This window comes from Pyrinomonas methylaliphatogenes, assembly GCF_000820845.2.
Lineage (GTDB): Bacteria > Acidobacteriota > Blastocatellia > Pyrinomonadales > Pyrinomonadaceae > Pyrinomonas > Pyrinomonas methylaliphatogenes.
Genome location: NZ_CBXV010000003.1, coordinates 57,672 through 173,014, shown reverse-complemented (window position 1 = coordinate 173,014; position 115,343 = coordinate 57,672). Strand labels below are relative to the sequence as shown.

At 61.1% G+C, this 115,343-nt stretch carries 89 protein-coding genes (2 of these 89 cut by a window edge); 58 read left to right on the top strand and 31 right to left on the bottom strand.

Annotation, left to right across the window (positions count from 1 at the left end; genetic code table 11):
• On the top strand, window positions 1–14 hold the 3' end of the coding sequence (locus PYK22_RS04195; RefSeq protein ID WP_211197609.1) for an ABC transporter ATP-binding protein. Its footprint begins 1,324 nt before the window's first position; 14 of the gene's 1,338 nt are visible here — the last part of the coding sequence; its start codon lies off the left edge, out of view; the stop codon is at window positions 12–14.
• Window positions 15–54: 40 nt separating this feature from the next.
• Window positions 55–1,767, top strand: coding sequence for an ABC transporter permease (locus PYK22_RS04190; protein WP_041974750.1), 1,713 nt, complete (start codon window positions 55–57; stop codon window positions 1,765–1,767).
• Window positions 1,768–2,080: 313 nt separating this feature from the next.
• Here the strand turns inward: PYK22_RS04190 and PYK22_RS18135 are convergent, their stop codons facing one another.
• The 3 genes from PYK22_RS18135 to PYK22_RS04175 all read right to left on the bottom strand — a co-directional run bounded on the left by PYK22_RS18135 (window position 2,081) and on the right by PYK22_RS04175 (window position 9,248).
• Window positions 2,081–2,608 carry a CPBP family glutamic-type intramembrane protease gene (locus PYK22_RS18135; RefSeq protein WP_041974748.1) on the bottom strand — a complete coding sequence of 176 codons (528 nt, stop codon included), beginning with the start codon at window positions 2,606–2,608 and terminating at the stop codon, window positions 2,081–2,083.
• Window positions 2,609–3,071: 463 nt separating this feature from the next.
• Window positions 3,072–5,942, bottom strand: coding sequence for a TonB-dependent receptor (locus PYK22_RS04180; protein WP_162199788.1), 2,871 nt, complete (start codon window positions 5,940–5,942; stop codon window positions 3,072–3,074).
• A gap of 150 nt (window positions 5,943–6,092) precedes the next feature.
• Window positions 6,093–9,248, bottom strand: a complete 3,156-nt coding sequence (locus tag PYK22_RS04175) for a TonB-dependent receptor (protein ID WP_041974744.1) — start codon at window positions 9,246–9,248, stop codon at window positions 6,093–6,095.
• 484 nt (window positions 9,249–9,732) lie between these two features.
• Here PYK22_RS04175 and PYK22_RS04170 point away from each other — a divergent pair, with 484 nt between their 5' ends.
• The 27 genes from PYK22_RS04170 (at window position 9,733) to PYK22_RS04040 (ending at window position 46,984) form a co-directional block, all read left to right on the top strand.
• Complete coding sequence (locus tag PYK22_RS04170; RefSeq protein WP_162199787.1) at window positions 9,733–12,495, top strand: alpha-amylase family protein; 2,763 nt, start codon at window positions 9,733–9,735, stop codon at window positions 12,493–12,495.
• A 48-nt stretch (window positions 12,496–12,543) separates the two neighbouring features.
• Window positions 12,544–13,638 (top strand): glycoside hydrolase family 172 protein, encoded by a 1,095-nt coding sequence (locus tag PYK22_RS04165; protein WP_211197608.1) that lies wholly within the window; start codon window positions 12,544–12,546, stop codon window positions 13,636–13,638.
• Between the two features lie 291 nt (window positions 13,639–13,929).
• Entirely contained in the window at window positions 13,930–15,024 is a 1,095-nt protein-coding gene (locus tag PYK22_RS04160) for a LacI family DNA-binding transcriptional regulator (protein ID WP_041974738.1), read from the top strand.
• 381 nt (window positions 15,025–15,405) lie between these two features.
• Window positions 15,406–19,161: a carboxypeptidase-like regulatory domain-containing protein gene (locus PYK22_RS04155; RefSeq protein WP_041974736.1), complete on the top strand. Its 3,756-nt coding sequence runs from the start codon at window positions 15,406–15,408 to the stop codon at window positions 19,159–19,161.
• A gap of 3 nt (window positions 19,162–19,164) precedes the next feature.
• A complete protein-coding gene (locus PYK22_RS04150) occupies window positions 19,165–20,814 on the top strand; it encodes a tetratricopeptide repeat protein (protein WP_041974733.1) in 1,650 nt (549 codons plus the stop codon).
• Window positions 20,815–20,829: 15 nt separating this feature from the next.
• Window positions 20,830–22,179 carry a hypothetical protein gene (locus PYK22_RS04145; RefSeq protein WP_041974732.1) on the top strand — a complete coding sequence of 450 codons (1,350 nt, stop codon included), beginning with the start codon at window positions 20,830–20,832 and terminating at the stop codon, window positions 22,177–22,179.
• Window positions 22,180–22,230: 51 nt separating this feature from the next.
• Window positions 22,231–23,910 carry an alpha-N-arabinofuranosidase gene (locus tag PYK22_RS04140; protein ID WP_041974731.1) on the top strand — a complete coding sequence of 560 codons (1,680 nt, stop codon included), beginning with the start codon at window positions 22,231–22,233 and terminating at the stop codon, window positions 23,908–23,910.
• Between the two features lie 100 nt (window positions 23,911–24,010).
• A complete protein-coding gene (locus PYK22_RS04135) occupies window positions 24,011–25,090 on the top strand; it encodes a glycoside hydrolase family 43 protein (RefSeq protein WP_211197607.1) in 1,080 nt (359 codons plus the stop codon).
• A 109-nt stretch (window positions 25,091–25,199) separates the two neighbouring features.
• Window positions 25,200–26,231, top strand: a complete 1,032-nt coding sequence (gene galT / locus PYK22_RS04130) for a galactose-1-phosphate uridylyltransferase (RefSeq protein ID WP_041974729.1) — start codon at window positions 25,200–25,202, stop codon at window positions 26,229–26,231.
• Between the two features lie 71 nt (window positions 26,232–26,302).
• Window positions 26,303–27,337 carry an inositol monophosphatase gene (locus PYK22_RS04125; protein ID WP_041974727.1) on the top strand — a complete coding sequence of 345 codons (1,035 nt, stop codon included), beginning with the start codon at window positions 26,303–26,305 and terminating at the stop codon, window positions 27,335–27,337.
• A 32-nt stretch (window positions 27,338–27,369) separates the two neighbouring features.
• The gene (locus PYK22_RS04120; RefSeq protein WP_060635327.1) at window positions 27,370–28,836 is read left to right on the top strand and encodes a galactokinase; all 1,467 of its coding nucleotides are present in this window, start codon (window positions 27,370–27,372) and stop codon (window positions 28,834–28,836) included.
• A gap of 39 nt (window positions 28,837–28,875) precedes the next feature.
• Window positions 28,876–29,859 (top strand): UDP-glucose 4-epimerase GalE, encoded by a 984-nt coding sequence (gene galE, locus PYK22_RS04115; RefSeq protein WP_041974726.1) that lies wholly within the window; start codon window positions 28,876–28,878, stop codon window positions 29,857–29,859.
• Between the two features lie 49 nt (window positions 29,860–29,908).
• Window positions 29,909–30,769 (top strand): sugar-binding protein, encoded by an 861-nt coding sequence (locus tag PYK22_RS04110; RefSeq protein WP_157770659.1) that lies wholly within the window; start codon window positions 29,909–29,911, stop codon window positions 30,767–30,769.
• 218 nt (window positions 30,770–30,987) lie between these two features.
• Entirely contained in the window at window positions 30,988–31,917 is a 930-nt protein-coding gene (locus tag PYK22_RS04105) for a sugar-binding protein (RefSeq protein WP_041974724.1), read from the top strand.
• Between the two features lie 80 nt (window positions 31,918–31,997).
• Window positions 31,998–33,482: a sugar ABC transporter ATP-binding protein gene (locus PYK22_RS04100; protein ID WP_041974918.1), complete on the top strand. Its 1,485-nt coding sequence runs from the start codon at window positions 31,998–32,000 to the stop codon at window positions 33,480–33,482.
• Window positions 33,483–33,505: 23 nt separating this feature from the next.
• On the top strand, window positions 33,506–34,621 hold the full coding sequence (locus tag PYK22_RS04095; RefSeq protein WP_060635325.1) for an aldose epimerase family protein: 1,116 nt from the start codon (window positions 33,506–33,508) through the stop codon (window positions 34,619–34,621).
• Between the two features lie 21 nt (window positions 34,622–34,642).
• Window positions 34,643–35,581, top strand: coding sequence for an ABC transporter permease (locus tag PYK22_RS04090; RefSeq protein ID WP_041974721.1), 939 nt, complete (start codon window positions 34,643–34,645; stop codon window positions 35,579–35,581).
• Between the two features lie 107 nt (window positions 35,582–35,688).
• Window positions 35,689–36,678: a galactose-1-phosphate uridylyltransferase gene (gene galT / locus PYK22_RS04085; protein WP_041974719.1), complete on the top strand. Its 990-nt coding sequence runs from the start codon at window positions 35,689–35,691 to the stop codon at window positions 36,676–36,678.
• Window positions 36,679–36,682: 4 nt separating this feature from the next.
• A complete protein-coding gene (gene galK / locus PYK22_RS04080; protein WP_041974717.1) occupies window positions 36,683–37,846 on the top strand; it encodes a galactokinase in 1,164 nt (387 codons plus the stop codon).
• A 2-nt stretch (window positions 37,847–37,848) separates the two neighbouring features.
• Entirely contained in the window at window positions 37,849–38,547 is a 699-nt protein-coding gene (tsaB, locus tag PYK22_RS16355) for a tRNA (adenosine(37)-N6)-threonylcarbamoyltransferase complex dimerization subunit type 1 TsaB (RefSeq protein ID WP_060635324.1), read from the top strand.
• Entirely contained in the window at window positions 38,547–38,987 is a 441-nt protein-coding gene (gene rimI / locus PYK22_RS04070; protein ID WP_041974912.1) for a ribosomal protein S18-alanine N-acetyltransferase, read from the top strand. The genes tsaB and rimI overlap by 1 nt, the downstream gene beginning before the upstream one ends.
• Before the next feature lie 168 nt (window positions 38,988–39,155).
• Window positions 39,156–39,392 (top strand): YdcH family protein, encoded by a 237-nt coding sequence (locus PYK22_RS04065; protein ID WP_041974715.1) that lies wholly within the window; start codon window positions 39,156–39,158, stop codon window positions 39,390–39,392.
• Window positions 39,393–39,450: 58 nt separating this feature from the next.
• Entirely contained in the window at window positions 39,451–40,053 is a 603-nt protein-coding gene (locus PYK22_RS04060; protein ID WP_041974713.1) for a phosphatidylserine decarboxylase family protein, read from the top strand.
• Window positions 40,053–40,913 carry a CDP-alcohol phosphatidyltransferase family protein gene (locus tag PYK22_RS04055; protein WP_041974712.1) on the top strand — a complete coding sequence of 287 codons (861 nt, stop codon included), beginning with the start codon at window positions 40,053–40,055 and terminating at the stop codon, window positions 40,911–40,913. Before PYK22_RS04060 ends, PYK22_RS04055 begins: the two co-directional genes overlap by 1 nt.
• A gap of 90 nt (window positions 40,914–41,003) precedes the next feature.
• Entirely contained in the window at window positions 41,004–42,548 is a 1,545-nt protein-coding gene (gene guaA / locus PYK22_RS04050) for a glutamine-hydrolyzing GMP synthase (RefSeq protein ID WP_041974711.1), read from the top strand.
• Between the two features lie 159 nt (window positions 42,549–42,707).
• Window positions 42,708–46,163: a DNA polymerase III subunit alpha gene (dnaE, locus tag PYK22_RS04045; RefSeq protein WP_157770658.1), complete on the top strand. Its 3,456-nt coding sequence runs from the start codon at window positions 42,708–42,710 to the stop codon at window positions 46,161–46,163.
• A complete protein-coding gene (locus PYK22_RS04040) occupies window positions 46,160–46,984 on the top strand; it encodes an acetyl-CoA carboxylase carboxyltransferase subunit alpha (protein WP_060635321.1) in 825 nt (274 codons plus the stop codon). The genes dnaE and PYK22_RS04040 overlap by 4 nt, the downstream gene beginning before the upstream one ends.
• Here PYK22_RS04040 and PYK22_RS04035 read toward each other — a convergent pair.
• Window positions 46,981–47,397 carry a single-stranded DNA-binding protein gene (locus PYK22_RS04035; protein ID WP_060635320.1) on the bottom strand — a complete coding sequence of 139 codons (417 nt, stop codon included), beginning with the start codon at window positions 47,395–47,397 and terminating at the stop codon, window positions 46,981–46,983. The genes PYK22_RS04040 and PYK22_RS04035 overlap by 4 nt on opposite strands.
• Before the next feature lie 202 nt (window positions 47,398–47,599).
• Here PYK22_RS04035 and recN point away from each other — a divergent pair, with 202 nt between their 5' ends.
• The 5 genes from recN to PYK22_RS04010 all read left to right on the top strand — a co-directional run bounded on the left by recN (window position 47,600) and on the right by PYK22_RS04010 (window position 52,811).
• A complete protein-coding gene (recN, locus tag PYK22_RS04030) occupies window positions 47,600–49,276 on the top strand; it encodes a DNA repair protein RecN (protein ID WP_041974708.1) in 1,677 nt (558 codons plus the stop codon).
• A 90-nt stretch (window positions 49,277–49,366) separates the two neighbouring features.
• Window positions 49,367–50,695: a tRNA (N6-isopentenyl adenosine(37)-C2)-methylthiotransferase MiaB gene (gene miaB, locus PYK22_RS04025; protein ID WP_041974706.1), complete on the top strand. Its 1,329-nt coding sequence runs from the start codon at window positions 49,367–49,369 to the stop codon at window positions 50,693–50,695.
• A 15-nt stretch (window positions 50,696–50,710) separates the two neighbouring features.
• On the top strand, window positions 50,711–51,196 hold the full coding sequence (locus PYK22_RS04020; protein WP_041974704.1) for a bifunctional nuclease family protein: 486 nt from the start codon (window positions 50,711–50,713) through the stop codon (window positions 51,194–51,196).
• Window positions 51,197–51,202: 6 nt separating this feature from the next.
• The gene (locus tag PYK22_RS04015) at window positions 51,203–51,988 is read left to right on the top strand and encodes a ParA family protein (protein WP_041974702.1); all 786 of its coding nucleotides are present in this window, start codon (window positions 51,203–51,205) and stop codon (window positions 51,986–51,988) included.
• Complete coding sequence (locus PYK22_RS04010; RefSeq protein ID WP_083437589.1) at window positions 51,981–52,811, top strand: ParB/RepB/Spo0J family partition protein; 831 nt, start codon at window positions 51,981–51,983, stop codon at window positions 52,809–52,811. Before PYK22_RS04015 ends, PYK22_RS04010 begins: the two co-directional genes overlap by 8 nt.
• Here PYK22_RS04010 and PYK22_RS04005 read toward each other — a convergent pair.
• The gene (locus tag PYK22_RS04005) at window positions 52,808–53,332 is read right to left on the bottom strand and encodes a hypothetical protein (protein ID WP_041974700.1); all 525 of its coding nucleotides are present in this window, start codon (window positions 53,330–53,332) and stop codon (window positions 52,808–52,810) included. The genes PYK22_RS04010 and PYK22_RS04005 overlap by 4 nt on opposite strands.
• 335 nt (window positions 53,333–53,667) lie before the next feature.
• On the opposite strand from PYK22_RS04005, the gene metK reads away from it, so the two are divergent.
• Together metK and ahcY are read left to right on the top strand one after the other, a co-directional pair.
• On the top strand, window positions 53,668–54,807 hold the full coding sequence (metK, locus tag PYK22_RS04000) for a methionine adenosyltransferase (protein WP_041974698.1): 1,140 nt from the start codon (window positions 53,668–53,670) through the stop codon (window positions 54,805–54,807).
• 37 nt (window positions 54,808–54,844) lie between these two features.
• A complete protein-coding gene (ahcY, locus tag PYK22_RS03995; RefSeq protein ID WP_041974696.1) occupies window positions 54,845–56,113 on the top strand; it encodes an adenosylhomocysteinase in 1,269 nt (422 codons plus the stop codon).
• Here the strand turns inward: ahcY and PYK22_RS03990 are convergent.
• The 6 genes from PYK22_RS03990 to PYK22_RS03965 all read right to left on the bottom strand — a co-directional run bounded on the left by PYK22_RS03990 (window position 56,110) and on the right by PYK22_RS03965 (window position 62,508).
• On the bottom strand, window positions 56,110–58,299 hold the full coding sequence (locus PYK22_RS03990; protein WP_041974694.1) for an LptF/LptG family permease: 2,190 nt from the start codon (window positions 58,297–58,299) through the stop codon (window positions 56,110–56,112). The two genes, ahcY and PYK22_RS03990, sit on opposite strands and share 4 nt — an antisense overlap.
• A 1-nt stretch (window position 58,300) precedes the next feature.
• Window positions 58,301–58,990, bottom strand: coding sequence for a DNA repair protein RecO (gene recO, locus PYK22_RS16350; RefSeq protein WP_060635318.1), 690 nt, complete (start codon window positions 58,988–58,990; stop codon window positions 58,301–58,303).
• 210 nt (window positions 58,991–59,200) lie between these two features.
• Window positions 59,201–59,578 (bottom strand): DUF6677 family protein, encoded by a 378-nt coding sequence (locus PYK22_RS03980; RefSeq protein ID WP_157770656.1) that lies wholly within the window; start codon window positions 59,576–59,578, stop codon window positions 59,201–59,203.
• 19 nt (window positions 59,579–59,597) lie between these two features.
• Window positions 59,598–60,443, bottom strand: a complete 846-nt coding sequence (locus PYK22_RS03975; RefSeq protein WP_162199786.1) for a VWA domain-containing protein — start codon at window positions 60,441–60,443, stop codon at window positions 59,598–59,600.
• A gap of 178 nt (window positions 60,444–60,621) precedes the next feature.
• On the bottom strand, window positions 60,622–61,788 hold the full coding sequence (locus tag PYK22_RS03970) for an exo-beta-N-acetylmuramidase NamZ family protein (protein WP_041974688.1): 1,167 nt from the start codon (window positions 61,786–61,788) through the stop codon (window positions 60,622–60,624).
• 3 nt (window positions 61,789–61,791) lie between these two features.
• Window positions 61,792–62,508, bottom strand: coding sequence for a gamma-glutamyl-gamma-aminobutyrate hydrolase family protein (locus PYK22_RS03965; RefSeq protein WP_041974686.1), 717 nt, complete (start codon window positions 62,506–62,508; stop codon window positions 61,792–61,794).
• A 99-nt stretch (window positions 62,509–62,607) separates the two neighbouring features.
• Here PYK22_RS03965 and hslV point away from each other — a divergent pair, with 99 nt between their 5' ends.
• The 10 genes from hslV (at window position 62,608) to PYK22_RS03910 (ending at window position 71,898) form a co-directional block, all read left to right on the top strand.
• On the top strand, window positions 62,608–63,153 hold the full coding sequence (gene hslV / locus PYK22_RS03960; protein ID WP_041974684.1) for an ATP-dependent protease subunit HslV: 546 nt from the start codon (window positions 62,608–62,610) through the stop codon (window positions 63,151–63,153).
• A 12-nt stretch (window positions 63,154–63,165) separates the two neighbouring features.
• Window positions 63,166–64,533 carry an ATP-dependent protease ATPase subunit HslU gene (hslU, locus tag PYK22_RS03955; RefSeq protein WP_041974682.1) on the top strand — a complete coding sequence of 456 codons (1,368 nt, stop codon included), beginning with the start codon at window positions 63,166–63,168 and terminating at the stop codon, window positions 64,531–64,533.
• Complete coding sequence (locus PYK22_RS03945) at window positions 64,530–65,588, top strand: fibronectin type III domain-containing protein (RefSeq protein WP_157770654.1); 1,059 nt, start codon at window positions 64,530–64,532, stop codon at window positions 65,586–65,588. The genes hslU and PYK22_RS03945 overlap by 4 nt, the downstream gene beginning before the upstream one ends.
• Window positions 65,589–65,785: 197 nt before the next feature.
• Window positions 65,786–66,556 carry a fumarylacetoacetate hydrolase family protein gene (locus PYK22_RS03940; protein ID WP_041974676.1) on the top strand — a complete coding sequence of 257 codons (771 nt, stop codon included), beginning with the start codon at window positions 65,786–65,788 and terminating at the stop codon, window positions 66,554–66,556.
• Between the two features lie 115 nt (window positions 66,557–66,671).
• Window positions 66,672–67,319: a fructose-6-phosphate aldolase gene (gene fsa / locus PYK22_RS03935; protein WP_041974675.1), complete on the top strand. Its 648-nt coding sequence runs from the start codon at window positions 66,672–66,674 to the stop codon at window positions 67,317–67,319.
• Window positions 67,320–68,228 (top strand): ABC transporter ATP-binding protein, encoded by a 909-nt coding sequence (locus PYK22_RS17150; protein WP_083437588.1) that lies wholly within the window; start codon window positions 67,320–67,322, stop codon window positions 68,226–68,228.
• Entirely contained in the window at window positions 68,225–68,749 is a 525-nt protein-coding gene (locus PYK22_RS03925) for a DUF402 domain-containing protein (protein WP_041974673.1), read from the top strand. Before PYK22_RS17150 ends, PYK22_RS03925 begins: the two co-directional genes overlap by 4 nt.
• A gap of 205 nt (window positions 68,750–68,954) precedes the next feature.
• Window positions 68,955–70,118 (top strand): Re/Si-specific NAD(P)(+) transhydrogenase subunit alpha, encoded by a 1,164-nt coding sequence (locus PYK22_RS03920; protein ID WP_083437587.1) that lies wholly within the window; start codon window positions 68,955–68,957, stop codon window positions 70,116–70,118.
• Window positions 70,119–70,213: 95 nt separating this feature from the next.
• Entirely contained in the window at window positions 70,214–70,492 is a 279-nt protein-coding gene (locus PYK22_RS03915; RefSeq protein WP_211197605.1) for an NAD(P) transhydrogenase subunit alpha, read from the top strand.
• A gap of 8 nt (window positions 70,493–70,500) precedes the next feature.
• A complete protein-coding gene (locus PYK22_RS03910; RefSeq protein WP_041974669.1) occupies window positions 70,501–71,898 on the top strand; it encodes an NAD(P)(+) transhydrogenase (Re/Si-specific) subunit beta in 1,398 nt (465 codons plus the stop codon).
• A 141-nt stretch (window positions 71,899–72,039) separates the two neighbouring features.
• Here PYK22_RS03910 and PYK22_RS03905 read toward each other — a convergent pair whose 3' ends face one another.
• Entirely contained in the window at window positions 72,040–72,414 is a 375-nt protein-coding gene (locus PYK22_RS03905; RefSeq protein WP_041974668.1) for a hypothetical protein, read from the bottom strand.
• A 565-nt stretch (window positions 72,415–72,979) separates the two neighbouring features.
• Here PYK22_RS03905 and PYK22_RS03900 point away from each other — a divergent pair.
• Window positions 72,980–73,771 (top strand): ABC transporter permease, encoded by a 792-nt coding sequence (locus PYK22_RS03900; protein ID WP_041974666.1) that lies wholly within the window; start codon window positions 72,980–72,982, stop codon window positions 73,769–73,771.
• A gap of 72 nt (window positions 73,772–73,843) precedes the next feature.
• Window positions 73,844–75,436 (top strand): acyl-CoA carboxylase subunit beta, encoded by a 1,593-nt coding sequence (locus PYK22_RS03895; RefSeq protein ID WP_041974664.1) that lies wholly within the window; start codon window positions 73,844–73,846, stop codon window positions 75,434–75,436.
• Between the two features lie 146 nt (window positions 75,437–75,582).
• On the opposite strand, the gene PYK22_RS03890 is transcribed toward PYK22_RS03895, so the two are convergent.
• Window positions 75,583–76,083, bottom strand: coding sequence for an AP2 domain-containing protein (locus PYK22_RS03890; protein WP_157770653.1), 501 nt, complete (start codon window positions 76,081–76,083; stop codon window positions 75,583–75,585).
• Between the two features lie 213 nt (window positions 76,084–76,296).
• On the opposite strand from PYK22_RS03890, the gene PYK22_RS03885 reads away from it, so the two are divergent.
• The 7 genes from PYK22_RS03885 to PYK22_RS03855 all read left to right on the top strand — a co-directional run bounded on the left by PYK22_RS03885 (window position 76,297) and on the right by PYK22_RS03855 (window position 83,515).
• Window positions 76,297–76,740: an archease gene (locus PYK22_RS03885; protein ID WP_157770652.1), complete on the top strand. Its 444-nt coding sequence runs from the start codon at window positions 76,297–76,299 to the stop codon at window positions 76,738–76,740.
• Window positions 76,741–76,897: 157 nt separating this feature from the next.
• Window positions 76,898–78,364, top strand: a complete 1,467-nt coding sequence (locus PYK22_RS03880) for an RtcB family protein (RefSeq protein WP_041974660.1) — start codon at window positions 76,898–76,900, stop codon at window positions 78,362–78,364.
• Between the two features lie 239 nt (window positions 78,365–78,603).
• Entirely contained in the window at window positions 78,604–79,263 is a 660-nt protein-coding gene (locus tag PYK22_RS03875) for a (2Fe-2S)-binding protein (protein WP_041974658.1), read from the top strand.
• 30 nt (window positions 79,264–79,293) lie between these two features.
• The gene (locus tag PYK22_RS03870; RefSeq protein WP_083437584.1) at window positions 79,294–81,543 is read left to right on the top strand and encodes a xanthine dehydrogenase family protein molybdopterin-binding subunit; all 2,250 of its coding nucleotides are present in this window, start codon (window positions 79,294–79,296) and stop codon (window positions 81,541–81,543) included.
• Window positions 81,540–82,553 (top strand): FAD binding domain-containing protein, encoded by a 1,014-nt coding sequence (locus PYK22_RS03865; RefSeq protein ID WP_060635314.1) that lies wholly within the window; start codon window positions 81,540–81,542, stop codon window positions 82,551–82,553. Before PYK22_RS03870 ends, PYK22_RS03865 begins: the two co-directional genes overlap by 4 nt.
• Window positions 82,554–82,588: 35 nt before the next feature.
• Window positions 82,589–82,834 (top strand): hypothetical protein, encoded by a 246-nt coding sequence (locus tag PYK22_RS03860; protein ID WP_157770651.1) that lies wholly within the window; start codon window positions 82,589–82,591, stop codon window positions 82,832–82,834.
• 27 nt (window positions 82,835–82,861) lie between these two features.
• A complete protein-coding gene (locus PYK22_RS03855; RefSeq protein ID WP_041974652.1) occupies window positions 82,862–83,515 on the top strand; it encodes a DUF1326 domain-containing protein in 654 nt (217 codons plus the stop codon).
• Window positions 83,516–83,738: 223 nt separating this feature from the next.
• On the opposite strand, the gene PYK22_RS03850 is transcribed toward PYK22_RS03855, so the two are convergent.
• Complete coding sequence (locus tag PYK22_RS03850; protein WP_083437583.1) at window positions 83,739–84,980, bottom strand: S41 family peptidase; 1,242 nt, start codon at window positions 84,978–84,980, stop codon at window positions 83,739–83,741.
• Between the two features lie 120 nt (window positions 84,981–85,100).
• Here PYK22_RS03850 and ruvX point away from each other — a divergent pair, with 120 nt between their 5' ends.
• Both ruvX and mltG read left to right on the top strand, forming a co-directional pair.
• A complete protein-coding gene (gene ruvX / locus PYK22_RS03845; protein ID WP_041974890.1) occupies window positions 85,101–85,541 on the top strand; it encodes a Holliday junction resolvase RuvX in 441 nt (146 codons plus the stop codon).
• A gap of 23 nt (window positions 85,542–85,564) precedes the next feature.
• Entirely contained in the window at window positions 85,565–86,611 is a 1,047-nt protein-coding gene (mltG, locus tag PYK22_RS03840) for an endolytic transglycosylase MltG (protein WP_060635312.1), read from the top strand.
• Window positions 86,612–86,676: 65 nt separating this feature from the next.
• On the opposite strand, the gene PYK22_RS03835 is transcribed toward mltG, so the two are convergent.
• On the bottom strand, window positions 86,677–89,040 hold the full coding sequence (locus PYK22_RS03835; RefSeq protein ID WP_041974888.1) for a glycoside hydrolase family 3 C-terminal domain-containing protein: 2,364 nt from the start codon (window positions 89,038–89,040) through the stop codon (window positions 86,677–86,679).
• Between the two features lie 27 nt (window positions 89,041–89,067).
• The gene (locus PYK22_RS03830; RefSeq protein WP_060635311.1) at window positions 89,068–90,633 is read right to left on the bottom strand and encodes a carboxylesterase/lipase family protein; all 1,566 of its coding nucleotides are present in this window, start codon (window positions 90,631–90,633) and stop codon (window positions 89,068–89,070) included.
• 171 nt (window positions 90,634–90,804) lie between these two features.
• Between PYK22_RS03830 and PYK22_RS03825 the strand changes: the two genes are divergently transcribed.
• The gene (locus PYK22_RS03825; RefSeq protein ID WP_041974650.1) at window positions 90,805–91,218 is read left to right on the top strand and encodes a MaoC family dehydratase; all 414 of its coding nucleotides are present in this window, start codon (window positions 90,805–90,807) and stop codon (window positions 91,216–91,218) included.
• 30 nt (window positions 91,219–91,248) lie between these two features.
• On the opposite strand, the gene PYK22_RS03820 is transcribed toward PYK22_RS03825, so the two are convergent.
• From PYK22_RS03820 to PYK22_RS03750, 15 genes are all read right to left on the bottom strand, one after another.
• The gene (locus PYK22_RS03820) at window positions 91,249–93,051 is read right to left on the bottom strand and encodes an AMP-dependent synthetase/ligase (protein ID WP_041974648.1); all 1,803 of its coding nucleotides are present in this window, start codon (window positions 93,049–93,051) and stop codon (window positions 91,249–91,251) included.
• Between the two features lie 265 nt (window positions 93,052–93,316).
• Entirely contained in the window at window positions 93,317–94,303 is a 987-nt protein-coding gene (locus tag PYK22_RS03815; protein ID WP_041974885.1) for a 3-oxoacyl-ACP synthase III family protein, read from the bottom strand.
• A complete protein-coding gene (locus PYK22_RS03810; RefSeq protein ID WP_041974646.1) occupies window positions 94,303–95,148 on the bottom strand; it encodes an alpha/beta fold hydrolase in 846 nt (281 codons plus the stop codon). Before PYK22_RS03810 ends, PYK22_RS03815 begins: the two co-directional genes overlap by 1 nt.
• Window positions 95,149–95,313: 165 nt before the next feature.
• A complete protein-coding gene (locus tag PYK22_RS03805; protein WP_041974644.1) occupies window positions 95,314–98,610 on the bottom strand; it encodes a TonB-dependent receptor in 3,297 nt (1,098 codons plus the stop codon).
• A 125-nt stretch (window positions 98,611–98,735) separates the two neighbouring features.
• Window positions 98,736–99,416, bottom strand: a complete 681-nt coding sequence (locus tag PYK22_RS16340; RefSeq protein WP_211197604.1) for a TetR/AcrR family transcriptional regulator — start codon at window positions 99,414–99,416, stop codon at window positions 98,736–98,738.
• 184 nt (window positions 99,417–99,600) lie between these two features.
• On the bottom strand, window positions 99,601–101,208 hold the full coding sequence (locus tag PYK22_RS03795; protein ID WP_041974642.1) for a tetratricopeptide repeat protein: 1,608 nt from the start codon (window positions 101,206–101,208) through the stop codon (window positions 99,601–99,603).
• A gap of 2 nt (window positions 101,209–101,210) precedes the next feature.
• Window positions 101,211–102,002, bottom strand: a complete 792-nt coding sequence (locus tag PYK22_RS03790; RefSeq protein ID WP_041974881.1) for a DeoR/GlpR family DNA-binding transcription regulator — start codon at window positions 102,000–102,002, stop codon at window positions 101,211–101,213.
• A gap of 246 nt (window positions 102,003–102,248) precedes the next feature.
• Window positions 102,249–104,459, bottom strand: a complete 2,211-nt coding sequence (locus tag PYK22_RS03785; RefSeq protein WP_060635309.1) for a glucosidase family protein — start codon at window positions 104,457–104,459, stop codon at window positions 102,249–102,251.
• Between the two features lie 54 nt (window positions 104,460–104,513).
• Window positions 104,514–107,327: a glycoside hydrolase family 38 N-terminal domain-containing protein gene (locus tag PYK22_RS03780; RefSeq protein WP_162199785.1), complete on the bottom strand. Its 2,814-nt coding sequence runs from the start codon at window positions 107,325–107,327 to the stop codon at window positions 104,514–104,516.
• Window positions 107,328–107,412: 85 nt separating this feature from the next.
• Window positions 107,413–110,448, bottom strand: coding sequence for a TonB-dependent receptor (locus PYK22_RS03775; protein WP_162199784.1), 3,036 nt, complete (start codon window positions 110,446–110,448; stop codon window positions 107,413–107,415).
• A gap of 53 nt (window positions 110,449–110,501) precedes the next feature.
• Entirely contained in the window at window positions 110,502–111,548 is a 1,047-nt protein-coding gene (locus PYK22_RS03770) for a sugar ABC transporter substrate-binding protein (protein WP_083437581.1), read from the bottom strand.
• Window positions 111,549–111,562: 14 nt separating this feature from the next.
• On the bottom strand, window positions 111,563–112,354 hold the full coding sequence (locus PYK22_RS03765; protein ID WP_041974636.1) for an SDR family NAD(P)-dependent oxidoreductase: 792 nt from the start codon (window positions 112,352–112,354) through the stop codon (window positions 111,563–111,565).
• Between the two features lie 36 nt (window positions 112,355–112,390).
• The gene (locus tag PYK22_RS03760) at window positions 112,391–114,304 is read right to left on the bottom strand and encodes a sodium:solute symporter family transporter (RefSeq protein ID WP_041974633.1); all 1,914 of its coding nucleotides are present in this window, start codon (window positions 114,302–114,304) and stop codon (window positions 112,391–112,393) included.
• A gap of 71 nt (window positions 114,305–114,375) precedes the next feature.
• On the bottom strand, window positions 114,376–115,257 hold the full coding sequence (locus PYK22_RS03755; protein ID WP_060635308.1) for an alpha/beta hydrolase: 882 nt from the start codon (window positions 115,255–115,257) through the stop codon (window positions 114,376–114,378).
• Window positions 115,258–115,341: 84 nt separating this feature from the next.
• Window positions 115,342–115,343, bottom strand: a 2-nt sliver of a protein-coding gene (locus tag PYK22_RS03750; RefSeq protein WP_083437580.1) for an ROK family transcriptional regulator. Its footprint extends 1,246 nt past the window's final position; a 2-nt sliver of its 1,248-nt coding sequence is all that appears in the window; its start codon lies beyond the right edge, outside the window; its stop codon straddles the right edge of the window (only 2 of its three bases are visible, at window positions 115,342–115,343).

Genomic DNA, 115,343 nt, shown 5'->3' with positions numbered 1-115,343 from the left:
TGACCGAATCTTGAGCGACTAGCCGACTCTCCCATGCTTCACGGCGCAATTAGAATGCTTGTTCCGGAAAAGCGCGGTTCGCGCCTGATCGATTTAGCGATCTTCGGCGCTGTGGTCGCGCTCATCTACGGCGTGACGGCGGCGGCGCTTTCATGGTTGAAGCCAGTCGGCGAGCATGTTGAGATCTCGCTCGCGCCGCGCGCCCTGCCTGCGTATGCCGGATATTCGCTGTTGCGACTAGCCGTAGCTTATCTTCTGAGCCTTCTTTTCGCTCTCGTCTATGGTTACGTTGCGGCTTATCACGCTCGCGCCGAGCGCATCATGATCCCGCTGCTCGACGTATTGCAATCGATTCCGGTCCTCAGCTTCCTGCCCGGCGTGATGCTCGCGATGGTCGCGCTCTTCCCGACTCGCCAGCTCGGCGTCGAACTCGGCTCGATCATCCTGATCTTCACCGGGCAAGTGTGGAATCTCGCCTTTAGTTTCTACGCCTCGCTCAAGAGCATCCCGCGCGAACTGCGCGAAGCGGCGACCGTGTATCGCTTCAACCGCTGGCAACGTTTGGTGGAACTCGAACTGCCGTATGCCGCCATCGGTCTCATCTGGAATTCGATGATGTCGGTCGCTGGCGGCTGGTTCTTCCTGATGGCGTGCGAGATGTTTGTGCTTGGCGGACGCGACTTTCGCTTGCCGGGACTGGGCGCGTATTTGCAGACGGCGGCTGACGCTGGCGATACGCGCGCGATTCTCTGGGGACTGGCGACCATGATCGGCACGATCGTGCTGCTCGATCAGTTGCTATGGCGTCCGCTCATCGCCTGGGCCGATAAATTCAAGTTCGAGCAGGTCGAAAGCGCGACGGCGCCGCGCTCGGCGGTGCTCGATCTACTGCGCAGCTCGCGCGCGCTGGCCCAGTTGAACCGAAATGTTCTCCGCCCTGTCGGCGAGCGCGTAGATCTATTCTTCGCGCGGAGGGCGAAGGCGCGTGCGGCATCTTCGAAGGCGGAACGAAGCGCGGTTGCGCGGCGCGTTGAAGATCTATTCTTGGCGCTCATCATCGCGCTGATCTTGTACGGCGTGTGGCGCGCCGCCCTGACTCTCTCTACGCTGACAGCAGTTGAAGCGAAGTTACTTGTGCGAAGCGCCGCCGCGACTCTTTCGCGCGTCGCAGCGGCGCTTGCGATCGGCGTCTTGTGGACTGTGCCAGTCGGCGTTTGGATCGGGTTGCGCCCGCGAGTGGCGCGCTTCGCGCAGCCGCTTGCGCAGATCGCCGCCTCGATCCCGGCGACAGCTCTTTTCCCCGTCGTCTTGTTGGCGTTGATTCGTTGGGGTGGCGGGATCAATATCGGGGCCGTCGCCCTGATGCTTCTCGGCACGCAGTGGTACATCCTCTTCAACGTCATCGCCGGCGCTGTGGCCATTCCCAATGATCTTCTAGAAGTAGCGACGCTCTTCGGCTTCGGCAGAGTTGAGCGGTGGCGATTGCTGATCTTGCCGGCGATCTTTCCTTACCTGGTTACAGGGTTGGTGACGGCGGCCGGTGGGGCATGGAACGCGAGCATCGTCGCCGAGTATTTCCGCTTCAAAGGCGAGACGCTCATGACCACGGGGTTGGGCGCGACCATCAGTCGGGCGACCGACGAAGGGAACTTCGATCTTCTGTTGGTCTCAACGCTGACGATGATTCTGATGGTGGTGTTGATCAACCGATTGGTCTGGCGCCGGCTCTACAAGCTCGCAGCAACTAAGTTCAAATTAGAAGGTTAATCTACCGGACTTCCGGTAGCGTAAGGCGGGCCTCAAGGACTTGGGAAGGGCGCAGCGCTACTCCTTTCCAAAAGCGGTGGCAAATGGACCTGCGGAACGGTCGGCTTCGCTAAACCCGAATCATAAGGGAATTGCAGCGCTCCCGGAGGCGTTAGTATTTGATGGCGTGGGCAAAGGTAAGGAACGGCGTTCGCAGCTGAAATTATAAAGCAAACAGTAAAAGATTGTTGCGGCTGCGACCATCGCCGTCAGCGGTGTAGAATGAAGTTTACGAACCTGCTTGGCGAGCACCCAAGCGATAACTTCAGCGATGTCAGCGGCGTAGACTGAGATTTACGAATCCTAGCAAGAGCCAAGGTTCAATAAGCAGGTTAATGAGCGCATGGCTAAGGACTGGCCCAGTCAAGCTGCGGTCGCCGTCTAAGTAGATCCAGCCTAGGGCCAGTCCTAGCAGAGTTGTTAAGATGATGCCCGGTAGCAGAAACCACTTGCCCATTAGTAATCCCAGACCGCCGTGGATTAGGCCGAAAAGCACCGCTGCGCCCGCCACCTGCCCAAAGGGGCCGAGGCCGACTTCCCGAAGCTGTTCAGTGACAAAGCCGCGAAAGACAATCTCTTCCACCGCACCTCCTATCACCCCTACTAGGGCACCCCAAACCTTAAAGAGGCTCAGCTCCAGAGCGGAAGATCCAAAGGCGGGAGAAGCTAAGGTGAATCCCGAGTAAACCAGAGCTATCACCAATCCAACAACCAACGCTCGTGGACGGGTCGGCTTGCCCCAGCCCAAACTTCCAAGCCCTTCGCCTCGAGCCCGCAGCCAAGCCAAGACGCCACCGAGCATCCCGAGTTCTACCGCTAGAACACATCCCAGCAGAACGGACGTCAGAGTGCGGGGATCGGTCCCGGCAATCGAGGTCCGTGCCAATAACGCCGTAATTAAGGTGAGCCCGAAGTTATATGCTAAAGTCGGGCTCAAGGCCAGCGCCCAAGATCGAAGTCGCCTCACTTTCATCGTCATCCAGCTGCTGCCTCATCGAGGCTGATCCCTAGCGTTAGGTCGAAATAATAGTTCGGTGTCTAGGATACCGCAAAAGAGCGGAGCGCATACGCTCGAGGAGGGCCAACCTTGTAGTTGATTGCAGGTCGCAAGAGAATTGAGCTTGTATTGCAGATGAGGGCGACCGTGCTGGAGGCGGCTTTACTTGCTTGTTCTGATACGGTTTTCAGAACCGCCAAGCTAACAGGCTAAAACGAAAAATCGATTGGGCAACTGCAGATCCTTACATTTGTCATCCGCTATCAGCTTAGAATTCCAAATCGAGAGATAATCTGATTTGGCGTGAGGTTGAGAATAGAACTGGTGAAGCGAAGCTCGGCAATGGACTTTTGCTTGAGCCGTAAAAGGGATTGACCGTGAGCGCGTTCGGATGGTTGAAGAGGTTGAAGAACTCGGCCACGAGATCGAAGCGGCGCGTCGGGCCGAAAGGGAAGTAACGGATAACCCGCAGATCGACGTTGAAATTCGCGGGCGCGCGCAGCGAGTTGCGCCGCGCCCCCAGCGGGCGCGAACTAGGCGGGAAGGCGAGGCTTCGCTCTTCGTCGCTTCCTGTGAGCGGATTGGCGCGTCGCCCGCTGCTGAACGTCGCGATGGGGGCGACTTCGACGTGTTTGAAAATCTTCATCGGCCAACCGCTTTCCTTCTCTTCGGCAAACGGCAGATCGAAGAGCGCGCTCACGGCGAGGCGGTGGCGCAGATCTTCACGTGAACTGGACCAGTCGCTCCGCAAATCGAAAGGATTGGGCGGTTGCTCATCGAAATCCGAAGCGTCGTCGGTGGCGCGCGCCAGAGTGTAGGAGACGAGACACGCGAATTCGTCGCTGAACCTGCGATTGAGCGCGAGCGTCAATCCATGATAACGGGAACTGGCGCTGTCTTCCAGTTGATAGATGGCATCATAGCGCGGATCAAGGCGCGCTCGACTGAAGACCGGGCGCCCCGCCTGCTGCGGAGTGGGTTCGAACACTCCGAGCGGCGCGGTCAAGTCCGCGGTAAAGATCACGGGTGGCAAAAGGTTGACGTTGCGCGTCCGCGGCAGGTGAAGTCCGCGGACGAACAGGTAATCGGCGCGCAACGTGGTATCCGCAGCGACCATGCGCTCGATGCCGAAACCGGTTTGCAGGCTATACGGCATGACAAATCGCGGATCGGGGCGGTAGATGGACGGTCTGATTTCGGCGAAGGGAGCGGAAGCCGCCGATAAACCTATCGCGCCGTAGATGCGCGCGGCGTCGGAATCTTCCGCGATCTGCACGAAAGCGTGTCGGCCATCGAGTTGCCGCGCGCGGTTGACGAAAGCGAGCGGCAGCCGGTCGCGAAAGATCCCGAAGCTGGTCCTTACGAGCGTGCGGTCCGAAATGTTCCAGACCAGACCGAGGCGCGGACTGATGCCACCGCGTGTGGTGCGAAATGGAGTCGGCAGGCGTTCCATATCGTAGCGCGCGCCCAGATTCAGAGTGAGATGGGAAGATGGGCGCCACTGGTCCAGCGCGAAAGCGCCGAAGCTTAACACAGCCAGTTCGGTATGCGGGTCGCCAAACGCCTGGCGCCACACGGCGGGGCGTCCGGCCAATAGATCGTCCAACGTGCGGAAGATGAAGTATCCGCCGAAGCCATCATCCAGCGCGCTTCGCAAAGAGACGTGATTGATGCTTGCTCCTGCCTTCCATTCATGGCGCGAGCGCCCTAGGGTGACGGTCTCGATCATTTGTTGCCGGTCTTCACGTCGGCTGCCAAGCGTCCCAAGGGGGCGTCCCGCGCGCGCTATCCCGACGATTTCGAAACCTGCCTCGCGCGCGTCTTCGGCGATTGACGCGCGCCGCCGACTCCACTGCAAGCGCAGTTCGTTGACCAGCGACGCTGAAAGAGTCGAGATCAAGTTGGCCGTCGCTTGATGGTCCAGCGTCGAACGATCGCCGCGCGCCGTCCGGTCAGTGGGTAGATCCGCGTTGAATGTGGCGGCGCGCGACCGGTCCAGAGTGTAAGCATAACGGAGATGAAGCGTGTGCATGGGGGTGATGAGCCACGTCAGCTTGCCTGCGGCTTCTGTCTCGCGCCGCCCTGTCGGGAAGCGTTCGCTGAATGGAAGTATCTTCGCTAAACGTCTATCGTCGGCCAGTATAGCATTGAACCTGGCTTGCACCGTTTGAGCGACATCCGATACATCTTCGCCCGCGAGGCGTTCTTGCTCCGCGGCCATGTAGAAGAAGAGGCGATCGCGCCTGAGCGGACCGCCCAAGGAGAATCCGGGTTGGAAGCGACGAAAGCGCGGACGCGCCCCGTTTTCCGCAAATGGTTCGCGCGCATTCAAACGTTCGTGTTGGAGGAAGGTGAACAGATCTCCGTGGAATTGATTCGTCCCCGTCTTCGTCACAACGTTGATGCTTCCTCCGGCGAAGCCGCCGAATTCAGCCGACACGCCGTTGTTGACTACTTGGAACTCGCGCACGATCTCCGGCGATAGCGCCACGCGCGCTTCGCCGGTCGTCTCATCCGTGTTATCTAGTCCGTCGATCGAGATGGCGTTGCTATGAGGTCTCAAGCCGCCGAAACTGAAGCCGTCATAGGGCAGCGCGCTTCCCGCTGGATTGGCTGCGACGACTCCGGGGGCGAGGAGGACGAATTGCAAGTAGTTGCGATCGTTAATTGGGAGTTCTTCAATCTGTTCGGGTTCGATCGTGGTCGTCGTCGCTGTTTGTGTCGGGTCGAGCGGTGAGGCTCGTTCCGTGACGGTGACCTCGGCGCTGATCGCGAGAGGTTGCAGAACTATGTCTAGGCGCGTCGCGCTGCCGACGTGCAGAGTGATCGAACGATTGATATATGTGGCGAAGCCTTTGGCTTCGGCGCGAACTTCGTATTCGCCGACGGGTAGCGAAGAGAATCTGTAGTTCCCCTCGGCGTCGCTCGACACGCTCCGTTCCTGCCCGGCCGAAAGGTGACGCGCGATGATGCGCGCGTCAGCGACGGGCGCGCCGGTCGGCTCGCGAACGCTGCCGATGAGCGAAGCTTGCGTTGCCGAGATCTGTCGTATCGTTAAGGGCGCAGGCCAGATGACCATGAGCGCGAGCAGCTTCAAGGTGATCGCGCTCGTCCGGCGCGCCTGCGCCTTGTTTCTCATCGGCGAAGCCTGTTGCGTGCCCATCACGCTCGTGCCCGGAAAGCTAGCAGGCAAATGGTTTGTAGTTGATCTCGCTCAGACTGTCAATCGCTTGCCACCCTGCAGCTAGCTTCAGGGCTACTTGAGAGAGTCGCCTCTGTTTACAGCGGTTCAGAATGAGACCTTCACTCCGACTTCACCGGAGAAGCTGTGTGGGATGATCACTCCGGTTGGAGTGATGAACCCAACTGGTTTCATGAAGGTGCTCAGATTGCGTATGTCTCCCCCATAGTTGTTGCCGAAATTTGCCCGATTGGTCAGGTCAAAAGCCTGAAAGATCAAGGTTAGAGTGGACCTTTCCTTGAATTTGAAGTTCTTAGCTACGCGCAGGTCGAGTTGGAAGAAGGGTTGCCCGCGCAGATTGTCGAACGGCAAGATCGAGCACTGTCCGGCTCGCAGACAATCGCGATAGCTTTTAGTTGCTGTGCCGAAAGCGTTGAAAGTTGCGAACAGATCGGTCGGGCGATCGTTGAAGACGATGACGTGCGACGTGCCTCGCCCGCTGCCGACACCGAGCACATCGAGCGCGCCGTATCCCGCTGTGTAGGGGCGTGCCGATTCGAGTTGTATGATCGGGGCCAGTTGGAAACCGGCTGGCAGATTGATGACTCCGCTTGCAGCGAAGCGATGGCGCGAATCGTTCGGCGTCGGGCCGTATTCATAAGGGGCGAAGTAGTTGAAGGGATTAAAGGGGCGATTGCGAAACGCCGCCGCGTTGCCGTTATATGCGGTCGCTTTGGAGAGCGTGTAGCTGGCGTTCAAAGTGAAGTTCCGGTGAAGGCGACGTCGGTAGGCGACGTTCAATCCGTCGTAGCGGGAGCGTCCGACAGAAGCTTCTAGATCGATGCGACCCAATAGAGGCAATCCGGCTGCGGTGAAAGCGGCATCGAGCGGTCGCGCCGCCGATTCATTGATGAAGCGTAGTTGCGGGTTGATGTTGAGCGTCTTCGACTCATGCAAGCCGAGCACATGCGTGTAATCGACTTCGATCACTGAGTAGGAGTTGGGTTGCCAAGCGTAACCTATGTTCCACTGCTGCGTGTATGGGTTGCGATAATCCGGGTCCATGATGCGCCCGGTGCTGCCAGGCGTAAGGTTGGTTGGCGGCGGTGGAATGATGGGGAGCGGATCGATGCCGAAACGCCAAGCCGAAAGCCTGATCCCAGTTCCGGGAACGATGTCGGCGGTCGGGTCACCTGGGCCCGCGCTGCTGATAGCGAAAACGGTAGCGAAGATAGTCGGGTTCGATTGTTGGATCATGAAGAGCGGGATGTTAAGGAAGGTTTGGCCGAAGTAGATACCGTAACCGCCGCGGACGATGTGTCGTCCGGTCCCGAAAAGATCCCAAGCGAAGCCAACGCGCGGGCTAAAACCGTGATTGTCATCGTGCGGCAGAGCTCTAGCGGCCGGGTGGTTGATCGCTTTAAGGAAGAGGTACGTGCGGCTTTTCGCTTGCGCTTTCGTTCCGATCAGATTGAAATCTTTGTCCCAGCGAAGGCCGAGGTTGAGCGTCAACCGGCGCGTCACACGCCAGTCATCTTGGAAATAGACGCCGAACATCTTCGCCCCGCCTGGCAAGTCGAAATACGGGTTGCCGGCCGTGGCGGACATGCCGATGACGGCGCCGGGCGTCGCAAAGCCTTGTGGATATTTCGTCTTGTTGGAGAGGATCACGCTCGGTAGGTCGAGAAAATCCAGCTCGAGCGTCGGATTGAACTCAAAAAATCCTCCTAATTTCGGTTCCCACACGTAGTCGAATCCAACGCGGAAGGTGTGGTTGCCGTGGACGATTGAAAGATCGTCTTTGAACTGATACTTCGCTTGATAAGACTGCTGCGGAACGTTGGTGTTCGTGCCGAAAGATATGCCGGTGGGGAAGACGAAAGTGGGTACCTTCTGTTCCGAGTCGATCAGGTTATTCCAGTATTGATAGCCGATCGTCAGAGCATTGACTACCTGACTGGTGAAGGTCGAGTTGAGCGTAAAGCTGCCGAGCAACAGCTTGTTCTTCGTAAAGTTGCCTTGAGTGAGATCGTTCCTCTGTCCCGACTGATCGTTCAGCCCGAGGTTGGATTGTTCGCTGAAGCTGACGAACATGCTGTGCTTGGCGTTGAACGTGTGATCGATGCGCGCGTTGACGCGCCAGTCGTGATAGGGAGTCGGGATGACGGGGGCCGGTTTGGCGCCGAGGGATGTGACCAGATTCAGCTCGGCTAAAGCGTCGCTGGCGACAGGGATTGAGGTTTCCTCGGACTGTCTTTCGATGGCGAAGAAGAAGAAGGTCTTGCGTCCGAGCGTCCAGTGTGTCGGGCCACCTTCACCGAAACGCGGCAGATAAAGCGGTCCACCGATGGATCCGCCCCACTGCTTGCGGTTGAACGGCGGTTTCTGCTTGGTGCTAACTGCCGGAGGGGTCACTTCAGCCGCGTTCAACTTGCGGTCGCGCACGAAAAAGAAGGCTGAGCCGTGATACTCTTTCCCTCCCGATTTCGTCACGACATTAACCGCGGCGCCTTCGCTCCGCCCATTAGCCGCAGAAAAACGCTGCGTGCTGATGACGAACTCCTGAATGGCTTCCAGAGGGAATTGCATGACCGGTCCACCGACGGTGTTGTCTTTGTTATCGATCCCGTTGACGGTGACGTTGACGTTGCGTCCCGAAGAACCGTTGATGCCGAAGACGGCGATGCGCCTTTTGGTCGGGTCATAAGCGTCAACGGGTTTGGCTCCGGGGGCGAGATAGGCGAGATTGCCAAGATCGCGGCCGTTGAGCGGAAGATCTTGTACGTCATTAGGCGTGATATTGAGACTGACGTCAGTCTTTTGCTGATCCAACAGCGGGACATCGCTCGTGACGGTGACCGTCTCTGAGCGGGCGCTGGGCGATAAGGTCCAATCAAGGGTGTTAGTCTTGCCGACGAGCAATTCGACCCTTTCCGCTACCGCTTCCGCGAAGCCTGGGGCCGTCACTTTGACCGTGTAGATTCCTGCGGGCAGAAGTTCGATCCGATATGCTCCCTCTTCGTTCGTCGTGGTGGTACGGGTCAGTCCGGTCGCGACGTTGGTAGCGGTGACGGTTGCTCCCGGGATGACGGCCTCTTTGATATCTTTGACGGTTCCGGCGAGCGAGCTGCTTGCTGTCGCCTGCGCCATCGCCGGTGTGCTCGATGCCTGAACTATGAAAGCGATCGCGGTGAGCAACAAAACGCCGAGCAGATAGCGATGCTCTGCTAGTTGAAATTTAAGCGTGCCCGAAAGGTTCATCATGGTGTGGCCTCCTCTTCCGAAGGGCGGTTTAGTGGATCGTCTCTTAAGTCAAGAGGTTAAGCGTGCTGAAAAGAAGATCGATGTCCCTTGTTGTCGTAACCGACAAAGCGCTTCGCGGGAGATCTCATGCGCCGTGAACTAGCCTGGATTTAGAATCCAGACTGAGAACATTTCGCCTGCCATTCGGCAGGACGAGCATGTCGATCCAAAATGTTTCGAGGCCAGCTCCTCAATCGGAGGCGCAAGATATCACAGTGCTATTGTCGCGTCAATAACTTCGCCTTATTGTACAACTTTGGCTCTTCAGCCAAACTGCGGATCACTGCTTTTCCGCAATTGGCTTGGTAACGGGGAGGATATCATGCTCGTTAGATTTTTATTGGTCATCCTGGTTTTTCATTTAAGCCACGCTATCGCCTTTGCCGTGGAGAGGCGAGTTGCGATCTCCAACGGCTTGATCGGTGTGGGACTTAATGAGCGCGGCATGAGCGCCATTACGGATCTAAAGTCAGGCGTTACGTTGCGCTTGCTCGAAGATGGGAGTTTGATCTCCGTCAACGGTGAAATTTTCCGCAGCACGGAACTCGAGCTGCGAAGGATCGAAGCTACTTCCAATAGGGCCGTTTACCACTACGCCGGTTCCGCGTTCGGTCTCGATGTCATCTATGAGGTGGAGCCTGGCTGGCATTTCGTCAGCAAAAGGATCGTTCTCAAGAGAGTCCCTTCAAACCGATTTCATGTGAGCCGCATTGAACTCTTTCGGCTTGCTTTCCAAGATGAGATTTCGGAGTTGCTCGTTCCCGGGACCTACACGCCGCATTTGGGCGGAACTCCCCGTTTGCCGACGCGCGAGTACGGCGCGTTCCTTCGCTTCCCTGGGGGGCGCGGAGCTCTCTTGGTCGTGCAGAACCCGTATCTGACGGTCCATCGCCAAGGACGCACAGTTAACCTTTCTTACGAACCTGAGATGGATTGGCAGAGAAGTTACGGGGAATTCGTCTCCGATCGCGGCTGTTTCGGCATTTACTCGCTGAGCGGTCGGCATCTGCCGAGAGCGATGGTACCAGAGTGGAGACTTCCTCCGCCGGGGTCTGGCGTTGACGGGTACGATGTAGCTGAGGTCGAAGCGTTCACAGCATGCGTCCGCGCTTTTTTGATCGATCCACCGAAGCGTCCATCACGGGTGTTGGTCGGCTGGACGCTCAACGATTACCAGATCGACATCGCCACGCCGCAAGGTAGAGAGGAGTACAAGCGCGTGATCGACACAGCGGCTGATCTCGGCATCACTCACCTACTGTTTGCGCCATCTGATTCAAACCTTGCGAGGCGCGAGGATAGCGTAGACGATTGGAAGTGGGAATACGTGCTCTGGCTCGGTCTCGGGCAGAAGATACGGCGCGGCGAGTGGGATGTGCGCTCTGGTCCGATCCCGCCCGAAGTGCAGGAGATGATCGCTTACGCGCGTTCGAAAGGGATCCGGTTGCTCGCTTACGTCTATCCGTCGTTGCCGTTTGTCGGTAATCCCGAATGGATCGTCCCCGCCGGCGGGCGGAATGCGGAAGCGAAGGCGGCCACCCTCGCTTCGCGCGAGTTTCAAGATCACCTGGTCGATATGCTGGTGACGTTTGCTAAACGCACTGGCATCGGCGGTTATTCTTTCGACTACACCTTCATGACCTATCCGGGCAGCAGTTCCTATGCGCAGTGGTGGGGTTGGCGGCGCGTGATGGAGCGTTTGCGGCGGGCGCTGCCCGGGATCGTCATCGATGGTCGGCAGTCCTACCATCTCTACGGTCCGTGGTCTTGGTTGGCGGGGACATATCCGCACCCGACCGGCAATGATGAGCAACCGGAAAGTTTCACGCCTTTCCCCGATCTACATTTCGATCGCGTTTCGGCCAATCGGCAGCGGTACGTCGCCTACTGGTACCGGAACTTCATGTTCGCTCCGACGGAGGTGTTGCCCGGTTACATCACGCACCAGACGGAGCGCAGTCGTAACGTGAAGCGCACGCTTGCGGATGGACGAACGATCGAGGTCGCAGAGTTCGTCCCCGACGCATATAGGCGGCGCGATTGGGACTACCTCGGGTGGAAGTATTCACTGCTCTCCTCGATCGGGACGGCTGGCTGGAATAACGTCGTCAACATGATTCCGGGGCGCGACGCGGAGGAGTATGAGCATTTTTCCGAAGAAGATAAGAGATGGTTCCGCCGGTGGTTGGATTGGACGGAAGAAAATAAGGAAACGTTGCGCCATACGCGAAGCATCACAGGCCCACCGATGATCGGTCGAGTGGATGGGACGGCGGCCATCGACAAAGATCACGGCTTCATCTTCCTTTTCAATCCCAACTACAAACGGACGTCCATCACTCTTCGGCTCGATGAGTCGCTAGGCTTGAGCGAGCGCGGACGGTACTTGCTCCGCGAACTCGAACCGCTTGCGGGCATGTTGGTGGGTAAGCCGGGAAGTGGCGTGTGGGACTATGGCGACGCGGTCGAACTGGAGCTAGCCGGAACAAGCGCGCGCGTCCTTGAGATCGCGCCGGCGGATGAGCGAAGCCGAGAAACTTTGCTTTTCGGTGCGCCGGGCGAAGCGCGCTTCTCCCAAGGGAGGCTCGTGATCACGGGCGTTCGCGGCGAGGTGGGGAGTTCCGTCGAGCTTCTGGTACGCTTGCCGGAAGAGGGCTCGCCAGTTCGCGAAGTCATGGTCAACGGCGAGAAGATGAGATTCGCTCAACGAGGGCGTTTCGTCGCCGTTCCGGTGCGCTTTCGCGGCGCAGCGTTTTCGCGGCAGATCGAGTTAAAAGAGGTCGGCATGGATGCTTGTGGCGCGCACATGGTCGGATCCTTTACGATCCCCGGTCGCGTCTTCGAGCAGTTGGCGCGGCGCCGGGCGAGGTGGCCGATTCGGTGGACGAGAGAGGATCTTGAGACGACATGGCTCGTGCCCGAACGCTTGCTCCTGTTCGTGCAGATGGCCGAGCCGAAAGACGAGATGGTGGTGAGTCTGAAGCTCGACGGAAGACCGCTTGAGTTGAAGAGGGCCTACAGTTCGGTACGGGTTCATGGGCCTTCATTTGTTGGTTGGTACGTCGACCTATCGCAGATCGCGCCGGACCGGGAACATAGTGTGGAACTGTGGTTACCGCTCACGCTCCGTCCCGGACAGTTTCAAGGTCTTTTCTTCGACAACGTGGAGGCGGAGTATACGGACTCGGTAGAAACGATAGGCGATTAGTGCGAGCATTGGCCCATAGTTTGTCGTCGCCGTTAAAGGAGGCTGAAGATGAGGATTGGGGCTGTTTGGTTGATGGTTCTATTGGGTGCGGTCGTACCCGTTCGCGGGCAGGTTGGCCTTCTGCGCAACCTCGCTAATTTACGCGAAGGGGTCAAGAGGTTGCGCGTTTCGAGTTATGATCGAACTGGCGGCAATCACGATTTTTTAGAGAACATCGGGCCGGGCCAGCGCGTCGTTCTCGCTGATATCCGAGGATCGGGAACGATCACGCATATCTGGATGACGATTGCCTCGGATGAGAGGTACTATTTGCGCCGCATCGTATTGCGCGCTTATTGGGATGACGAAACCGACCCGAGCATCGAGGCTCCGATCGGGGATTTCTTCGGCCTCGGTTTTGGCGAGCCATATTACTGGGCCAGCGTGCCGCTCGCGGTCGCCGACCGCGCGCTCAACTGCTTCTTCCCGATGCCGTTCTCACGGCGCGCGCGCATCGAGATCGAAAATCAAGGGGCGCAACCGGTCAAGGCTTTCTACTACCAGATAGATTACGAATCATACGCGCCGGGATCGGCTGAGGCGTTGGCGACCGAGCGGCAAGGCCGTTTTCATGCGTGGTGGAATCGTCAGATCACGAAGGCGACCGATGGCCGGCCCAATCTTGATGGAGCGCAGAACTATTTGATCTTGGACGCTGCGGGGCGGGGGCAGTATGTCGGCGTCGTGTTACATATTCAAGGGTTAGCGACCGACTGGTGGGGCGAAGGCGATGACATGATCTTCATCGACGGCGACGCGAAACCGACGTTGAACGGCACCGGGCTTGAAGATTATTTTTGCGGTGCCTGGAACTTCAATCTGCTCAATCGCGAGTATAACTTCCCGTATTTTGGCTACTCGCGCAAGGGGAATGCCGATTATACGGGACGCCACTCGATGTACCGCTTTCACATAGAGGATCCGATCACTTTCGATAGATCGTTGCGCGTAACTATCGAACACGGACATGCCAACGATCGCAGTGACGATTATTCATCGGTCGCGTATTGGTATCAGACCGAGCCGCACAAACGTTTTCCGCCGCTTCCGCCAGTCGCCGAACGATTGCCAATCGATCGCTGGAACGTCGTCCCGATCAGATGATTAATCCAACGCAAGTGACGTTGGTCATCACGCTGAATGCGGCATATGAATGGCTTAGAGGGCGCCTCGTCCCACTGGCCGCAGGCGCGCGATCTTCTTCTCACCGTTCGAGATCTGGTCGGACCTTGTTCGATAGCGCGCTATCGTCGAATTCGTTATCATTTTATTAAGCTATGTCGTTTCATCGACTCGGGGGCTCTTTAGAGATCGCTTCTAGATGGAACCGTGTCATCGCAGAAGAGAGTTCATCTGTCATTGTCACGTCACTACAGTTAGTCGGGCGAGGGAGCTATGTCATCGCAGAAGAGAGTTCATCCCGACGGCGATCGCCTTGAGCATCGTAGACAAAGATCGGTTGGTGTCAAAGATATCGCTGAGGCTTCGGGCGTTTCGATTGCGACTGTGGACCGGGCGTTACACAACCGGGGGCGCATCAGTCAAGCCACGAGAGAACGCATCTTGCGCATCGCTGAGGCGCTCGGTTACCAGCCGAACTTGGCGGCCAGATACCTCAAGAAGCCCAAAGCGCTTCGCATCTCGATCCACTTGCCCGCAGAGATAGCGCTCTTCTGGGATAAGATCCGCAGCGGGATCGAGGAGGCCGCAAAGCCTTTCGACATGGCCGTTTCATTAAGTTTCAAGTCGCATCCGAAACTGGGTGAAGGGGAAACGGTCGTGCTCGAGCAAGCTTTAACGGAGGGAGTGAGAGGCATCATCATGGCGCCCGGCCATCCGGCGGAGTTGCGAGAGATGCTTCGACGGGCCAGCGAATTGAAGATACCGGTTGTATATGTCTCGACCGACGCTCCAGGAACAGAGCGGTTGACGACCGTTTCGGTCGATCATTTCACGAGCGGCGCGATCGCGGGCGAGCTATTTCATAAGGTGGTCTCTCAGGAAGGATCTGCTGCCGTTATCACCGGTGATCTACTGACGGTCGATCATGCGGACAAGTTGCGGGGCTTCAAATATGGCTTAAAGCTATCGGGCGATCGTTTGCGACTGACTGAAGTAATAGAAGCGCGGGATGACGAGGAGCTAGCCTATCAAGCGACCGTGAGTTTGGTGCGCCAAGATCCGAAACTCAAAGCGATCTACGTAAGCACGGCCAACTCGTTGGGGGTGATTCGGGCACTGGAAGATGTCGATCAGGAGGACCGCGTAGCGCTCATCACTACAGACCTATTTCCGGAGATGGTGCCGCTTATCCAATCGGGTAAGATCGTGGCGACGATTCACCAGCGACCCAAAACGCAGGGCAAGATCGCCTTCGAAGCGCTGTATAGATATTTGACCGAAGGCGTGCATCCCCCGCCGCGCATCAGGTTGACCCCGCACATCATCTTTCGCAGCAACTTGAGCCTTTTCGCCGAGGATCTGAACTGATTCGGTTATTGAGAGAACAAAAAGTCGTTGACAGGGGCGAGTCTTTGCGGTAACCTTTACGCAAACTTCCAGCCCGGAGCGTATTAAGGCGTTTGGATCGTTGCGGTAACGAATCTCAAAGCGCGATCCTTTGAGATCCGCCGCTTGGCGGAAAGAGGCCGAAAGCGAGGTCTCTTTGAAGGCCTCTGTGGGGTGAAAGCGGTCGAGGCTTTCGATGAAAAAATGCTTGACAGCTGTTCGTTTTTGGCTAAAATGAGCACGCTTATTGATCGTTTGCGCCGTTAAAAGGCTTGCAGGCTTTGAGGCGGGCGATTGCGCGCCAACGAGGCGAAGGTCCGAGGTCTCCAGTGTAGTTTCGACCCAAATTCTTTGGAGGGGAAGATGAGAACCCGCACTCTTTTAGGGCTCGCGTCGGTTCTCGCCGCCGTTCTAAGCTGTTTTTCGCTTGCGTCGGCGCAAAGCGACCGCGGGGCGATCACCGGCACGGTGACCGATCCGCAAGGTGCGGTCGTCGCCAACGCCAAAGTGACGGTGACCAATTTGGAGACGGGCGAGACGCGCGAGACGAGAACCACGGCAGAAGGGAGCTACATTTTGTCGGAATTACGCGCTGGACCATATCGCTTGTCGGTCGAAGCGCCGGGGTTCAAGACGGCGACGATCGATCGGATACAAGTCGCCGTGCAGGTGACGCGGCGTGCCGATGTCAAGTTAGAGGTGGGCCAGCTTGGCGAAACCGTCTCCGTATCGGCGGAGGCATCGTTATTGCAGACGGACAGTCCCGCGCAGCAGCTCAACGTGACGGAGCGGCAGGTGCGGGAGTTACCGTTGCTCGTGGCGGCGGAATCAGGCGGGCGGACGCCGCTCGCGTTCATCTTTCTCGATAGCAGCGTGACGCCGGGCGAGGATGCGGCGGGCAGCACGGGGACGAACGCGACGCGCTTTCGGGTCGGCGGCGGACAGGCGCTCGGAACGGACATCTTGATCGACGGGGCGGGCACGCGGCGAGCGGAGAACGGCACATATTTTTCCGAAGTCGCGCCCGGCCCGAACGCCTTTCAGGAGTTCACGATCACGACGAACAACTATTCGGCGGAGTACGGCAAATCTTCGGGCGGGATCGTGAACTTCACGATCAAGACCGGGAGCAACGATTTCCACGGCGAGGCTTATCTCTTTCATCGGAACGAAGCGCTCAACGCGAACATCGATCTGAACCGTTTGCAGGGGCTTCCCAAGCCGCGCGATCGGCAGTTCGATTACGGGTTCAGCATCGGTGGACCGGTCTACCTGCCGCGTTTCGGTGAGGGCGGAAAGGCGTACTGGAGCGGCAAGAACCGCACCTTCTTCTTCTTCAACTACGGCGGGTATCGCACCTCACAGAGCGAGAACGTCTTTGTGAGCGTCCCGACGGCGAAGATGCGGCGGGGCGATTTTTCGGAGCTTCTGACCGATCCTTACGTTCTACAGTTCTTCGGCGGGCCGGTCCAGATTTACGATCCGCGCCGTCCGCCGGGGCAGCGCGTGCCCATTCCGGGCAACCGGCTCGATCTTTACGATGGCGGCGCTTTGATCAGCCGCATCGGGCAGAACTTCGTTAATCTCTTCCCGTTGCCGAACACGACTGGGCCGCTGGGCTCGACCGTTTATCACAACTACTTGGCGAGCAGCACGGCCGAAGCTATCACTAACTACTACGTGACCAAGATCACGCACACTTTGACCGACCGGCAACAGCTCAACTTCAGCTATATCTTCCGTAAGTTGCCGAGCATCAAAGGGGGCTTCCCGCGTTTTCCGCCACCGTTCGTCGCGCAAGGCGTGTGGCAGCAGCAGTTCCGTTCCTACTACGCGCGGTTGCAGCACGATTGGACGTTAACGCCGACGTTGCTCAACCATTTCAATCTGGCGTTCAACCGGACGGACGTAGAGAACCGCAACTATTCGAGTCTGCGGAATCACCTGCAGATCGGTCCGAGTTTCCAGCGCGGGATAACGGCTGAGAGTTTGGGGATGCCGCCGGGAACGACGCAGAATCTGGGGTTGCCGCTCATCGGTTTCCCGCTTTACGGCGATCCTGTAACCAGTCCCGATCCGCGCGCTTATCAGCCCGGCGGTTCGACATACTTTGACAATCGCACGGCCGATAACACAACGGAGATCAGCGATGCCGTCAGTTACGTGCGGGGCCGTCATACGTTGAAATTCGGGGCGGACGTGCGCATCCAACAGCTCAACGTCTCGCAGAAGTTCGACATCGGAGGGAATTTGAATTTCCGGAGCAATCAGACGGCCAATACGAACGATTTCAATCAGGGATGGCCGATTGCGAGTCTGATTGTCGGCGCCCCCGAATTCTCTTTCAACAGCTTGCAGACGGTCGATCCGGGATGGCGTTTCTTCATGCCATCGGTCTTCTTCCAGGACGACATCAAGGTGACGCCGAAACTGACGCTCAACATCGGCATCCGCTACGATCTGGATTATCCGCGCACGGAGGCGCATGACCGGTATCGCGGCTTCGATCCGGACAAGCGCAATCCGGCGGCGGGCGGGCGTCTTGGTGCGATCGCCGGTGCGGCAGGTCAAGGCGGGGTTCAGTCCGACTATCGCGGATTGATCAAACCTGACCACTCAGAGATCGGGCCGCGCTTCGGCTTCGCCTACGCGATCGACAGCAAGACGGTGATTCGCGGCGGCTATGGGCTCTACTACGCGCCGATCCTCTACAACGATTTCGGCAACACGGGGCTGCTCGGTTACAACCCCGGACAGGTGAACATCAACTTCGGCCTCGATTCATGGGTGCGGGGTGATGGGACGCCCGGGATCAGGCTCGAGACGTATCCGAAGCTTCCGATCGCCGATCCGGGAGATCAGGCGGTTGGGCAACTGGACCGGAACGACATAGACTACTTCACCAAGAATTACCGGGCCGGGCGCACGGCGCAGTACAGCTTGGACCTGCAACGGCAACTGCCTTTCAAGCTGGTCCTTTCGGTCAGTTACAACGGCCATCACGGGACGCGGTTGCGGTCGGCCTTTGCGCCGGTCAATGTCATTCCGCTCAACGCATTGAAGTTAGGCTATCCGATCTTGACCAAGAGATTGACCGATTTGACGCCGCTCGAGCGGGCTTACGCGCAGAGCCTCGGTTTCAATCTGCCGACCGATCCTAACGCCGTTTATCCGGGATTTGCTAACCAATCGGGCACATTGGCTGGGACGGTCGCACAGGCGCTGCGTCCTTTCCCGCAGTACCGGGTGATCAACAACCGTATGGAGAGCGAGGGGCAGAGCTGGTACAACGCTGGGAAGGTAGATCTACAGCGACGTTTCGCGCAAGGCTTCCTCTTCGGTATCTCCTACACCTATTCGAAGTTGATTACGGATGCGGCGGAGAACCTCTTCGGCGAAACGCCGTTGAGCGGCGTCGTGCAGAACCCTTACGATCGGCGATCTCTGCGGGCGGTTTCGCCAAACAGCTTCCCGCATTCGCTCGTCTTCAACTACATCATCGAACTTCCCTTCGGGCGAGGGAAGCGGTTCTTGAACCGCGGCGGGTGGATTGATCGTCTGGTCGGCGGGTTCCAGATCGCGGGCGTGCATCGTTACCGAAGCGGTCCGGCGCTCACGCCGTTCATTGCCGGCGGGCAGCGCGATTTCCTCGACATCTTGGGCGTCGGCGGCAACTTGCGCCCGAATTTAACGGGGCAGCCGTTTTACACGAACACGCCGGCGGGGGGCATCAACTATCGTTACTTGAACCCGGCGGCCTTCTCGCGCCCGCCCGACTATCGCGCGGCGCCGCCGTTCACGCTCGACGGCGTGACGGTCAATCCGGCCTATGCGGCCTATTATGCGAATCCGCTGCGGTTCTTCGGGACTGCTGCGCCGACTTACAACAACTTGCGCGGTCAGCCTTTCTTCACCGAAGACTTCAGCATCATGAAGAAGACGCGCGTGACGGAGAAGACCTATTTCGAGATCCGCGCGGAATTCTTCAATCTCTTCAACCGCGGGCGATTCGCCTTGCCGAACATGAACCTTGACGATGTAAACTTCGGCATCTCGGGTCGCAACGGCGACATCTTCCAGCCGCGTCGCATACAGGTCGGCGCGCGGCTCGTCTTTTGACGGATGGCGAAGCGGGGGACGAGCGCGATGGTTGGACCAGCACGAGCGTTCGGTTCATTTCGCTTGAGGGGCGCGCTCATCTCCTGCATCGCCCTTTTCCTCTTCCTGCCTGATCTCAGCGCGCATCTGCAGACGGGCAACGTTGATCAGACTTCGCGGTTGATAGCGGAAGGACGAGCTGCTTTAGAGCGCGGGGAGTTCGGCGTTGCCCGTTCTTTTTTTATGAAGGTTTTGGAGGCGCGCCCGGATGACGTTACGGCGCACACTTATCTTGGCGTAATCGCCGATCGGTTAGGGGATTTGGCGGAGGCCGAGCGCCATTTTGCGCGCGCGGCGCAGCTTGCGCCGACTTCGGCGGCGGCGCGGACCAATTACGGCGTAGTTCTTTACAAGCGCGGGCGTTCACAAGAGGCGGCAGTTGAGTTCGAAGCGGCGTTGAAATTGGATGCCGAGCGTGTTGCCGCGCTCATCAATTTGGCACAGATACGTTTTACAGAAGGGACGCGAGCGAGTTTAGAGCAGGCGCGCGGGCTGTTCGAGCGCGCGTATAGACTGGCACCAGATGGGGCGATAGGGCGGGCGCTTGTCATCATCGGGTTGCGGTTAGGCGAGCGCGAGCGGGCGGCGGCGGCGTATCAGGAGTACGCGGCCCGCTTTGCGTCTGATAACGCTGAGGAGTCGGCATCGCTCGGCAAGGCTCTGCTCGAAGCGGAGCTGTTCGCCGAGGCGGCGAACGAGTTGGAGCGCGCCGTGCGTCTTGAGCCGAAGAACGTCGAAGCCATCTTGTGGCTAGCGCAAGCCTATCTCGGGCTCAACGACGTGCAGAAAGCTGGGCGCACTTTGGAAACAGCGGTTGCGCGCGGGTTCGATCAAGCGCCGATCTACGCCCTGTTGGCCGAAGTGTACGAGCGAAGCGGTCATCCGGAGAACGCGATACCGGCGATGCGGCTGGCGATCGCGCGCGCGCCGCAGGTAGAAGCCTACTGGTTCCGCTACGCGATGTTGCTGACGGACACGCAGGCTCCGGGCGCGGCATTGATTCGATTGAACGAGGCTTTGCAGAGATTCCCGCGGTCGGCGCGTCTGTGGTTCGCGTTTGGGATGGCCAACTTCAAGTTGAACAAGAACGCGGAAGCGGCGCAGGCTTTCGAGCGCGCGCTCGAGTGCGAGCCGGGTTTCGTTCCGGCGCTCGCTTATCTGGCGTTGACGCGCGTCGAGGTGGGCCAGTATGCCGAAGCGGTCAAACTCTTCGAAAAGACCTTGGCTTTGAACGATCATTTGGCGATCGTCCACTACTTGCTTGCCGATACGCTGCTCAAGCAGAACGCCGAGCCGCGGCGCGTCGAGGAGCATCTAAAGCGCGCGATCGAACTGGACCGGTCTTTTGCGCCGGCGAGATTGGCTTTAGGGAAGCTCTACATGCGCGAGGAGCGTTGGGCGGAAGCGGCAGAGGCGTTGGAGCGCGCGGTGGAGATCGAGCCAGATCGCGCCGAAGCCTATTATCAGTTGGGGCGCGCCTATGCGCGTTTGAAGAGGACCGAGGAGGCGCGAGCGGTCCTGCAGAAGTTCAAGCTCTTGAGCGAGCGGCAGAAGGAGCAGGAGCAGCGCGAGCGGCGCGAAATCGTGCAGCGTTTGGCGAACGTGCGTTTCTGAAGGGGTGAGAGTCGGATGTCATCTCCGCGTGTAAAGTCAAAGAAGCTTTTCTTCCCTTTGCTTTCAGGTTGCGCTGATCGCCAGTTGAGTTCGATCTTCGCTTTGCTTTTCTCGCTTGTCCTCGCCTTCGCTTCTATCGCGAGGGCGCAGCAGGCGGGCAACGCTCCGGGGCCAGCTTTAGCGGAGTGGCGCGATGATTTCAGCGGGGCGGCGCTCGACGCGAAGAAGTGGGAGCCGTTCGTCATCGAGGGGCGCGGCGAAGGTCGCTCGGAGTTGAGGGACGGCATCTTGCGTCAGCGTTATGCGGAAGGCGCTCGCGCCGGGGTGCGCAGCGTGCCCGTTTTTTCGGGCAGCAGGTTCATCGTCGAGGCGAAGGTTGCCGGCGTTGGCGCGAGCGCGCCGCAATCTTGGGCCAACGCCATTCTCGCGTTGCTCTTCGATGGGGCGGGGCGCGAGCGGATCGAATGGATCGTGCGCAGCGATGGGGCGCTCGAAGCTTGGGAAGCGAAAGGAGGAAAACTCGAACGGATCGACGATGGCCAGTTGAAAGTGAGCGATCCGCATCCGAAGCTGAGCATCGGGCGGCGTGGCGATGATCTCTTCTTTCTGGTGAACGATCAAGTCAAACTGCAGCGGAGCATCAAGGGGCTGCCCAACGAATTCCGCGTGATGCTTTATGGTTTTGGCGCATCGGAGAACGATTGGGATGAGGTGCGCGTGATCACGCAGGGGTCATCCGCCCAAGCGGTTGCGCCGGTCCAATCGGGCGCGGCTAGCGCGGCGGAGGTTGAGGTATGGACCGATGAATTCGCCGGCGATCATCTCGATGAGGCGAAGTGGGAGGTCTATACGTTCGAGGGCGCAAGTGGCGGGAAGGTTGAGATCAAGAACGGCCAGTTGCGCATGCGCGGGGCGGGCGGGTCGCGCTCGGGCGTGCGGAGTCGGATGATGTGGAGCGCCGACAGTTTCTTGGTCGAAGCGACGCTTGCGCGCGTTGGTCCTCGGATGCCCAATCCGGGCGAAGACAGTTTCCCTGTGGGGTACGCCATCTTGGCGGTTCTTTTCGACGGGCGCGCGGATAATCGCATCGAGTGGATTCTGCGCAGCGATGGCATCTTCGAGGCTTGGGATATCACGAACGGGAAGTTCGAGCGGCTCGATAACAACAACCTTGCGACGCGCGTAAAGAATCCGCGTTTGGGGATCATGCGCGTGGGGGATGAGATCAGTTTCTTGCTCAACGGGCAAGTCGGTTTGAAGCGACCCATTCGTTCACTGCCGCGAAATTTTCGCGTGATGCTATATGGCTTTGGCTCTTCGGAGAACGATTGGGAGGCGATCAGCGTGCGGGTGCCGAAGCGTTGAAAGCTTTGAGAGCTTTACGAAATATTTTTCGGAGGTCTGCGGAGCCATCCTATGGAACATGTGACGAGACGATCCTTTCTAAAGGGCGTTGGAGCATGCGGTGCGATCTACTTAGTTGATCCGATGCGCGTGCTGGCCCAATCGACACGCGCCACAGATGCGCGCATCGAGGTGCTCATCGATGAAGCGATCGCGACGATCAACCCGGACATCTACGGCCATTTCACGGAGCATCTAGGCGGCGTCATCTATGGCGGCATTTGGGTTGGGGAGCGATCCAGCGTGCCGAACATCGATGGGATTCGCGCGGCGCTCGTCGAAGCGCTAAAGCGCATCAAACCACCGGTCATCCGTTACCCTGGCGGTTGTTTCGCCGATAGCTACGATTGGCGCGATGGCGTGGGAGCGCGCGAACGGCGCCCGCGCCGGACCAACTTTTGGGTGGATGATCCGGACATGCGCGCGCCCGCCGATGCGCCGCAACGATTCGAGCCGAACCAGTTCGGCACGAACGAATTCATGCGCTTCTGCCGGTTGGTTGGCGCCGAGCCTTATTTGGCGGTCAACGTGCGCGGGCTCGGGGCGCAGGCCTTTTACGAGTGGGTCGAATATTGCAACGCGCCCGCCGGGACGACGACTTTGGCCGAGCTTCGCGCGAGCGGCCCCGTGCCCAGTCGCGAGCCGTTCCGCGTGCGCTTCTGGGGGATCGGGAACGAGTCGTGGGGATGCGGCGGGAACCTGACGCCCGAGGAGTATGCGATGGAGTTTCGCCGTTTCACCGCCGCCGTGCCGAGCTACGGCGTCGATCTCAAATTCATCGCTTCAGGGGCGAACAGCGACGATCTCAACTGGACGCGCGGTTTCTTCGCGCGGACGCGCGAGAAGGGCGAATGGATGTTCGACCGCATCTACGGTTGGGGGTTGCACCATTACTCGTGGAACGTTTCGGGCGGGCGGACCACGGATTGGCGCGCGGGCAAAGGCGATGCCATCAAATTCGACGAAGAGCAGTACTATGAGCTGTTGCGCGAAGCCGATCGGATCGAATCGCTCATCGATCGTCACTGGGCGGTGATGGGCGAATATGATCGCCGGCATCGCGTCAAATTGGTGGTCGATGAATGGGGGACGTGGTATCGCAGCGGGACGGAGATAGATCCGACTCACTTGCTGGGCCAGCAATCGACGATGCGCGACGCGCTCGTCGCGGCGCTGACGCTCGACACCTTCAATCGCCACGCGGACAAGGTGGTGATGGCCAACATCGCGCAACTCGTCAACTGTCTCCAGTCGCTCTTTCTCACGCGCGAGGATCGTTTCCTGTTGACGCCGACCTATCACGTTTTCGAGATGTTCATGCCGCACATGGGGGCGCAAGCGGTGCGGACCGTTTTCGCCGCGCCATCGCTCACTTACAGGCGCAACGGGCAGCCGGCCCGCTTCTGGGGGTTATCGGGTTCGGCTTCGCTTCGCGATAAACTCCTGACGTTGACGGTCGTCAATCCGCATCTCGCTGAATCGCGCGCGACCGAGATCGCCGTGCGCGGGGCGCGCATCGCGCGAGCGCAAGCGCGCGTGCTTGTCGCAGACGATGTGCACGCGCACAACACGTTCGAGAATCCGCGCGCGGTTGAGCCGCGCGATGAGGCGGTGGAGGTCGGCGCGAACGGGGTCTTGGTCTACGATTTTCGTCCGGCTTCGGTGACGCGGTTGCAGTTGTCTTTAACTTAAACGGGGCGCAGCGCCGCGAGTGTGAGTGAGGCTGTGTGGCGAGGGGGCGAGTCGCGCGGGCGCATCCTCAGCCGTATGTGCGGGATCGAAAGTTTCTTGCATGCTTACGAGGCGAAGGTTTTCCGGGTTATTGGCGCAAGGTTTGGCGGGGGTCGCTTTGTCGCAAGCGGACATGCGGCTTGCGTCGCCACGCCGGACTTTTCAGAACCCTCTTCTCCCTTCCGGTCCGGACCCATGGATCACGTACCATGAGGGCTTCTACTACTACACGCACACGCTCGGCGACCGGATAGACCTGTGGAAGACGCGCAATCCTGTGGATCTCGCACATGCCGAGCGGCGGACGATCTGGCGACCGCCCGCGACCGGACCATATTCGAAGCAGATCTGGGCGCCGGAGATCCACCGTTTGTGCGGCAAGTGGTACGTCTATTTCGCGGCTGACGATGGACGGAACGAGAACCATCGCCTGTGGGTTCTGGAAAGCGGCGCCTCAGATCCGCTCGATGGGACGTGGGAGCTGAAGGGCAAAGTCGCCGATCCGGATGATCGTTGGGCGATAGATGGGACGGTCTTCGAGCATCGCGGGCAGCTTTATCTCGTCTGGTCCGGTTGGGAAGGCGCGGTGAACGGGCAGCAGAATCTTTACATCGCGCGTTTGAAGGATCCGTGGACGGTCGATGGGCGGCGCGTGAAGATCTCGGAGCCGATCTATGATTGGGAGCGAGTGGGCGAAGTCGAAAATTGGCGCGAACGCGGCGAACCGCCGCGCATCTTCGTCAACGAGGGGCCGGAAGCGTTACGGCGCGGCGAAAGGATTTTCATCATCTATTCGGCGAGCGCTTGCTGGACCGATCAGTACTGTTTGGGGATGCTCATGACCTCGACGGAGGCGAACTTGCTCGATCCGCGTTCATGGAAGAAGCACCCGGCGCCGGTCTTTCGCCAGTCGCCGAAAAACGGCGTCTACGCGCCGGGCCACAACTCCTTCTTCAAATCGCCCGACGGACGCGAGGATTGGATCTTGTATCATGCGAACTCGGCGCCGAGGCAAGGTTGCAGCAACAGGCGTGCGCCGCGCGCGCAGCCTTTCGGTTGGAGCCGCGAAGGGTTACCGGAGTTCGGCGAGCCGTTGCCGACGCAGGTCCGATTGCCCGTGCCTTCCGGCGTCGAGGGGTGACGAGTTTGGCGCCTTTGAAATTATGGGATCGCGCTCGTTGGAGATGATCGCTTTCGCGTCGAGGGATGACGAGCTTGGTCCCGTTGAAAGCTGAGATCAGGTAGAGAGTATGGTTTGGGAGGAGCGTTGGCATCCGTTACGCGAGGAGTGGGTGATCGTCGCCGCGCACCGCCAGAGCCGTCCGTGGCAAGGCGAGACGGTAGCCGAGCAAGCGGTTGAATTGCCCGCGTACGTTGCGGATTGTTATCTTTGTCCGGGCAACGTGCGCGCCAGCGGCGTGCGCAACCCGCACTACGTCGACACCTTTGTGTTTGAGAACGACTTTCCGTGCGTCGCTGTGGACGCTCCCGCAGTGGAGCCTCCGCCGGTCGGTTTCTATCGGAATCGGGCGGCGCGCGGCATTGCGCGGGTGGTCTGCTACAGTCCGAAGCACAACGTTGGGCTGGCCGAGCTTGATCAGCGTGCGGTGGAGCGTTTGCTTGTCGTCTGGCAGGAGCAGTATCGCGAGCTTGGCGCGCTCGCTGGCGTTGAGCATGTGTTGATCTTCGAGAACAAGGGCGAGGTGGTGGGCGTGTCGAATCCGCATCCGCACGGGCAGATCTATGCGACCAACTTTGTCTTCAAGACGATCGAGCAGGAGGTGCGGGCGAGCGAGCGGTACTGGCGCGAGCGTGGGCGTGGGCTGTTCGAGGAGGTGATTCGCGCCGAGCAGGAGGATGGGCGGCGCATCATCTACGAGAACGAGGGGGCGATCGTCTTCATCCCCTACTTTGCGCGCTATGCCTATGAGACCTATGTTGCGCCGAAGCGGCGGTGCGCGTCCGTCAGCGATTTGCGCGATGGCGAGGTGGGGGATTTCGCCGCCGCGCTGCGCGAGATCCTAGTGCGGTACGATAATCTGTGGCGGATGCCCTTTCCGTACGTTTTGGTGTTGCATCAGGCGCCGACCGACGGGGGCGACTATCGCGCTTTTCACTTTCACATCGAGATCCATCCGCCGCTCCGACAACCGCACTTGCTCAAGTACTTGGCCGGGCCGGAGATCGGCGGAGGCAATTTTTTGAGCGACACGGCGCCGGAGGAGAAGGCGGCGGAGCTGCGCGCACTATCGAACGTCCATTACAAGAGGGCGAGGTCGTGAAAGGTTCGAGCGCTGGGACTCTGATCGATGGCGCCGAGATAGATCGAGAGGGAGAATGACGAACCCGTAGCATGATTGACGAAGCGAAGAAGCTGCTTGAACCGATCAGAAGATTGCACGAGCGCGTGCGCGATCAGACGCTCGCTGCGTGTGAGCGGGCTGCTGTGGAGGATTTGTCGCAGGTTGAAACGGACGAGATGGCGGGCGACACGATCTACGCGATCGACCGCGTCAGCGAAGCGGAGCTCATCGCGGGTTTTGCGGAGATCGCGCGGGCTGCGCCGCTGATTTTGATCGCCGAGGGGATCGAAGGCGGAAGGGTCGTGTTGCCGCGCGGGGCGACCGAGGCGGAGGCGAAGTGGCGCGTCATCGTCGATCCCGTTGATGGGACGCGCTCTTTGATGTATCAGAAGCGGAGCGCGTGGGTGCTCACGGGCGTTGCGCCGAATCTGGGAGATGAGACCTGCTTACGCGACATCGTGCTCGCCGTGCAGACGGAGATCCCGACGCTCAAGCAGCATCTATGCGATGTGTTATGGGCTGTGCGCGGCGAGGGGATGCGCGCCGAGCGTTTGAACCGTCTGACGGGAGAGCGCGTGCCTTTGCGCCTTGGTCCGTCGCGGGCGACGACGATTCGGCACGGTTACGCCTACATCGCGCGCTTCTTTCCGGGCGCGCGCGACGAGCTGGCGGCGATCGATGAAGAGGTCGTGCAAGGGGCGCTCGGGCCGGTCCAGTGGGGCAAGGCGCACTGTTTTGAGGATCAATATCCTTCGACCGGCGGGCAGCTTTACGAGTTGATCGCAGGACACGATCGTTTCATCGCGGACTTGCGCCCGTTGATGGAGCGCGAGCTCAGCCGGCGCGGTCTCGCCTTAGGGATCTGTTGCCATCCGTATGATCTGTGCACGGAGTTGATCGCGCGCGAGGCGGGCGTGATCGTCGTTGGACCTGATGGTCGTTCGCTCGATGCGCCGCTCGCGGTCGAAGCGGATGTCGCTTGGGTCGGATATGCGAATGCGGGGATCAGGGCTGAGATCGAGCCATTGCTTCAACGGGCGCTTGTGCGGCGCGGGTTGTTGGATGGGGCGACTGCAAACGCCTGAGTTGGATCGTGGCGATTGGGGTTCGGGCATCTATGGGGGGATCGGGAGAGTCACGTTACGCGATAGTCGGGGGTGAGGCGCGGGCCGATGCGTTGGAATTCATCGCGGCGCTCGACGCGTTCGAGCGTTCCAGCGCCCGCTTCTTCAGGGCGGGCGAAGATGTTTTCGTCGCGCGCGCGCCGGGGCGGCTCGATGTGATGGGCGGGATTGCCGATTATTCGGGCTCGCTCGTGCTGGAGTTGCCGCTTGCGGAAGCGACCTTCGTCGCGGTGCAGCGCGATCGTGAGCGCGCGTTGCGCATCGTGAGCGCGCGTTCGGCGGGGGCATGGTCGGAGGCGACGGTCCATTTGGACGAGATTGTGCGCGATGGCGAACCTGTCGATTATGCGACGGCGCGCGCCTACTTCGCGCGTTCGCCTGAGGATCACTGGGCGGCCTATGTCGCCGGCGTACCGCTCGCGTTGATGCGCGAGCGCGGCGCGGCGATAGATCACGGGGCGCGTCTGTTCATCTGGTCGCGTGTGCCTGAGGGAAAGGGCGTCAGTTCTTCGGCGGCGTTGGAAGTGGCGGCGATGATGGCCTTCGCCGCGGCTTTCGATCTTGACCTCGATGCGCTCGAACTCGCCCTTTTGTGCCAGCTGGTGGAGAACGTCATCGTCGGCGCGCCATGCGGGGCGATGGATCAGGTGACGGTCGCCTGTGGCGAAGCGTGGAAGCTGCTTGCGCTCCTTTGTCAACCGGCGAAGATCGAAGGCGCGTTGCCCATACCGGAGGAGCTTGGTTTTTGGGGAATAGATTCGGGCGAGCGCCATTCGGTCGGCGGGAGCGATTACACGAGCGTGCGCGTCGGAACATTCATGGGCTACCGGATCATCGCCGAGTTGGCCGGGTTGCGGGTCGAGCGGACGGAACGGCCGGGACTGGTCCGGATAGAGGATCGCCGTTGGCGGGGGTATTTAGCGAATCTCGCGCCATCGGAGTTCGAGCAGCATTTCTCGAAGCATCTTCCGGAGCGAATCGTTGGGGCGGAGTTTCTTGAGCGTTATTGGGGGACGAGCGATCCGGTGACGCGCGTCGAGCCGGAGCGGGAGTATGCGGTGCGCGCGCCTGCGGCGCATGCCGTCTATGAACATTTCCGGGTGCGCGCTTTTGCGGAGCTGCTCGGCGGAGCGTCGAGCGAGCGGAAGTTAGGGTTACTCGGCGAGTTGATGTATCAGTCGCACGCGAGCTATGGGGCGTGCGGGTTAGGGTCGGCGGGGACGGATCTGTTGGTTGAGTTGGTGCGGGAGGCTGGACCAGTCGCTGGCCTGTATGGCGCGAAGATCACGGGCGGAGGTTCAGGCGGGACGGTTGCGGTGCTCGGTCGGCGCGAGGCGGAGCGAGCGATTCAGGCGATCGCCGAACGGTTCGCCGCGCGGACGGGGCATGCGCCGCAGGTCTTCGCCGGTTCATCGCCGGGGGCGGCGGCGTTTGGCGTGCTGCGTTTGCGTGCGAGCTGAGGGTTCTACTCGAAGATGCGGAAAGGGAGTGGTGAAGGGATGTCGATACTCGTGACGGGCGGAGCTGGATATATCGGCAGCGCGACGGTGGAGTTGCTGTGCGAGCGCGGCGAGCGCGTCATCGTGCTCGACGATCTGGCGCGGGGGCATCGCGGGGCGGTGCCTGCGGAGGTGCCTTTCTATCATGGCGAGATAGGCGATGAGGATCTCGTCCGGCGCATCGTGCGTGAGCACGGGGTCGAGTCGTGCATACATTTCGCGGCGCTCGCTTATGTCGGCGAATCGGTCGAGGATCCGGCGCGCTATTTTCGCAACAACGTCGCGCAAGGGCTCCGGCTGCTCGATGCGCTGCTGGCCGAGGGCGTCAAGCGGATGGTCTTCTCTTCGACCTGTGCGACGTATGGCGAACCCGTGCAGGTGCCGATCCCGGAAGACCATCCGCAGCAGCCGACCAATCCTTACGGCTGGTCCAAGCTGATGATGGAGCAGATCATGCGCGCCTATGATCGGGCGTATGGTTTTCGGTTCGTCGCGCTCCGTTATTTCAACGCGGCGGGCGCGACCCGTCGCTGCGGTGAGGTGCACGAGCCGGAGACTCATCTGATTCCGAACGTGCTCGCCGCCGCCGAAGGCCAGCTCCCTTACGTCGCCGTCTATGGCAACGACTATCCGACGCCCGACGGCACATGCATCCGCGATTACATTCACGTTGCTGATTTAGGCGAGGCGCATATCCTCGCGCTCGACTATTTGCGGCGGGGCGGCGCGAGCGATGCTTTCAATCTCGGCAACGGGCAAGGCTATTCGGTGCTCGAGGTGATCGAGACGGCGCGGCGCGTGACGGGCAAGCGGATCGAGGTGAGGTTCGAGGGACGGCGTCCGGGCGATCCGTCGCGTTTGGTGGCCGATGCGACGCGGGCGCGGACGGTTCTCGGTTGGCGCCCGCGTTATGGGGATCTGGAGACGATCATTCGCACGGCATACGAGTGGAAGCTTGCGCATCCGCGCGGTTATGATTCATGATTTAGCGCATCGGGGCGGGGTAAGCTCTACAAACGGATCCTTCTCTGGCATGCGCATCGCGAAACGGGCCATCCGGCGAACGATTCTACTGGCGATCCTTCTATCGCTCGGCGGTTGTGTGGTTGGTCGGAGGGTCAAGCATTTAGCCTTTGTGACGAACAATGCGTCTGATTTTTGGACGATCGCGCGGCGCGGGTGTGAGCGAGCCGATGAGGAGTTTGACGATGTGACGGTGGAGTTTCGGATTCCGTCGGACGGGACGGCGGCGGAGCAGAAGCGGATAGTGGACGATCTATTGGCGAAGGGTGTGGATGGGATAGCGATCAGTCCTGTGGATCCGGAGAACCAGACGCAGATGATCAACGAGGTGGCGCGGCAGGTTTTGGTCTTCACGCAGGATTCGGATGCGCCGCGGAGCGATCGGGCCTGTTATGTGGGGACGGACAATGTGGCGGCTGGGCGGCAGGCTGGAGAGTTGATCAAGGAGGCGTTGCCAAATGGCGGTCGCATCATGATCTTCGTCGGTCGATTGGAGACACGCAACGCGCGCGAGAGATTGCGCGGGATCGAGGAGAGTTTGAGCGGTTCTCGGGTTGAGATCGTCGATGTTCGCACCGATGATCGAGACCGCGTACGAGCGAAGTCGAACGTTGCGGACACGTTGGTGAGGTATCCTGACGTGAAGGGGTTAGTGGGGTTATGGAGCTACAATGGGCCGGCGATATTGAATGCGGTGCGTGAGGCTGGGAAGGTTGGGCAGGTGAAGATCGTCTGTTTCGATGAGGAGGACGAGACGTTGGCTGGGGTACGTGACGGGGCGATCTATGCGACGGTGGTGCAGCAGCCATATGAGTTTGGGTATCAGGCGATCCGGTTGATGCGCGAGGTATTGATGGGAATCGTGGGGTGATACCGGCGAGCAAGCAGGTCTTCATTCCGACGTTGGTGGTCAAGCGGGAGAACGTTGAGGAGTTCATCAAAAGAATCAATCAACTGCGCGGACGGAATTAGATTATAATGCGCGGACCCTGCGGTGCAGAGGGGGGCGTTCAAGCGGGGTGAAATTCGAGATTGAGAGGTGAAGGACGGATGAGGAGCAAGATTCTTTGGATGGCGATTTGTTTGTGTATGGCGCTAACATTCTTCGCGTGCGCGCGGAGGCGATCGAACGTCAAGCATTTAGCCTTTGTGACGAACAATGCGTCTGATTTTTGGACGATCGCGCGGCGCGGGTGTGAGCGAGCCGATGAGGAGTTTGACGATGTGACGGTGGAGTTTCGGATTCCGTCGGACGGGACGGCGGCGGAGCAGAAGCGGATAGTGGACGATCTATTGGCGAAGGGTGTGGATGGGATAGCGATCAGTCCTGTGGATCCGGAGAACCAGACGCAGATGATCAACGAGGTGGCGCGGCAGGTTTTGGTCTTCACGCAGGATTCGGATGCGCCGCGGAGCGATCGGGCCTGTTATGTGGGGACGGACAATGTGGCGGCTGGGCGGCAGGCTGGAGAGTTGATCAAGGAGGCGTTGCCAAATGGCGGTCGCATCATGATCTTCGTGGGGAAGCTCGATGCGCGCAATGCGCAGGAGCGTTTGCAGGGCATTAAGGAGGTATTGCGTGGATCGAACATCGAGATCATAGACGTGCGGACGGACGATACAGACCGCGTACGAGCGAAGTCGAACGTTGCGGACACGTTGGTGAGGTATCCTGACGTGAAGGGGTTAGTGGGGTTATGGAGCTACAATGGGCCGGCGATATTGAATGCGGTGCGTGAGGCTGGGAAGGTTGGGCAGGTGAAGATCGTCTGTTTCGATGAGGAGGACGAGACGTTGGCTGGGGTACGTGACGGGGCGATCTATGCGACGGTGGTGCAGCAGCCATATGAGTTTGGGTATCAGGCGATCCGGTTGATGCGCGAGGTATTGAATGGGAATCGTGGGGTGATACCGGCGAGCAAGCAGGTCTTCATTCCGACGTTGGTGGTCAAGCGGGAGAACGTTGAGGAGTTCATCAAAAGAATCAATCAACTGCGCGGACGGAGCGAGCAACGATGAGCGTTTCGGTGCGGAGGGTTGAGGCGCAACGAGCGGCGCGGGAAGTGGATGTAAGGCCCGAGGCGGTGCCGGTGTTGCAGATGCGCGGGATAGAGAAGCGTTTCGGCGGGGTGCATGCGCTCAAGGGTGTTGATTTGACGCTCCAAGCGGGGCAGGTGATCGCGCTGATTGGCGAGAACGGGGCGGGCAAATCGACATTGATGAAGATCTTGGGCGGCATCCTCGCGCCGGATGCGGGCGAGATTCTGATCGACGGCAAAGCGGTTGTGATGCGTTCGGCTTCGGACGCGATTCGGTATGGGATCAGCTTCATCCATCAAGAGTTGAACGTGCTCGACAATTTAGATGTAGCGGGCAACGTCTTTCTAGGGCGCGAACCGGTGCGCGGCGGTTTCTTGCGTCTGCTCGATCGCAAGCGCATGCAGGAGGAGACGGAGGAGCATCTGCGCCGTTTAGGGGTGGGGATTAGGAGCACGACGCCGCTCAGCGAGTTGACGATTGCGCAGCGGCAGATGGTGGAGATCGCCAAGGCGCTATCGCTCAAGGCGCGCATCTTGATCATGGACGAGCCGACCTCGAGCTTGACGTTGCAGGAGACGGAGCGGCTGCTCGAGGTGGTTCTGGAGTTGCGCCGGCAGGGGGTGGCGATCATCTACATTTCGCATCGTTTGAATGAAGTTGAGCGGATCGCGGACCGGGTCATCGTTTTACGCGACGGCGAACGGGTTGGGGTTTTAGAGCGGGATGAGATCACGCACGAGCGCATGGTGCGGATGATGGTTGGGCGCGAGCTGGAGAACTACTATCAGCATCCGAGGGTCAAGATCGAGCCGGGGTATTTCGTCGTGAAGGATCTGCGCACGGCGCGTTATCCGCGCGAGCGGGTTTCGTTTGAGATCGGCAAGGGGGAGATCCTCGGTCTTGCCGGGTTAGTGGGAGCTGGGCGGACCGATGTGGCGGAGGCGATCTTCGGCATCGGCGCCGCACAGGATGGCGTGCGTGTGCGGCTTGCGGGCGAGGAGATCGCGATCCGTTCGCCGCGGGATGCCATACGGCACGGGATCTATTTGGTGCCCGAAGATAGGCGGCGGACGGGGTTGATTCTCGAAGCGACGATTCGCGAGAACGTGACCTTGCCGGCGGTAGAGCGTTATGCGCGAGCCGGGTTGATCGCGTTGGCGCGCGAGCGGCATTCAGCGACGGAGATCTGTCGCCGGTTGAACGTCAAAGCGCCATCCGTAGAGACGTGGGTGAGCGCTTTGAGCGGCGGGAACCAGCAGAAGGTCGTGTTGGCGAAGTGGCTGGCGCTGGAGCCGCGCGTGCTGATCTTTGACGAGCCGACGCGGGGGATTGATGTTGGGGCGAAGGCGGAGATTTACGAGTTGATGCGGCAGTTGGCCGAATCGGGCGTCGCGATTCTGATGATCTCTTCGGAGATGGAGGAGATCCTGAACGTCAGCGACCGCGTCGCGGTGATGCACGAGGGGCGGTTGATGGGAGTTTTGGGACGCGACGAGTGTTGCGAGGAAGCGATCATGAGGTTAGCTGTCGGGCAAGCGAACTAGGAGTGAATAGGGGGCGATGACGGATGAGGAGGCTTGTAACGATCCTTTTAGCGATGCTGATTGGCGGAGGGAGCGTGGCGGCGCAAGAGTTGACGAAGAGGTCGTTCGGGCGGACGGCTGATGGGAGTGAGGTCGATCTTTACACGCTCAAGAACGGGCGCGTGGAGGTCGAGATCACAAATTACGGTGGGCGCATCGTCGCGGTGCGGGTCCCCGATAGGAGCGGGCGCGTGGAGGATATCGTCTTAGGTTACGACAGTTTGGCCGAGTATTTGAGCGATCGGGCGTATTTCGGGGGGATCATCGGGCGCTATGCCAATCGGATCGCCCGCGGGCGATTCACTTTGGATGGGGTTGAGTACAAGTTGGCGCAGAACGACGGTGAGAACCATTTACACGGTGGGATTGAAGGATTCGACAAGAAGGTCTGGCGGGCCGAAGAGATCAAGGGGAAGGGGGAGGTCGGGCTGCGGCTGAGCTATGTGAGTCGGGATGGCGAAGAAGGGTATCCGGGGAATTTGACGGTCAACGTGACTTATAGGTTGAGGGCCGATGGCGGATTGGTGATCGACTACGAAGCGACGACCGACAAAGCGACGGTCATCAACCTGACGAACCACGCTTATTTCAATCTCGCCGGGGCGGGGCATGGCGACGTTCTCGGCCATGAGGTGATGATTGCGGCGGACCGTTTCACGCCGGTCGATCGCGGGCTGATACCGACTGGGGAGTTGCGGAGCGTCGAGGGGACGCCGTTCGATTTTCGGCGCCCGATGAGGATCGGGGCGCGGATCGAGGCGCGGGATGAGCAGTTGGAGTTCGGGCGCGGCTACGACCACAATTTCGTGCTAAACGGAAGGAGCGGCACGCTTCGCTTGGCGGCGCGGGTCGTCGAGCCGAGGAGCGGGCGCGTTTTAGAGGTCTATACGACTGAGCCGGGGATACAGTTTTACACGGGCAATTTTCTTGACGGCGTGCGCGGCAAGGGCGGCCAGGCGTATCAGCGGCGCGGCGCTTTCTGTTTGGAGGCGCAGCATTTCCCCGATTCTCCGAACAAGCCGAACTTCCCTTCGACGGTGCTTCGTCCGGGCCAGCGGTACAGGCAGACGACCGTTTACAAGTTCTCTGTGCGAAAGTAAGAATTCAGGCGAGAGTGAGAGATGAAGAAGGAGCTGGGAACATTCGTTCTTTTAGTGGTGTTGTGTGCGATCGTGGCGGCGATCAATCCGCGCTTTTTGACGCCGACCAATTTACAGAACATGAGTCGGCTGATTGGGGCGTTCGGGATACTCAGTTTGGGGCTTGGCGTGGTGATCATCACGGGCGGGATAGATCTATCGGTCGGCTCGATATTAGCGTTATTAGGCGTGTTGTTATCGATCATGCTGGTGGAATGGAGGTGGCCGCCGGCCTTTGTGGTGGTGGTCGCTTTAGCGATTGGGGCGGGGCTGGGGGCGATCCACGGCTTTTTGATCGCGTATTGGCGGATACAGGCTTTCATCGTGACGCTTTGCGGGTTGCTGTTCTATCGCGGGCTAGCGCGTTTTATCGCGCAGGACGAGACGAAGGGGTTTGGGAGCGCGAAAGGTTTCGAGTGGCTACACGAGTTGGCGACGGGGGAGGTATGGGGCGTTCCGACGCCGTTTGTGCTTCTGATTGCGCTGAGCGCGGTGATGTGGGTTGTGCTACACCGGTCGGTCTACGGGCGGTATCTGTTTGCGGTAGGGCGGAACGAGGAGGCGGCGCGGTACTCGGGGATCGACACGCGTCTGATAATCGCAAGCGCCTATGTGATCTCCGGCTTTCTGGCCGGGTTGGCGGGGATCATCTTCGCCTTCTACACGAACTCGATCTCGCCCTCGTCGCACGGAAATTTTTTTGAGCTATATGCGATTGCGGCAGCGGTGCTGGGCGGGTGTAGCTTGCGCGGGGGCGAAGGGTCTGTGGTTGGGATACTGGTGGGGACGGCGTTATTGCAGGTGCTGCAGAATCTGGTGAATCTGCTGGGCATTCCGAGCTCGCTCAACTTCGCGGTGATGGGGGCGGTGATTTTGATCGGGGTGGTGGCGGACCAGCTTTTGCGCGGGCGCAAGGGTTAGGAGGTTCCCATGAGGAAGGAGAGGGTGCGACTAGAGGACGGGCGCTACTTGATCTTCTACAGTTTCGCGGACGAAGAGGAGAAGAGGGGAGGCGAAGAGGAGAGGGCGTGTCAGAGCTGAGGTGGAACCCGCTTCTTGGCGAGTGGGTGGCGACGGCGACGCACAGGCAGGAGCGAACGTTCTTACCGCCGCCGGATTTTTGTCCGCTCTGTCCGACGCGTGAGGGCGGTTTTAGGACGGAGGTGCCGGCGCCGGATTACGAGATCGTCGTCTTCGAGAACAAGTTTCCGAGTTTGCGGCGCGAGCCGCCAGCGCCGGCGGTCGAGGGGTCGGAGCTTTATCGTGTGCGTCCGGCGCAAGGCGTTTGCGAGGTCGTGTTGTACACGCCGCGGCACACGACGACGCTGGCCGAGGGATCGATCGTCCAGATCGAGCGACTGATTCGGGTTTGGGCGGATCGGTTTGCGGAGTTGGATGGGCTCGACTACGTGCGCTACGTTTACATCTTCGAGAACAAAGGCGAGGAGATCGGGGTTACGCTCCATCATCCGCACGGGCAGATCTACGGTTATCCGTTCATTCCGCCGATCATCGCGCGGGAGCTCGAACGAGCGCGAGCGCATCGCGAGCGGACCGGGCGGAATCTGATCGCCGACATCGTCGCCGAGGAGTTGCGTGACGGGCGACGGGTAGTTTTGGAGGGGGAGCGTTTCGTTGCATGCATCCCATTTTTTGCGCGTTGGCCATACGAGACGCACATCTACGCGAAGCGTCATGTTGAGGCGTTGACGGATTTGAGCGCGGAGGAGCGATGCGAGTTGGCGCGGGTATTGAAGCGGTTGTTGGTCGGATTTGACCGACTATTTGCGCGCTCTTTCCCGTACGTGATGGCGCTTCATGGGCGTCCGAGCGATGGGGGCGACTACAGCTACTACGATTTTCACATAGAGTTCTATCCGCCGATGCGTGCGGCGGACAAGTTGAAGTATCTGGCGGGGAGCGAGATCGGGGCGGGCATGTTCATCAACGACACGTTAGCGGAGGAGAAGGCGGCTGAGTTACGCGCGCGGATCGAAGCGTTCGATGGGTCGGAGTGAGCCGATGTCGCATGACGGACGGTCAGTGATCGCGAAGTTTAGGGCTCTTTATGGTGAAGAGCCCTTATTATTTAGCGCGCCGGGGCGCGTTAATCTGATCGGCGAGCATACGGACTACAATGAAGGGTTCGTGTTGCCGATGGCGATCGAGCGGCGAACGTGGATTGGGGGGCGCGCGCGGCCCGATAGGCGCATACGCGTTCACTCGCTGGATTTCGCCGAGGAGGGGGAGCTCGATCTAAACGAGCGAGGGCGGGCGCGGCGCGGTGGATGGTCCGATTATATCGAGGGGATGGCGCGCGCATTGGACGAGCGATGTGGAGGGTTGCAAGGGGCGGATCTTGTGATCGGGTCGGAAATTCCGATCGGGGCGGGGCTCTCTTCGTCGGCGGCATTAGAGGTAGGGGTTGGCTTCGCCTTAGCCCAGTTGAACGATCATGAGATCGGGAAAGAGGAGCTCGCGCGCATTGGGCAATGGGTCGAACACGAGTACGTGGGGAACCTGTGCGGGATAATGGACCAGTTGACGGTCGCTTTGGGGCGGGCCGGGCATGCGATGTTGATCGACTGCCGATCTTTGGAGGTGAGATACATCCCTTTTCGGATCGAGCGGGCGGCGGTGGTAATCTGCGACACGGGCGTAAAGCACGAGCTTGCCGGGACCGAGTACAACTTACGGCGCGCGGAATGCGAGCGCGGCGTCGAGCTGCTGAGGCGACATTTGCCCGGGGTACATGCGCTGCGCGATGTCGGGATGGATGAGTTCAGGAGATACGAGGCGCGTCTGCCGGAGCCCATCAGGCGGCGATGTCGTCACGTGGTGGCGGAGAACGCGCGGACGTTGGCGGCGGCGGCGGCGCTCGAGCGTGGGGAGGTCGAGGCGTTCGGCCACTTGATGAACCTTTCGCACGACTCTTTGCGCGATGATTACGAGGTAAGCTGCGAGGAGTTGGATTTGATGGTGGAGATCGCGCGCGCGCACGATGGCGTATGGGGCGCCCGCATGACGGGCGGAGGGTTCGGCGGAAGCACGGTGGTTCTCGTGCGCGGGGATGCGGTCGCGGATTTCAGCGCTTACGTCCGCGCCGAGTATGAGCGACGGACTGGGCGCGCTGCGCGCGTTTATCTTGTGGAAGCGAGCGATGGAGTACGACGAGAGGCGCTTTAACGATGAGCTTGATTTTGGCGATCGAGACTGCGACGCGGCGCGGAAGCGTCGCTTTGGTCAGAGATGAGGATGTCTGTGCGCGCAAAGTGTTGGGCGAGCGCGAGGCTTCGGCGACGTTACTTGTAGCGATCGATGAAGTATTGCGCGCGGGCCGAATCGATCTAAGTGGAGTGGACCTTTTCGCGGCGGCGATCGGTCCAGGGAGTTTTACGGGGTTACGGGCGGGGTTGGCGACGGTGCGGGCGTTGGCGCGCGCCTCTGGGCGTCCGGCGGTCGGTGTGCCGACGTTATGGGCGGTGGCGTATGCGGAGGGTGGACCAGGCGATCATGTTTGCGTCGTGCTGCCGGCGGGGCGTCGTGAACTCTTCTGTCAGCTATTGAGGGTCGGCCGGGAGGCTGTAGAGGAGATGGGCGATCCGGTCTATTTGACGCCGTCGGCGTTGCTCGAGCGCGAGAGTTGGCCCGAAGGGTTAGTGTGGGCCGGCGAGGGGGCGCGCGCGTTGAGACAGGAATTGGCGCAGGCGGCCGCTGAGCGCGGGTTGAGGTGGCGCGAGGGGAGGAGAGGGGAGACGGGAGCGTGGACATTGGCCGAGGGCGTGCCGGAGCTAGCATCTGCCGTCGCGCGTTTAGCGCGGGTGGGGGTGGCGCTACGCCCTCTTTACGTGCGGCCAGCCGATGCGGAGTTGAAGTGGGGACGTTGATGTTGATCGATGCGGTGCGGGAAGGGGATTGGGAGGCGATTGGGCAGATAGAGCGCGAAGCCGGGGTAAGTCGCTGGGGGGAGCGCGCGCTGAGGCAGGAGGCGAGCCGGTCTGGGGTGGTCTTCCTGGTCGCGCGTGAGGGAGGGGAGGTTTGTGGGTTCATCGTCGGGCGCGTTGTGGCCGATGAAGTCGAAGTGTTGAACTTCGCCGTTGGGGGGCGGTGGCGTCAGCGCGGCGTGGGGCATGCGTTGTTTAGCGCGCTGCTGGGGCGGGCCGCCGAGCGCGGAGCGCGTCGGGTGGTTTTGGAGGTGAGGGCTTCGAACACGGCGGCGCGGCGGCTGTATGAGCGGTTCGGGCTCAAGGTGGTTGGGCGACGGCGCGATTATTACAGCGGGCCGGTCGAGGATGCGCTGCTGATGTGCGGAAACATAATCCCTTGAGGGCGAACATTCTGATGGGTTGGTGGAGACGAAAGGGCCTCGATTTTTCGCAGAAACATTTCGTTATCGGAGGGCCATCCGTGCGGAGAGGGGAGGGGCTTGATTAGATTGCGCGCTTTGGGCTACCATCGCCGCAGAGGGTCAATCAAACAGACGAGGAGGCTGCTGATGGACAAGACGGAACGTCTGCGGGAGGAGTTGATGCGGATCGATCCGGAGTTTCGCGAGTTAGCGCGCGAGCACAGGCGCTATGAGGAGCGTTTGAGCGAGCTGGCGGCCTTGCCGTTCCCGAGCGACGAGGAGCAGCTTGAGGAGATCACGTTGAAGAAGAAGAAGCTAGCGATCAAGGATCAGATGCACGCGATCATCTTGCGCTATCAGAAGGCGCAGGAGCGTGCGCACTGAAGAGCGCAAAACAGGGAGGTGGAGAAGGACGGGGGCGCAAACGGGCCCCCGTTTCGGTATGATAGCGAGAGAGGGAGTTCCTTTTGTCATCGCGCCATTAATGGCGGGGGCGGCACTGATCTGGTTGGGGATGGGATTGGCGGGCGGGGTCTGTCTCGTGTTGAGCGGGGCGATGGCCTTTTTCTTCCGCGATCCGGAGCGCCATCCGCCGCGCGAGGCTGGGGTGATCGTCGCTCCGGCGGACGGGAAGGTGGTGAAGGTCGAGCGGGGGGCGGATGGGACGGTGGTGAGCATCTTCCTTTCGCTCTTCGATGTGCACATCAATCGCGCGCCGATCGCCGGGGTGGTGACGGATGTCAGCTACAGGCCGGGGCGATTTATGATCGCGACGCGCGACGAGGCGAGCGAGGCGAACGAGCAGAACAGGCTGACGATCGAAGGCGAGGGGGTGCGCGTTGTTTGCAAGCAGATCGCCGGGGTGGTGGCGCGGCGGATCGTCTGTTGGAAGCGGGCTGGCGATCGAGTCGAGCGGGGCGAGCGGATCGGGTTGATCCGTTTCGGGTCGCGCACGGAGCTTGTTCTTCCAGCGGCGGTCGAAATTGAGATCAGCGTCGGCGCGCGCGTGCGCGGCGGGGAGACGGTCATCGGGAGGTTGAAGTGATGAGCGAGGAGCGGCGCGGGCTGCGCAAGGGGTTATATTTGATCCCTTCGATATTTACGGCGGCGAACATATGGTTGGGGTATTTCGCCGTTATCAACTCTTTGCGCGGCTTTCGGGCGATCGGCGAGGGGGGAGAGGAGTTACGACGGGCGGTCGAGCAGTTCGACAATGCGGCGCGGGCGATAGGGTGGGCCGTCTTATTTGACGCTTTGGATGGGCGGATCGCGCGCATGACGCGGACGACGACGCAGATTGGGATTCAGCTCGATTCGATGGCTGACGTGTTGACTTTCGGGATCGCGCCAGCGGTCTTAGCCTACACCTGGGGGTATGGGGCGGCCTTCGCCGAGGGGAGCGACGGGTACAAATGGGGGTGGTTCTTCTCTTTCATCTATTTGGTCTGTGGGGCTTTTCGTTTGGCGCGATTCAACGTACAGGCGATGCGTGCGGGCGAGGGGCGGCCTGACCGGCGCAGCTTTGTCGGGCTCCCGATCCCGGCGGCAGCCGGGGTGATCGCTGCGTTGGTCCATTTCACGCCGAGCCCTTTTGTCGTGTACGAGCCTGAGAGTGCGCGGACTCTTGGATGGTTGTTGATGGGGCTATTGGCGGCGTTGGCGGGGCTGATGGTGAGCACGATACGCTATCCGAGTTTCAAGGGGGCGGGCGTGAGGCGTCTGAGCGCGCGCGTGTTGATCTTGACGCTGGCGGCGGCGAGCGCTTTGATCTGGTTCTATTCGCGCTACATTTTGCTGGGGGCGGCATTAGGGTATGCGCTGTGGGGGGTAAGCGCGCGTTTGGCGAGCGGTTTACGGCGGCGCGTGGGAGGGGAGCGGGTTGCGGCGCGCGGCGAATCAGACTGAGGCGGGGCCGTTGATTAGCGTCCGATAATAGAAGGGAACAGAAAGGAAGGGGACAAATAGCGAAGGGAGATCGGTTTCAAGCAAGAGAAGATGGTGCGACATGACACGGTGATCATATTGGATTTTGGGTCGCAGTACACGCAGTTGATCGCGCGGCGCGTGCGCGAATTGGGCGTGTACTGCGAGATATTGCCGTACAGCGCGAAGATAGAGGAGATCGCCGCGCGCGCGCCGAAGGGGCTGATCTTTTCGGGCGGCCCGGCTTCGGTCTATCGCGCGGAATCACCGCGCCCGCCCAAAGGGTGGCAAGAGTTGAGGGTCCCTGTGCTCGGGATATGTTATGGGCTGCAGGTGATGGTCGAGGAGTTAGGCGGGGAGGTTGAGGCGGCGCCGGCGCGCGAGTACGGGCGGGCGCGATTGCGGGTCGTAGCGGATGACAGCCCTTTATTTAAGGGGCTTCCGCGGGAGTTCGACGTTTGGATGAGCCATGGGGACAGGGTGCGGCGCGTGCCGCCTGGGGGGCGGGTGACGGCGACGACGGATGAAGCGCTTAATGCGATCGAGGATTTAAGCAATTGCTTATTCGGCGTCCAGTTCCATCCCGAGGTGGCGCACACGGCGCACGGGCGCGATCTGCTGCGCAACTTCGTCATCGACATCTGTCAAGCGCGCGCCGATTGGTCGCCGGCGGCAGTGATCGGCGCGCAGGTGGAGCGGATCAGGGAGGCGGTAGGCGAGCGCGGGCGGGCGATCTGCGCTCTTTCTGGCGGGGTCGATTCGGCCGTTGCGGCCGCGCTCGTCCATCAAGCGATAGGTGAGCGGCAGACCTGTATCTTCGTCGATACTGGGCTTTTACGCGATGGGGAGCGGGAGCGGGTCGAGGATTGGTTCAAGAATCGCTTAAGGTTAAATCTGCGAACGGTGGCCGCTGGCGATAGATTTCTGGAGAGACTGCAAGGGGTTATAGATCCGGAGTTAAAGCGCCGTCTGATCGGCCACCTATTTATCGAGATCTTCGAGGAGGAGGCGCGGCGGATCGGCGGGGCGGAGTTTCTGGTCCAGGGGACGCTCTATCCGGACGTGATCGAATCGGTTTCGGTGCGCGGCCCGTCGGCGGTGATCAAGACGCACCATAACGTTGGCGGTCTGCCGGAGCGTTTGAACTTGCGTTTGCTCGAACCCTTAAGGGAACTCTTTAAAGATGAGGTGCGGGCCGTCGGGCGGGAGCTTGGTCTGCCGGAGGAGCTTTTAGGGCGGCACCCTTTTCCCGGACCTGGGCTAGCTGTGCGGATCATCGGCGAGGTGACGGAGGAGCGCGTGCGGATTCTGCGCGCGGCCGATCGCATTCTCGAGGAGGAGATTCGCCGCGCCGGGCTATACGACGAGTTATGGCAGGCGTTCGCCGTCCTGCTGCCCGTTTCGACCGTGGGGGTTATGGGCGATGAGAGGACTTATGAGCGCGTGTTGGCCGTGCGCGCGGTGACGAGCGTCGACGGGATGACGGCCGATTGGGCGCGATTGCCGCACGAGGTTCTCGCGGAGATCAGCCGGCGCTTGGTGGCCGAGGTGCGAGGGATCAATCGCGTCGTTTACGACATAAGCTCGAAGCCGCCGAGCACGATCGAGTGGGAATAGTGTCATGTGAAAACCTTCAAGCTTATTCTCCGATCCTTCGGCCAAATTCAAGTCGTCCGCGCTTTTGGGGGGGACCGAGAGGCGCTCCCACTAGATCTTGAGTCGCGCTCTTCGCGCGCCTCGTGATATAGTGTGGCGCTCTTTCGGAGGCATCCCAAGATGCGCGATTTCGTCCACCTGCATCTGCACACCGATTATAGTCTGCTGGACGCGGCCAATCAGATCAAACCGCTCGCCCGGCGCATCGCCGAACTGGGGATGCGGGCTTGCGCCATCACGGACCACGGCAACCTGTTCGGCGCGATCTCCTTCTACCACACGATGCGCGAGCACGGCATCAAGCCGATCATAGGCTGCGAGGTCTACTATACGCGCGGCGACCGCCGCGCGCCGCAGCCGGGCGAGAAGCTCCATCACATGGTCCTTTTGGCGAAGGACTTGGAGGGGTATCACAACCTCGTGCGGTTGGTTTCGCGCGCGTACACGGAAGGGTTTTATCGCAAGCCGCGAATCGATCGCGAGTTGCTCGCCCGCTATAGCGGCGGGTTGATCGGCCTCTCGGCCTGTCTATCGGGGGTCGTCCCCGCGCTGTTGCTGCAAGACAAGGAAGAGGAGGCGCGTCTGGCGGCGCACGAGTTCGAAGAGATACTGGGGCGCGGCAACTTCTACTTGGAGGTTCAAGAGCACGAGATGGAGTTGCAGCGCGAGGCGAACCGTCGGATCGTCGAGCTGGCGCGGCGGACGCGCCTGCCGCTTGTGGCGACCAATGACGCGCACTATCTGCGCCCGGAGGACGCGCGGGCGCACGACATACTGCTTTGCATAGGGTCGGGGAAGACCGTCAACGACCCGCACCGCTTGCGCTACGGAGCGCAGGACTTTTACGTCCGCAGCCCTGAAGAGATGTGGGCCATCTGGGGCGGGGAGCTGCCCGAGGCGCTGGAGAACAGCCTGCGCATCGCCGAGCGGTGTGAGCTTGAGCTGCCGCAGGGGATAAACCACGTTCCCCTCTATCCCGTGCCGGATGGGCGGAGCGTCGAGGAGTATTTCGAGGAGGTCGTGCGGGACGGTTATGAGCGTCGCCGCCGGACGGTGTGGGAGCCGCTGATTGCGCGCGGCGAGTTGCGGCACACGCTGGCCGAGTATCAGGAGCGCCTATCGCGCGAAGTGGCGATCATCCGGCAGATGGGGTTTGCCAGCTATTTTCTCATCGTCTGGGATTTCGTGCGCTACGCGCGAGAGAACGCCATCCCAGTGGGGCCGGGGCGCGGGTCGGCAGCTGGATCTTTGGTCGCCTATTGTCTGGAGATCACGGATGTCGATCCGCTGCAGTACGATCTGCTCTTCGAGCGTTTTTTGAACCCGGAACGGGTCACGATGCCCGACATAGACATAGACTTTTGCGTGCGCGGGCGCGAGCGCGTCATCGAGCACGTGGCACAAGTCTACGGGCACGATTCGGTCTGCCAGATCATAACCTTCGGGACGCTCGCCTCGCGCGCCGTCGTCAAGGATGTCGGGCGCGCTTTGGAGATGCCCTATGCGGAGGTCGAACGGATCGCCAAGATGATCCCGCCGCCGGTGCGCGGGCGCAACGTTTCGATCGCGCAGGCGCTCGAGCAGGTGCCGGAACTGCGCGAGGCGGTCGAAAGCGATGCGCGCGTGCGCGAGCTGATCGATCTGGCGCAGCGGCTCGAGGGCTGCGCGCGCCATTCATCGGTTCACGCGGCTGGAGTGGTGATCGCGCCGCGCCCGCTGGAGGAGCTTGTGCCGGTGGCGGTCAGCCCGCGCGGGGAGCGGACGACGCAGTATGCGATGGCGGATCTGGAGCGGACCGGGATCTTGAAGATGGACTTTCTGGCGCTGACGACGCTGACGATTATAAGCGATTGCATAAAGAGTATAAAGCAATCGCTTAATATCGAGATCGACTGGAGTCGCATCCCGACGGACGATCCCGCCACGATGCGGCTGTTTGCCGAAGGGCGGACCGAGGCCATCTTCCAGTTCGAATCGCCCGGCATGCAGGAGATCTGCCGCCGCCTTAAGCCGAAGAACCTGGAGGATCTGGCTGCGCTCAACGCCCTTTATCGCCCGGGGCCGCTCGACGGCGGCATGGTCGAGGATTTCATCGCGCGCCACCACGGCGAACGGGCCGTGCGCTACATCGTTCCGCAGATGAAGGGGATTTTGGCGAACACTTACGGCATCATCGTCTATCAGGAGCAGATCATGCAGCTTGCGCAGCAGCTGGCCGGTTACAGCTTGGGCGAGGCCGATCTGATGAGGCGCGCCATGGGGAAGAAGAAGCGCGAAGAGATGGCGCGCCATCGCGAGAAGTTCGTGCGCGGCTGCATCGCGCGCGGCATTCCCGAGGCCAAAGCGGAGCAGATCTTCCAGCTCATGGCCCAATTCGCCGATTATGGCTTCAATCGCAGCCACTCGGTCGCCTATGCCTATCTGGCGTTTCAAACGGCCTATCTGAAGGCGCACTATCCGGAGCATTTCTACGCGGCGGTCCTCTCGAACGAGGCTGAAGACACGGCCAAGGTCCTCAAATATGCGAAGGAGTTGCGCGAGCAAGGGATCAGGCTCTTGCCGCCGGACGTTAACGAAAGCGGGGCCGGCTTTACGCCTCTGCGCGACCGGGCTATACGCTACGGTCTGGCGGCGATCAAAGGGCTCGGGCAGGCGAGCGTCGAGGCGATCATCGAGGCGCGCGCGCGTGGTCCCTTCCGTTCGCTCTTCGATTTCGCCTCGCGGGTGCGTTCGCTCAATCGACGGACGCTCGAGAGTTTGATCGGCGCGGGCGCGCTCGACTGTTTGGCCCCTTCGGGCTCGGCCCATGAGCGGCGCGCGCGCTTGATGGCGACGATCGAGCGCGCGTTGGCCGTTGCGGCGCGCGCGCAGCGGGCCTCGGAGACGGGGCAGAGCGGTCTGTTCGGCGAGGCGGAGCACGAGGAGGAGCTATTGCCGGCAGAAGCGTGGTCGCCCGCGCAGTTGCTCGCGGCGGAGAAGGAGGCGCTCGGTTTCTACGTGACGGGCCATCCGTTGGATGGATACGATCCGTCATCGCTCGGCTGCGTCAGCATCGCCGAGGCGGCGACGCGCGAGGGGGTGGCTAGCATCTGTGGGATCATCACTGAACTGCAGGTGCGCACGACGAAGCGCGGCGAGCGCTTTGCGCTTTTTCGGTTGGAGGATCAGTCGGGGCGTTTGCGTTGCGTGTTGTGGCCTGAGTGGTACGCGCGCTTTCGGGCGCTTTTGGCGAACGATGTGGCGGTTCTGGCGCGCGGGCGCCTCGAGACGGGGGAGGAGAGCGGAGCGACGCTCATCGTCGACGAGCTGGAGAGGTTGGATGAGGCGCCGAAGCGTTTGGCGCGCGCGCTCATCTGCCGTCTGCCGGATTTGCCGCCGGGGGGCTGGCTCGAAGAGCTGCTGCGCGTGTTACATGGACATAAGGGCGAGTGCGAGGTATTAATAGAGATGGAGGTCGATGGTCGCGCGCGCGTTCTGGCGCGCACGCCCGTGCGCGTGCGCGGGGGAGTGGAGTTGGAGCGCGAGCTGGAGCGTTTGGGCTGCCGTTTAGAATGGCGTGCGGCCAATGGGAGATGATGGAGACGAGTGCGTTTACGCGTGTGCAGTTGGCGCGCCATCCGGAGCGACCCCAAGCGTGCGACCTGATCGCGCGCATGTTTGAGGGGTTTACGGAGCTGCATGGCGATCGGCGATTTGCCGATGATCCAGCGCTCCTGTGCGGGCCGGCCCTTTTCCGCGGAAGACCCGTCATGGTCATCGCCCAACAGAAGGGGCGCGACACGGATGAGCGACGGCGGCGAAATTTCGGGATGAGCAAGCCCGAGGGGTACCGGAAGGCTTTGCGCGCGATGAGGCTCGCGGAGAAGTTCGGGCGTCCCGTCGTCTCGTTGATCGACACGCCGGGGGCGTACCCGGGGGTGGATGCGGAGGAGCGCGGGCAGGCCGAGGCGATCGCCGTCAATCTGCGCGAGATGGCCCGTCTGCGCGTCCCCTTAGTCGTCGCGGTGATCGGCGAAGGCGGATCGGGCGGGGCTTTGGGGATAGGCGTGGGCGATTATGTGCTCATGTTGGAGAACGCCATCTATTCGGTGATCTCGCCCGAGGGGTGTGCGGCGATCCTTTGGAAGGACGCCGCGGAGGCGCCGCGTGCGGCCGAGGCGTTGCGGCTGACGGCGCAGGATCTGTTAAGCTTCCGGATAATCGATCGCATCGTCGCGGAGCCCGCCGGAGGGGCGCACCGTTCGGCCGACGAAACGGCCCATCTGTTGGCCGAGGCGCTCGAAGAGGCGCTCGAAGAGCAGGCGCGGCTCGACGCGGCGACGCGCGTGGCGCGTCGTTACGAGCGGTTGCGGGCGCTCGGGGTATGGCTCGATGTCGGCGCGCCGACATCGAGCTAGAAGGGGATATCTTCGTCCGCGATCGCTTCGCCTTCTTCGCCCTCGGCGGCGTCTTCCGCCGCGCGGGGGAAGGGCTCCTCCTCGGGGCGGCTGCCGATAAACTGCAGGTCTGTGGCTTGGACCTCGAGCGTGTAACGGGCGCGCCCCTCGCGGTCGGTCCACTCTTCGACCCGCAGGCGGCCTTCGACGTAGACAGGGCGCCCCTTGGTCAGATATTTGGCTGCCGTTTCGGCCTGCCGACCCCAGAGGGTGACGCGAAACCATGTGGTGATATCCTGAGGGTCGCCAGCCGGGTTGCGCCGCCGCTCGTTGGTCGCGACCGTAAAATTACAGACGGGCGTCCCCTGCGGCGTGTAGCGCAACTCGGGGTCGCGCCCCAAATTGCCGACGATGATGATCTTATTGAAGGACATAGAACGCTCCCCTTTCAAAGTCGATGCGGGATAGTAACCGGGCTTATGGCGCGCGGTCAAGTGGGCTCCATAGAAGGCCCCTTCTTCGTTTATAATTTACGGCTCGAGACCTAATAATCGCCGTGAAGGATCGACTCGGGGAGTCGCAAAGGGATCTTGAAGTAAGGGTTTAAATGTAAATTCTCAATTAACGGAACCTTTCATGTTAAAGTCCCTTCACATCGCCGACTTCGCGATCATCCGCGACCTCGAGCTCAAGCTCGGCGACGGACTCAATCTCCTGACGGGTGAGACGGGCGCTGGAAAATCGATCATCGTCGATGCGCTCGGCTTACTGCTCGGCGGGCGGGCCGAAACGGGCGTCGTGCGCGCCGGAGCCCGGCTGGCGGTCGTCGAAGGGGTTTTCGCCGTAAGCGAATCTGAGGCGATCGCTCGCGCGCTCGCCGAGGAGCAGATCGAATGGGATGATGAATTACTCATCAGACGCGAGATCCAGGCAGGCGGTCGCAGTCGGGTCTTGATCAATGGGCAGAGCGCTTCGCTGGCGCTCGTTCGTCGTCTGCAACCGCTGCTCGCCGAGATCTATGGGCAGGGCGAGCAGCAGACCTTACAATCGCTGCGCACGCATACGGAGCTATTGGACGCCTTTGCCGACAGCGATGATCTACGTCGCGCGATCGCCTCTTTATATACGCGACGGCGCGAGATCCGACAGGCTTTGGATGATCTGGAGCGGGATCGGCGGGAGCGTGAACGCGAGCGGGAGTTCATAGAGTTCCAACTGGCCGAGATAGAGCGGGTCGCGCCGCGCGCTGGCGAGGAGCGGGAACTTGAAGCGGAGCGCGCTCTGCTTGTCGCCGCCGAGGAACTACAAACGCTCGGGGCGGAGACCTATCTTGAGCTTTACGAGGGGGATCGCAGCGCGTTGGCGCTGCTTGGGGCGGCGCGGCGGCGGCTGGAGCGCGTGCGCCACTTGGACGCGCGTTTGGCCGCCGTTTTAGGTGACCTGGAGCAGGCATCGGCTCTGATCGCGGAGGCTGCCGAGACGATTCGCGACAGATTGGCGGCGCTCGATTTCTCGCCGGAACGTTTGGCGGCGCTCGAGGAGCGCTTGGCATCGCTCGAGCGGTTGAAGCGACGTCACGGGGTGTCGCTCGACGAGCTCGCAGAGGTTGCCGCGCAGCTTCGACAAAGGCGCGCATCGCTCATCGAAACGGACCGAAGGCGAGAAGATCTACAGCGCGAGTTGGAGGCGGTAGAGGCGCGTTATGCTGAGGCCGCTGCGCAGTTGAGCGCGACGCGGCGCGGCGCGGCGCCGCGCTTAGCCCAGCGCGTCGCCCGCGAACTCGGCGCGCTGGCGATGGAGCACGCGCGGTTTCAAGTCGAGCTGCGAACGGCCGAGCCTGGGGCAGAGGGGTATTATTCGGCGTTCGGAGCGGATCGCGCGGAATTCCTGCTCGCCGCCAATCCGGGCGAGCCGGCGCGCGCGCTGGGGGAGGTCGCTTCCGGCGGCGAGCTCTCGCGTCTGATGCTGGCTTTGTTGACCGTATGTTGCGCTGCGGGTTCTGGAACGCTCGTCTTCGATGAGATCGACGCGGGGATTGGCGGGCGGGTCGCCGAAGCGGTGGGCCAGCGTCTGCGCGAGCTGGCGACTCGGCAGCAGATTCTGTGCGTGACGCATCAGGCGGCGATCGCGCGTTTTGCCGATCACCATTTCGTCGTCGCCAAGCGCGTGCGTGGTGGAAGGACCGAGGTCGCCGTGCGCAGATTGGGTTGGGAGGAGCGCATCGGGGAGCTTGCGCGTTTGATCGGGGCGGAGGATATCGCGGAAGCTCACGCGACGGCGCGTTGGATGCTGGAAGAAGCGCGCAGACGTTGACGCTTTCTGCTATACTTTAGGGCGATGAGGCGAGTCTACTCTACCCTTTCCCGCTAGGCAGCGGAGGGCGGAGAAGGATATTTTAGGGCGATGAAGCGAGTCTACATCGAAACGTTTGGTTGTCAGATGAATGTGGCCGATACGGAGCGCGCCGCGACGCGGTTGCGGGCTGCCGGCTATGAGCTGACGGACAGGGAAGAGGAGGCCGACGTGGTGCTCTTCAACACCTGTTCGGTGCGCGAGAAGGCTGCGCAGAAGGTCTTTACGCGCATCGGCGAGGTACGGCGCGCGCGGCGGCGCCCGCTGATCGGCGTCATGGGGTGTGTGGCGCAGTTAGAGGGCGAGGCGCTCTTTGAAGAAGGGGTGCGATTAGTCGTCGGCACACGCGCGACCGATCGGCTGCCAGCGCTTCTCGAGCGCATACGGGGCGGCGAGCGGCGGGCGATAGATCTCGGCGAGCGGCGCGAGGGGGAGGTTTGGGATGTCTCGCCAGCCGAGCGCCATTCGCCGTATGTCGCGTTTGTGCCGATCATCGAAGGCTGTAACAAGTTCTGCTCTTACTGTATCGTGCCCTTCTCGCGCGGGCGCGAGAAGAGCCGTCCGGCGCGCGAGATCCTCGCCGAGGTCGAGCAATTGCGCGCGCTTGGCTATCAAGAGGTGCATCTACTTGGGCAGAACGTCAACAGCTATCGCCCGCGCACCGAGAGCGAGCGTGCCGGGTTGGAGGCTTTCCCGGGAGCGACGCCTTTTGCGCGCCTGTTGCGTGCGGTGGCGGCCACGGGGATGGAGCGGATCAAGTTTACGACCTCGTTTCCGCGCGATTTCCATCCGGATATCGTCGCGGCGATCGACGAGCACGAGAACCTCTGCGACTGGGTGCATCTGCCCGTACAATCCGGGAACGATCGCGTGTTGCGGATGATGCGGCGCGGATACACGCGGGCCGATTACATGGCGCGGGTCGAGGCGATCAAACGCGCGCGGCGGCGCATCGCTTTGACGAGCGACATCATCGTCGGTTTTCCCGGCGAGACGCGCGAGGAGTTCGAGGATACGGTGAGTTTGGTGCGCGAGTGCGAGTTCGATGGGCTCTACATCTTCAAATATTCTGTGCGCCCGGGGACGCGCGCGGCGGCTTTAGCCGATGATGTTTCGCCCGAGGAGAAGCGCGAGCGCTTCTTGCGTTTGGAGGAGGTGCAGCGGGAGATCCAGCGGCGCATATATCGCGGGTACATCGGGCGCGAACTTAAGGTATTGGTTGAAGGTCGAAGCGCTAAATCTTTGGTAGATTTGACTGGTCATTCGACCTGCAACAAGGTCGTCAATTTCGCCGGCGGGCCCGAGCTGATCGGCCGTGTGGTTCGGGTGCGCATCACCGAGGCGAAGGAGCACAGTCTAAGGGGCGAATTAGTCGCATGATGAGGTGAGGGCGTTATGGAGATAGAGGTGAAGATCCGCGGGTTGATGATGGATCCGAACAGCGGCACGCCGATCATCATCCTCAAGGACGTGCACAGCGACACGATGTTGCCGATCTGGGTGGGGGCGTGTGAGGCGAACGCGATCGCGTTGGAGATCGAGAAGGTGGCTCCGCCGCGCCCGATGACGCACGATCTATTACGCAATTTGATCCTCGAGTTTGGGGCGCGGGTCGAGCGCGTCGTGGTGACGGAGTTGCGGGATAACACCTTCTTTGCCGTCATCGAGATGCGCACGCGCGAAGGGGAGCTGTTGATGTTAGACGCGCGCCCGAGCGACGCGATCGCTTTAGCGCTGCGGGCCGATTGTCCGATCTTCGTTGACGAAGAGGTGATCAAGCAGTCGCGCGGTGCGGTCGAGGAGCGTCCGGCGGGCGAAGAGAGCGCGGAGGATGAGGAATGGCCGGACGTGATCGGTGAGACGGGCGATCTTCCGATGTAAGGGGCGATGCAGAGCGGGGAGCAGAGAAGAGCGCGGGCGGTGATCGCCATCGCCAACCAGAAGGGCGGGGTTGGGAAGACGACGACGGCGATCAACTTGGCGGCGGCGTTAGCGCGGCGCGGGTTTCGCACTTTGCTGTTCGATATGGATCCGCAGGCGAACAGCTCACTATCGTTTCTCGATCCACGCGAGTTGGGGCCATCGGCCTATGAGCTTCTGATGGACGGACAGGCTGACTACTCCCCATACATTTACCGGACGCCGGTCGACGGTTTGGAGATGGTCCCGGCGCGGATCAACCTGGCGAAGTTGGAGGCGAAGTTGGTTGGCGATTTCGATGCGCCCTTTCGGTTGAAGGACCGCTTGGAGGGGGTGCGGGCGAGCTATGATTTCATTCTGATCGACACGCCGCCGACGCTGGGTTTGATTACGGTCAACGCGCTGGTGGCGGCGACGCACGTTCTAATTCCGATTCAGTCATCCTATTTTGCGCTTGAGGGGACGGATGATCTGCTGGAGACGATCGAGAAGGTCAAGGCGCGCCCGAACCCGAACCTGCGGCTTTTGGGCGTGCTCGTGACGCTGCATGATCGGCGGACGACGCTTGCGCGCGATGTATACGAGCAGATCAAGCGCGTCTTTGGGGACAAGGTCTTCGAGACGGTGATCACCAAGAGCGTGCGGTTGGAGGAGTCGCCGGCCTATAAGGAATCGATCTTCACGTTTGCGCCGCAGTCATCTGGCGCGAGCGAGTACGCGAAACTGTGTGACGAGGTGATCGAGCGTGTCTAGGAGAGGATTGCCTGCCGGGGTGGGGTTGCGTCGCGATGCGCACTATGTCGAGGAGCTAGCCGGGCGCGGTCCGGTGCCCGTGGGGCGGCTGATTGCGGTTGATCGTCTCTACCCGAATCCCGACCAACCGCGCGTCGAGATCGGCGATTTGACGGAGCTGATCGCCTCTGTACGGGAGAAGGGGATATTAGAGCCGCTGTTGGTGCGGCCATCGAACGAACGGCCCGGCTACTGGATGATCATCGCGGGGGAGCGGCGGTGGCGCGCGGCGCGGGAGGCGGGATTGCGCGAGGTTCCGTGTATCGAGCTTGAGGTCGACGACCGTGCGGTGGCGGAGATCGCGCTCATCGAGAATCTACAGCGGAAGGATTTGACGCCGTGGGAGGAGGCGGATGGTCTTCTCGCCTTGAGCGAGCGGTTCGGGTATACCCACGAAGAGATTGCGCGCAAGGTGGGGAAGAGCCGGAGCACGGTGACCGAGGCGCTCTCGATCGCGACGTTGCCGCCGGAGATTCGGGAGCGATGTCGGCGCGCCGACATCACTTCGAAATCGCTCCTGTTGCAGATCGTGCGGCAGCCGGACGAGGAAGCGATGCGGCGCATGGTCGACGAGATCATACGCCGGGGGATGACGCGTGACGAGGCGCGCGCGGCGCGGCGGGCGAGCGGTGCGGCGAGCAAGCGCGCCGCACCCTATACTTTCCGGCATCAGGCGGCCGATGGCGAGTATCGCGTCGAGGTCAGATTTCGCCGGGCACAGGTTGAGCCGAGCGAGGTGCGGCGTGCGCTCGAAGCGGCTCTGGCCGCGCTCGATGGTCGTTAGGAGGCGGCGCGCCGTTCGGTCTGTTTGGCGCGGCGAGCGAGCGCCCGCGCCCATCTTTCGAGCACCGGTTGCAAAGGTTTGAAGAGCCGGGCGCGCAAGCGATGCTCGCGCTCATGCAGCGCGCGCAGATGCTCTTCCGTATAGCGGCGGATGGCCGGTTCGAGCTGATGGCGTTTGACCGAGTGGCGCAGCGTCAGATAGTAGTGTTGCCCGATGAGCGAAATGACAGTGGCCGCGAGATTGTTCTTGAAGGCGAGACGGGGAAGGATCCTCTTCCAGAAGGGTTGATCACGCGGCAGGAGTTGATCGATGGCGATCTCAAGCCAAGCCGGCTGTGCGCCTTGGCGCGGATGGTACAAACCAGGCAGCTTGCTCCAGCGCGGGTCGGCGATGCGGTCGACCAAACGTATACGCTCGATGCCGCGCAGATGTTCCCGTGGCATGTGGCGTAAGATCGTCTCGATGCGCTCTACGGTCGAGCGTGGGAGTTTCGCGCGAGCGAGGTTTTCGATCTTAACCATAGCGCCGAAAGCTTAGGCGAGCCCCGCGCTTGACGTCAAGCGCGGGGGCAAAGGAGAAGACTCTCTTGTGTTCGGATTCCAGGTCTACAAGGTCAGATCGCTGGTCATTAAGGTTCTGCGAGACGGAGATGGATTGCGTCTGATAATAGATCTTATGTGCCCGTCAGCATAGATCTTATGTGCCCGTCAGCATAGATCTTATGTGCCCGTCAGCCCGGCGAATCGCGAATCTAGACTACGGGCAATCTAGACTACGGGCCTTGACATCATCGCACCCACCTGCTAGAGTACGCAACTCTTTCAAAATCAAATAAGTTAAGGAGAGACTCCGAGGTTTGAGAGCACGCCGACTATTCACCTCCGAATCGGTTACCGAAGGTCACCCAGACAAGATCGCCGATCAGATCTCCGATGCTGTGCTGGATGCCGTACTAAGCGAAGACCCGGAAGGACGCGTCGCTTGCGAGACACTCGTCACGACCGGTTTGGTCGTCATCGCCGGCGAGATCACAACCCAAGCGCGCATAGATTTCGCACGGATCGCGCGGGAGACTATCCGCGAAATAGGATACACGCGAGCCAAATACGGATTCGACTGCGACACATGCAGTGTAATCACGACGATCGACCGTCAGTCACCCGACATCGCCATGGGGGTCGATACCGGCGGCGCGGGCGACCAAGGGCTCATGTTCGGTTTCGCCTGCGACGAAACCCCAGAATTGATGCCCCTCCCGATTCAGCTCGCGCACAAGCTGGCAGCACGACTCGCCGAAGCTCGCAAAACCGGGGAACTTGCCTTTCTCCGCCCGGACGGAAAATCACAGGTAACGGTCGAGTACAGAGATGGTCGCCCCCACCGCATCGAGACGGTCGTCATTTCGACCCAGCACGACCCGCAAATCCCTCAAGAACAACTGCGCGCCGAGATCATCGAAAAGGTTATACGCCGAACGGTTCCGCCAGAGCTTCTCGACCGAGAAACGAAATACTACGTAAACCCCACTGGACGATTCGTCATCGGGGGGCCGCAAGGCGATGCGGGGCTAACCGGTCGCAAAATCATCGTCGACACCTATGGTGGGTACGCCCCGCACGGCGGGGGGGCCTTCTCCGGCAAGGATCCGACGAAGGTCGATCGCTCGGCAGCATATATGGCCAGATATATCGCTAAGAACATCGTAGCTGCGGGGCTAGCCAGCCGCTGCCTAATACAACTCGCCTATGCCATAGGAGTCGCCGACCCCGTTTCCGTACTGGTCGACACGCAAGGGACAGGGCTCATTTCAGACGAGAGGCTCTCAGAGATAGTGCGCGAACACTTCCGCTTGACGCCGCGCGAGATCATCGAAGAACTGGATCTGCGCAGGCCAATATACCGCCGCACGGCTAGCTACGGCCATTTCGGGCGCAACGAATTCAGCTGGGAGCGAACCGATCGCGCCACGGCGCTGAGATCCGCAGCTGGCATATAATTGAAATTCCCTGATTTTTCTCAACGAAAGGAGGTTTATGAAGGGATACGAGGTTAAAGATCTCAGCTTAGCACCCCATGGACGCCAGCGAATAGATTGGGCCGACAGAGAGATGCCCGTCCTGCGCCTCGTGCGCGAAAGGTTCGCGGACGAAAAACCGCTTGCCGGACTGCGCATCGCCGCCTGCGCGCACGTCACGACCGAGACGGCCAATCTCGTCAGGACGCTGCAGGCGGGCGGAGCAGAAACGGTCCTGATCGCTTCGAATCCTCTCTCGACCCAAGACGACGTCGCAGCCGCTCTGGTTGCGGAGTGGGGAGTAAGCGTTTATGCGATCAAGGGAGAGTCGACCGAAACCTATCGTAACCATGTCCACATAGCCCTCGACCACAGGCCGCAGATCATCATCGACGACGGATCGGACGTCGTCGCTACGCTCGTCAAGGAGCGCCGCGCGCAGATCGGAGAGGTGATCGGAACGACCGAGGAGACAACGACCGGGATCATAAGACTGAAAGCGATGGAGAGGACCGGCGTGCTGACCTTCCCCGCCATCGCCGTCAACAACGCACAGACCAAACACCTCTTCGATAACCGATACGGCACGGGCCAATCGACGCTCGATGGGATCATCCGTGCAACAAATATTTTACTCGCCGGTCGGACGGTGGTCATCGCCGGTTACGGATGGTGTGGCAAGGGCGTGGCCATGCGAGCGCGGGGAATGGGGGCCAACGTCATCATCACAGAGGTCAACCCGATCAAAGCGGTAGAGGCCGTGATGGATGGCTTTCGCGTGATGCCGATGATCGAGGCGGCCTCTTGCGGCGACGTGTTTATCACGGTCACAGGCAACCGTCACGTAATAGATCGCGAACATTTCGCCCGAATGAAGGATGGCGCGGTCGTCTGCAATAGCGGACACTTCGATGTGGAGATAAACCTCCGCGCCTTGCGCGAATTGGCCGAATCCGATCCGATCACGGTGCGCCCGTTCGTTGAAGAATACAGACTACGGGCGAACGGGCGGCGAATCATCGTCCTCGGCGAGGGGAGACTCATCAACCTGGCCGCCGCCGAGGGGCATCCGGCAAGCGTAATGGATATGAGCTTCGCAAACCAAGCGCTCGCCGTCGAATATCTAGTCAAACACAAAGGGGAGCTCTCCCCAGGGGTTCACACGCTGCCCGCAGAGGTCGATACTGAGATCGCCAGCCTCAAACTGCGCTCGCTGGGGATAGAGATCGATCGCTTGACGCCGGAGCAGATCGAATACCTGTCAAGCTGGGAAGCTGGCACCGCCTAGGTCCTTGCCCGCGCGAGCATATACAAGCCAGCGGCAGTGAAGAGGGCTGTGGGGGCCCAACCGGCCACCGCGGGCGGGAGCAACTGCTGCTCACCCAGCAGTTGAAAGAGGCTCGTCACCGCCCAGAAGCAGAGGCCTATCAAGATGGCGCCGGCAAGTGGGATCAGCGCGCTGCGCCGCCCAAAGGCGAGCGCAAGCGGGATGGCGACGAGACACATCACAAGGGGGGCTACGGGCGCGGCGCGCTTGCTTTGGCGGGCGACGAGGAGCGGGGCGAGCGGCGGACGGTCGCCCCGCCGCTCGAGGACGCGGATCGCTTCGCTTAACTCCCTGCTGCTTAATAAAGCAGGCTTATTAAGCACTTGTTTAAAGACGTCCGCCTCCTCCCCCCGAAACGCCGCCTGCTCCGCCACTCTGACCTGCTCATCGCGCAACAGCCGTGCCCTGTCGACCACCCACCTCCCCCCACCCTCATAGCGCGCCCAATCGCCGCTCAGAACCGCATCCAAATGGACTCCCTCATCATCGAAGAAGTAGATCTCCGGCGCAGCGAGTCTCCCGTCGCGATATTCGTCGTAAGAATAGATCCGCCTCGTATCGAAGGAGGCAAGCCAAGCCCGCCCCGTCGGTTGCGCCGCGCGCGCCACACCCCGAAGCTGCGCTCGGAGCATGTCCTGTCGCCGATTCAAGCGCGGCAAAGGCCCTTCCTGCGCCAACCATAAGAAGAGCCCGATAAGCCCCGCAAAGCAGAGCCCCGGAGCCATTAAGCGATACGTGCTCTGACCGGTTGCCCACCAAGCTACGGTCTCGTTGCGCCGGGCCATTAGCCCATAAGTGACGATGGCGGCGACGAGGACCGCCAGCGGCGCCAGAACGTAAGCCGAGAAAGGCCACAGAAAGAGCAGGTATTCCCAAAGTATTCGCCTTCTCCCCTCATCCGTGGCAAAGCGCCACATCTCGAAAAGCGTGAAGATCAGGAAAAAGCCGGTTAGACCGAGCGCCGAACCGACAAAACCTGTCGCCAGCGAGCGTAAGATCACGCGGTCGAGCAACCCGAAGCTCAAGGAGCGCGTGGATGCGCTGCCCCTCCGAGGATATACCCACCGCCCAGAAGGCCACGGCACGTTCCACAATCTACCCCTCCCAAGAAGCAGCAGGCTGCAAATAACAGCAACCCCGGTTGCTAACCACCCTCCCACCGCCGGAGGGAGTTGTCCGCTCCGTCCCAGCTGCTCTCCGATCAGCGTCAGAAGATAGTAGAAGAGCATCGCCACGAGCGCGAGGAAGATGCCAACCCCGCGCCCGCCGCGCCGCACGCGCAGCCCTACGGCTCCTCCAAAAATAGCGCAAACCAGCGGCGCTATCCCCAAAGCCAATCGCTTATGAAAGATCGTCGCGGCTTCGCCCCTGCTTGCCAAGCGCAGCTCGCCAAGAGACATCTCCTCATATGAGATCCTCTCCTCACCGAGCGCGCGCATCAATGCCGCCCGTCCTGTGTCTAGCTTAACCCGCAACTGTGCCGAACGCTCTACTGTATACGGTCCCTTCCCGTCTCCCCAATCGCGCGGCAGCGTCGTAACCACCGCATCGCTTAAAACCAGCTCGGCATCGTCTCCCGAAAGATCCACCCGCCCGGCCCGCGCCGTGATGAGCCGTATCGTGCCATCCCTCTCCTGCGAGCGGATGAAGATCCTGCCCCATTGCCCCGCCCGACCGTCACGAACATATAACACTTTGCCGGGAAGCTCCGCATTAAAGGAACGCGGCTCCGCTGGTGAATTGACCCTCTCCAGTGCAACAGCGGCGAGCGTCTCGTGAAGCCGCCTTACTGCGCTCGGCGCGGCTTCCAGATTGAGCCACAACGTGAAAAGGCTTATCGTCCCTCCCCAAAGCACAGCCGGAGCGATGATCCGCCACGTGCTCACCCCAGCGGCGCGGAGCGCGGTGATCTCACTGTCGCAGCTCATCTTCGCATATCCGGTAAGCGTCCCTACTAGCGCCCCCGTCGGCAAGGCAAAGACCAAAATGCTCGGCAGAACTTCGACAAGCACCCTCATACCGATCGTTCCGCCAGCATCTGCTAGCCGACCTATCTGCTGCCCGAGCAACGCTCCGGTCAATAGTAAAGCTCCCAACGCCGTATATGGCGCTAGGTTCGCCAACACGTAGCGTTCCAAGAGTCGCATCTTATCTATTTTCGAGGTAGTCTGTTATCAGACTCTCAGTCAGCCGCCCCACCCCCACGGGAACCTCGCACTCCGCAAATTCCAATGGCCCCAACACTAAGGCCGCCCCAACCGCCCGCCGCACAGTCGGCTGAACCCTCATCCCCGTGCCGCACCTTAAACAAACCAACTCCCCTTTATCCCAAACCGTATCCTCACTCATCCCCCACTCCCTGCCACATCGCACGCAACGCGCCATCCCAGGCCATAAACCGCTCAACCGTAATAGCCAGATCTCAAAATACCGCCTGACCCTCTCCCACCGCCCCGGAACTTCGCTGAGCGCATCCAAACAGGACCGCAACAAACGAAAAACACGTTCATCGGGATGGTTCGCCGGAATCAACTCGCCTACAAGCAGGCTCATATACATGGCCGCTTCCCACGCCGCCCTGTGCCTCGCTAAATCGAAATAAGACCTTATCACCTCCGCCCGCTTGACCGAAACTAACTCCTGCCCCTCCTTCTCAAAATAAGCGAAATCCACCACCACCGGCGGTTCTAGCCCAGCCCCAAAACGACTCCGCAACCGCCGCGCGCCACGGGCTACGCCGCGTACCACCCCGGCGCGGCGCGTCAGCGCCACGACGATCTTGTCCGCCTCCGCCAGCTTGTATGTCCGCAATATGATCGCTTCGGTTTCGACCAGCATTTACTAGGGCCCTAAATGTTATCGGACTCGATCGGAGCTAAACCTACGGCGGTAACCAATACAGTAACCAGGCTAAAGCCAACCCAACCCCCATAAACTCCACAAAAACCCGTACCCCATAACGCACGCGCTCGCCCCGCGTCCCGTAACTCACCGCCCCAAAAACGACCCCAATGAACGCCGCCAAGAGCGCCATCACCAAAAAATGCCTCACCTCTTCCTCCCCACACCAATATCGAAGGCATCCAACATCACCAGATAGTTCAAAAGCCCAGCAACCATCAAAAAAACGTTCCCATACTCATATGTCAATAGCTCAGCCCGATCCGTAAACCCAACCCCCGTCGCCCAACAGATCACGTATAGACCGCCCACCCCAAAATCGAAAAGCCCATAAACCTGCTCCAAACCGTTCCCTCCGCTCAAAGGATCGAAAAACCTCCCGCCAAACGCCCATAAGCCGATCAAACACATCCCCCAAATGACCGCCCCGAACATTAGCCCGCGCCACGGGCGCCCCTGCCAAAAATGGCCTCCCCCAGGCACCAACCACGCTAACGCCCCGCTCACCCACGCATCTACCTTCACTTCTCTCGCCTCCATTAATCTATTTCGCTTCATAACCGTTCCGCGTCAAAACCCTATACCCCCCAGGCGCAACAAGCACCTTCACCTGCCGCCACTCGCCAGCACGCGCCGCCGGATGCGGACGATACGTGATGATGTACTGCGTCCGCAGCTCCTCCGCTATCGCCTCATACGCTGGCTCCAAATCCTCATCCCGCACCGGATAGATCACGCGCCCACCCGTCCCCGCCGCTAGTTGCTCCAAAAAGGCCTCCGCTCCGCTAACTACCTGCTCGCCCGCCCCCGTTAGACGATACTCGCGCCGTAAACGCTCCGTCAAACTGACGACATAGACGGTCGCCTCGACCCGCCTGAGCGCCGTCAAAGCCTCCTCCGGCCCCGCGCGCCGCTCCTCAGCCGTATCTATCCCGTCCGTCAGAAGGATCACTATCCGCCGCCCCTCAACGCGCGGCAGAACGTCAACCGCCGCTCTGTATAGCCCGTCGTAAAAGGTCGTCCGCTCCCCAGGCCTGTACCGCCAAGCGATCGCCCGCTCAACCGCCTCCCGATCGCTCGTCCAATCCTGTAAAACCTCCACCCGATCGGCAAACTGCATCACCGCCACCCTGTCCTCAGGCCGTAACCCTTGGACAAACCGGCGCGCCGCCGCCCGTATGAAGCGCATCTGACTGAAAACGCTCCCCGAGGCATCCAACAGCAATACTATGTTCGCCGGCACGCGCCGCCGATTGAAGCTTGTGATCTGCTGCCGTACCCCGTTGTCGTAAATGAAGAAATTGTCCGCCTCTAACCCCCCTACCGGACGGCCCGCCTCATCCAATACCGAAACCGGAAGCAGCACCTCCTCCGTTCGGACCCGGATCACTTCCTCCTCATCTCCAGAGGTCGGCCGCCGCCCGCTCTGCCCCACACAGAGCCCCCACAACAACATGACCGCTGCCCAAAGACACAAGAACCGCCCCAATCTCATCGCTCCCCTCGGCAAAGCAAAAACAAGTGTTTCAGAGCGCAAAAGATACCGAACAGCCGACTCATCGCTCCCCTCAGTAAAGCAAAAACCTCTCGCGCCGCAAGCAGAACGCCGCCCGCTCCGCCTCCCACCCGCGCGCTAACTCTTCGATGCTCGCCCCGCGCTCTAAAGCTTCCCGCAACCTCGTCGTCCCCGCGATCACATCGAAGGGATTGCGCTCGTATTCGTATTCGTACGGCGGCTCGCGCCACCGAAAAGAGTCACCATATAGCGCGCGCGCTTCCCGAATGATCGCCAACCCAACCTCGACCGGCCTGAACCCCCCCCGCTCCGTCACGTGTATCTGCACTCCGCCGCATACGCGCCCCGCATGCTTCTGAAACGTCGGCTTGAAATAGCACGCGCGAAACCTCACCCCGCTGAACCCATACGCCGTAAGCCGCCGCGCATACTCCGCCGCCTCGATATAAGGCGCCCCCACTAGCTCGAATGGACGGGTCGTCCCCCGCCCCTCGGACATCTGCGTCCCCTCCAAATGAACCGTCCCCGGAAAGACGGTCGCCGTCTCCAACGTCGGCATGTTCGGCGATGGCATCACCCAGGGCACGTCCGTCTCGTCAAACCATAACTCCCGCCCCCACCCGCGCATCGCCACCACCTCCAGATCACACCCGATCTCCTCGTTGAACATCAACGCCAACTCGCCAATCGTCATCCCGTGCCGCGTCGGAAGCGGATACTGGCCCACAAAAGATTCCTGCCCGCGCTCGAGAACATTGCCCTCAACCGCCACCCCGCCTATCGGATTGGGCCGATCGCAAACGATCACGCGCTTCCCATAGCGCGCCGCCGCCCGCAGCGCGTTCATCATCGTGTAGATGAATGTGTAGATCCGACAACCGACATCCTGCAGATCCACAACCAATACGTCTACCTCGCGCAACATCTCCTCGGTCGGTTCCCGCGTCTCGCTGTAAAGCGAATAGACCGGAACCCCGGTCTCCCGATCCACCCCGTGAGGCGTCTCGTCCATGTTGTCCTGCTCCGTCCCGCGTATCCCATGCTGCGGCCCAAAAAGAGCCGTCAAACGCCACCCACGTCCCTCCTTGAACAGATCCGCCGCGTGGCGCAACTCGTGGTCAACCGACGCTTGGTTGCAAATCAACCCGACCCGCGCCCCACGCAACAGCGCAGCACGCTCCGTAAGCAACCGCTCGAGACCTAAAACCACCCTCCTCATGCCTCACCTCGCGCGACACTCCTGCACAAAACGCCTAAATAGCGCCCGCGAAAACTCATCCTCAGCCCACCTGACCTCCGGATGCCATTGCACCCCGACCGCAAACCAATCCTCATCCTCCGCCTCGATCGCCTCGATGATCCCGTCCTCGGCCCACGCCGTCGCCCGCAACCCCTCCCCTACCACCTCCACCGCCTGATGATGATGGCTGTTCACCCACAACCGCCTCGCCCCAGCTAAAAGCGCAACCCGACTCCCCTCCAATAGATCCACCCAGTGCGTGCGCTCCCCGCGCGGCGCGCGCTGCCTGTGCGCGATCGCCGTCCCATACTCCGCCGCGATGTCCTGAATTAACGTCCCTCCGCGAAAGACGTTCCAAGCCTGCATCCCATAACAGATCGCCAGAAGCGGCAAACGCCTCCGTTCCGCCGCCGCAATCACAAGCCGCTCCACCCGGTCGCGAACCTCATGCACCTCCCCAAGCTCCGGATGCGGCTCCCGCCCGTATAAACGTGGATCGACGTCCGACGCGCTGCCAGGAAGCAATAGCCCAGCTACGCGCTCGACCACCGCCTCAACATACTCCTCCTCCGGCAATAGCGCTAAATGCACCGGCGCCCCGCCCGCCGCCTCCAGCGCCGCCGCATACTCGCTCGATAAATACCCGCTCCCGTCCCGCGGATCGTACCGTAACGTCAACCCAATTAAAGGTCGCTTCATCGCTTCAGCGCCCCCTATTCTCCATCCTCAACCGCCTTCGCGCAAGTCAGCCGCTTGACTTGCACCCTGCACGCTCTCTATAGTGATTCCTTTCCGAAGATGAGAACCCATAGTACTACTGTGCTCCTCGTCCGCCGCGCAGGCCGCATCGTCATGGCCGCCGATGGCCAAGTCACCATGGGCGATACCGTCATGAAGAGCCGCGCCCGTAAGGTCCGCCGCCTCTACAACGATCGTATCCTGGCCGGCTTCGCCGGCTCCTCCGCCGATGCCTTCGCCCTTCTCACTCGCTTCGAAGCTAAACTCGAACAGTTCCACGGCAACCTCGAACGCGCCGCCATCGAACTCGCGAAAGAGTGGCGCACTGATCGCGCCCTGCGCCACCTCGAAGCCCTCCTGCTCGTCGCCGATGAACGCCACTCCTTCATCCTCTCCGGAACAGGTGACCTGATCGCCCCGGATGAGACCGATGGCGCTCTTGCCATCGGCTCCGGTGGCCCCTATGCCCTGGCCGCCGCCCGCGCCCTGCTCGCCCACACAGACCTCGACGCGCGCCGCATCGCCGAAGAGGCCTTGCGCATCGCCAGCGAAATCTGCATCTACTCGAACCAAAATATCGTCCTCGAAGAGCTCCAAACTGCTTAGAAGAAGCGAACTATGGTCATCTACCTGTCAGGTGAAACCGAAGAAGAAGCGCGGCTCGATGAGATGACCCCGCGCCAAATCGTCGCCGAACTCGACCGTCATGTCGTCGGTCAAACGGCCGCCAAACGCGCCGTCGCCATCGCCTTGCGCAACCGCATCCGCCGCCAAAAACTGCCGCCCGATCTGGCCGCCGATGTCATGCCCAAAAATATCATCATGATCGGTTCAACCGGCGTCGGCAAAACCGAAATCGCGCGCCGCCTCGCGCGATTGTCGAACTCGCCCTTCCTCAAAGTCGAAGCCTCCAAATTCACCGAAGTCGGTTACGTCGGTCGCGACGTCGAAAGCATGATCCGCGATCTCACAGAGATCGCCGTCGAAATGGTCCGCGCCGAACGCGCCGCCGAAGTCGCCGACCGCGCCCGCCAAAACGCCGAAGAACGCATCCTCGACCTGCTCCTCCCACAGTCGAAATCCGCCCTCGAAGACGACGAAAACTTCAGCCGCACCCGCGAAAAACTCCGCGAACAGCTCCGCGCCGGACGCCTGAACGCCCGCCTCGTCGAACTCGACGTCCAAGATAAGTTCTTCCCCATGATCGAAGTCGCCGGCCCACAAGGCATCGAAGAGATGGGCATCAACATGAAGGATCTGCTCGGCAACCTCTTCCAAGGCCGTACCAAACGGCGCAAAATGCGCGTCGATGAGGCCCTCGAATACCTCATCCAAGAGGAAGAAGAGCGCCTCATCGATATGGACTCGGTCGCCCGCGCCGCCCTCGAACGCGTCGAAACCTCAGGCATCATCTTCCTCGATGAGATCGATAAGATCGCCGGACGCGAGTCCGGTCACGGCCCCGATGTCTCGCGCGAAGGCGTCCAGCGCGATCTGCTCCCTATCATCGAAGGCACGACCGTCAATACGCGCTACGGCATGGTCCGCACCGATCACATCCTCTTCATCGCCGCCGGCGCCTTCCACGTCTCTAAACCGTCCGATCTCATCCCGGAACTCCAAGGCCGCTTCCCTATCCGCGTCGAACTCGATGCCCTCACCGTGGAGGACTTCAAACGCATCCTCACCGAACCGAAAAACTCGCTCGTCAAACAGTACAAAGCCCTGCTCGAAACCGAAGGCATCACCATCGAATTTACCGATGACGCCATCCAAACCATCGCCGAATACGCCGACCGCGTCAACCGCCAAACCGAAAACATCGGCGCCCGCCGCCTCCACACCATCATGGAAAAGGTCCTCGATGAGATCAGCTTCAATGCCCCAGACGTCGAACCGAAACACCAAGTGATCGATGCCGCCTACGTCCACCGCGCGCTGGCCGATATCGTCAAAGACCAAGACCTCAGCCGCTACATACTGTGAAGTCGTGCGCCCTTAAAATCCTCCTCTGCCTCCTCTTGGTCGGCCCCCTCGCCGCCTGCGGTAAACGCCGCCCACCGCTCCCCCCAACCGGACGCGCCCAACAGCCTACAGACCTCCTCACGGGCTTCCAACGCGGCTCGCAAATCATCCTCAACTGGCCCGCCCCGCCAAACCGCTCGCGCCTCCAACGCATAGATGTCTACCGCCTCGTCGAACCCCTCTCCGCCCCCCTCCCGCTCACCGAAGAGGAGTTCGCCGCCCGCGCCTCGATCGTCGGCTACCTGACCGCCGACCAAATCGCCCGCGCCGACCAAAACTTAACCTATACCGATACGCTGCGATTCTCCGTCCCGGTCCGCTTGCGCTACGCTGTCCGCTACGTCAATCGCGCCGGCCAGCCCGGCCCCTTCTCCAATATCCTCCTGCTCGAACCTGTCACGCGCGCCCCGCTCCCGCCTACCATCACCCAACTCACCGAAAGCGAACAGGCTATAACCGTCACCTGGATCGCCCCCACCGCCAATGTCGATGGCTCCGCTCCCGCCAACCTCATCGGCTATAACCTCTACCGCTCAACGAACGATGAGTCGCCCCCACAGCGGCTTAACTCCACCCCTATCACAACTACACAGTTCGCCGATCGCAACTTCCGCTTCGGCCAAACCTATACTTACATCGTCCGCGCCGTCGCCACAGATAGCGCGGGAGCCCAAGTCGAAAGCTCCGACTCCAATCCCGCCCGCGTCACCCCGCGCGATGTCTACCCACCCTCAGCCCCTACGGCCGTCACCATCGCCGCTTCTCCCGGCACCATCTCCCTCTTCTTCCCCACAAACCCAGAACCTGATGTCGTCGGCTACCATATCTATCGCACCACAAACCCCGCTCAGCCCAAGAACCAATGGCAACGCTTGACCCGTACGCCGCAACCCCAAACCACCTTCCAAGATAAAGAGGTCCGGCCCGGCACGCGCTACTACTACTACGTCACCGCCGTCGACGCCGCCGGAAACGAAAGCCAACCGTCAGAGATCGTCTCCGAAATCGCCCCGTAAATTAACCCCTTGTTGACGATCGCGACAAGCGATTGAACAAATGCTGACAAGGGCGACCTGGCGTAAATTAATCCCTTGTTGACGATCGCGCTCCAAAACCTTAACCTTTCCCGAAGGCCCAGAAAACCCGCAACTGGTTGATAGACCGGAGGTCCAAATATGAAAACGCAACTAGTTGATAGACCGGAGGTCCAAATATGAAAATCTGTCGCTTCGTCACCCCCGAAAACCCGTCGCCGCAATGGGCGATCATCCGCGGCGATGAACTCCTCCCCATCGACGATCCGTTCCATATCGCCATCACGCCACCCGCCCGCTCCATCCCTTTATCGGATGCACAGCTCGTCGCCCCCGCCCAGCCCTCCAAAATCGTCTGCGTCGGACGCAATTACCGCGATCACGCCGCCGAACTCGGTAACCCCATGCCCCCAGAACCGCTCCTCTTCCTCAAACCCCCATCCGCTATCATCGGTCCAGATCAGGAGATCCAGCTCCCCGCAGAATCCGATCGCGTCGAGTACGAAGGCGAGATCGCTGTCGTTATCGGACGCAAGGCGCGCCGCCTCGCCTCTAACCCACTCGATTACGTCCTCGGCTACACCTGCTTGAACGACGTCACCGCCCGCGACCTCCAACGCCGCGACGCGCAGTGGACCCGCGCCAAATCGTTCGATACCTTCTGCCCCATCGGCCCCGTCATCGAAACGGACCTCGATCCCTCCACGCTGATCGTCGAAACCCGCTTGAACGGTCAACTGCGCCAACGCGGAGCCGCCGCCGAGATGGCCTTCCCCATCCCCTTCCTCATCCGCTACATCTCCCATATCATGACGCTCGAGCCCGGCGACGTCATCGCCACTGGCACGCCCGCCGGCGTCGGCCCGCTCGCTCCAGGTGACGCGGTCGAAATCTCTATCCCAGGCATCGGAACGCTCCGCAACACGGTCCGCCCGCAATCCCCTCCCTAACTGCATCCCTATTGAGCGAGCTCTTGGCCGAGGAACATGAAGCGCAACTGCTACCTTGACCGCGTCCAGAACGGCCTCTAGAATTCCTGTGTTAAAACCGCCTGGAGGAACGACCATGAAATTCTTTCTCGATACGGCTAACCTCGAAGAGATACGACGCGCCACCAGCTACGGACTCGTCGATGGCGTCACCACCAACCCTTCGCTCATCGCGAAAGAGAACGCGCGCGATTTCCGCGCTCATATCGCCGCTATCTGCGAACTCGTCCCCGGCCCGATCAGCGTCGAGGTCACTAGTCTCGATGTGGAAGGCATGCTGCGCGAAGGGCGCGATTACGCCCGTATCGCCCCAAACGTCGTCATCAAGTGCCCGCTGACGCGCGATGGACTGCAAGCGACGCGCCGCTTGACCGATGAAGGCATCCGCGTCAACGTCACCCTCTGCTTCTCCCCAGCGCAAGCCATCCTCGCCGCTAAAGCCGGCGCCGCTTTCATCAGCCCCTTCATCGGACGCCTGGATGACGTCGCCCATAACGGTATGCAACTCATCGCCGAAATCGTCCAAATCTACCGCCACTACCAGTGGAAAACCGAAGTCCTCGCCGCCAGCATACGCCACCCCATGCATGTCGTCGAAGCCGCACGCCTGGGCGCTGATATCGCTACTATGCCCTTCAAAGTCTTCGATCAACTCTTCAATCACCCGCTCACCGACCGCGGCCTCGAACTCTTCCTCGCCGACTGGCGTAAACTCAATCAGTAGATGTCCCCCATCGTCTGCGCCCGTCACCTGACGAAAGATTACGGCCCGCGCCGCGCCGTCAAACAGATCAGCTTCACCGTCGCGCGCGGCGCCCGCTTCGGCTTGCTCGGCCCAAACGGCGCCGGCAAGTCCACCACCCTGCGTATGATCGCCTGCCGCATCCCCCCAACCTCAGGCGAACTTTCCGTCAACGGCCTCGATGCGCGCCGCGACGCGAAACGGATCCGCGCCCAACTCGGCTTCGTCCCCCAAGAGAATAACCTCGACCCGGATCTCTCCGTCATCCAAAATCTCCTCGCCTACGCCCGTTACTTCCACCTGCACCCCCACACCGCCCGCGAACGCGCCGCCAAACTCCTACACTTCCTCGCCCTCGAAGATTACCGCAATGCCCGCGTCGAAACCCTCTCCGGCGGCCTCAAACGCCGCCTCGTCATCGCCCGCGCCCTCATCAACCGCCCACACCTGCTCATCCTCGATGAACCGACCGCCGGACTCGACCCGCATGTCCGCCAACAGATCTGGAATATGCTCGACCGCCTCTGCCGCCTCGAACAGCTCACCCTCCTCATCTCCACACACTACATGGACGAGGCCGAACGCCTCTGCGACCAACTCCTCATCATGGACCAAGGCCGCATCGTCGCCTCCGGTAACCCGCGCCAACTCGTCGCTCAACGCTTCCCGCCCTACGCCCTCGAAGTCCGCCACGCCGACGCCATCCCCTCCCCAAACGCGCGCGTCATCCGCCGCGCCGACACCCACATCTACTTCGCCTCCACCCCAGAAGAACTCGCCCCCATCATCCGCTCCTATCCGCCCCACTACACGCTCCTCCGCCCCGCAAACCTCGAAGACCTCTTCCTCGAACTGATCGGTCCCCACTTCGACGAGGAGTGTGCGCCATGAACCACCCAGTCCGCGTCCAAGCCCTCAAATACGGTGGTCACCCCTATCGCCACTGGTCCGCTTCCCTGCGCCAAAAGGTCGGCCCCCTCATCATCCTCGAGGCCGCCTTCGAACAGACCGTCTCCCATAAATTCCTCGGAACTATCCCCCAAGGGACCCTCAGCACCGAATACTACTGGACCGATCGCTGGTTCTCTATCTTCCGCCTCGCCCGACAACACGACCGCCAACTCATCTGCTTCTACTGTAACGTCAACACCCCGGCGGAGTTCGATGGCTCGACGCTACGCTTCGTCGACCTCGACGTCGACCTCCTCGTCATGCCCGATCTCTCCTGCCACGTCCTCGACGCCGATGAACTCGAATCCAACGCCCAGCGCTATAACTACCCACCAGACCTCGTCCGCTCCGCCCACCAAGCCCTCGCCGAACTCCACCATCTCGCTCGCACGCGCCAGTTCCCCTTCAATGAGATCGAGATGAACCCCAAACCAAGTCACGCAGACGATCTTGACCGATGATCGCCATGGATCGATACCTGCAACTCTAAGCCGAAGAAGGCGGCTGACAACTCAACAGCCCTGTAGCGCCTCCAAGGCGCCGAGATGGAACCCGAACCTCGCCCCGCCGCCCCCAGTTGACAAACCGCCCCCGACTCCGTTCAATAGATGGCTCAAAAATCTTCGGCTGACTGGTCCAGTCGCCATCATAAAGGAAACCGAAAGTATGCCCATCACCATCGGCGTCGTCAAAGAGACATTCCCCGAAGAACGTCGCGTCGCCCTGACCCCTAACGCGGTCACTCAACTGAAAAAAGCCGCGCTCGAACCTTTGATCGAAAACGGCGCCGGCGCTGCCGCCGGTTTCCCAGACGCTGCTTACGCTGAAGCCGGGGCCACACTGCTCCCAGCGCGCGAAGAGATCTTCCGCCGCGCCGATATCATCGTCCAAGTGCGCGCGCTCGGCGCTAACCCCGATCGCTGGTCCAGCGATCTCGCCCTCATGCGCGAGGGACAAACGCTCATCGCGCTCGTCGAACCGCTCGCCGCCCCCGACCCGGTGCGCGCCGCCGCTGAACGCGGCCTCACCACCTTCGCCCTCGAACTCATCCCCCGTATCACGCGCGCCCAAACCATGGATGTCCTCTCCTCGCAAGCTAACCTCGCCGGCTATAAGGCCGTCATCATCGCCGCTCAATTGCTCCCCAAAATCTTCCCCATGATGATGACCGCCGCCGGAACCATCACCCCCGCCCGCCTCTTCGTCATCGGCGCCGGTGTCGCCGGCCTGCAAGCTATCGCCACCGCCCGCCGCCTCGGCGCCGTCGTCAGCGCCTACGATGTCCGCCCAGCCGTGCGCGAACAGATCGAAAGCCTCGGCGCGCGCTTCGTCGAACTGCCCCTCGAAGCGCGCGATGCCCAAGACGCCAGCGGTTACGCCCGCGCTATGGATGAAGAATTTTATCGCCGACAGGCAGAACTGCTCGGCGATGTCATCGCCGAACAGGATGTCGTCATCTCCACCGCCGCCGTCCCGGGCCAGCGCGCCCCGCTCCTCATCACGCGCCCCATGGTCGAACGTATGGCCCCCGGATCCGTCATCGTCGATCTGGCCGCTGAACGCGGCGGCAACTGCGAACTGACTCGCCCCGGTGAAATCATCCAACACCGCGGCGTCTATATCAGCGGCCCCCTCAACCTGCCCGCTACGCTCCCCTTCCACGCCAGCCAACTCTTCGCTCGTAACGTCGCCGCCTTCATCCTCAACTTGATCCGTAACGGCCAGATCGATCCGACCGCCGACGATCAGATCGTCGCCGAAACCTTGGTCACTTACGCCGGACAAGTGGTCCATCAGCGCGTGCGCCAAAAACTCGGCCTCGCCGCTTGAACGCCCATGCCCGGGTATGACAAAAAATCTGCGAAAGGATCTCAGGTGAAACCGATAAAATCTCTCAAAAGGAGTCGCAAATAATGGACTGGCTGATGAGTAACCTCTACGTCTTCGTGCTCGCTACCTTCCTCGGCTTTGAAGTCATCCGGCGCGTCTCGCCGCTGCTCCATACGCCGCTCATGTCCCTGACTAACGCCATCTCGGCCATCAGCTTGGTCGGCTCGCTCGTCATCCTCGGCGAACAACGAAGCGCCCTCTCGACCGCCCTCGGCGCCATCGCCGTCACCGCCTCGACCATCAACGTGGTGAGCGGCTTTCTCATCACCGATCGCATGCTCAAGATGTTCAAAAAACGTAACCCCAAGGAGTAGCCGATCCGATGACAGAACTGCCCATCTTCACGCAACTGAGTTACCTCGCCGCCGCCGCCCTCTTCGTCCTCTCGCTCAAATGGCTGAGCGCGCCGACCACCGCCCGGCGCGGCGTCGCCGCCGGCGAGATCGGGATGGCCCTTGCCATCGCCGGCACGCTTCTGCTCCCAGACATCGTCAGCTACCGCTGGATCATCGTCACGTTGCTCGTCGGCACGGCCATCGGCATCCCGCTCGCTTACCTCATGCCGATGACCCACGTCCCCCAACGCACCGCCCTCTCGCACTCCTTCGGCGGTCTCGCCGTCGGACTGGTCGGCACCGCTAAATACTACCTCTGGGCCGCCGCAGACCCAGCCCGCTTGACCCATTTCACCATCGGTGTCATCTGCTTCGAAGTGCTGCTCGGCTTCCTCACCTTCACCGGCAGCCTCATGGCCTTCGGCAAACTCCAAGAACTGCTCCCAACGCGCCCCATCGTCTACCGCGGCCAGAACGTCGTCAACCTCTCGCTCTTCGCCCTTGCCCTCATCATCGCCGTCTATCTCACCATCTACCCGCTCACCTCTTCGCTCTTCCCCGCCCTCATCGCGCTCGCCCTCGCCTTCGGTGTCCTGCTCATCCTCCCGATCGGCGGCGCCGATATGCCGACCGTCATCGCCCTCCTCAACTCCTACGCCGGCCTTTCCGCCTCCGCCATGGGCTTCGTCCTCGAAAACAAACTCCTCATCATCGCCGGTGCCCTCGATGGCTCCTCAGGCTTCATCCTCTCCATCATCATGTGCCGCGCCATGAACCGCAGCTTCACCAACGTCCTCTTCGGCGCCTTCGGCCAAGCGGCCGCAACGCAAACCGGCAGCGAAGAACGCCCCATCCGTAGCGCCTCGCCCGAAGAGGCCGCCGACATACTCCTTTCCGCCGCGCGCGTCGCCATCATCCCCGGCTACGGCATGGCCGTCGCCCAGGCCCAACACAAAGTGCGCGAACTCTTCGATCAGCTCACCCGCCGCGGCGTCGAGGTCAAATTCGGCATCCACCCGGTCGCCGGTCGCATGCCCGGCCACATGAACGTCCTGCTCGCCGAAGCCGATATCCCCTACGATCGCTTGCTCGAAATGGAAGAGATCAACGCCGAACTCTCACACACGGATGTCGCGCTCATCATCGGCGCCAACGACGTCGTCAATCCCGCAGCCAAAAACGATCACGCGAGCCCCATCTACGGCATGCCCATCATCGAGGCCGACAAAGCCCGCACCGTCATGGTCATCAAACGAAGCATGAACCCAGGCTTCGCCGGCATCGAAAACCCGCTCTACTACATGGATAAAACCCTTATGCTCTTCGGCGACGCCAAATCCTTCATCGGCGAGATCGTCAAAGCCATCGCCGCCCAAAAATCTTAAGAAGATCGGCACCGCAATGAATCCCTCACCTCACCGCCAGCGTCAGATGGGAGTAATGAACTCCTCACCTCATCGTCAGCCCAGAACGGCCTGAACCGTTCCGACTGATCTGAGCTCTGTAACGAATTCCTCACCTCATCGTCAGCCCCCTCCCCAGAGAAGAATCTCCACCGTGTAAGCCTCCCTCTCTGTCGAACTCGAACCGATGCGCGCCGCTATCACGGGAAGAATCTCCACCGTGTAAGCCTCCCTCCCCGGTCCAAGCCACGCCGCCAGATGACCACGCGCCAAACGGCTGGCGCCTTTCAACTCCTCGTCGGCACGTTCTGCTGCCTTGCGCCAAACGCCCGTCTTGCGCGCCGCTCTCGCCCAATGCCTCGCCTCAGCGGAGCTCAACCTTGAACGCGACCGCGCCATCACACACTCGCCCTGCGCGCGCGCACAACGACCCAAACAGAAACCGCCGACGATGAGTCCAAGCGCCCATGCTATGGCCCGCTTCCAACGCTTTGACAACGCGCACGCGTTCCGTCTCCGTCCGATTAAACTCATTCTCCTCTCCTCAATCTGTTCGCGAAGATGTTCTCAGAAAGCCCAAACGCCTGGTAACCGCTGCGGAATGCGCGAAAGATGATGCGGAGCTAAACAGAATCCTGAATAACCAAACCGCACATTGTGCCGCTCCCGCATCCGCGATCAGTTCTTCGATCCAGAAGCCTTCAACCAAACCGTACCTTGTGCCGCTCCCCCGACGCCAAGAACGGAAACTATGCCGGCCCCGCCTCAGTCGATCGCGAGCGCATCAGAGTACGCCCGACAGCCACAAGATCAAAAATGGTGATCACCTGTCAATAGGCTGTATTTCTCGAGACGGCGCGCGCAGATATGCGCTGGCCAGCGCATCGCAAAGCGCACCTCAAGTAAGCTGTAACGCCCCTTTATCGCAAATCGTCACATGCCGTTTCCACCGAAGACCGCAGCGCACCTCAATAAGCTGTAACGCTCCTTTATCGAGCCTCCCAAAGCGCCGGCCTCTTTCCCGCAACCTTCTTCAAGTTCACCCCATGCTAGAATCGCCATGATGAGAGCACCGCAACTCGCCCTGCGCCGCGTCGATCTCCGCGACGCCGCGGCCGTCTGGCTGCGCCACGCCGAAGTCTACCTGCGCCTCTGGAAGACCGAGCTGGCCGCGCCGCTCATCGAACCCATCATCATGGTCTTCGCTTTCGGCTGGGGACTGGGCGCGCTCGTCGCCGCGCGCGTCGCCGGCCTCCCCTACCTATCTTTCGTCGGCGCCGGCGTGCTCGCCTTCGCCGTCATCTCGCGCGCCGTCTTCGAGACCACCTACGGCTCCTACTTCCGCATGGTCTATCAATCGACCTTCGACGCCATCCTCGCTACCCCCGTCGAAGTCGAATCGCTCGCCTTCGCCGAAATCGCCTGGGCCACAACCAAAGCCGCCATCGACTCGCTCATCATCCTCGCCGTGCTCGCCATCTTCGGAGCGGCTACCTCGCCCCTCGCCCTCTTCGCCCCGCTTCCGCTTCTTGCCGGCAGTTGGATCATGGCCGCCCTCTCGCTCGTCGTCACCGCTCACACGCGCGATATAGATTCCTACAACCTCTACCTCGCCATATACTTTTCGGCCCTGCTCTGCTGCGGCATCTGGTACCCAGTCGAAGTCATGCCCGCTCCTTTGCGCGCTCTGGCGTGGGCCATCCCCATCACGAGCGCCGTCGATCTGGCGCGCGCTCTTTCGGTCGGACGCTTCGACCTCCTGCGCCACACGCTCGCCCTCGGCTACCTCGCCGCCGCCGCCATCTTCTCGACCGAGTGGGCGCTCAATGCCATGCGCCGCCGCTTGGCCGTTTGACTCAACGCCCCGCTTCGTGCGATTAATCTTTCGCCCGTGCGCTAAATCCAACGCCGATCGCGAGGAGATAGCATGTCGACGCCAACGACCAAAGAGGACCTCGCTGCTTCAAGCGACCAACGCCTCAACAAACTCGATGAACTGCGCGAACGCGCGCGCCGCGCCGAACAAGGCGGTGGACCGGAACGCATCGCCCGCCAACACCAGGCCGGGAAGTGGACCGCCCGCGAACGCATCAATTTCCTTCTGGATGAAGGCACCTTCGAAGAGTTCGACAAGCTGGTCGTCCACCGCTCGCGCGACTTCGGACTCGATCAGCAACTCTACCCGGGCGACGGCGTCGTCACCGGCCACGGCCTGATCGATGGCCGCCGCGTCTTCGTCTTCGCCCAAGACTTCACCGTCTTCGGCGGTTCGCTCTCGGAAACCCACGCCGAAAAGATCTGCAAGATCATGGATCTGGCGATGAAGGTCGGCGCCCCCATCATCGGCTTGAACGATTCGGGCGGCGCGCGCATTCAAGAAGGCGTCTGGAGCTTGGCCGGTTACGCCGATATCTTCCTCCGCAACACGCTCGCCTCGGGCGTCGTCCCGCAGATCAGCGTCATCATGGGCCCGTGCGCCGGCGGCGCCGTCTACAGCCCCGCCATCACCGACTTCAACATCATGGTCCGCCATACCTCCTACATGTTCATCACTGGACCAGATGTCATCCGCGCCGTCACGCACGAAGAGGTCACCAAAGAGGAACTGGGCGGCGCCGACGCGCATAATCGCATCTCGGGCGTGGCCCATTTCGCCGCCGACTCGGATGAACACGCGCTTCAACTCGTGCGCGAACTGCTCTCCTTCATCCCCTCGAACAACATGGAAGATCCGCCGCGCACCGCCTGCCACGACCCCGCAGACCGCTGCGAAGAACGCTTGAACACGATCGTCCCCGAAGCCTCCAATCAACCTTACGACATGCGCGACATCATCCACGCGGTCGTCGATGACGGCTACTTCTTCGAAATCCAAGAACAGTTCGCCCCCAACATCGTCATCGGCTTTGCCCGCCTCGATGGGCGCGCCGTCGGCATCGTCGCCAATCAACCGGCCTATCTCGCCGGCGTGCTCGATATCGACGCCTCGGTCAAAGCCGCGCGCTTCGTCCGCTTCTGCGACTGCTTCAACATCCCGCTCGTCACCTTCGAAGACGTGCCCGGATTCTTGCCCGGCGTCCGCCAAGAACACGGCGGCATCATCCGCCACGGCGCCAAACTCCTTTACGCCTTCGCTGAAGCCACCGTCCCCAAACTCACCGTCATCACGCGCAAAGCCTACGGCGGCGCCTACTGCGTCATGGGATCGAAACACATCCGCACCGACGTCAACTTCGCCTGGCCCACCGCCGAGATCGCCGTCATGGGCGCCGAAGGCGCCGTCGACCTGCTCTACCGGCGCGAGATCGCCGAAGCCGAAAACAAAGAGGAAGTCCGCCGCGCGCGCATACGCGAGTTCGAAGCGAAGTTCGCTAACCCCTACCGCGCCGCCGAACGCGGCTTCATCGACGAGATCATCGAGCCGGCCCAAACGCGCCCCAAACTGATCCGCGCCCTCGCCATGCTCGAAAACAAACGCGACTCAAATCCGCCCAAGAAACATGGCAACATCCCCCTCTAACAGAAAAGGGCCGTATCGCCACCGCTCGTCCTCTAACAGAAAAGGGCGGTATCATCACCGCCCTTCGAACATCGCAGAGGAGTTTCATGGTTCGCCGCTGCCGATCCCCCCTCGAAATCCTGAAAAGGGAGCCTCTAGCCCCTCCCTCAAGCCGCACACAGCTTCGCTAAAACGTCAGCCCATTTCCCCACCACCGGCTTGCCGTAAAGCTCCTGCTCCTTCTGCCGCCGGATCGCACACGCGCGCCTGAACGCTTCACGCTCCCCATACTTCTTGATCGAGACGGAAGTGCGCCCACGCCGCTCGCGCCCGGCGTTCCACGTCACCTCATAGACCTCGTTCAAATAGACCTTCCCATTCTTCCCGCGATACTTCTTCACCGTCCGCCTGACGCCTACCACCCCGCTCTTGTTGCGCGGATTCGTGCCGACTACAACTAAATCCGTCAACGGACGCCCCAATTCCTCCATCATCCGATTGCGATACTCGATCGCCTTCTGTAGCGCCGCCTCTTTCCCACCATACTTCTGATCCGAAACGAATTTGGCGCGCTTCTGCTTCCTAAACTGCACACGCACATACCAACCATGCATGCGCTTCTGCTCACAATCGATCCGACTGATGCCTTTATGAGTGCTCTGTGACATACACCTTCCACTCCTGAAAGATCTCATCCGCCCGATCTTCGCCCCAGAGAACAGAACATCTGTCCTCACCCAGCGATGCGGCGAAGCTCGGTCTCGCTGAATATTACGAGCCCACCCCGGCAAAATCAATCCCGCATCACCCCCTATCTCATTTGCTTCGCCATGCCCGTCCGTCCTATCATTCCCATGACGCTCTTCAGCGCTCTAAAGGCCATGAAACGCGGCTTCATCGCTAAACCGCATACCGCCGATTGCTTGCTCGAACTGTATGGTGAAACCCCGGAAGAGATCTTCGATCAAAGCGCCCGCGCCCTCCTCCATGAGATGACCGGACGCTCCCCCGAACAAGTCGCCGCCGGAAAGACGATCTCTTACGATACGATCACCTTGCACGCCCCGTCGCTTCCCTGGCTGCTCGTCGATTGGTTGAATGAACTCATCTACCGTTACGACGTCCGCCACTCCTATACGGTCGAAACGCGCATAAACCGCCTCGAATGCTCCCCAGCAAACCAGTTCACCCTCCACGCCGAAATCGGCACCGTCCCCGTCGCCGATGATCTCGCCCAAATCCAATTCAAAGCCGCAACCTATCATGACCTGCGCTTCGAACGAACGCCCGATGGCTGGATCGCTCAAGTCGTCCTCGACGTCTAGCTCAAATCGCGCGCAAAGAACGCGACCCCACCGCTAGTTCTCATCGCGGATCGCGCCCCCAAGATCCCCGAAATGATCGCCGTCCGTTGAACCGAGACGCCGCACTTGAGTTAAACTATCCCTTTCGCAGAAAACCAGAGTCAAGGAGTGGGTGAAGATGGCTGAATTCCGCGTGCCGACGAAAAGGGACCTCCGCCGCATCGGCGACTTCTGCTACGAAGTTCCCGCTAGTTTCTGGGATCGCATGCGCGTCCCGGCGCGTCTTTACGCCTCGGAAACGATCCTCGACCAGATCCTTCAAGACAAATCGCTCGCTCAGTTGGTCAATATGGCGACGCTCCCCGGCGTCCTGCTTCACTCCATCGCCATGCCCGATGTCCACCAAGGCTACGGCTTCCCCGTCGGCGGCGTGCTCGCCGCTGACACAGAAGAAGGCATCGTCTCGCCGGGCGGCGTCGGCTACGACATCAACTGCGGCGTCCGCCTGCTCCTTTCCGACATGCAGCGACAAGACTTCGATAAACGCGCGACCGTTCAACTGGTCGAACGGTTGATGCGAACCATTCCCGTCGGCACGGGCGAAGGCAGCCCCATCAAGATCACCAAGCGCGAACTGGACCAGGTGGCGCGCGAAGGCGCGCACTGGGCCGTGCGCCAAGGCTATGGCGAGCCGTCCGACATCGAGCACATCGAGGATCGCGGACGCATGGACGAGGCCGACCCTGATTGCGTCAGCGATCGCGCCAAAGAACGCGGCTACGTCCAGCTCGGCAGCATCGGCTCGGGCAATCACTTCCTCGAAGTGCAGTACGTCGATCGCCTCTTCGATCAACAAGCGGCGCAAAGTTTCGGCCTCGCCGAAAACCAGATCGTCATCCTGATCCACACGGGCTCGCGCGGCTACGGCCACCAGATCTGCACCGACTACGTGCGCATCGCGCTCGAGTCGGCGGCGCGATACGGGATCTCGCTCGTCGATCCGGAACTCGCCTGCGTCCCCTTCAGCAGCCCCGAAGGGCAACGCTATTATCGCGCCATGCGCTGCGCGATGAACTTCGCCTGGGCCAATCGTCAAATCATCACTCACTTCGTGCGCCAAGTGTGGAAAGACCTGTACGGAACGGAACGCCGCTTGCGCATCCTCTACGATGTGGTCCATAACACGGCCAAAGTCGAGTCGTTTGAGATCGAAGGCCGAAGAGTGAAAGCCGTGGTCCATCGCAAAGGCGCAACGCGCGCCCTCGGCCCCAATCACGCGCTCACGCCAACTCCCTACAAACATATCGGACAGCCGGTCATCATCCCGGGCAGCATGGGAACGGCTTCCTACGTCCTCGTCGGCCAATCGTTCGACGATACGAACTTCTTCAACTCGACCTGTCACGGCGCAGGCCGTCGCATGTCGCGCCACCAGGCGAAGAAGAAGATCTTCGGCGAGAAGATCGATCTGCGCGATGCCCTCGAACAAGAAGGCATCATCGCCCGCTCGCAAAGCAAAGCCGGATTGGCCGAAGAGGCCCCCTTCGCCTATAAGGACGTCGATGAAGTGGTCGAAGTCGTCGAATACGCCGGCATGGCGCGCCGCGTCGCTCGCTTGCGCCCCATCGGCGTTATCAAAGGATAGAAGTTCTGGTATGAACTTGAAGGGAGAAGAAGTCGATCTGGTTCTGGCATGAGCTGGATTCTTCTCCCCCAGCGCAATGCGTTATCATCTGGCCGTGCAGATCGGCACGCGCTATCTCAAAGAAGGTGGGCGGCGGTAATGAGGGGCGAAGCGACGGCCCCTCTCATTTTTTCTCTTTTCGAACAAAGTCGTTCGTGCTATCCTTACCATCTTCCCAAATCCATTCGCGAGAAAGCACTATGACGAAGAAACGCGACGGTCAAACGGAAAGACCCGAATCCGCGACCGACCCGAGCCGCCGACGCTTTCTCAAAGGCATGGGCCTGGCCGGAGCCGGTGCGGCCATCATTGATCTGCTCGATCCGGAACTCGCGCCAGCGCGAGAAGGCTCAAGCGAGGCTGACCGCCAGCTCATCAGCGACACGGTCGAAGTCTCTCTTTTCGTCAACGGACAAAGGCGCACCGCGCGCGTCGAGCCACGCACCACGCTGCTTACGGCGCTGCGCGAATACCTCGACCCGCCCATCACCGGCCCCAAACTCGTCTGCGACATGGGCGCCTGCGGTGCCTGCACCGTCCTGCTCGACGACAAGCCCGTCTACGCCTGCCTGGTCCTGGCCGTAGATGCCGTCGGTAAAAGGATCACCACCGTCGAAGGCTTGGGGACGCCCGAAAAGATGAACGCCGTCCAACAGGCCTTCGTCGAGAAGGACGCGCTCATGTGCGGTTTCTGTACCCCGGGTTTCGTTACCGCGATCTCCGCGCTCCTGAGGAGGAATCCGCATCCGACGCTTGATGAAGTGCGCGAAGCTTGCCAAGGTAACTTTTGCCGTTGCGGAACATACCCGCGCGTCTTCGAGGCCGCCTTGGCCGCCGCGCAGATGAAGGATCGCGAGTGAAAAGCGTAAATTCCACTCGAGGGAGAAGCGATGACTCAGCAGATGCCACAGCAACAGACGCCACCGACCAAAAGGAAGAAGCGGATCCGAGTGCCGCGCGTCGAAAATGGCATCGAGACGATGGTCGAAATCGAAGTCGATGACGAAGGCGGTCCATCCTGGGGCCCCAACGGAGCCCATAAACTGCTCAACCATCGCCTGACGCGCGTCGATGGCCCGGCCAAAGTCACCGGCGCCGCCCTTTACACCTACGACCGCCGCGCGCCTGGGATGCTCTACGGACGTATCCTGCGCTCGCCTTACGCGCACGCGCGCGTCGTCCGCATAGACACGAGCGAAGCGCAACGCATCCCGGGCGTCCGCGCCATCGTCAGCTTGACCGATCCGGAAGTGTCCGGCTCAACACGGGAACGCATCGTGCGCTTCGTCGGCGATCCGATCGCTGCCGTCGCCGCCATCACTCCCGAAATCGCCGAGGATGCCATCCGCGCCATCAAGGTCGAATACGACGTCCTGCCCCATGTCGTGCGCGCTGAAGACGCGCTCGCCGAGGATGCGCCCAAGATCTTCCCGGAAGGGAATTTCGCCGAGAAAGAGCGCCGCGGCGACCCAAACGCTGTCGAGGCCGAACTGGCTAAATGCGATGTCGTCATCGAGGCCGAATACCGCACCCCTATCCACCATCACGCCTGCCTTGAAACCCATGGCCACATGGTCGATTACCGCGGCGGCGAAAGCGCCATCATCTACGCCTCGACCCAAGGCACCTTCACCATCCCAGATGATGCGGCCAAAGAGCTCGGTCTGCCATCGAGCGCCGTCACCGCGATCGTCGAACATATGGGCGGCGGATTTGGGTCCAAATTCGGCATCGGCATCGAAGGGAAGCTCGCTTGCCAACTGGCTAAACGGGCCAAAGCCCCCGTCAAGCTAATGCTCACGCGCAAGGACGAGTTCCTCATGGCGGGTAACGGCCCCGGCTCGTGGCAGAAGTTCAAAGCGGGCGTAAACCGCGACGGGACGCTCGTCGCCCTGCGCGCCACGCAATACCAACTCGGCGGTCTGGGCGACGGCTCGCTCGCCGGGCAGCCCTACATCTACCGCGCTCAACACGTCTACCGCGAACGCATCGCCGTCTATACCAACGAGGACGCCTCGCGCGCCATGCGCGCCCCGGGCCATCCGCAAGCCTCGTTCGCCATCGAGTCGCTCATGGACGAACTCGCTTATAAACTCGGCATGGATCCGGTCGAGTTCCGTAAGAAGAATTTGCGCGATCCGGTCTACCATCGCCAACTCGACCGCGGCGCGCGCGAGATCGGATGGGAACGGCGCCCCAAACAACCCGGCACCGGACGCGGCATGGGCTGCGCCGTCGGCACATGGGGCGGCGGCGGCGCTCCGCAATGCAAAGTCACTGTCCAGATCGCACGCGATGGCGCCGTCACCGTCGCCGTCGGCACGCAAGATATCGGCACAGGGACGCGCACTTTCACGCGCGCCATCGTCGCCGAAGAGCTCGGCCTCGAAATGAAGGACGTGACCGAAAAGATCGGCGATTCGCGGCTCGGCGCCGCTAACGCCTCGGGCGGATCGACGACTGCCGCGTCGCTCGCTCCAGCGGTCAAAGATGCCGCCTATAACGCCCGCATGCAGATGGCGCAAACGGTTGCCCCGCTTCTCGGCGCAAAACCCGAAGAGCTTCAGTTTGCCGACGGCAAGGTCATCGGCGGCGGTAAAAGCCTCACCTGGCGCCAAGCCTGCGCCGCTTTGCCGCCAGCCGGTATCACGGCTCAAGGCGAGTGGAAGGCCAATCTCGCCGCCAGCGGCGTGCATGGCGTCTGCTTCGCCGAAGTCGAGGTCGATATGGAGACGGGCCACGTGCGCCCCATCAAGATGGTCCACGTCCAAGATGTCGGCCTTCCGCTTAATCGGCTCGCCATCGAAAGCCAACTCATCGGCGGCATGATCCAATCGCTCAGCATGGCGCTGCTCGAAGGCCGCGTCATGGACTCCCGGCTCGGAGCCCAACTCAATCCGACCTTCAATGATTACAAGATCGCGGGCACCTTCGAAATGCCCGAGATGATCCCGATCATCGATGACGAAGACACGCGCGAAGCCGTCATCGGCGTCGGCGAGCCAGCGCATATCCCCGGCGGCAGCGCCATCGCCAATGCCGTCTTCAACGCCTGCGGCGTGCGCGTGCGCGAACTGCCGATCACGCCGGATAAGATCCTGCGAGGACTAGCTGAGCTCAGAGAAAGGAGAGCATCGTGAAAAGGTTCGAATGGGCTAATCCAACCAGCGTCGCTGAAGCCATCGACCTGCTCCGTTCGGCTCCGCCGTTCGAGGATCCAGACGAGGCGGCGCGCCCTATCGCCGGCGGCCAGGACCTTCTGACAACGATGAAAGAGTACATCCAACGCCCATCGCGCCTCGTCAATCTCAAGAACATCCGCGGACTAAATCGTATTGAAGGCGATGGACGGAAGGGGCTGCGGATCGGCGCCCTCGTCACCCTCTCCCAAATCGAAGAGCACCCGGAGATCAAACGCCATTTTCCGGGTCTAGCCGAGGCGGCTCATTCCATCGCTTCGCCCCAGATCCGTAACCTCGGGACCGTCGGCGGTAACCTCTGCCAACGCCCGCGCTGCTGGTACTACCGCCTCGAAGAGGCCGTCTGCCTGAAGAAAGGCGGGACGCAATGTTTCGCCGCCTCCGGCGAGAACAAATATAACGCCATCCTCGGCGGCGGCCCGTCTTACATCGTCCACCCGTCGGACCTCGCCCCTATGCTCGTCGCCTTGGGCGCAAGCGTCACCATCGCCGGGCCGGACGGGAACCGCACCGTCCCGCTCGAGAAGTTCTTCACGCTTCCTTCGGAAGGGAGCATCCGCCGCGAAAATATCCTGCGCCACGATGAGATCATCACCGAAATAGAGGTGCCCGCTTCGCGCTTCGCCGCCCGCTCGACCTACTTGAAGTTCAAAGAGCGCGCCTCGTTCGATTTCGCGCTCGCCTCGGTCGCCGCCGCCCTGGAACTGAGCGAAGATCGAACCGTGCGCCAAGCGCGCTTGGTCCTCGGCGGAGTCGCCCCTACCCCATGGCGCGTCCCCAAAGCCGAATCCTTCTTGACCGGGAAACCGATCACCGCTGAGAACGTAGCTGAAGCGGCCAAAATCGCGCTCGAAGGCGCACGCCCGCTCGCTCACAACGCTTACAAGATCCCGCTCACGCAAGCGCTCATCCGCCGCGCGCTCCACCGTCTCGCCGAGATGAACGCTTGAGGATGATAGCGCACCATAATCTTGAAGGGAGGCCGATGATGAGAACCGAGGCCAAAGACGCAGAAAAGATCAGCGCACCGCAAAGCCCCTTCTGCGGCTCGCTCCGCTCCAAAAAGTTCCTTATGCTGGGCGTCATCGCCACCGAAGCGAGCCAATATCTCGATGGCAGCAACTACTGCTGGTGCCGCCAAACGCAACAGGTCGTCGGCCCGGATGGCGGACGCGTCCACCCGGATCGTTGCCGCCCCGGCAGATCGTGCTATCATTCCGCTTTCGAGTAGAATTGCAAGGTTAAGGAGGTGCCGAAGATGAAGAGGAGCTGGAACCTAGTCGCCGCGCTTGCGTTCGCCATGGCGAATGCGCTCGCTTTTGCCTCGACAAACGCTAAGCTCACCGGCGATTACGTCGAAGTGCGCACGGCCAGCGTCTTCGCCGGCGCATGCCATTACAATGGCGAACTGACGACTACAGGTCGCGACGCGATGCTCGCCTGGAACGTCGCCTCAGGCTCCTGGCGTGGCGTCGATCTCGCCGGCGTGCGCGCGCTCGCCATCGTCAGCGCGGAGGATAACCTCGCCAATCTGCGCGCCGCTCGGCGATCCGAACTGGTGATCGATGCGGCAACCGAAGCTCAAGCCTCAGCCATGGCCGAAGCGCTCAGAAGCAAATACGCTTCGACGCTCGGACAGATCGTCTCCATTCGTCGCGCTCCGATCGCCTTCAAACACGAGGGGCGCACTTATCATGTCAGCGCCGCTCATCTGGCCAAAATCGATGTCGAGGCGATGCCGAACGATGAGTGCTGCAAAATGCCCCATCTCGTCTGGTACGATCCGCTCGTGCCGCTCGCTCACCGTAAGGTCGGCTATACGATCGATGCCTTCTTCGCTGGCGGAAGCACGGGCGATTCATGGCTGCGGGCCGGTGAAAATAGCGCCTTCTACGGTCAATTCGCCATCTGAGCGCTTAAACTTTTACTTGAAGAGTCGCCGCGCCGACAAAACTTAAAGCCTTACTTCAATAAAGAAGAGGGAGGCTCCCGGGAGCCTCCCTCTTCTTTTGCTTGCCTCGCCTTTAAACTCAGCCCTTCAAACTCCAGTTCTTTTGGATCTTACCTCGCTTTTAAACGCGGTCGATGGGCGCGCGCCGCGCCGAGTTTTAATCCTTAGGATCTCACCCCCGCTTTTAAACCCCTTTGGCCCGAAGAAGCTCGAGCGCCTTCTTCAACTGCTGATCCTCCGTCTTCACAGGCTCGGGCGAAACGCCCTGCTTGTTCGCAGGACGCGCCGCTTCCCCTTCGCCACCGGTCAAATCCTCGGGCTCCTCGAGCGCCTCCGCCACCTCGGGACGCTTGACCTCGACCGTCGGCTGAACGCCTACGCCTAAAAAGGGTTTACCGGCAGATGAGGCCCACTTCACCGTCGTCAGCAAGAAACCATCGCCGCCACGCAAGGTGAAAAGCTCTTGCTCCGCCCCGGCACCGAAACTCTTCTCTCCGACAACATCGCCACGCTTCCGCTCGATGAAAGCCGCCGCAATCGCTTCGGCCGCGCCCGCCGTCCAGCGATCGATCAGGACGACCGCCGGTCCATCGAAAAGCTTCAGCTTCGGATCGGCCTCAAAGGTCTTCAACGTCCGGTTGTTCCGCCCGACCGTTTGCGCCAAGACGCCATCGCCGATGAAGTAATTGGCCACGCGCACAGCCTCGGCCAAAGATCCGCCCGCAACGCCGCGCAGATCGAGCACGAGCTTTTGCGCCCCCTGCTTGAGCAACTCGTCGATCCGCGCCTGCACGTCTGCCGCTTCACCCTCATTTAGACTGTATAACTTGATGAGCCCAACCTTCCCCGCCTCCATCCGCGCTTCCGCCGCCGGCGTCTTCACCGGAGCGCGCTTGACCGTCACCTGAAACGGCGTCGCTCCGGCTCGCAAGATGCGCAATTTCACCTCCGTCCCGGGCGCGCCCTTGAGCAGTTGCTGAGCTTCGTAGAGCGAAATGTCGCGCGTCGCATGCCCATCTATGTACTCGATGATATCCCCCGATCGTACCCCAGCCTGCTCCGCCGGTCCGCCCTTCACCGGCGCGATCACGTAAAGCCAAGAAGAGACCTGCGAGAGCTCAACGCCGATCCCAACTTTGCCGTTATCGCCCGCTCGATACTGCTGCACTTGCTCCGCCGTCAGATAGGCCGAGTACGGATCGAGCCCATACGCTAAACCGCGCAACGCGCCCGCCCGCACTTTGCTCATGTCCGGCTCATCAACATAATCGTTCTGGATGTGATAGAGCACGGATTCGAAGATCCGGAGCTGCGCCCCAGGATCGTTGCTCTGCTGAGCGCGCGTCGCCATCCACCCGCCGACGATCGCATAGAGCGCGATCGCCGCGGAAAGAACCACGAGAGTGAACTTGCTGCGAAAGGTCATCCTTCAACCCCCTCTTCCGCACATTCGCGGCGTGCTCTCGCATGTTACAGCAGCCGTTCGATGCGGCGCAAGGCGCCCGCTGGCCACGACCAAACGGAACTAAGCTATAATGAACGCGCGATGTCCAAAGGGAGAGTGCTCGCCATCGACCTCGGCGCGCGGCGCATCGGTCTAGCCGTCTCGGATGAGCTTCGTTTCACTGCGCGCCCCCTTCCGGCGATCCGTCGCACCAACCAGTTCACCGCACATCTCGCCGCGCTCTGCCGCGAACTCGAAGTGAGCGCGATCGTCATCGGATTGCCGCTTCGTATGGATGGCAGCGAAGGAGAGGCCGCCCAGCAGGCCCGCGCCGCCGCCGAAGAGATCGGCCAAGCGACAGGATTGCCCGTCTACCTTCAAGATGAACGCTTGACCACGCGCGAAGCCGAAGAAGTGTTGCGCGAAGCCGGTTTTAGAGGCGACGCGCTCCGCCAAAGGCTTGATAGCGCCGCCGCTCTTATCATCCTCCGCGACTTCCTCAGCCGAGATGCGCCCGAGACTTGCCTCCTTGATCGGTCTTAATGGAGAATGCTCAATAAGCATCCATGCCTCGTCTAAAGCGCCTTCTCCCCGCTCTGCTCCTGATCGGCGCGCTCATCTGTAGCGCGACTCTCTGGTTCGTCCGTGAACTCAACGCTCCAATCGCACACGCGCACGCCGAAGAGTATGTCGTCATCCCGCGCGGTTCGACCTCGCGCCAAATCGCGACTCAACTCGCCGCGCTCGGGATCCTGCGCCGCTGGTGGCCCGCATACCTCTACATGAGAGTGATCCGAGCTCGTCCGAAAGCCGGCGAATATCGCTTCCCTTCGCCGATTACGCCGCTTGAAGTCGTGCGCAAACTCGAGGAGGGAGAACAAAGACTCAATCGCTTCACCGTCATCGAAGGATGGACCCGGTGGGATATCGCGGACGCAATGGCGCGCCTTCCCGAACTCAAGATCGATCCCCAAGAAGCCCTCGCCCTGATGGATGATACCTCTTTGATCAAAGACCTCGACCCAGAAGCCCAAAACCTCGAAGGCTACCTCTACCCAGACACCTACAGCTTCCCCCCAAATATCAAGCCGCGCGACATCATCGCGACGATGGTCCGCCGCTTCCGCCAAGTCTGGTTTGAACGTTTCGCCGAACGAGCTCGTGCCCGCGGCCAAAGCGTACACGAAGTCGTCACCATCGCCTCATTGATCGAAACGGAAGCGAAACTCGACGGCGAAAGGCCGCTCGTCGCCTCGGTCATCTACAACCGCCTGCAACGCAACATGCCGCTCGGTATAGACTCGACCGTCATCTATGCCGCCAAACTCGCCGGCAAATGGCGCGGCGATGGTAAAGTAAGACAAAGCGATATCGAACGCCCCTCACCTTATAACACCCGTCAAGCCCTAGGACTCCCGCCTGGTCCAGTCGCCTCGCCCGGCGCGCGCTCGATCGAAGCGGCGCTCAATCCGGCGACGACTAACTACCTCTATTACGTCCGCGAGCCGACGCGCGACGACGGGGCGCATAACTTCTACGACAACGAGGCGGACTTCCTGCGCGGCGTCCAAGCCCTGCGCGAATGGGAGCGGCAGCGCCGCGCACAACCGTGAGGGCCTCGCCAAGGAGTTTAAAGCCGCTCGACTCGGCGTTATCAGACGCAAAACCGCTGGCCCGATCAACGCCCCCTACTCCCAAGCCTCAGCTCCTCGATCACCACCTGCGGCACTAAGGCCCGATGCGCCCTCTCGACCACTAGATCGCTCTTGACCTCGATCTCCGCCGAGGCTTTGATCCGCGCCGAAGATGCGCCCACCATCAGCCTATAAGTTCCAGCCTCGACGACCCAAGCTGACCGGACCGGATCGAAAGAGGCTAAATCCGCCGCCCGAAGCGTAAACTCAAGAGTTTGCGATTGACCGGGCCGCAAAAGATCCGTCTTGGCAAACGCCTTCAGCTCGCGCGCAGGGCGAGCTAAGTTCCGCGTAGGCCCGCCGACATAAAGCTGGACCACCTCTCGCCCCGGCACCTTGCCGACGTTCGTGATCGTCACGGTCGCTTTCACCTGCCCGTCGAACCGTGCGGCGCTCACCTTGAAATCGCTATAGGCGAAATCCGTGTACGATAACCCATAACCGAACTCATAGGCCGGTTCAACACCCGCCGTGCTGTAGTACCGATAACCGACGTAGATCCCCTCTTCGTAGATCACCTCTGCCGGCTTGCCCGCAAAGGGATTATCGGGGATCAGCGGCTTTTTCCCGACCAGTTCCCGCCCCGGGAAATTCCGCGCCGAAGGCACATCCTCGTACTTGATGGGGAAGGTCATCGGCAAGCGCCCCGAAGGATTAACCCGACCGCTCAACACGTCGGCGATCGCATGACCGCCCTCTTGTCCGGGCTGCCACGCCAACAAGATCGCATCGACGCGGTCGCGCCAACTCGCCACTTCAACCGGCCCACACACATTCAAAACGACGATGACTCGCTTGCCGCGCGCGTGAAAAGCATCGCTCACCGCCTCGATCAACGCGCGCTCGGCAGATGAAAGAGTGAACTCTTCGACCTTGCGATCGGCCCCTTCGCCGGAGTTCCTCGCGAGCGTGATCAAAGCCACATCAGCCTCTTCGGCATCGCGTCGCACGCGGTCCGTCGCAATCGCCATCTCAGGAACGGGCGGCGGGATGAACAGCACCGATCGTTGCGCAGGCTGCTTGGCTTTCTGCTCAGTGAGATAGCGAAGATAATCTTCGCGCAAAGAGTCGATGAGCGTATAGCCAGCTGCTGCCAATCCCCGGTCCAGCGAGACGACATAAGCTTTGTTGACGTTCCCGCTGCCGGCGCCTCCGGCGATCAGATCATAAGAGGCGTTGCCGTATAGAGCCACCCGCCGCGCCCGCGTAAGCGGTAACGTCCCGCCCTCGTTCTTCAATAGCACCATCCCTTCCGAAGCTGCCCGGCGCGCGACCTGCGCGTGCGCTTTGAGATCAGGTTGATTCGAATACTTATACCCTTTGAAAGTCGGCGATTGAAGGATCAGTCGAAGAACGCGCTCGACGCTTTCATCCAACTGCCGTCCGCTCAAATCGCCCCGGCGCACCGCCTCAACGATCGCTCTGATCTGCATCGGAACACCGGGCATGATCAGATCATTCCCCGCCCTGATTTGCGCGACCGGATCGTTGCCCGCGAACCAGTCGCTCATCACCACTCCCTTGAATCCCCACTCGTCGCGCAGAATGGTCGTCAACAGATCGCGACTCTGCGAAGCGTAAGTCCCATTGATCAAATTGTAAGCGGACATGACGGTCCACGGCTGCGCTTCCTTCACGGCGATCTCGAACCCTTTCAGGTAGATCTCGCGCAACGCCCTTTCACCGATGAGCGAATTCGACTGCATGCGATTGAACTCTTGATTGTTCGCCGCAAAATGCTTGATCGAAGTGCCGACGCCGACCGATTGCACGCCCTTGACGAAAGCCGCCGCCATCTTCCCGGAAAGGAGCGGATCCTCCGAATAGTACTCGAAGTTTCTTCCGCCAAGCGGGTTGCGATGAATGTTCATCGCTGGCGCAAGAAGAACATCTATGCCGTAATCGCGCGCTTCGCTCCCCATGGCAACGCCGACTTCGCGGACCAGCTCCGTATCCCACGAAGAGGCGAGCAGCGTCGCCACGGGAAATCCAGTAGCGTAATAGGTGCGTGATGGGTCGTCTTTTCTGACAGGATCAATGCGCACTCCGGCTGGTCCATCCGATAGCGTCAGCGATGGGATGCCCAATCTAGCGATCGCGTGCGTCCGCCCAGCTGCCCCCGGAACCTTTTCGGGCACGCGCTGATCCTCTGGATCAATCGGCAAACCCGGTATGTTCATTCCCATCCCGACTAGAAGCTTCGCCTTCTCTTCAAGCGTCATCGCCGCGATGACTTCACGTAGCGGGATCTTCCCAAGCTGCGGCCCGTTGGTCTGCGCGCCCCGCGCTAATACTCCGCCTGCGACCAGAGATAAGATCAGATAAACTATGCCGCTCGCCCTGAACATCTCCACCTCCATCGAAGATTCAGCCTCTCACTTTTCGATTAACTGGTCCAGCAATAGATAACGCGCGCGGTTGCGCTCCGGCTCGACGCGAGATTCGACATCCAAACGCATCACCTGAACCGGCCCGCCGCCCCTGATCGCCGGCCAGAGCGGTAACCCAGGCCCATTCGGATCGCCGCGCTTGATGAAATTGGCGAAATACTCCTGTATGACCTTCGACACCTTGTAATCATCGGGCGTCCACTCATAGACGTTATTGACCGCTAGATTCCCTAACGCATACTCGATCTCCGCCGAATGAATCGCTCCGCGCGCCGGCGCGGCATTCTCGCCCCTTCGGCGCGGACGCGGATGCGCATAAAAGTATCGATAGACGGGTTGACCACTCGTCCGGCTATGCACGTCGGCCCACTTCCAAGTGCTGAAAGCGATGAACCGATCGCTCGCTAGATCGGTCGCCGCCTCGATGACCTCTTCGCGCGTCGCTGCCGGATAGAGCTTCAATATCTCCGCCGCTCGCTCGCCATAAAGCTCACGCACCGCTTGCGCATAGTTCTCCGGCGTGGGCTCCCGCCCCCGCAATAGCGCAAGCCACGACATCTCTTCGGAATTCCAACCGATAAGCAGCGGCACACGCGCCTGCCGCCCCGCCTCATAAGTGACAGCAGGCGGTTCGGTGAAGAAATATCCATCAATCGTGATGGGGAAACGCCCGATCCCGCCCATTCCGCCCTTCGTCGCTGCCTCGAGCAGCTTTTCTGCGCTCACGGCGCGCAACTCGGCAAGCGATTTCGCGCCAAGCGCGGCGGCGAATTTGACGCCCTCTCGCTCGGCTTGCTCGAGCGGCACGGCGCGCAACGTTCCGAGAATCGAACCGCTTTCGCCGATCGCCCCGGCGATCAAACCTTTCGATAAAGGCGAAGCCATCTGGGCGCTGACGGAGACCGAACCCGCCGATTCGCCCGCGATCGTCACGCGACGCGGGTCGCCGCCGAAAGCGGCAATGTTCCGCTGCACCCACCGCAATGCCGCGTTCTGGTCCAGTAAACCGTAATTGCCAGAAGACTTGTGCGGCGACTCCCTCGTCAATTCAGGATGGGCCAGAAAACCGAAAACCCCGAGCCGATAGTTCACCGTCACAACGACAATCCCTTTCGCCGCCATACTCTCACCGTCATAACGTGGCTCCGAACTATCACCGGCCACGAACCCGCCGCCGTAAAAGTAGACAAGAACAGGCAACCGCTCGGCAGACGATCTGGCCGGGGTCCACACGTTCAAATAGAGACAATCCTCGCTCATCCCGTCCGAGCGAAAGATCATGTCGCTGAAGATCGTCGGCTGCATACAACGCGGCCCGAACTTCACGGCTGGGCGAACGCCGGTCCAGCTCTTAACCGGCTGCGGTTCACGCCAACGCAGATCGCCCACGGGCGGTTGCGCAAACGGGATGCCTCTGAAGATGCGTACACCGGATGGCTGCCTGCCCATCCCTTCGATTATCCCACCGTCCACCTTCACGCGATCGGGCGCGGCCACAACCACCGCCGCGCAGAAGAGGGAGATAGCCATGACAAGGAGAGTGCGCCTCATGATCGTCCTCCGGCTTGGTTGGTTTTCGAAGCGAACGAAAGTCTACATCCGTCCGCCCGAATCTGCAAACCGCTGGCCCAGCGTCGCGCCATCCTCCCCCAAACGGATCGCCCCCGCACAGCCCCCTGTGCTATATTCACTGCCGAATCCATCTTCGCTCGCTTCGGTCTTATGAGATTGAAAATCGGCGATAGCGCCTCCTTTCAAAAGACGATCACGGCGGACGATATCGAACGATTCGCCGAACTGACCGGCGACCGAAACCCGGTCCACCTCGATGATGATTTCGCGCGCCGGACTAGATTCGGACGGCGCATCGCGCATGGCATGCTCGGCGCGTCGCTCATCTCCGCCTTGTTGGCCAACGAACTCCCCGGACCCGGGACCATCTACCTCAGTCAGACGCTCCAGTTCACCGCCCCGATCTACCCGAATGACACCATCACGGCGCAAGTCGCGATCACAAACATACGCGAAGACAAGCCCATCGTGACGCTCGAAACCATCTGCGTCAATCAGCGCGGGGAGACGGTGATCCGCGGCGAAGCGGTCGTCCTCGTCGAGGATCTTGAGCGGGATCGGTGAGGATCTTGCGCGGAAGGGCGCCGGAACCAGCTAATCTATAGGGCGCGCTTCCCCATAAAGCCAAGCGATCTGATCGGCGAAGTGGCGCGCGATCGTCTCGCGGCGAAGCTTCAGCGTCGGCGTCAACTCATCACGCTCGATCTCGAAGTCGCGGTCGAGAATGAGAAACCTCTTTATCTGCTCCGTTGAAGAGACGCGCGCGTTGACTTGTTCGACCGCACGCCGGACCATCGCTTCGATTTCGGGTCGCGTGATCAGCTCAGCGAAGTCCTTGAACGCGATCCCCGAAGAACGCGCCCACCGCTCCGCTTCGGCGCGGTTGAGCGTCAGGAGCGCGACCAAGTAACTTCGCCCTTCGCCGTAGACGAAAGCTTGACTGATGAGCGGTTCCGCTTTCAATAGGTTCTCGATGAACGATGGCGCGATCTTCTTCCCCGTGGAGGTGACGATCAACTCCTTCTTGCGCCCCGTGATGCGCAGGAAACCATCGGCGTCGAGTTCGCCCAAGTCTCCTGTCAACAACCACCCGTCGCGCACGACCTCGGCGGTTCGTTCCGGCTCTTTGTAGTAGCCGCTGAACATCATCTGGCTGCGAACCATGATCTCGCCATCTTCGGCGATGCGCACTTCACATCCGGGCATCGGTGGACCGACCGCGTCGAACTTGTAGCGGTCCGGTCGGTTGAAAGCGACGCAGACGTTCTCCGTCAACCCGTACGCTTGCAGGATGGTGATGCCGCAGGCGTCGAAGAACTCGCCGATCTCCACAGGCAGCGGCGCGCCGCCCGATGTCGCTAAGCGCAACCTGCCGCCGAAATAGTCGTGGACGCGGGCGAGAACGGGCCGGGCTCGCCGTTCGTATTCGCGCTGTAGTTCGCTTGGGATCTGTTGCCGCGCGCGCCGCAAGCTCGCCACCTGATGGCCCAGCTTCAACGCTTCACGAAAGGCCGCGCGCTCGCGCTCTGTGTCGCGCGCAAGGTCTGATTGGATGCGCGCGTAGATCTTCTCGAAAAACCGCGGGAGACTGGCGAAGACCGTCGGGCGCACCTCGGTCATGTACTCATCGAGCTTTGATATATCCGTGACGAAGTGGGCCGCCGTTCCAGCGTAGAGCCGATTGTAAAGCCCCGAGATCCGTTCGGCGACGTGGCAGTAGGGAAGATAGGAGAAGGTCACGTCCCAGTCGTAGATGGGCACGGTCGCGCGCAGCGATTCGACGCTGTTGATGATGTAGCGGTGGCTCAGACACGCGCCCTTTGGCAGTCCGGTCGTCCCCGACGTGTAGACGATGATCGCCGTCTCGTCGGCGTGCGCTTCGCTGGCCCGCCGCCGCTGCTCAGCTTCGACGCGCGCTCTGGCGGCTTCGCCCCGTCGCAAGAATTCGCGGTAGGCCACGAGGGCGAACCGCCGAGCGGCCTCTTCGTCAACGGCGATGATGCCTTTGAGTTTGGGCAGCTCATGGCGAACGCGCATGATCTTCTCGGCCTGCGCCACGGTGTCGACGACGACGAACTCCGCATCCGAATGATCGATGATGTAGCGGCATTGTTCGGCGGAACTGGTCGGGTAGATGCCGACCGAAACGCCGCCGGCGATGATCGTCCCGACGTCGCTCGTTGGCCACACGGGCGCGTTGCCCGCGAGGATGCAAACGGCCGCGCCCGGCGTTAGACCTTCAGCGAGCAATGCCCAGGCGAAACGGTGCGCGTCGCGCTCCCATTCGGCCCAACCGATGCTGGTCCAGCCGGTCGGTCCGCGCTCCCAAAAGGCCGGGCGATCTCGCATCTGCGCGACGCGCTCGCGGAAGAGCGCGTAAACGTTCTTGTACCTCATCGCTCAAACCCGCTCGGCGACCGGACGAAAGGGGCTGTTCAAGAAGCGTCCGCGCTTCATCGCGCAACTTCAGGAAGGACCGATCGCGCGTCGTGATCGTTGCCGAAAAGCTATCAAACGCCAGCTTCAGCCCAGCAACTCGTTCGTCGCCACGTTCGTTGTCGTTATCTAAGAACTCACCAGTCCGTCTTTGCGCTCCGTCTTTCGAATGCCAAATCGATGCACAGTGTTGGACTCACATCGGCCTGTTCGTTGCGTTTCGTCTTTACCACCTGTAAGCGACGCAGGCCATGTTCAACCCGCCGCCCGAAGCGCACATCACGATGACGTCGCCTCGTTGGACCTTGCCGGCGCGCACGGCATCGTCGAGCGCCATCGGGATGCACGCCGATCCCGTGTAGCCCCATTTCTCCATCACGGTGTGCGCCCTCTCTCGCGGCGCGCCGAGCCGGTCCATCACCTCGTAGATCGTGCTGCGGTTGACCTGCGTGAAGAGAAAGAGCGCCACGTCGTCCACCGAAAGCGCACTGCGGCGCAGCACATCGCCGATGATCGCGGGCCAGCCTTCGAGGTTGACTTCCGCCGGATACTTCTTCGCGAAGCGGACCTTGTTCCAACGCCCTTCGCGCAACACCTCTTCCGTGATGGGCAGGCGCGCGCCGCCCGCGTAGATCCCCATGTAATCGTGAAAGCTCCCATCGGCGATGAGTTTGGAGGCGAGCGGACCCGGTTCATCCGCCGCGCGCAAGACGATCGCGCCCGCGCCATCGGCGAAGATCGTCGCCGTCTTCTTCTCGCTCCAGTCGATGTACTTGCTCATCGCGTAAGCGCCGATGACGAGCACGTGGCGGTAGGACTCATCGGCGGCGATGTACTTGGCCGCGACGTCGAAGGCGGTGACGAAACCGGCGCACGCGCAGTTGACGTCGAACGTGCCGGCGCGGCGCGCGCCCAGACGGTGCTGCACGACAACAGAGGTTGCGGGCGACAGGTATTCGGGCGTATCAGTCGCAAGTATGATGAGGTCGAGGTCGGCGGCCTCGACTCCAGAGGCTTCGAGCGCGCGGCGCGCCGCCGCGGTCGCTAGATCCGCCGTGCTTTCGTCTTCCGCACAAACGTGGCGCTCGCGTATACCCAACACATTCGAGACGAAATCATCGATGTCTTCGCCGAGCATGCGACTCAAATCGGCATTGGTCAAAACTTTTTCGGGCACGTGCGAGCCGGTCCCGATGATCTTGGCGTAACGCATCATTCTCCTTTCGCGCCTTGGCGGCGCACGTCCTCGTCGCAGTCCCGCTGATCCTCGAAGAGGAAGTCGAGCACGGCGCGGTTGAACTCTTCGGCCTGTTCGATGAAGAACGAGTGACTGCCGCCCGCGATCACCTGCAGGCGAGATCGCGGGATCGCCGCCGCCAGCCGGCGCGAATTCTCTGCCGGCACGATCCGGTCCGCATCGCCCGTGATGACCAGCGTCGGAGACGAGATCGCGCCGAGCCGCGCTCCCGCATCGAAGGCGAGCGCCGCTTGCAGTTGTCGCCGATAGACGAACTCGGGCACCGGACAGGCTGCGCGCAGAGCGATGACGCGCTCCACTTCATCACGTTCGCGCGCGACGTATTCGGGCGAAAAAGCGAGCAGAAGGTTCTCGCGCATCCGCTCTTCGGTGTTGAGCCCTTGCGTGGAGGCAAGACGCACGAGCACTTCGGCGTCGGGCGCGACGTGCATTGCGCCGCCAGCGCTCGTGCAACAGAGGATCAACTTTTTCAACCTGTCCGGATGCTCGAGCGCGAACTCCAGCGCGACGAAGCCGCCGAAGGAAGCGCCAGCGACGTCGGCGCGTTCGATCCCCAAATGGTCGAGAAGCGCCGCCACGTCGTCGGCTAAGAGCTTGGTTGAGAACGGTTCGTCGCGCGCCACGGAGCGCCCGACGCCGCGCGGGTCGAAGAGTATGACCCGGCACGCGCGCTCCAATGCTGGCACTTGTTTGAACCAGATCCACGCGCCCGCGCCGAAGCCTGGGATGAGCACGAGCGGCGCGCCCGCGCCATGCGTTTCGTAGTAAACTCTCGCGCCGTCGAGTTCAACGTAAGGCATAACTCCCTCCACTCATATCGCTTCTTCAGCTCGAACCGCTTAGGTCTCCTGGTTTGCCTAGCTCAGAACCCAACTCCACTCATATCGTTTCTTCAGCTCGAACCCGCGCCTCGCTTCTGCATCCAAGCGCGCGGCCCATTGGGATTCGCGTGCCATTTTCGCCCCTCAGAAGTTAAGCTTCAAAGCGAATTGGATGACGCGCGGGCCGCTGCTCGTCGCCGTGATCCGCCCGAAAGTTTGCGGTACGGCGACGTTGCTGTTCGGATTAGCGAAATTGGCCCAGTTGAAGAGATTGAAGAACTCGGCGCGAAACTCCAGATCGGTGCGCTCGCGCAGCGGGAACCGTTTGATGGCCGAAAAATCCACATTACGCTGGCCCGGCCCGCGCAGGAAGTTGCGCCCCGTGTTGCCGAAAGGCGCGTTCGGATCGAAGAACGGATTGTTCGGCACGCCCGTGTTGATGTTCGGGTTCAGATTGGGGCGCGAGATGACGAAGGCCGCCGTGTTGAAATAGGCATCTAGCCGCCGCCGCACGTCGCCGCTGCCCGCGATCCGCCCGGCAAAGCCGGGGGCGATGTTGGCTCGTTGCACGATGAAATTGTTCGGCGCATCGACCACCGAAAAGGGCGTGCCCGATTGGAAGACGACGATGCCGGCGACCTGCCACCCGTTCAACAGCGCCCGCGCTAATTGGGAATCAGTCGCTGCGCGCGGAAGATCGTAAACGAAGCTCGCGACGAAGCGGTGCGTGCGGTCGAAGTCCGACGGGCCGCGGTTGGCGCGCCAGTTCAGTTGATCGCCCGGCACGGCCGCGAGCTCGTTGACCGCAGAACCCGAATAGTAATCGATCGATTTGCCGAAGGTGTAGGCGGCCAGAAATTGGAGCCCGGCGCTCAGCCGTTTCGTCACGCTCGCTTGGAGCGAGTCGTAGTGCGAGTTGGAACTCGTCTGCACCTGCTGGATGCCGCCAGCGACGTTCTTCTGCGTCGACAGGAACGGGCTCAAGGGGATGACGAATTGGTTGCTCGCGCGAACATAAACGGGTTGATTGAGCGTCACCACCTGCAGCAACTTCGTCCCCTTGGAACCGACGTAGCCGATTTCCAGCAGCAGATCGCGCGCGAACTCCCACTGCAGATTCAAGCTGTACTGCTGCACGTAAGGCGTCCTGATGTCGGGCGCGACATAGATGCCGCTGATCGGCGCGCCGAGCGGCGACGGCACGGTCGGCGTCAGCGGAAAGGCGCCCGGCAGAGGGACGGGGGAGAACGGGTCCGCTAGCGGCCTGAAGATCGCCGTCGCCAGCGTCAGGTACGGGTAGTCGAGCAGTTGCGTGTTCGCGTAGCGCGTCGAGAAGCGATCGTAATAGATGCCGTAGCCGCCGCGCAGCACGAGTCGTCCGCGTTGATCCATCTGGTAGGCGAACCCGACGCGCGGCGCGAAATTGTTCCAATCGTTCGGCGCGAGCGACTTCGTGACGAGCGGCACGCCCGGCAACGGAGCGGCCGCATTCTCCGCTTGCACAAAGCCGTTGGGCGGCGGACCGACGCGAAACTGGTCCGGCAGGAAGTTGACCAGACGCCCGCGCGTGTCATAGGGCAAGCCGAAGAAGTCGTAGCGCAAGCCGAGATTGAGCGTCAACCGTTCGTTGACCTTCCAATCGTCTTGGACGAAGGCGTAGAGGTCGTTGGTCCGCAACGCGCGGTCGAAAACGCCCGAGCCGATGATCGAGATCGATTGGCCGAGCAGGAAGTTCGCAAACGTCGGAAAGATCAACTGCCCGCGCGAATATGCGTTGAAGTAGAAGTTGACCTGCGAGCGGCGGTATTCGCCCCCGACGCGCAAACGATGGCGACCCGCGACGAATGAAATCGTATCATGCAGCGTAAAAGCGTTGATGCGCGACGATTGATCGGCAAAGGGCGAAGAACCGAGCGTGAACAGGCCCGTGACGGTGATCGTCGGCATCCCGGGGAAGATGCTGCCGAGCGGATTGTTGATGCCGAACTGGCGAGCCGTGAACGGTTCATCTGGCACGGACGTGACGCGCAGACGGCTGAAGCCGAAGCGCGCTTGGTTGACCGTGTTCGGGTTGATGACATAAGTGTCCGTGAGCGAGATGAGCGTCTGGATGATGTCGAGTTGCCCGCCGAAGCCGGGAAGCTGCGTCGGCCCGTTGCCCAATCCGGCGAAGTTGTAGTTGGCTTGGTGCGTCGGATTGGTCGCGAAGAAATTCTTCGCCGAGAGGGTGTGCTTGGGGCTGAGGATGAGATCGAAGTTGGCGTTGATCTGGTCCTCGCGAAAACGCGAGATGCTCGAGATCGGCGTCAACCCCGACGCGGTGGTCGGCGACGGGATCACGTAGCGACCGTCGGCGAAGCGCGCCTGCAGCAACGCGAGCGCGATGGGACTGATCGCCGCTGCAGGCACGCCGAACGCTGCGGCCAGTCCAGCCGCCGTCCGGTTGTCGTCGCGCAGCGCGGCGGGGATCGTCGGGAACATCAAGCTGTTGCTGAGCGATGCGCCGTTGCGCTCGCGCGTCCCCTGATAGGAACCGAAGAAGAAGAAGCGGTCGCGAATGACCGGACCGCCGAGCGTCGCGCCGAATTGGTTGCGCGTTAAAACGGGGCGCGGTTGACCGGCGGCGTTCAAGAAGAAGTCGTTGGCGTTGAGCGCGCGGTTGCGGAAGAAGTAATAGAGGTTGCCGTGAAACTCGTTCCCGCCCGAACGGGTCACCGCTTCGACATTGCCTCCGGCGTTGCGCCCCTGCGAGGCGTCGTACAGGCTCGTCTGCACGATGAACTCTTGGAGGCTGTCGGTGGCCGGAACGGCGATGTTCGGCGTCGAGTTGGTGCCAATGGAGTTGGCGTCGATGCCGTTGATGCGCACGTTGTTGCTCGTCGTCCGCTGCCCGTTGACGACGATGATCGCGTCGCCGCGCCCGAGTTCGGTGTTGTTCGCCACGCCGGCGTAGGCGCCCGGCGAGAGCGCGAGCAGTTGCTGGAAGTTGCGCGTCGGCAGCGGCAGTTGCCGGATGGGGCGCTCGTCGATGACGCGCCCGATCTGCGATGATTCGCGCTGCACGAGCGGCGGGGCCGCGCTGACGGTCACCGTTTCGGGATTGAGCGCCGGTTCGAGCCGCACGTCGAGCGCCGTCGTCTCGGTGACGCGCACGACGACCGGCGTGATGACCACCGTTTTGAAGCCGCGCGCCGCGACTTCGATGCGGTAATCGCCCGGCGGCAGGAGTTGAAAGGCGAAGGCTCCGCTCGCATCCGTGCTGGTCTGGCGCGTGAAGGCGAGCGCAGTGCTCGTCAACGTGACGGTGGCGCCGGCGACCGCCGCACCGTTAGCGTCCGTCACCGTGCCGCTCACGTTGCCCGTCGCCCCTTGCCCGTGCGCGAGCGCCGCCAACAGCGCGCCCCACAGGATCGTCCGCAAGGCTCGTCCGAGATCGCTCATCTTCTCTGCTCTCCTTTCTTCGGGTGAAATCTTTCTGAAAAACGAACGTTCGTTTTCGTGTTAATAAAAACGAACGTCTGTCTTAATGAACGCTAAAGATCGAGGCTGATTTCAAGCGCGCCGCTTCAAGCTTTCGAAGCGCGCCTCGTTGTCCGCTTCCCCATCCGCTCCTCGCGTTCCAAGTGTCGTGGATGGAGCACGCCGCGCCGGAAGATCTCCGTCAGGTGCGCGATCACGCGCTCGTCGCTGAGACCGAAATGGCGGTCGCCGCCAAAGAGGCGTTCGACCAGAAAGTAGTTGAAGAACTGCATGTAGGCAGCGGTGAACCCGACCGCCGGATCGACCCCGTCGTAGAGCGCGCCGCTGCGTTTGAGCTGTTTGAACCGTTCGCCGAACCGCTGCCGCATGTTGCGCGCCAGATCGACGAACATCTTGCGGAAATGGCGGTTTTCGAACTCCAGCACGTCGATGTACATAAGCAACCAGTAGTCGGCATGGTCGGCGACCAGCTCTTTGACGCGCCGTCCGAAGCGCGCCAGATCCTCGGCATCGAACGGGTCGCGGATCTCGTCGAGCATGGCGCGCAACCGGGCGTCGATCACCTTCTGGTAGCGCGCGATGATCGACTCAAGAATCGACTCCTTGGTCCGGTAGTAGTTGTACAAGTTGCCAAGCGATGTGCCGGCGCGCGCGGCGATGTCGCGCATCGAGGTGGCATGAAAGCCCCGCTTGATGAAAAGCTCCTTGGCCGCTTCCTCGATTCGCGCCCGTCTTTCCTGAATCGCCTCTTGACTCAGTTTCGGCACCGCCCTCGCCTTCAAGCTCAGCGATTGATGATCCTTTTCGAAACCCGCGCCCGTAAGGAAAACGAACGCTCGTATTTTATACGACGAGCGCCGAGTGTCAATATCTAACCTCGTGAGCCGCGCGATCTCGCACACGCCCAATGCGACTCAGTCAGAGCGAACGCTTCTCTCTCGGCTGTCGAGATCACCTTTCCTCCGTTGGCGGTTCGACCAATTTGAAGATCACGCGCTCGCGGTCGCGCTCTTCGACGCGCAGTTTTTCGGCGATCTCGATCATCTGGCGCGCACGTCCCTTGTCGCCGAGCCGCGCATAGACCAAACCCAATTGATAATGCGCGCGCCGATTTCGCGGATCGAGCGCGATCGCTCGCTCTAACGCAAGACGCGCCCTCTCGTAATCGCCGCGCTTGGCCAACGCGATGCCGAGCGTCGCCTGTGCCGCCGCATGCTCCGGCGCAAGGGCGAGCACGCGCTCCATGCGCTGGATCGCTTCATCGAGCGATCCCTCGTTCTCCGCGACCAGACCGAGCAGGAACTCCGTCTCCGGATGTTCGCGCAAAGATAGGCTGCGCTCCAGCGCCTGACGGGCTTCGGCAAACCTGTTCAACCCGTAAAGCGCCAATCCCAATTGGTAGTATCCCGCCGGGTCGTTCGGACGCAATGCGATGTAACGCCGCATCAAGGTCTCCGCCTGCGGACGATCGCCCTTCTGCAAATAGGCTGCGGCCAGCATGTAGATATACGGCGGTTCGTTTGGCCGGAGCTTCTGCAACTGTTCGAAGATCGGCAACGCATCGAGGAAGAGGTTCAAACGCAATGCGGCGACCCCGAATTCATATAGGATCTCAGTGGATGTGGGAGCGAGCTTCCGCGCGCGCGCAAGGTGAGATAGCGCTTTTTCCCACTCCCCGCGCGCGTTTGCAACGCGCGCCAGCGCGCGCAACGTCGCGACATCTTCAGGCTTGATGGCGAGCGCCGCCATGTAATGCTCTTCGGCGCGCGCCAGATCCTTCTTCTGATAATAGGCCGTCGCCAAGTTGTAGTGAACCGCGAAAGAGCGCGGGTCCCTCCTCTGCGCCGCTTCGAGCAGCGAGATCGCGTCGTCCAGCAAACCGCGCGCCGCAAAGAGCGTCGCCAAATTCGCAGCATCGTCCGACGGCAACCGATCAAGCGATGCGCGCGCTAGCTCAAGCGCCTCGTCTTTATCTGCCAATTCCAAATACGATTTGACGAGAAGATAAAGGTCCGGAGCGGTTCGATTCGCCGCTGGTATCTTTCGTAGATGCGCGATCGCCTGGCTGAAATCGCCGCGCTGCGCATAGATCGCGGCGAGGTTGCGGTCCACCTCCTCGTTATCGGACGCGAGCCGAGCGGCCTCGCTAAACGCCAATAACGCCCGATCCCAATCGTGGGATTCCATATAAAGCTGGCCCAGATTGATGCGCGCGCCGATCGCGTCCGGCGCCAGCTCGATCGCGCGCCGGAAAAACCCCTCGGCTTCGCGCGTCCGCCCTTGCCGCGCGCGAATCACCCCGAGCAAGTTGAAAGCTTCGGCTTCGTCACGCCGTTCAGCCAAAGCGGCGCGTAACTCCGCCTCGGCCTGAACGAGCTCCCCTCGCTCGATCAACGCGACGGCGCGCGCGATATGCCCTGTGCGCCGTTGCGCAAACACGTCGCCCGCAAAAGCGGCGCAAGCGATCACCAAGGTGCCGAGCATGACGGCGACGAATGACCGCTCCCCCTTACACGCGAAGCGGCACGCCAGCCTTTGCAGGAGCGCTTTCATGGTCATCTTCAAACGCGCCGAATCGTAAGCCCCCGTGCGATGAATGGGGCGAGAGATTCTTCCGAAGCCCCTTTGTCGGTGATGAGCATATCGACCTCGGCGATCGGCGCGATGAGCGCCGTGCCGATCACGCCCAATTTTCGACGATCGGCGACGACGATCTTCTTGCGCGCCTGACGCAGCAAGGCGCGATGGATCATCGCCTGATCCGGATAGTTCGAAGTCAAGCCGCGCTCGGCGTGTATCCCATCCACTCCGACAAACGCCTTATCGACGAAGATCTGACTCGTATTATCGATCGCCATCGGTCCGACGAGCGCGAACCAATCTTCGCTCAACAGACCGCCCGTGACGAACACCTTCAAGTTATCGAGGTGACTCAATTCCATGGCGATGTTGATCGCATTCGTGATGACCGTGATGCCTCGGCGATGGCGTATGCTACGTGCGACCTGCGTCGTCGTCGTCCCCGCGCCGATCGCGACGACTTCGCCATCGGCGATCAGAGTCGCCGCCGCCAGTCCGATCCGTCGCTTCTCCGCCGCGAACTGCCGCTCCTGCTCCTGAAAAGAGGAGACATGGCGGAAAGGCTCATAGAGCATCGGCTCGACCGGGACGGCGCCGCCATGCGTCCGACGTAAAAGCCCTTGTCGTTCCAATTCGGTAAGGTCACGGCGAATGGTCGTCGGCGAAACTTTCAATCGCCGCGCCAGCTCATCGACAAAGACCTCTCCGGTGCGCAACAACTCTTGCAATATCTTCTGCGAACGCTCGCTGAACTTTTGCGCTTCGTCAACCATCGATCCTCTTCCCGCCTCATCGAGATTCACGATTCTTAGCCCTCGCCGGACCGCCACGCTCGGGCGCGAACTATCCGGTCGATTTCGAAGGGTATTACTGGATGAATCCTACTCAATGGTGCGGGCAAGCTGCAACGGAACGACTTGCGCTCCCACACTCGAGGGCAGTTGGCAAAGGCGCGCGGATGAGGACTAACTATCGGCGTGTGGGAAACAACTCACAACTTCCAAATTCAACGAGCACGCTCAGATCCGTTCAAGGCCGCGCCGCGAAGCGAGATAAAGCTTCCCTTGATAAGGCAGATTACGCAGCTCGGCACGCGGGTCGAACGAGGCGAAATTCGGTTCGGCGGAGATTTCGCCAAATAGACCGGCCCGTATGCCGAAGAGCGATTCGACGATCGGTTCGAGATACGCGCAGCCCGAGACGCAAGCCCAATCGTTGATGTATGGCGGATCCGACGGCGCCTTGCGCGCGCCCCCACCAGCTTCCGGCGCAAAGGCGGTTTCGGCAAAGTGCGCTTGCGCGATCGGTCCTTGCCCAGCGCTCGAGGCCAACCCGCGCATCCATTCTACGGCCAGATCGGCCCGCCCGGCTCGATAGAGCGCGCTCAAAGCGAGCGCGGGCCACGCCGCATACGCTCCGGTCCATTGATGATCGGGGCGGATGCTGAAGGTGACATCCGTGTCGCGCGTCGAAAGCGCGCGCATCCACGTCGGCGTCTGTAATTCGCGGCGGAAGAACTGGACCATCTCGCTTTTCTGCTGTGAACTCAAGTCGTCGCCGATCGAGGTCAACACCGTGCCGAAATCATAACAGTGCCGCACTTCGTGGTAAGAGCCATCGGGCAAACGACAACGCCAGATGCCTTCTCCCGGCACGTAGAGTTCGAGCACGCGCCGCACAAGATCAACCGCCTCTGCGCTCATCGCGCGCGCTTGTCCCGTTTCGCCGCGCGCGGCAAGCAGTTCCGCCGCGAAACGCAAGTTGTAGACGTTCGCCGCGTTCAAACTCGCCACTTCATGAACGTAGTTGCTCACAGCCTCGAGCAGATTCGAGATGCCACCGTAATCAGCCAACCCGTGGCCGTTCACGTCGAGCGCGCGCCAATGTCTGGCGTACGCGATGAGACGATCGATCACGCGCTCGCCAGCGACCCGTTTGTCGAGCCACGCGCGATCGCCGCTCCAACGCAAGTATTCGCGCGCCATCCGGCACATCGCAAAATCGTTCACCGAATACCATGGACCGACGCCCGCGCCGGTCAGATATTCGGTGCCGAAATGCTTGTGAACGTCGAGCTGCATCCACGTCTCGATCATGCGCCGCAAAACGGCAGGATCGAGCATCGCCAGCAACATCGCGCTCAACGAGATGTCCCACAAAAAGGTGGTCGTCTGCCAGTAGCGCGGCGCGAGCGTCACATAGGTGCGCCCATAGATCGAATGGGGCGTCGTGCGCTTGAAGAAAAGCGCGCTCATCGCCGCCATGTGATAGAGCCGGCGAATGGCTCCCTCCGAAGTGACGAGCGTGGGCAGATGGCCCGAGAAACGCGCATTGTTCGGCGTGAAAGCGGATGCAAGCTCTTCATCCCACTCTTTGCGCACGCGCACAGCTTCGCGCTCGAAGTTGTGGGCCAGCTCATCGAAAGAGCGCCGGACCGCCCTTTCGTCCCCGCCGATCGCGTTGACGAATGTGATCGTGCGCCGCTCGCCGGGCGCTAGATTTAAACGGTAGACGAGCCAGGCGGGGCGCACTTCGTCGGCGCGCGGATAGGCTCCCTGCATGGCGTAAGCCGCCGTGCGACGCGACTTGAAGAGGATGGCGCCGCGCTCGGTGTCTACCAGATGCTCGTTGTCAAATTCGCCGGGAGAGTAAGCCTGATCCCATGGCGCGACGCTTTTTGTGACGCCGCCGCGCAAGCCGAGCCTTAATTCGAGGCCCTGCCGCGCGCGCCCGATATTCTCCACCGTGAAGGCGACGGCGACGGCCATCCGTTCGAACGGCACGATCATCGCACTCGATAGTTGGAAATCGCGGTAACGCGCGCGCCGCTCGATGCGATCCGGTCGCCAAACGAATTCGATCGGAAGGCCGAGCGACGCGAAATATTCGCCATCCACGTAGAGGAAGCCGGTGACGATTTCGCCCGTCGCCCCCGCTGGCGCCGTATTCTGCTCGCCTTGCGCGTAAGGCGGGAAAGAGATGTTCCGTATGCCGACTGGATCGAACGCCGCCTGCGCGCAGCCCCACTGGTTCGTCAATCCCGGCAGATTGAACAGGTCGCCGAAGCGATGGACCATCGCCACGCTGCGTAGATCTTCGACCGTCGGGATGGCAGCAGCGTGAGCATCCTTGGCGCTTCTTCGCTGAAAACTCGACGCATCGGCGAGCAACGGCACCGCCGCGGTTCCGGCAACTGTCAATTTGAGGAAATCTCTGCGCGATCTTCGCATGGTCGTTAAAAGTCCGCTCAAGCCCCGCCGGTCCAGCACTCGCCCGCGAGATGTTTACGGCCTGGCGATTGCCATCTCCACAGTGACGATCTCGTAGGGTCCCAGTTCGACGGTCAAAGGATTCGTTTGAACCGACGCTTGAATCACGCGATCTTCGTCTAAGCTGAGGACGCGCGCCGCGTTCAATCCGACCGGCAATGACACTCGAACGCGCGTCCTTCGCCCGGCGATCTCCTGCAAGCGCAGGATGAACGTGCGATTGGCCTGGGGCGCGAGCGGAGTGCTCGTCACCATGCCTGAAAGATCGTTCGTGCTCGATGGTTTGATCGCCAGGATCAGAACGTTCGACTGGTCCACCCCGAAAAGGCTCCGCTTCGCCTCTTCCGGCACGGCTGGGATGTAGACGGCTCGCAGCGGCACGTTCAGCTCCCAGCCGAAGCGCGCGCTCGCCACCGGATCGAATTGTGCGAACGAAGCTAACGAATAGTCGAAAAGGTAGCGGTGGCCCAACCCCGGCTCGACCGTTTCGATGTTCGCCACTCCCACATCTTCCGTATCGCTCTGCGTGCCGTAGCGGAAAGCTTTCGCGAACAGCGTCGCCCGCTCGAGCGGCCATTTGCCCGTGAAGATCGCCGGAAAGGCTTGTTCGCTCGAGGCGCGTGCGGTTCTCACATACCCATGAAAGACGAAATGGAAAGATTGGCGATGGGCGAGCGCGAGCGCGCCCCTTTTATCGCTCAAAGCGATGACGTGTTGTGAAGTGACGCCGTCACGCCGCGCGCCCGGCAGATAGTCGTCCGGCAGGCGCAGAAAACCGCGCTGCCCCTCCGGCCTTATGACGAGCGAGGACGCATCGAGCGCGAACGGGAAGACGAAGAAGTACGAATCGTGCCACGTCTTCCCGTTGGCGACGAAAGGCAGACGCGAAGCATCGATCTCGTTTCGCAGATCGAGGCGATCGAGGTCGTCATAAAGCGTAATCACTGTGCGCGGGAAGGCTGAACGCGGGCGCTCGATGATCGCGCGCTTGATCACCGCCCCGCGTTCGACGCGCACCTGCGGCGCGAGCGGCAAAGCGATCATCGAAGGCTCATCGCCTTCGGTTCGCAGAAGGTAATTGAAAGGGAGCTCGCTTGCGCCGTCAACGAGTTCGCGCCGCTGCGCTAGCGAAAAGATGCTCTGAATAGTCCCATCGGCGCGCACGCGCACGCGGTAATGCTGGCTTTCCAATGTATCCTCTGTCGTTTCGCTCTTAAGCGTGGGAACGGGCGCGCCAGGAGCTACTTCGATCCGAAAGATTTTGTAACCGACGGATGGGACATCGTGCGCGATGAAAAGGGCTCGACCGCGTTCATCTATGTCGAAGGCGACCGCGCGCCGCTCCGCCTCGTCATAGATAGCGACGATGCGCTTCCCCTCTTCCGGCGGCGCCGCTTCGACTAGATCCGTGCGCGCCCACGAAAGCGGATTGTAGACGAGCAAGTGCCAGCTCTCCGCCCGTCGCTCCGCCCTCATCGGAGCGGAAAGCAACCGCAGGCCGTCTTCGAAAAGCGAGTGCAATTCAGCGCGCGCGCGCGTCAAATAAGCGACATACTGCCGATTCTGCTCCTGCAAGGCGGCGAACGAGTTCAGCTTCGGCCAGCCCGTGTTCCCGGCTCCGCTGTGTTCATCATAGGTGAACATCAGATCGTAAAGGATGGAAAAGTTGCCGACCGGATGGGGCACTGGCCGAGTCATCGCCACGGCGCTCCAAAGGGTCTCCGCGGCAGGCGTCCAATCGTGCGCCGCGCGCGCGAGCGCGCTAAGCTGCGGCGAATGCGTCTTGGCTTCGGACCAGAGACCGGACCACTCGCCGCGGTAGGTCGGAAGTCGCGCGCCGTACTTGCTCTCGATGTAGCGGAAGAATTCAGGCGGTGTCGCGATCTTCAATCGCGGCGATTTGCGCGCGCCGTTCCACAGGCGGACGGCGCGTTCGAGGTTGGCGACATTGCTCGGCTCGAGAAAGTCGTGCGCGTACATGACGAGCACGGCATCGTACGGGTAACCGGCCTCCGCGTAACGCTTGAGCAACGCGCTCACGCCCTCTTCCATGATTTGGAGCGGAGCCTTCGCCGCCCCGTGTGGGTTGAACATCTCGTACGGCGTCTTGCCCGTGTACGGATCGCGCGTGAACGGGTCGAGGTAGTAATCGGTCAGAGCTTCCGTGTAACCGCCCCGCGCCGTCTGGCTGACCCAAGTGAGCACGCGCGCGCCATCCGGCCCTTCCCAGTAGAAAGGGACGCGCCCCGGAGCGAGCGAAGTGCCACCCAGGCCGATCCCCAGATTGGCTCCGACCAGCAGATAACGCACGCCGCTCGCGCTGAGCACCGAAGGGAGACTCATCGGATGGCCCGGAACATCATCCATCACCGCAAGTTCGGTCGTGATCCCGTAAGCGCGCTTGAGTTTGACGTAGTCATAACAGAGCCGGTTGAGCTCCTCGACCCCCATAAAATCGGTGTGCATGCTGCCCCACACGGCGGAAAGGGCGAGACGTCCGCTTTTGATCAAGTTGATGAGCGCAGCGATTCGCGCCTCATCCTTAGGGAGCACGGAAGTCGGAGCCTTGGCGCGTTTTAACCACTCGTTGACCTGCCACACGCTCTCGATGGTCCAGCGAAAGTCCGGATCCGCTTGCGCGACGCGAATGACCTCGGAGATGTGGCGTGCGGCGCGTTCGCGCACCGCTTCAGGGGGCTCGACGAACCCGAAATCGTAGTGGCTCGTCGGTACGATGTAAACGGTCCTGATCGAAGAGGCCGCGCGCGCCTGTGCGCCGGCGATCAACAGCAAAACGGCGCAGATGCCTCCGCAGACCCCTCTCAACATCCCGGCCATCCTTTTCGGAAAGCTGGCAGATCTTCGCTCCACCATGAGGCGTTTCCTTCCAGTTCGCGCCTTTTGCGGCCGAACCTCAAAAGATCAAACGCAACGCGAGCTGGACCTGACGCGGCCCACCGGCTCCTAAGAGTCCGCCAAGTTCGTTCCCTACGGTCTGAAAACTTTGACCGAAGGAGGCGGTCGGGACCAAACTGTTCTTGATCGGATCGCGCTGCAGACCGCTGAAGGGCAGCGCGAAGTTCGGATGATTGAAGACGTTGAAGGCCTCGGCGCGAAACTGCAAACTCGTCCTTTCGGTCAACGCGAAGTTCTTGAACAAAGAGAGATCGACTTGCGCGAAACCGGGGCCGCGCAACGCGTTGCGTCCGAGGCTGCCGTACTGCCCCGGAGGAGGCGCGGCGAAGGCCGCTGGATTGAACTGCCGATCTGGCAACCTGTAATCGGGCGGGCGGATCGGCACGCCCGGAATCAGATTCGGGCGCAGACTCCCGCCAAACAACCCGCCCGTCACCGTCACGTTGACCGGAAGCCCTGAACGCATCTGCGTGATGCTGTTTAGCTGCCAACCATCGGCTATCGCCCGCGGCAGACCGCTTATCAGGCGACGGAGCGAGGGCACCTCGTAGGTCAAATCGAACGTGAAGTTGTGCCTGATATCATGATCTCCGCTGGCGCGATCGGCCCGCAGGTTGTTGTTGTTCTGATAATCCTTGAAGAATCCGATGGCATCGTCTATCTCATGCCCCCACGTGTAGTTGAAGTTGAAGCCGAGGCCGCGCGCTAAGCGGCGCTTGAAGGTCGCTTGTAGAGCGTGATAGTTCGATTGCGGGTAACCGGCGATGATGAAGATATCGCCGAGCGTCGGGATCGGACGCGCTAAAGTGAACGGATCCGCTCGATTGATGTTCAAGGCCGTGATGCTCGATCCGGCGGTCAACTTCAATACGTGATTGCCGACATAGCCGACCTGCAGCACGCCGATCTTCAGATCCTGTTGTATGTTGAGCGACCACTGCTCGGCATACGGCGTGCGCAAGTGCGGATCGATCGCGTTGATCGCCTTCGATGATGGCGGCGCGAGCGCGAAGACGCGCGGATCCAACGGAAAAGAGAGCGGAAAACCGCCGAAGAAGGCATCGAAGACGTTGACCGTCAAATTCGGATAGGTGTTGTTCTGCGGCGAACCGAAGCTCGCGGGCAACTCCTGATTGTAAAAGATGCCGAAACCGGCCCGCAGCACCGTCCGTTGCGTTCCGAACAGATCCCACGCCAGACCGACGCGCGGCCCGAAGTTGTTCAGATCAGGATCATGTACGCGCGCGCCGATTGGCGTATAGGTGCGTGTCCGAAGATCGAAATTCTGCAGGCGCCCGTACTGCTCGCGACTCGGCGTGCTCACGTCGTAGCGCAAGCCGAGATTGAGCGTCAGGCGCGGGTGCACCTTCCAATCATCCTGCACGAAGAAAGAGAAGTTCTCGTTGCGATAGCCGAGCGTCGGATGGCCGATCCGCTGCGCGATGAACGGAGCGTTGTTGGCGAAATCATCCACGCTGAAGAAGATGAGCGTATCCTGCTGGTCCACGCGCGCAGCCCGCCTGTTCAAGCGGATGTCCGTCCCGAATTTAAGCGAATGATTGCCGCGCACGACGCTCAACGTATCGAGGAATTGAACGACCGTCGTCGCACGGAACTGGCTGAAGAGAGCCGGGCCGGGACCGGCGATCGCCGCGTCGGCGAAAGTGAAGTTGAAGATCGGAAGGCTCATGTCGCCGCCCTGCGGATAGGTCACGTTGCGATTCAAACCGACGGCAAACTCGTTGACCTTGCTCCCCGAAAAAGTATGCGTATGAGAGAACTTGAAAAGCTGAACGCGCAAAGAGCCGGGCGCGATCTGATCTTTGGCGATCCCGTAAGGCGTGATCGTCTCCGAATCGTCGATATTATAGCGCAAGCTGAACTGGTCCCGTTCGCTCAGATGATAATCGAGTTTGACCGATCCCGTGTCTTCGCGCAATCGGCGCGTTTCGATCTTCGTGAAGAGCCCCAACCGCGGGTCTGATGGCGAAAGAGGACCATTCGGCAACGGGAGCTTAGCGAGCACGGGCGCGAGCGCCGGTTTGAAAGTCGCGCGAAAGGCCTGTGTCGGCACGAGCCCTTGAAGCACCGTCCCTTGACTCTGCCTCACGCCCTCATAGTTCGCGAAGAAGAAGAGGCGATCGCGCACCAGCGGGCCGCTCAGATTGCCGCCGAACTGGTTGAGACGGAACTTAGTCTTGCCGACGCCGCGCGCGTTGGCGAAGAAATCGTTGGCATCGAGCCGGTCGTGGCGAAAATATTCGAAGAGCCCGCCGTGAAGATCGTTCGTGCCCGATTTGGTGATCGGATTGATAATCGCCCCAATCGCTTGTCCGTACTGCGCCGAGTAGGTCTGCTCCAAAACCTGCACCTCTTGGATGCTGTCCATGCTGATGCGATTGACGCGCGCATCTATCCGCCCGAGCGTGTTCGAGATGCCGTTCAGATCGCCGCGCCCGGCATCTATTCCGTCAACCAACACGCTCTGTCCGAACCACGTCGGCACGCCGTTGATGCTCGTTTGGAAGAAATTCCCCGTTTGCACCGAACCCGGCACGGTCGCTAGAAGCAAGGTAAAATCGCGCCCGTTGACCGGCAGATTCTCGACGCGCTCCGTCCCGATCGTGTCGCCGATGGTCGTCGTCTCGGTATCGACTCGCGTCTGGTCGGCAACGGTGACGCTTGCGCTCACCTCACCAACCGGCAATGTGACATCGACGCGCGCCCGTTCGCCCACGGCGAGCGGAAGATCGCTCACCTCGGTCGTCTTGAAGCCGCTTGCGGAGACTTCGATCTTATATCGCCCGGTTGGCAAGACGGGCACTTCGTACCGACCATCGCGATCGGTCGTGACGATCTCGGTCGCGCTGGTCCCCACGTTCGTGACGCGCACGGTCGCGCCCGGAACGACCGCCCCTCGCTCATCGCGCACAATGCCCGTGAGCGAGCCGCTGTTCGATTGCGCCACGCCTGTCGCCGACCAACCGAACATAAGGAGCGATAAGCTTGCTATGAAAATCGTTCGCCGTCTCATTTCGAACCTCCAGCAGCACATCCTTAGAGTGAGTAACGTGCGAGGTGTCGCCTTCATTCACGAGCGCATTCGCGCGCAACAGGCAACGCGCTGATCGCCTTGAAATCGGGCGTCCAGGCGCCATCCATCAACGGATAAAAGTGCGGCAATAGCTCAGGCGTCATCGGAAGCGTCGGGATCTGGTCGCGACGGGCGAGCTTCTCGCCGTTAATTAAGCGCATGAGATCGTCTACGCACCTGACGGCAACATATTCGGGAAACATCGCCGCGCTCACCTTGAGCGCGCCGCGCTCCATCAACCACCTCTTCTCCTCGTCGCCAGCTAAACCGAAAGCCGCCACCGCCACCCTTTCCGCATCGCCGCCAGCATCTAGATACCCTTGATAAGCGCCATGCGCCGTCTCATCGTCCATCGCGAAGATCAGATCTATCTCCGGATGCTCCTGGACGATGCGCCTAGCTTCGCGCCGGGCGACGATCGGATTGCCCTCGCCGTTCACCCGCGCGACAAGTCGCACGTCGGGTTGGACCGAGCGCAAACCGTCCAAGAAACCTTCGCTGCGCAACAGACAGGGGCGCAAGGTCGGCAAAGCGACATCGAGCAGATTGAGCGGTCCGCTCGCTCCCCTGATGTTTTCGCCAACCCAGCGCCCCAAAGCGACGCCAGCGTCGTAATCGCAAATCGCCACGAGCGTCTTCATCCCTTCGAGCGGGTTGGCTTCGACGACGACTTCGATGCCGCGCTCTTCGGCCAGCTTTAAGATCTCTTCGGGTCCGCTGGTCGCCGCAGGCGTCAAGATCAACCCATCGACCTCATCGAGGAACGCCCGCGCCTCTTCGATCTGACGCGCGACGCTCAGATGCGCATCCGCGATCAGCAACTCCGCGCCGTACTGCGCGGCGCGCCGTCGCATCACTTCCATCAAGATCTGGTACCAGATGTGAAAACTGTAGTTGACCAAATACCCGATGCGACGCGGGGCTGGTCGCGCGAGCGGAACGGGCGGTAACGCACGAAGCGCGCGATCCAATCCCGGCGGCGGGTTGTACACTGCGGGCGTCGGTTCAAAGACCTCTCGATCGTTTTCGGAAGATTTCATCGTGACCTCCTCCTTCAGGACTCCGTTACAACGCGCGGCGCGCCGCCGATCAAAGTCAGCAATCCCCCATCGACGGTCCAGACCGCGCCCGTGACGAACGAAGCGCTCTCGTGCGCGAGGAAGACGACCACCGCAGCGACCTCCTCGGGACGCGCGATGCGCCCGATCGGATGCATGGCCCGGCAAGCTTCGAGGACGGATGGCGGATCCGGATCGAGCGATGCGGCCCAGTGCAGCATTGGCGTATCGACCGTCCCCGGGCAGACGGCATTGACGCGCACCCCCTCACCGGCAAAATCCATCGCCATCGAGCGCGTCAATCCGATCAGAGCATGTTTGCTCACGGTGTAAGCGAAGACGTTGCGCTGGCTGGCCAGAGCCTGGACCGAAGCGACGTTGACGATCGCGCCACCACGCCCGCGCATGAATGGGAGACAAGCCCGCGCTGCATACCAAGCGCCGTTCAAGTTGATGTTGAGCACTTCGGCCCATTGCTCGTCGCTCGTAGTGAGCGCCGTCCCGTAACGCTGAATGCCAGCGCTCGTCACCAGGATGTCAATCGGACCATAGCGCTCGCTCGCGTCGTGAATCGCGCGCTCGACCTCCGCAGCGCGGGCGACATCCACGCGATAGAATCGCGCCTCCCCTCCCCGCTTGACGATTCCCGCAGCGACTTCAGCGCCCCCCGCCTCATCCACATCGAGGACGGCGACCTTCGCGCCGCGCATCGCGAACATCTCGACGGCGGCGCGACCGATCCCAGAAGCGCCACCTGTGACAACAGCCACTCTATTTGAAAATTCCATCCCCGCTCCTTTAGAAAGATCAGTCACCGATTGGGATCACCCGGCTGGAGCTACGGGCTCCCTGGCGTCAAATCTCGCTTCTTCGCTCGCCCGCGAATCTTCCGGCAATGGCAGGTGCTTGTACCAAGTGAAGTAAAGCGCGACGCACAAGATCGAAACGATCGTGAAACAAAGGATCGCCGATAGATGCGCGTGCAAAACGAGATAGAGCGCGCCGACGTAAAGAGCCGTGACGGCAACTAACGCCAAGATCGTATTGAGCGCTTCGCGCGCGACCGAAGTCTCCCGCCGAAAATTTGGATCGGACGAGATCACGAGCTTATGAACCGGCCCCCACGCGCCCGCCGGCTGCACCTTACGATAAAAATCCACCAAGGTCGCTTCATCCGTAGGGGCGGTCGCCAGAGTGACGACGATCGTTACGATGGCTGAAGCCGCGGCGATGAGTGGGAAACTCACATACAGAGGCGTCTGCACATCATAAGAAGCATCCCTCAGCGCCTGAAGCAGCGACAAGACCATCCCGCTCGTCACTCCAGCGGCATATCCCCAACCGTTGAGTCGCCACCAGTACCAACGCAAAACGTTCGGCGGAAGGATGCCAGCGGCGAGCGTGCCGAAGATCCAAATGAAAGCGGCGTTGATCGAAGCGCCGAAATACGCGATCGTCAATCCGACGACGATCAGCAAGGACGAAGCGAGATAACTGATCAGGATCAGCCTTCGCGAATCAGCTCGCGGGTCGATATAACGCTGATAGACGTCTTTGACCAAATAGGCCGCGCCGCCGTTGACCGTCGAACTGAAGGTGGCGAGAAAACCCGATAGCAGCGCGGCGAGGATGAAGCCGACCAATCCGGTCGGCAACATCGCGCCGATGATCACCGGCAAGGCCGTTTCCGGATCCTTTTTCAACATCGCATCTAAAGTCGGATCGCCAACGCCCATGATCGCCATCACGGCGATCGCCATCGCAAACGGCCAACGCACCGTGTGGATGGCGCCCCACAGAGCGCCAAGCTTCGAGGCGTCGCGCGCGTCACGCGCCGCCAAGAAACGCTGAAAATCGTAGAGCTGCTCGGGGCCGCTCAAGCAGAGCAACAATCCCTTGGCCACCCATACGGCGACGAGCGCTCCGAACAGCGAATAATCGGTCCCCCCCGAGATAACCCCCTGTAACTCATCCGGACGCCACGCCGGCCTCAAGGAGATCCACCCGGCGGGGATGCGCGCGGCGAATCTTTCGGCGTCGAAGTGACCATAGCCGATTACGGCAAAGGCGATCGCGCCGACGCTCAAGACGATCGTCTGCAACACCTCGACGCGCACGATCCCATGAAAACCGCCGACGACGACATACAATCCGGTCACGCCGAGAATCAACACGGCGCAGATGAATGGCGAAAACGGAAGAAAGACCGCGCCGAATTTCCCCATCCCGATCGCGCCATAGCCCAATAGCGCGGCGATCGTCAAAACGGCAAAGAGCGTGTAGGAAAGGCGCGCCAGGTCGCCCGCACGCCCGCGCCCAAAGCGCGTGTACATCCACTCGGCTCCCGTCAATACGCAGCTCCGCCGGATCCATTTGCCCATATAGGAGAGATAGAAGGCCGTGATCGGGAAGCCCCACAGCCAATGAACCCACATCCCCTTGAGCCCTAGGACGATGAAGGTTGAAACGATCCACATCGTCCCCGTGATGTCGAAATAGGAAGAAGAGCCCGACATCGCCAACGCCCACCAGGGGAGCTGCCGACCGCCTAAAAAATAGGCGGACATGCCGCGCGCGGCGCGCCGCTTCATCGCCAGGCCAATGCCCATGATCGCCGCCAGATAGGCGACGACGATCGCTTGATCGATGAACGAAAGCTTCATTGAACCTCTTCCCCACGCCCCTTCGTTGGCGGCGGAAACAAAATCCGCGCGCGGCAACTCGTCAGCTTCGCTCACAACTTTGTCAAGAGCGATGATAAAGTCTTACTAGCACACCAACGCCAGCCTTGTCAATCGCTTTTTTTTCGTCACCGCGCGAAACGGCAACCGGCGTCCGTCCGCTCAGCGACCAAAGAGAGCACCTCTCTTATCCGTCGGTCCCAATACGACCACTCATGCCCTCCCGGAAGCTGAACGTATTCGTGTGGGATCTTGCGCTCGAGCAGGAGCGCGGCCCATTCGCGATTGGCATGAAGGAAGCCATCCTCCGTGCCGCAGTCGAGATAGAGGAACGGGAGCGCGGCCAGTTTCGTCGCGGGCATCTCTCGCACTAGTCTGTAGAGATCATTAGCTCGGCGGGTTGGGCTATCAGGCGGACCGAAGGCGCGCCTGATCGAAGGGCGCAAGAAATCCCAAGCGAAGCCGGGCGTGGCGTCGGAACGCGACGCGGCATCGAGCGCGCCGCTCATCGAGGCCGCAACCGAGAAGAGGTCCGGATATTTCAAACCGAATTTCAACGCACCATATCCGCCCATCGAAAGGCCGGCGATCGCGCGCCCGCGCCGGTCGCGAAGCGTGCGAAAGCGCTGATCGACATCCGGAATCAACTCTTGAACGATGTAACTTTCGTACTTCTCGTCGGGCGCCGTCGCGCTATCCGTATACCAACTGTCATCCCCTTCCGGCATGACGATGATGAGACGATAGCGCGAGGCGTATTCGGCCAGATTCGTGCGCGTCAACCAGTCATTGTGATTTCCGGCGAGTCCGTGCAGGAGGTAGAGGACGGGATAGCGAAGGTTCGTCCGGTCATAATCGGCGGGCAAGATGACGTTGTAAGGCAGGACCTTTCTGACCAAATTGCTCTGTAGTTGAACTGTCAGGACGCGCGTTTGCGATTGAACGCTCCCAAGTAAGAGCCACAGAAGCGCAAAGGCCGCGCGCGCGACGGCGGCATGGCGCTTGATCATACGGGGAATTCCTCTCTTTCGCTCGAGTTGAAGTGCCGTATTCGAACTTTATCATCCTTGCAGATAAAGCTCAAAAGCGGGCCCTC

Bases quoted from the DNA above. Each gene is read 5' to 3' on its own strand.
- PYK22_RS04190 (WP_041974750.1), top strand. From the start codon at position 55: ATGCTTGTTCCGGAAAAGCGCGGTTCGCGCCTGATCGATTTAGCGATC.
- PYK22_RS18135 (WP_041974748.1), bottom strand. From the start codon at position 2,608: ATGCTCGGTGGCGTCTTGGCTTGGCTGCGGGCTCGAGGCGAAGGGCTT.
- PYK22_RS04180 (WP_162199788.1), bottom strand. From the start codon at position 5,942: ATGAGAAACAAGGCGCAGGCGCGCCGGACGAGCGCGATCACCTTGAAG.
- PYK22_RS04175 (WP_041974744.1), bottom strand. From the start codon at position 9,248: ATGATGAACCTTTCGGGCACGCTTAAATTTCAACTAGCAGAGCATCGC.
- PYK22_RS04170 (WP_162199787.1), top strand. From the start codon at position 9,733: ATGAGCGCCATTACGGATCTAAAGTCAGGCGTTACGTTGCGCTTGCTC.
- PYK22_RS04165 (WP_211197608.1), top strand. From the start codon at position 12,544: ATGAGGATTGGGGCTGTTTGGTTGATGGTTCTATTGGGTGCGGTCGTA.
- PYK22_RS04160 (WP_041974738.1), top strand. From the start codon at position 13,930: ATGTCATCGCAGAAGAGAGTTCATCCCGACGGCGATCGCCTTGAGCAT.
- PYK22_RS04155 (WP_041974736.1), top strand. From the start codon at position 15,406: ATGAGAACCCGCACTCTTTTAGGGCTCGCGTCGGTTCTCGCCGCCGTT.
- PYK22_RS04150 (WP_041974733.1), top strand. From the start codon at position 19,165: ATGGCGAAGCGGGGGACGAGCGCGATGGTTGGACCAGCACGAGCGTTC.
- PYK22_RS04145 (WP_041974732.1), top strand. From the start codon at position 20,830: ATGTCATCTCCGCGTGTAAAGTCAAAGAAGCTTTTCTTCCCTTTGCTT.
- PYK22_RS04140 (WP_041974731.1), top strand. From the start codon at position 22,231: ATGGAACATGTGACGAGACGATCCTTTCTAAAGGGCGTTGGAGCATGC.
- PYK22_RS04135 (WP_211197607.1), top strand. From the start codon at position 24,011: ATGCTTACGAGGCGAAGGTTTTCCGGGTTATTGGCGCAAGGTTTGGCG.
- galT (WP_041974729.1), top strand. From the start codon at position 25,200: ATGGTTTGGGAGGAGCGTTGGCATCCGTTACGCGAGGAGTGGGTGATC.
- PYK22_RS04125 (WP_041974727.1), top strand. From the start codon at position 26,303: ATGATTGACGAAGCGAAGAAGCTGCTTGAACCGATCAGAAGATTGCAC.
- PYK22_RS04120 (WP_060635327.1), top strand. From the start codon at position 27,370: ATGGGGGGATCGGGAGAGTCACGTTACGCGATAGTCGGGGGTGAGGCG.
- galE (WP_041974726.1), top strand. From the start codon at position 28,876: ATGTCGATACTCGTGACGGGCGGAGCTGGATATATCGGCAGCGCGACG.
- PYK22_RS04110 (WP_157770659.1), top strand. From the start codon at position 29,909: ATGCGCATCGCGAAACGGGCCATCCGGCGAACGATTCTACTGGCGATC.
- PYK22_RS04105 (WP_041974724.1), top strand. From the start codon at position 30,988: ATGGCGCTAACATTCTTCGCGTGCGCGCGGAGGCGATCGAACGTCAAG.
- PYK22_RS04100 (WP_041974918.1), top strand. From the start codon at position 31,998: ATGCGCGGGATAGAGAAGCGTTTCGGCGGGGTGCATGCGCTCAAGGGT.
- PYK22_RS04095 (WP_060635325.1), top strand. From the start codon at position 33,506: ATGAGGAGGCTTGTAACGATCCTTTTAGCGATGCTGATTGGCGGAGGG.
- PYK22_RS04090 (WP_041974721.1), top strand. From the start codon at position 34,643: ATGAAGAAGGAGCTGGGAACATTCGTTCTTTTAGTGGTGTTGTGTGCG.
- galK (WP_041974717.1), top strand. From the start codon at position 36,683: ATGTCGCATGACGGACGGTCAGTGATCGCGAAGTTTAGGGCTCTTTAT.
- tsaB (WP_060635324.1), top strand. From the start codon at position 37,849: ATGAGCTTGATTTTGGCGATCGAGACTGCGACGCGGCGCGGAAGCGTC.
- rimI (WP_041974912.1), top strand. From the start codon at position 38,547: ATGTTGATCGATGCGGTGCGGGAAGGGGATTGGGAGGCGATTGGGCAG.
- PYK22_RS04065 (WP_041974715.1), top strand. From the start codon at position 39,156: ATGGACAAGACGGAACGTCTGCGGGAGGAGTTGATGCGGATCGATCCG.
- PYK22_RS04060 (WP_041974713.1), top strand. From the start codon at position 39,451: ATGATAGCGAGAGAGGGAGTTCCTTTTGTCATCGCGCCATTAATGGCG.
- PYK22_RS04055 (WP_041974712.1), top strand. From the start codon at position 40,053: ATGAGCGAGGAGCGGCGCGGGCTGCGCAAGGGGTTATATTTGATCCCT.
- guaA (WP_041974711.1), top strand. From the start codon at position 41,004: ATGGTGCGACATGACACGGTGATCATATTGGATTTTGGGTCGCAGTAC.
- dnaE (WP_157770658.1), top strand. From the start codon at position 42,708: ATGCGCGATTTCGTCCACCTGCATCTGCACACCGATTATAGTCTGCTG.
- PYK22_RS04040 (WP_060635321.1), top strand. From the start codon at position 46,160: ATGATGGAGACGAGTGCGTTTACGCGTGTGCAGTTGGCGCGCCATCCG.
- PYK22_RS04035 (WP_060635320.1), bottom strand. From the start codon at position 47,397: ATGTCCTTCAATAAGATCATCATCGTCGGCAATTTGGGGCGCGACCCC.
- recN (WP_041974708.1), top strand. From the start codon at position 47,600: ATGTTAAAGTCCCTTCACATCGCCGACTTCGCGATCATCCGCGACCTC.
- miaB (WP_041974706.1), top strand. From the start codon at position 49,367: ATGAAGCGAGTCTACATCGAAACGTTTGGTTGTCAGATGAATGTGGCC.
- PYK22_RS04020 (WP_041974704.1), top strand. From the start codon at position 50,711: ATGGAGATAGAGGTGAAGATCCGCGGGTTGATGATGGATCCGAACAGC.
- PYK22_RS04015 (WP_041974702.1), top strand. From the start codon at position 51,203: ATGCAGAGCGGGGAGCAGAGAAGAGCGCGGGCGGTGATCGCCATCGCC.
- PYK22_RS04005 (WP_041974700.1), bottom strand. From the start codon at position 53,332: ATGGTTAAGATCGAAAACCTCGCTCGCGCGAAACTCCCACGCTCGACC.
- ahcY (WP_041974696.1), top strand. From the start codon at position 54,845: ATGAAGGGATACGAGGTTAAAGATCTCAGCTTAGCACCCCATGGACGC.
- PYK22_RS03990 (WP_041974694.1), bottom strand. From the start codon at position 58,299: ATGCGACTCTTGGAACGCTACGTGTTGGCGAACCTAGCGCCATATACG.
- recO (WP_060635318.1), bottom strand. From the start codon at position 58,990: ATGCTGGTCGAAACCGAAGCGATCATATTGCGGACATACAAGCTGGCG.
- PYK22_RS03970 (WP_041974688.1), bottom strand. From the start codon at position 61,788: ATGAGGAGGGTGGTTTTAGGTCTCGAGCGGTTGCTTACGGAGCGTGCT.
- PYK22_RS03965 (WP_041974686.1), bottom strand. From the start codon at position 62,508: ATGAAGCGACCTTTAATTGGGTTGACGTTACGGTACGATCCGCGGGAC.
- hslV (WP_041974684.1), top strand. From the start codon at position 62,608: ATGAGAACCCATAGTACTACTGTGCTCCTCGTCCGCCGCGCAGGCCGC.
- hslU (WP_041974682.1), top strand. From the start codon at position 63,166: ATGGTCATCTACCTGTCAGGTGAAACCGAAGAAGAAGCGCGGCTCGAT.
- PYK22_RS03940 (WP_041974676.1), top strand. From the start codon at position 65,786: ATGAAAATCTGTCGCTTCGTCACCCCCGAAAACCCGTCGCCGCAATGG.
- fsa (WP_041974675.1), top strand. From the start codon at position 66,672: ATGAAATTCTTTCTCGATACGGCTAACCTCGAAGAGATACGACGCGCC.
- PYK22_RS17150 (WP_083437588.1), top strand. From the start codon at position 67,320: ATGTCCCCCATCGTCTGCGCCCGTCACCTGACGAAAGATTACGGCCCG.
- PYK22_RS03925 (WP_041974673.1), top strand. From the start codon at position 68,225: ATGAACCACCCAGTCCGCGTCCAAGCCCTCAAATACGGTGGTCACCCC.
- PYK22_RS03920 (WP_083437587.1), top strand. From the start codon at position 68,955: ATGCCCATCACCATCGGCGTCGTCAAAGAGACATTCCCCGAAGAACGT.
- PYK22_RS03915 (WP_211197605.1), top strand. From the start codon at position 70,214: ATGAGTAACCTCTACGTCTTCGTGCTCGCTACCTTCCTCGGCTTTGAA.
- PYK22_RS03910 (WP_041974669.1), top strand. From the start codon at position 70,501: ATGACAGAACTGCCCATCTTCACGCAACTGAGTTACCTCGCCGCCGCC.
- PYK22_RS03900 (WP_041974666.1), top strand. From the start codon at position 72,980: ATGAGAGCACCGCAACTCGCCCTGCGCCGCGTCGATCTCCGCGACGCC.
- PYK22_RS03895 (WP_041974664.1), top strand. From the start codon at position 73,844: ATGTCGACGCCAACGACCAAAGAGGACCTCGCTGCTTCAAGCGACCAA.
- PYK22_RS03890 (WP_157770653.1), bottom strand. From the start codon at position 76,083: ATGTCACAGAGCACTCATAAAGGCATCAGTCGGATCGATTGTGAGCAG.
- PYK22_RS03885 (WP_157770652.1), top strand. From the start codon at position 76,297: ATGAAACGCGGCTTCATCGCTAAACCGCATACCGCCGATTGCTTGCTC.
- PYK22_RS03880 (WP_041974660.1), top strand. From the start codon at position 76,898: ATGGCTGAATTCCGCGTGCCGACGAAAAGGGACCTCCGCCGCATCGGC.
- PYK22_RS03875 (WP_041974658.1), top strand. From the start codon at position 78,604: ATGACGAAGAAACGCGACGGTCAAACGGAAAGACCCGAATCCGCGACC.
- PYK22_RS03870 (WP_083437584.1), top strand. From the start codon at position 79,294: ATGACTCAGCAGATGCCACAGCAACAGACGCCACCGACCAAAAGGAAG.
- PYK22_RS03860 (WP_157770651.1), top strand. From the start codon at position 82,589: ATGATGAGAACCGAGGCCAAAGACGCAGAAAAGATCAGCGCACCGCAA.
- PYK22_RS03855 (WP_041974652.1), top strand. From the start codon at position 82,862: ATGAAGAGGAGCTGGAACCTAGTCGCCGCGCTTGCGTTCGCCATGGCG.
- PYK22_RS03850 (WP_083437583.1), bottom strand. From the start codon at position 84,980: ATGACCTTTCGCAGCAAGTTCACTCTCGTGGTTCTTTCCGCGGCGATC.
- ruvX (WP_041974890.1), top strand. From the start codon at position 85,101: ATGTCCAAAGGGAGAGTGCTCGCCATCGACCTCGGCGCGCGGCGCATC.
- mltG (WP_060635312.1), top strand. From the start codon at position 85,565: ATGCCTCGTCTAAAGCGCCTTCTCCCCGCTCTGCTCCTGATCGGCGCG.
- PYK22_RS03835 (WP_041974888.1), bottom strand. From the start codon at position 89,040: ATGTTCAGGGCGAGCGGCATAGTTTATCTGATCTTATCTCTGGTCGCA.
- PYK22_RS03830 (WP_060635311.1), bottom strand. From the start codon at position 90,633: ATGAGGCGCACTCTCCTTGTCATGGCTATCTCCCTCTTCTGCGCGGCG.
- PYK22_RS03825 (WP_041974650.1), top strand. From the start codon at position 90,805: ATGAGATTGAAAATCGGCGATAGCGCCTCCTTTCAAAAGACGATCACG.
- PYK22_RS03820 (WP_041974648.1), bottom strand. From the start codon at position 93,051: ATGAGGTACAAGAACGTTTACGCGCTCTTCCGCGAGCGCGTCGCGCAG.
- PYK22_RS03815 (WP_041974885.1), bottom strand. From the start codon at position 94,303: ATGCGTTACGCCAAGATCATCGGGACCGGCTCGCACGTGCCCGAAAAA.
- PYK22_RS03810 (WP_041974646.1), bottom strand. From the start codon at position 95,148: ATGCCTTACGTTGAACTCGACGGCGCGAGAGTTTACTACGAAACGCAT.
- PYK22_RS03805 (WP_041974644.1), bottom strand. From the start codon at position 98,610: ATGAGCGATCTCGGACGAGCCTTGCGGACGATCCTGTGGGGCGCGCTG.
- PYK22_RS03795 (WP_041974642.1), bottom strand. From the start codon at position 101,208: ATGACCATGAAAGCGCTCCTGCAAAGGCTGGCGTGCCGCTTCGCGTGT.
- PYK22_RS03790 (WP_041974881.1), bottom strand. From the start codon at position 102,002: ATGGTTGACGAAGCGCAAAAGTTCAGCGAGCGTTCGCAGAAGATATTG.
- PYK22_RS03785 (WP_060635309.1), bottom strand. From the start codon at position 104,459: ATGCGAAGATCGCGCAGAGATTTCCTCAAATTGACAGTTGCCGGAACC.
- PYK22_RS03780 (WP_162199785.1), bottom strand. From the start codon at position 107,327: ATGTTGAGAGGGGTCTGCGGAGGCATCTGCGCCGTTTTGCTGTTGATC.
- PYK22_RS03775 (WP_162199784.1), bottom strand. From the start codon at position 110,448: ATGAGACGGCGAACGATTTTCATAGCAAGCTTATCGCTCCTTATGTTC.
- PYK22_RS03770 (WP_083437581.1), bottom strand. From the start codon at position 111,548: ATGAAATCTTCCGAAAACGATCGAGAGGTCTTTGAACCGACGCCCGCA.
- PYK22_RS03765 (WP_041974636.1), bottom strand. From the start codon at position 112,354: ATGGAATTTTCAAATAGAGTGGCTGTTGTCACAGGTGGCGCTTCTGGG.
- PYK22_RS03755 (WP_060635308.1), bottom strand. From the start codon at position 115,257: ATGATCAAGCGCCATGCCGCCGTCGCGCGCGCGGCCTTTGCGCTTCTG.